Below are 115343 nucleotides of genomic sequence, written 5' to 3' on the forward strand. Positions count from 1 at the left end.
CAGGTAATGATCTGGGAACATCGTCTAACACCCCTTTCTTTCCCTTCTCTCCGCGCTCTTGCTCCTTTATTCTTTCCCAGGAGGCTTTTATTTGCTTCTCGTTTAACTCTCCCTCATCACCGCGCTGACTTTGTAATGTACCATCGGGGAAGACATGGGGGTGACGACGAATCAGCTTGGCTGTAAGCTCATGGACAACGTCAGAAAATGACCACCGCCCTTCCTCCTTCGCCAACTGCCCATAAAAAACGACCTGGAAAAGTAAGTCTCCCAACTCTTCTTTTAAATGATTCAGGTCATTTAGCTCTATGGCATCCACAACTTCGTAAGCTTCCTCGATAGTTGAGGGCGTAATCGATAAATAGTCCTGTTTTACATCCCAGGGGCAACCCGTTTTCGGATCACGCAGTCGGGCCATTAAATACAGCAGATCATCAATAAGGTATTGTTCACGCGCCTCCGGTTTCAAGTGGGTTACACCTTACGTCTTACTGACGATACATTAGGTAGGTGGTTAAGTTTTGCCAGCACCCGGCTGAGCTCATTAAAATCGGAAATTTCGATCTGCAGAGTCATATCCACGGTATTTTTGTTTTTGTTGGACAGCGTTTGCATGGCGCTAACATTAATTTTTTCTCGATCCAGCAAGGTGGTAATGTCGCGCAACAGACCATGACGATCAAATGCTTCCAGCGCGATAGTAACAGAGTAGGATTGGGTTGGTTCATCAGCCCAGCCGACTGTAATAATGCGTTCCGGCTCAATGGCCTGACGCTGCATTAAATTAATGCAGTCCAACCGGTGAATAGAAACACCGCGACCCAAGGTTATATAACCGGCAATACGGTCACCAGGAATAGGCTTACAGCACTGGGCGATATGGGAAAGTAAATTACCTACCCCATCGATATAAACATCTGCACCACCCGTTTCATTTGTGGCGCGGCCTACCAGTGATGCAACTGGATGCTCTTGTTTATCGATATTCAATAAGCGCTGGGCGGCATTAATAACCCTCTCAACACCAATATCCGCTGTTCCTACAGCGGCATAGAGATCATCGAGAGTTTTCAAGTTCAACTTGAGCGCCAGCGCCTGATAATCGAGGTTCTCTACCGCCAAACGTTTAAATTCGTGGTCCAGCAATGCGCGACCATCGGCGATATTTTGATCGCGATCCTGTAATTTAAACCAATGCTGTAACTTACTACGCGCACGAGACGTGGTGATATATCCCAGGCTTGAATTCAGCCAGTCTCGACTCGGCCTCTCTCTTTTACCGGTAAGAATTTCAACCTGATCGGCAGTGTGCAGGGCATGATTTAATGGAACAATTCGCCCATTAACCTTGGCTCCACGGCAACAGATACCAACATCCGAGTGAATCCTGAAGGCAAAATCGACCGGCGTTGCATGCGCAGGTAAATCCACCACGTGACCTTCCGGTGTAAACACATATATGCGATCTTGCTCAATAATTTTAGGCAGGCAGTCATCTAGGGGGTTACCACCAATCTCTTCATGCCACTCCAATACCTGCCGCAACCACTCAATTTTTTTGTCGTAGCTATCAGCAGCATCATCTTTATCTGTATCCTTGTAGCGCCAATGTGCGCATACGCCATACTCTGCTTCATCGTGCATGGATCCCGTGCGAATCTGCACTTCCAGCACTTGATTATCCGGCCCTTTAACTGCCGTATGCAAAGACCGATAGCCATTTTCTTTGGGGTTAGCAATATAGTCGTCAAATTCTCGAGGGATATTCCGCCAAAGCGCATGCACCAAACCTAGTACCGTATAACATTCACGCTCATTGCTAACCAAAATTCTAACGGCACGAATATCATAAACTTCAGAAAAGCCAATTTTCTTGCGGTGCATTTTCCGCCAGATGCTGTAGATATGTTTTGCGCGGCCATAGATTTCCGCTTTTATGCCTTCCTCACCCAAAGCCCCATGTAAGATATCAAGAACGTTATCGATATAGGCCTGTCGGTCAATACGTCGCTCATCAAGTAATTTGGCGATGTATTTATAGTCGAACGGTTGTAGGTAGCGAAAAGCAAGATCTTCGAGTTCCCACTTGATGTGACCAATACCCAAGCGGTGGGCAAGAGGGGCATAGACTTCCGAAACTTCTCTGGCAACCTTTTGCCGACGCTCAACGGGTGCGCTCTTTACCGCTCGAATGGCACAAGTGCGCTCCGCCAGCTTAATTAAAGCCACACGTACATCGTCAACCATTGCCACGAGCATTTTTCTAACATTTTCCGACTGCTCGTCAGATTCCTGCCCGAAAACAGATTCGTTGGTATGAGTAGACAATCCGCTAATAGCGGCCATTTGTTGAACGCCTTCAATCAGGCGGGCGACACTGCCTCCGAAAGAGGAGGCAACAATCGTGCTATCTAGCTTTTTCTCACGTACGCTGCGATAAAGAATGGCGGAAATTAGAGTTTCTTCATCCAATTGCAACTCAGCCAGTATTTCCGCCATTTCGAGCCCGGCATTCAGCGTCGAGTAACCTTCACCCCAGTCGTGATTGTTCTCCCCTTCCAGAGCAACAACCTGTTGCGCTAGCTGGCAAGCCTGAAAAAGGCTTTCCTGAGTAGATTCGGGCACATGAGCAAGTTCTTGGATGCGCTTGACCCAGGCAACAATGTCAATAGCACCTTCGTGATCAATCGGGTGGTCTTGTCTGACTTTTACCATGGCTAAACAACTAAATAATTAGTGATTAAAAACTCCGGAAGAGAGGTAGCGATCGCCTCTATCGCAGATAATCGCGACAATTACCGCATTTTCCACCGCACGGCTGATATCCAGTGCTGCTGCAACAGCGCCTCCGGACGATACACCGCAAAAAATACCTTCACGCCTTGCCAGCTCGCGCATAGTATCCTCTGCGCGCTGTTGGGACATATTGACCACCTGGTCGATATTGGCGTCATTGAAAATTCCCGGCAGATACTCTTTCGGCCAGCGACGAATACCCGGAATAGCGGCACCATCTTCAGGCTGTAACCCGACCACCTGAATAGCTGGGTTCCGCTCTTTCAAGTAGCGTGAAACCCCCATAATGGTGCCTGTTGTCCCCATAGAACTAACGAAGTGACTGACACTGCCCCCAGTCTGATTCCATATTTCCGGCCCAGTTCCTTCGTAATGCGCCTGTGGATTATCAAGGTTGGCAAACTGATCCAGCACCACACCCTGCCCATCATTCTCCATATTTTGAGCAAGATCGCGAGCGCCCTCCATACCCTGCTCTCGGGTAACCTCTATCAATTGGGCTCCATAGGCTTTCATTGCGGCTTTACGTTCTTGGGTAGCATTCTCAGGCATAATCAAGACCATCTTATAGCCTTTTATAGCCGCCGCCATTGCCAGTGCAATACCCGTATTGCCACTGGTCGCTTCTATCAGGGTATCGCCGCACGCTATATCGCCTCTCGCTTCTGCGCGACTGATCATCGACAGCGCCGGGCGATCTTTCACCGATCCAGCTGGATTGCTTCCCTCCAGCTTTACCAGAACAGTATTACGTTCGCTTCCGGCTATCCGCTGCAGACGAACCAAGGGAGTATGGCCGATACACGACTCGATTGTTGGAAACTCCATGATGCCTGAGCCTATAAATGTAAGTAAATTGCCGAATACGCAGTTCGTGCCTTCTATACTCGCTGCACAGCAGCAATGTAAATTCGACCACCCCCTTCTTTTGGGAGCGCAATTCTAACAGTTCTACTTCCTAAATTTCCTCTTTTTGCCTATCCTAAGAGACCTTTAAACGAGCCATCTTAACAATAAGAACGACGCTTCCATATTAGGGTTCATCCCGGCAAAGGCTTCAAATGTCTAAAAACCAAACGATCAAGCGCAGACTCTACCAACTTTTTCTTATCCCCTGCGTTCTATCACTGCTCATCCTATCGGTGGGCTACTACTTCCTTCACGATCAATTTATTGCTGATCAGAAGCTAGAGCGGGAAACCTTTATCCTCTCGCTTTTCAATGATTTTTCGGGAAAGCGAGAGGTCGACGCCGCACTTCTTGATCAGGTGGCTATGGCGCTATTGGCGATGGAAGGCTTTCGCACGCTCGCGGTTGTGGATAATAACTTTCACCCCCTTTGGCTACGAGGCTTGCCCATAAGCCCAGCTGGCGACGCTGTCGTTAGCGTAATTTCCCACGCAAAGGAAAATAATAGCAGCTATTGTAAAGGCCATATTTGTTACACCCTGATTCAAACAAAAATAACATTATCTGAAAACCAAAAGGATGCCTACAGCCCCCACGCAATTTTAGTTGTCACCGATGAACTGAATTATTCCATTGTCAGCTACCAGGCTGCTCTTATCATCGTGATAATCTTCGGCCTATGTTTATTGGTGGCGATTGTATATCTACACAAATTTCAGCAGATGTTTTTGGACCCTCTGGAAAAAATTCATGCGGGAATACATGAATTCATCAGCGGTCGCTACGAACGTTATATCCCCACAAAAAACAGTAGCGTTTATAGTGGTTTGACAAACGATATCAACAGCTTGGCAAAACTTCAAAAAGCTGCACAGGAGAATTTGCAGCAAAATATCGATCAGTCAACCGCAGAGCTTCGTGAAACACTGGAAACCGTAGAAATTCAAAATATTGAATTGGATATAGCCCGTAAAAGTGCTCTTCAATCCAGCCGAGTTAAATCTGAATTTTTAGCCAACACCAGTCATGAAATCCGCACACCGCTAAACGGCATTATCGGGTTTTCAGAGTTACTTAAAAAAACTGAGTTAAATACTCTACAAAAAGAATACCTGGAAACTATCGATGAATCAGCAAAAGGATTGCTGACAATTATTAATGATATTCTCGATTTCTCACGCCTGGAAATTGGCAAGCTAACACTGGAATACAAACCCGTACGCCTACGACAGGTTATCGAAGAATCATTGCGTTTACAGGCACCGTCAGCCCAAGAAAAGAACTTACGTCTGCTAACGATTATTGATCACGATATCCCTGAACATTTACTAGGCGACCCACTGCGCCTGAAGCAAGTACTCACGAATCTATTATCCAACGCTATTAAATTTACCAACTCCGGTTATATTCTGGTTAATGTATCCAAAGATGACCGCGCCGATAACCAGATTACACTTCAGTTTCGCATTACCGATAGTGGTATTGGTCTAAACCAGGCGCAACAAGAAGAGCTGTTCGATGCTTTCACCCAGCTAGATTCCAGTGAAAGTCGCGCTCACGGAGGAACGGGGTTGGGCTTAGCCATTGCCAAGGGACTGGTAGACCGCATGAATGGCCAGATTGGTGTGGAAAGCGAACCCGGTAGAGGCGCTACATTTTGGTTTACTTCCATCCTGGGGAAAAACCCGAATGCAGCCAATACCAATGGTTATCTAACAGGAACACTTCGCAATATACGAGTCCTGGTTTATGACAATGCCTCCATGAGCCGTACCGAAATCACTCACTACCTACGCGGCTGGGGAGCAGAAGTTACTGAGATCAACCGGTTTGACGAAATTGAGGCGCACACAGAGGAGGCATGTAGAAATGGTCAAATACACCTCGCCATTATCGATGCCCAAATTGACGATAAGACTTTCGATAAATCCAAGCTGCGCGAGATCATTGATAGGCTTAATCAAGACTACTCCATTCCCGTAGTTGTGCCTGCGTCTGCCTCCATACAACGCTTGATTGAACCGGCTATTACCAACACCCACAGCACCATTATTCAGCGTCCAATCCTGTGCAACCGTCTACATCAGAGCGTGTGCGAGCAACTCGGGATTATTATTGCTGATACCGCACATGACATCCCCATAAACGACAGTAAAATACCAGAGGAGCATAACGAGATCCATATTCTCGCGGTCGATGACAACCCCGCAAACCTGCGCCTTGTAACCGAACTGTTAAAAGATATTGACGATGTCCATGTTGTCGCTATCGACAACGGCGCGGACGCACTCAGAGCCAATGAAAACAACCATTTTGACCTTATTTTAATGGATATCCAAATGCCGGGAATGGATGGTCTCGAAGCAACACGAGAGCTGCGAAAACGCGAAAACCCCGACCACCGTACGCCTGTAGTGGCGCTCACCGCTCACGCAGTAAACGAACAAAAATCCAAGCTTTTACTTGCGGGAATGGACGATTACCTCACCAAACCAGTAAGCGAAAATGAACTGCGTCATATTATAGATCGCTGGGTATCAAGAAATCCCCACAAGCGGGTCGCCAGAAATAAAGATGTGGCAACCGCTACGGTACCTGGATCACCGCACACTGATGTTGCCCCTCAGGAGCGCGAAGCATTGGTTAGCATTCGACAATCCCTGGAGCTGGCTAAAAACAAGCCCGACCTCGCCAGAGATATGTTAAACATGCTATTAGATTCACTCCCTTCAGCTCGTGCAGATATCAATACCTATTTGTCGGAAGGCAACCATAAGGAATTACAGGAAGTCATTCACAAGCTCCATGGCGGATGCTGTTATTGCGGCGTACCGCGGCTAAAAAAATATAGCTCCGATCTGGATGTAAAACTGCAAACAGCCCTGCAAAACGATGAGCAACCGCCGCTGCTGGAAGAAAAAATTTCTCAACTTATCGGTGTCATTGATCAAATGCTGAAGTGGCATAAGTCAGTCGACGTAGATGCGCTATTCGAAGCTGATACACATTAGTCCGCAGCTTCTTTAGCAAAGAGCCATGGAGGCCTATTTAAAAAGCTCACGGCTCAGCAAGGGCTTATCGCCCAATAAAAAGCCAAGAGCTTGACGACATATTTTTTTTGCCGCTAAGCGCACGGCCTTATTCTGCCAGTCCTGCTGGACGATTCCGTTCAACAGTTCGCCACTAAACTGCTGCCGGGAAGAATACGGTAGGGAGTGATTAAAACCAGACTCTGGCTCAAAAAAATATAAGTTCTCAGGACTCGGCCTTATATCTTCACCTAGCGTATCCTGCAAAAAATTAATACCATAACCCAATTCCTGCAAAAACTTAAACTCAAACTCTCGCAGTAGAATATCTTCTTCACCGCGGGCCACTTCAGACAAGTACTGCAGGCAAACCTGATAGGCCGTAAATAATTGTGGGTGAGGGTCATCGGCAACTAACAACCTCTGAATTAATTCATTCAAATACAGCCCACAGTAAAGCGGAACACCAGACACCAGCCAAGACGCTCGTTCCATCTCCACTTGAGAGAGGGTCTTAAGTTCACTTTTACCGTGAAAATTAACAATTAGAGGAGTAAATGACTGGGGCTTTGCAGAACCTAAATATTTTTTCCCTCCAACGCGAAAAGCAGTGCCAATTCGACCATAGCTTTGGGTAAACAGCTCAACTAGTATCCGGCTATCCGTATAATCACGCGTATGTAAGACGAAAGCGGGTTCATTTTCAGCATTTAACATTTCCGGGTGCTTCTGAGCCTATTCATCAAAGCCCAGGCTGCGCAGGGCCCGCTCGTCATCCGACCAACCCCGCTTCACTTTCACCCATAGGTTCAACATAATTTTACTGTCGAACAGTTTTTCCATATCCAGGCGCGCTTGTTGACCAATTTGCTTAATACGCTCCCCCTTGTCGCCAATCAGCATTTTTTTCTGCCCACTGCGTTCTACCAGAATGGCGGCACTGATGGTTATCAAGCGTCCTTCTTCAACAAACTCTTCGATTTCAACTGCTGTCTGATAGGGTACTTCATCGCCCAATTGCCGCGTTATTTTTTCCCTGACAATTTCTGAGGCAAGAAAGCGGGAGCTTTTATCGGTAATTTGATCTTCGGAGAAAAAATGCTCCCCTTCAGGTAAGAAAGCGGTAACCAGTGCTTCCAACTTATCGAGATTTTGGTTTTTCAAAGCTGAAATGGGTACCAACTCTGCGTTTGGCAACGCTTCCGATAAGCGCTGTAAATGGGGTAATAAATCCGCCTTATCATTAATCTGGTCGACCTTATTTATCGCAATAATCACCGGGCAACTCACATTGGCCACCTGCTGCTGAACCCAGACATCCTCTTCGGTCCACTGCACTTTATCCACAACAAAAACCACCACATCAACGTCCTTTAGTGCCGACGAAGCCGTTTTATTCATATATTTGTTAATCGCTTTATCCTGCCCTTTGTGAATACCTGGTGTGTCCACAAACAGCATTTGCACTCTGCCAACAGTTTTAATACCCAACACATTGTTGCGAGTCGTCTGTGGCTTGCGAGAGGTAATACTTATTTTTTGCTCTAGAAGATGATTGAGCAGCGTGGATTTCCCCACATTTGGACGGCCGACAATGGCAATATAGCCAGATTTGGAAGAAGACATATATTTTCCTGTGGAATAACTCTAGGGCGTCTTAAGCAATGCCCAGGGTCTGTAGCATTTGCTCAGCAGCCATTTGTTCGGCATTGCGCTTGCTGCCAGCTATGGCTGTAGTGGGCGCATAGCCACGTCCAATATCGCAACTAACTTCAAACTCTGGAGAGTGTGATTGGCCGAAACAACGAAGCACTTCGTATTTAGGAAGTGGCTTTTTTCGCTCCTGCATAAATTCCTGCAGGCGGGTTTTAGAATCCTTTGCAGAAACATCGGGGGAAACACTTCGTAGTCGGCTGTCATACCAACGCAGCACCGTTTGCGCGCAAATATCCATCCCAGACTCTAGATAAATCGCTCCCAATATCGCTTCTACCGTATCCGCTAAAATCGACGCCCTGCGATAGCCACCGCTTTTTAGCTCCCCTTCACCCAGTTGCAGGTATTCACCAAGATTAAATTCTTTGGCTATATCGGCGAGCGTGTCCCCTTTCACCAGATTAGCGCGCAAGCGTGTTAAATGCCCTTCTCTAACCTCAGGGAATTTTTGAAATAGCGCTTCGGCAATGATAAAGTTCAGCAACGAGTCACCGAGAAATTCCAGACGCTCGTTGTTGTGGCTCCCCACGCTACGATGTGACAGCGCTTTAAGCAGTAACGAATCATCCTTAAATTGATAACCCAGTGCGGAGCTTAGGCGCTCACTATTCAGTTTCGATAAGGTACTCACAACACTCTTCCGGGTTAGATGTATCCAACTGACTTTTAAAGGTTAAAACAACATCTATGTTACTGAACATATGAATACGCTTTTCATAGATATTATTAATCAATAATTTGTCTTTTTTACGAATTATCTTAAAACTCTTACCCTCTTCACCACGAACGTTGTTGATCATCATAAAACTATCCAACTTGCGGTATATAGTTCGCTTTTCCATATCCCCAAGATTGACTTCCTGTTCCGCAAGTGATTTTAATGCCCCGTCAATCGTAAATTTATCCAGATAATGTGGCCCTAAACGGAATAAGCAAAGCAGGAAAAAACCTGCAACGGTAATTACAAGCAACCAGCCAATCGAGCCAATTCCCGCTTGAGCGTGTATAAGTTTCATATCTTCAACCCGAAAAACGGTCATAAAAAGTTACGGCAATCAAAGAGAACCTGCCCGGGAAAAACTTGGCAGACTAAAAAATTTGTCCCAGTGCATCCAAATGGCAAAAGCCTTGCCTACAATACGATCTTCCGGCACGAAACCCCAATCGCGACCATCAGAGCTATTGTCCCGGTTATCACCCATCATCAAATAGTGACCTTCGGGAACATCCCAACTACCATCGACACCTAAGCGACCGGGTATAGTGCATTTTCGCATCTTGTGCGATTCGCCATCCAAGTCCTCGTCAACCAGCATATAGCTGCCGCCACGGGCGATACACATATCCATTTCTTTGATTTTCTCTATACCCACCAAGGCCTGCTTTGCCTCAGCACCATTAACGTATAGCACGTTATTGGTGTAACGAATCTTATCTCCGGGTAAACCGATAACTCGTTTAATAAAATAACGGGACTCGTGAGGAGGAAAAAACACCATTACATCTCCACGCTCGGGCTCACCAACCGGAATAATTTTAGTGCGAAATACAGGCATGCGAATGCCATAGGAAAATTTATTTACCGCAATAAAGTCCCCTACTTCCAGGGTGGGTACCATGGATTCAGACGGGATTTGAAAGGGCTCTATAATAAAAGAGCGCAGCGCGAAAACCAGAAACAGTATGGGGAAAAACGATTTTGAGTATTCTACCAGAGCCGGTTCCGATGCTACAGCCATGTAGGCATCCATATACTTTTTATCGCTGGGCTTATCGCCTTCACTTAAACCCGGAAACTGGGAATCTACATTGGCAACGGCCTGCTTGCGCGGCCCGCGCAAAAACGTAATGTCGTATAACCAAACAGCGCCCGTACCCGCGACGGCCGCCATCAAGATAAGAGGTAAATTAATATCCATAACACTCCTGCTGAGTTAACTGTCTACTTTCAACACTGCCAGAAAGGCTTCCTGAGGTATCTCTACCCTGCCCACCTGTTTCATACGTTTTTTACCCGCTTTTTGCTTTTCCAACAGCTTTTTCTTACGACTGATATCACCACCGTAACATTTTGCCGTTACGTTTTTACGCAGGGCTTTTACGGTTGTCCGGGCAACGACCTGGCCACCGATAGCGGCCTGAATCGCAACATCGAACATTTGCCGCGGAATCAGCTCTTTCATTTTATCTGCTAGGGCGCGGCCTTTGTAGTGAGCGTTATCTCGATAAACAATCAAGGCCAGAGCATCGACCTTTTCTGAATTGATCAGCACATCTAATCGCACCAGCCTGGAGACTTCAAAACGTACAAAGTTGTAATCTAATGACGCAAATCCACGGCTCACCGATTTTAACCTGTCGAAAAAGTCCATAACCACTTCGTTCATGGGCAATTCATAGCTCAGCGCCACTTGCCCCCCCACATATTGCAGGTTTTTCTGCACGCCACGTTTTTCTACGCACAGTGTAATCACTGAACCGAGATACTCCGAAGGCACCAAAATATTGGCTTCGCATAACGGCTCTCGCATTTCTTCGATAAGTCCAATATCTGGTAACTTCGAAGGATTATCCACATAAACCGTTTCGCCATCTGAGGTCACAACCTCATAAATTACGGTAGGTGCGGTGGTAATAAGATCAAGATCGTATTCTCGCTCCAGGCGTTCCTGAATAATTTCCATATGCAGCATGCCCAGAAAACCGCAGCGGAAACCAAAACCCAGGGCATCGGAACTTTCAGGCTCATAGAACAAAGAGGCATCGTTAAGGGTTAACTTTGCCAAAGCATCACGAAACGCTTCATAATCATCTGAACTGACTGGGAACAGACCGGCATACACCTGAGGCTTTACTTTCTTAAAGCCGGGTAAGGCCGCAACGTCTATCGTATTGGAATGAGTAATCGTATCCCCCACTGGGGCCCCGAGGATTTCCTTAATTCCCGCTACAACAAAACCCACTTCACCAGCCCTCAGAATGCCCGTCTCTGTGCGTTTTGGTGTAAATACACCTAACATATCGACTACATGAGCTTTACCAATGGACTTGGCGACAATTTTTTGTTTGGTTTTGATTGTGCCCTGAGTCACTTTTACCAGAGACACTACACCGAGATAGTTATCGAACCAGGAATCGATAATCAGCGCTTGTAGAGGTGCCTCCACGTCGCCAACCGGCGCTGGCACCCCCTTAACAATCGATTCCAATACATCTTCAATACCCAGCCCTGACTTCGCGCTGCAGCGCACCGCTTCGGTCGCATCGATACCGATAATATCTTCAATTTCCTGAGCTACTCGATCGGGCTCGACCTGCGGCAAATCCATCTTATTGAGTACTGGAATAACTTCCAGGCCTTGCTCGATTGCGGTATAGCAATTCGCGACAGACTGAGCCTCCACGCCCTGCGCAGCATCCACCACCAGTAACGCGCCTTCACAGGCCGCTAAAGAACGCGATACTTCGTAGGAAAAATCCACGTGCCCTGGCGTATCGATAAAGTTCAGTTGGTAGGTTTTACCATCCCTAGCATTGTAATCGAGGGTGACGCTTTGAGCCTTAATGGTAATACCGCGTTCGCGCTCCAAATCCATAGAATCTAGCACTTGAGCTTCCATTTCGCGAGCGGACAACCCTCCGCAATGCTGTATGAAACGATCAGCAAGGGTGGATTTACCATGGTCAATATGGGCGATAATGGAAAAATTTCGGATATGACTGAGATCTGTCACTAGGGCTTGCTACTCATTAAAAATTGGTCTGATCCGGCGGTTTTATCCGGCGGAAATTCGGTGGCGCAAGTCTACAGTATTTGGGGGGGCTAAGCTACGGAGTGCCGCCCGCAGGCCAATGCGGGCGGCGGTATGCCATTCACGCCTATTGCAGACGAATTGTTCGAAACGTTGGCCGACCATCGCGGAAGAAACGAATAGGCTGCAAACTATCAGATGGCAGCCCCTTAAGAACACGAACGTAATCATCCAGTGAATCAATCTGCTCAAACCCCAGCTGAGCAATAACGTCTCCCGGCGTAACACCGGCATCGGCAGCGACGCCAAGGGGGTCAACCTGTGTAACCAGCACACCACCACTGATGCGCCACTTATCACGCAGGGCAACATCTACGACTTCCACCACCAAACCTAAACGATCCGTACCCATACCGTTTTCAATGCTGGTAACTGACCCCGGCGTATCAGCCCCCTCAAGACGGCCAACAGTCGCATAAATGGTTTTGCGCTTCCCTTTTCGCATAACTACAACGGGAACTTCACTACCGGGAGATGTCGAGCCAACCACGTGAGGTAAGTCACCTGAGGTTAAAATGCTGTTCTTGTCAAACTTGAGAATAATATCACCAACCTGAATACCCGATTTATCTGCAGGGCCACCGGGCTCCATTTGCGCGACTAAGGCACCCTGAGGTTTTTTCAGCCCAAAGGAATCCGCCAAGTTTTTATCCACTTCCTGAATCACCACGCCCAACCAACCGCGATCGACATGGCCCTTCTCTTTAAGCTGAGAGACAACATTCATAGCAACAGAAGAGGGAATGGCAAAGGACAAGCCGATAGATCCACCAGAGCGGGTATAAATTTGAGAGTTCACCCCCACAACCTTGCCCTCCATATTGAACAGTGGGCCACCCGAGTTACCCGGATTAATCGCCACATCGGTTTGGATAAACGGCACATAGTTTTCGTTCTTGTCAGTCGGAATACTTCGACCAATCGCACTCACAATACCGGCACTGGCCGAGAAATCCAGCCCGAAAGGAGAGCCAATGGCAACAACCCACTCGCCAATTCGAAGAGCGTCGTCTTTTGCCAGCTCCAGATAGGGAAGCTTCTCTTCATCCACTTTTAGTAACGCCAGATCGGAGCGAGGGTCAGAGCCAATTACCATGGCCTTGAACTCACGCCGATCAACCAGGCGGACAACAATCTGATCCGCATCTTCTATAACGTGGTAGTTGGTTAACAGATAGCCATCACTAGAAATAAAAAAACCGGACCCCATGGAGTGCATATTGCGCTCAGGCATCTGCCTGGGCTCGAATAAATGGCGAAAAATATCGGGAATCTGTTGCCCTGGCGGCAAGTTAAACCCCCCCTGTTTCACCTTGGTTACTGTGTTGATCTTCACTACCGCAGGCGAAGATTTTTCTATAAGCGGGGTAAAATCGGGAAGGTTGTAGCTGGCAGCAGAAACCACAACGGGCAACACCAGCAGAATAAACATCAAACACCGAGCAATCATTCGTCTTCTCCGAGAATGCGTTAATTAAAATCTCCCGACTCCGTTGACTGTCGGGCTGCTATTCAGAACATAAAAGGAGGTATTAGGTTCCCTTGTTTACATCCTGAATCGCACCTTCAGGCAACAAAACCGCCTGGAGACAACTATTAGGTTTAAATATTCGGGCGTACCAACGAACAATCAAGCCCCCAAAAAACAATCCTGCTGCAGCGGCGGCTAAAAGCGCTAACTCGTGATGCGTGACAAGCGTAGCAACTCCAATCAACAACAACATAAAAACCAAGGGGAAGCCGTAGCTGATAAGGGCTGCCCGCACAAGCGCAGACTCTTCAACACCAATGGAAACCCACTCACCAACGAGCGGAAAAGAAACCGGCCTGGGGCTCGGGTAAAGTGCTTTGATACACGTATAACGACTATCCGCCGTAACCAACAGTTTTTGACCACAACCATGTCGTGCCCGACACTGCATGCAAGCGGATTGTTTGAGTGTTTCTACCCACACGCCATCACTGTCGACAGCGACCACTGTTCCACTTTCACTTAGCACGACAGTCTATATCCCAAAAGAAGAAGTTAACGGTTGATTCGCAAGAGGGTAGTGTACGTGTTGAAACCGGTCAGGACAAAATATTAGCCCGATGACTGGCTGGGTACCGGCGGAACACCAATAGACTGCATCACGCGAACGGCTGACGCCTGAGGTACCTCGCCGACAAGGGTAATATGGAGAAAATGCTCGCCAACGCGACGCAACTCCATGACCACCAAAATAGCGCCCCGCTGAGCAATGCCCCGAGGTATACGGGAACCTTTGCTTTCCGGCACCAGATCGGGGTTCACAAAGACGGAAAATGACGCGAGGCCATCGGTGTAGGTATGCACCAAGCCATCTTGCTCGGTCCAGCGCGAATTACTTAGGGTGAAGCCGCCTGGCAACCATGCAGGCAACCATACTTGCGTATCTTTGACGCGGTGATCAGATTGGTTTTGAGTCGTCTCCGGCTCGCCACAATCAAGCTCTGCGGCGCTTACCCCCGACAAAGCTTCAAGCTCTCCGGCCTGCCACTTTGGGTTGTAGTCGAAAGCCACGAATTGCATGCGCTCTAGGACTTTGTTAGGCAGCATAATCAGAGCTTGCAGCAGCACACCCGACTCCACATCGACACCCAAACGCATACCAAAGCGTTGGTTGTCTTTCGGCAACAATTGCACAACAGCCACCCTGCGGCCAGCAACGCGGTCATAACCCTTAAAAAAAAGGTGGTAGTAATCATTAAAGTGAGAAGCGTTCCCCTGGCTGGTCGCCAAAGTCGCACCACGAACCATTCGCCCAGCCAGAGATTCGCAGGAAGCGCGTCGACCATCCTTCAGCAATTTCTGCTCAGGGCCATTCAAAAGGATATAGCGCTCATGCTCCACACCATCAACAACCGCGTGGGCTAACTCAAGCGTTTCGAGGCTTCCACCGTGCTCATAGGTAAACACACCCCGGTAATTTTGGGTGCGCATGGCGGTAGTTAGCTGAGAAAGGATTTTTTCCGCTGAGGGTTCGGTTTCAACAGACCAACTATTAGGCACCAAAAGGCCGACCAGAATAAACGCCTGTATAGGCAGTGCAAAATATTTCGTTAGCAGAGAGAACACGAATCACGACACCTTGTTAGCGAAAGTGCAACCCAAAGCACTTTGCGATTGGGCTGCATTATAACCGAGTAGCTATAGGAAACTATTCGCCTAAGCGGCTGGATGCAGAATTAACCGGCTCTTCAGCTGCCTCGCTTGCAGCAGTTTCGGGCTTATCAGACAGGGCATTAAGGTCTGTCAAACGGGCTATGGATAACACCCCTAAATCGCTATTGCTGGAGACCTGTTGAGCGTGAATCATCATTAAACGATTGAATTGCGCCTGCAAATCCGGGTCTACTGCTGGGTGCGCATTTTTCACGTTTTCAGGCAACGCCTGGATAGCGCCCGTAAAAGGTAGCGGATTAGCTTGCCCGCCCTGGGCAGTACTAACGGTACGCGCAGATAACGCAGGGGAACTGAAACCTGCAGGAATAACGGCCGAGTTGAGATCGGGAGCAATCAAAGGCTCTCCATTTGCTAGGCTGCCTCCTGGGTGACCACTGGAAGAGAGGACATCAACCCCGACTAGCTGGGGAACACCAAATAGTAGGCCCACCGCTACGGACGCGGCAATACTACTTTTCGCCAACACATCTAACCATCTGCCCTTAGACTTGGATGCCTGACCACTGTGTACCGCCTCCTGAGCAATTTCCATTCTAATCTGCTCAGACAAATCAATACCCAGCAATGGTGAACTCTCTTTTTTCATAACCGAGCTCGCGATATGGTAGCGCTGCCACTTGGCCCGAACACCACTATTCGCCTCGGTTTCTTTGAGGATACGTCTTAAATCGAGATCGTCACCCTGATTATCCAGTAGTGCCGAAATGGATTCACTGACCGCCGTGCCTATATTGTCTGATGGTTCGTTTGTTGAACGAGAGTTCATATGCAATAACGCCTGGTGTGTTGATCGCCGCTCTTGCGGCTGTCGTTCTTGATGGTGAATTTGTGGAAAACGTAGCCTATTCAATGAAGCTTCTGAGATCCACCTCTTGTGACCATGATCACGCTATTTTGTTTCACCTTTTACAACATTTTTTTAGAAAGTTTTACCTGAAGCCACGCCGCATCACATCAAATGATTCATCTGTTTATCGATGGATTCCCTGGCCCTGAAGATACGCGAACGCACAGTCCCCACTGGACAGTCCATAACCTGCGCGATCTCCTCATAACTCAAGCCCTCCATCTCGCGCAGCGTGACAGCGGTACGCAAATCCTCAGGCAGGTCACGGATGGCTCGATGCACAACCTCTTCCAGCTGATCGCGCATCAACTGCCCCTCAGGAGTGCCCAGGTCTTTTAGCTGCTCACTGCCACTATAGAACTCCGCCTCCTCCACATCCACATCCGAAGATGGGGGCCTGCGACCACGGGACACCAAGTGATTCTTTGCCGTGTTTATGGCAATACGGTATATCCAGGTATAAAAAGCACTGTCACCACGGAAATTAGGCAACGCCCGATAGGCCTTAATAAAGGTTTCCTGAGCGACATCCTGAACTTCCGCACTGTCTTTGATAAAGCGGCTAATAATGGCAAAAATTTTATGTTGATACTTCAAAACCAACAGGTCGAATGCTCGCTTGTCTCCTTTCTGGACTCGAGTTACAAGCTGCTCATCAGTTTGCGAAGCGGATTGCACCGCCATGGACTACTCCCCAACCTCTCCAGCTAAGGAGAACGAATTATCTTTTTTTAGTGCTTACACTTCGGGAAACAAATTTCCGAAGTGTAAGCACTACAAAACAACCAATAACCTACCGCCGCAAATAACAGCACCACAAGTTCATCAGATCAATCGGCTATAATAAAGTTCCATGCGCCAACGATTTTTAACCCCTGCGCAACGCCTAAGGTTTGGTCTAATCAATAAATATCAATGGATAGCCGTTGCTTTATTACAGCTTCATGAACCAGATAAGGTATAGTTCCCACTGTTTGTAGACGTTAAACAAAGATATGAATACTAATCAACCAACATCCGATTTAAATTACGACGTTCTTATTATAGGCAGTGGTGCTGCTGGCCTCGCGCTAGCTCTGAATCTGCCCTCAGATACCAATATAGCTGTACTCAGCAAAAGCGACCTCAATGAAGGGTCTACCTGGTATGCCCAGGGGGGCATCGCGGCGGTTATGGACGACAACGATTCGGTTGAATCGCACGTGACCGATACACTGAGAGCTGGTGCAGGCCTATGCCATAAAGATTCCGTTGAATTTACGATTAGCCACAGCACCGCTGCGATCAAATGGCTTATTGATCTAGGGGTGGACTTTACCCGAAGGAAAGACAAAGGTGATTATCACCTTACCCGCGAGGGAGGTCACAGCAAGCGTCGTATTATTCACAGCGCCGATGCCACTGGAAAAGCCGTGCACACTACGCTGCTAGAAAAAGTCAGTGCCGCCGAAAACATTACACTCTACGACCACTATATTGCTCTCGACCTTGTTCAACAGATCGACCCGGCGAGCAAGAAATTGCGTTGTGCTGGCGCTTACGTGTACAACCACCGTACAGACAGCGTTGAAGCCTTCACCGCAAAGTCAGTCGTGCTTGCCACGGGCGGTGCCAGTAAAGTGTATCTCTACTCATCCAACCCCGATGGCGCAAGCGGTGACGGTATAGCGATGGCCTGGCGGGCGGGCTGCCGAATAGCAAATATGGAATTTAACCAGTTCCATCCAACTTGCCTGTACCACCCCAAAGCCAAATCGTTTTTAATTACAGAGGCTGTCCGAGGTGAAGGTGGTAAATTGCGACTGCCGAACGGTGAGCGGTTTATGGATAATTTCCACGAACTGGGCGAACTGGCGCCGCGCGATGTCGTCGCCAGGGCGATTGACCACGAGATGAAGCGATTAGGTAGCGATTGCATTTATCTCGATATCAGCCACAAATCACCGAGTTTTATAGCATCCCACTTCCCCACAGTACAAAAAGAGTGCGCTCGTTACGGAATCGATATTACCAAAGAAGCCATTCCGGTGGTCCCTGCAGCCCACTACACCTGTGGCGGTGTCGTTGTTGATAAAAATGGTCAAACCGACCTGCAAAACCTCTACGCCATTGGAGAAACGTCTTTTACCGGTCTTCACGGCGCCAACCGCATGGCCAGCAACTCCCTGCTTGAATGCATTGTGTTTGCACAGTCCGCAGCGAAAACCATTAGCGAGAAAACCCAGACTATTTTACCACTGGAAGCCATTCCTCAATGGGATGAAAGCCGCGTAACTAACTCCGATGAAGACGTTGTTATTTCCCACAACTGGGACGAACTAAGACGATTTATGTGGGATTATGTAGGCATTGTGCGCACGCAAAAAAGGCTGGAGCGAGCCTCCCACCGTATAAAACTGCTGCAAAAAGAAATTCACGAGTACTACTCCAACTGCAAGGTAGGTAACGATTTAATCGAGCTACGCAACCTAGCAATGGTTGCCGAGCTGATAATACGTTCAGCGATGCAACGCAAGGAAAGCCGTGGCCTGCACTACTCTATGGATTACCCGGAACGCGCAGAGATTGCCCGCGACACCATTATTGTGCCCACGAACTTCGCCGCACAGGATATTATTGTTCACCACGGCTAAAGGTATCATTCGACAGATTTTTAAATAGAACCCGCAACTTTCGAAAATCATCGGCACAGGAAAGGCTCCCGGCAACAATAACAAGTGAACGACCAAGAAAAATTGAGCCTTCCTGTGGCTTGTAGCGAATAATAACGATAAGACGGGTCAGTACCAAGTCCCTTAAGACAATAGGATGGAGCTTACCTTCCGTATCACAAAGGAAGATTCGGTTATCTTCAAGCTGGATACCGGTAACAGAATTCAGCTGACGCCAGAAACACCCCTGCCGAATTAGACTCAACACAAGAAGCAACAGCGCCCCGCCCTTTGCCCAGGGCATTGCGTCCAGAAAAGCTATCAATATAACGCACAGGCTGTGCAGGAGAAGGCTAAGATATTTCAGCCAGACGACGGGCCGCAGAGAAAAGAAAGTTGCCGATAGTCGCTTCGGCATCGGCGCTACTCGACCTGTTTACCCGTGTGACTCTGCACAATCCGTACAATTTTTTGAATATCAGGGTCTTCCGATTCCCCTTTGCGTAAGAACCAATTGAACATATCCTGATCTTCGCATTCCAGCAACTCCTGGAATAATTTTTGCTCATGCTCTTCAAGTGTTTGATATACGTTTTCGACAAAGGGCGCTAAAATCAAATCCAGCTCCAACATGCCGCGACGTGCAGCCCAACGTAAGCGATTAATTTCCATAAACAAAAATACTCAATAGCGTTACCATTAGTCGCGCCCAATCACCGGTAACGACCCTGTCGCAAAACGAACACGAAGATTGTAACACGCCCATCAATCGAGTAATTAACTCCTCAAAGATTGCAGACAATGAATAACTGGCAAAGTACTATCGAAACGCTCACCCTTACGAAATATCCGCAACCCTGTGACGGGCCTGTACTCGCTCCCCTTGGCGACTATAGATTGCTCACCATAAAAGGTGAGGACGCGATTAAATTTCTACAGGGTCAGTGTACCTGTGATTTTACCGGATTAGAGCAAGGCCTATGGCTTCTGGGTGCCCATTGCAATGCCCAGGGCCGAATGCACAGCAGCTTTTATGCCGCAAAATTAAGCGACGACACTATTGGCCTGCGCATACACAAAACGCTTGCCGAAAGTGCACTCAATGCGCTGCTTAAATATAGTGTTTTCTCCAAAGTTAAAATAGAGATACAAGCCGCGTGGATGATTGGGTTCCATCTTTCAGAAGACGCGCAACACCTCCCAGGCACTTCGATAGCTCGACCGCAAATAGGCCAAGTTTCTCACCCTACTGACGATTCATGCCTGTTGCAGCTGGATGGCAACTGTAGTGAACTTTGGTTAACTCATAGTGAAACCTTTCAGCAGCTGTGGCCAAAAGTTAGCAGCAATATAACGGTATCTCCAAACGAATATTGGCAGTTGCAAAACATCATTCAGGGGAGAGCAGAGGTTCAAGACTGCTCCGCAGAACAATTGTTACCACAGGAACTAAATTACCAACTGATCGATGGCGTTTCCTTTAGCAAAGGTTGCTATACGGGCCAGGAGATTATTGCTCGCATGCACTATAAAGCCACACTAAAAAAACATCTTTACCGCTGCCAGTATTCGCTCACAGACGACCCTACATTAGCGAAATACGGAACCAATATACGTGATAGCGATAGCGCTAAAAAGCTGGGTAGTGTGATTCATTGCGTTCAGGCGAGTGCCAATACTGCACAGATGCTTGTTTTGGTAAACGACGAGGCCGTCACTCAAAACAACGCAGTTCTCGAACTCCAATCACAAGTAAAACTTTCATGGTTACCCCTTCCTTATGCTATACCTTAGTAGAAGCGAATAGCCGTAAGACTTAACTGCCAAAGCGTTACCCCAGCCCTTGATCAAGGTTTAAACAGTTATCCGCCCTTCCGTTTTTTACCACGAGAGATCGAATATGAATGTCCTTGCTGAAAAAGTTTCGCAAGATATAAAAGTTGCAATAGATAATGACAAACTGATACTCCCTACGCTGCCAGAAATTGCTTTAAAGGTGCGCGAGGTCGCTAACGATGAAAATGCCAGCATTAAACAGCTTGGCAATGCTATTAGCTCAGACGCTGCACTGACAGCCCGCATTATCAAAGTCGCCAATAGCCCCCTGTTTCGCGCTCCCCGAGAGATCGAAGACTTAAATATGGCTCTCGCCCGGCTCGGTATGCAGTACACAAGTAATCTGGCCACAGGGCTAGCCATGGAGCAGATGTTCCAGGCTACATCGGATTTTATCGATAAACGCCTTAGGGCCGTCTGGTCCCGCTCCAGCGAAATAGCTGGTATGTGTCACGTATTATGTAAACACTGTACGAAATTGCGCCCCGACCAAGCTGCACTAGCGGGATTAACTCACCAAATCGGCGTTCTTCCTATCCTCTCCTATGCGGAGGACAATCCCTCCATTATGCGCGACAGCATGACTCTGGATAGTGTTATCGAAGCCGTTCATCCAGAACTCGGCGTCAAAATTTTAACCACCTGGGAGTTCCCCAAGGAAATCCGCAACGTCCCTGTTGACCATCTTAATTTTGGGCGAAATATCGCCAATGCCGACTATGCAGACTTGGTTACCGTGGCGATGCTGCAAAATCGAGCAACCGAAGAGCAAAACCGCTACACTAATCTGGATTACACCAAGGTGAAAGCATTCTTCAGGCTGGATCTGGACCCCAATATTGAGGCGACCGAAGCTGAAGATTTAAGTGAAGAAATGGAAGCTGCTCTAGCCATGTTGCAGGCATAGCCCGACAAAGATAGAAAAGGATCATGGGTCACCAAACCGTCTCCCCGCAGCAAGGTCTGCGAGAGCCAATCATAATAATCAAGGGCCCATGATTAACTTCACACTCGCACTCCCCACGCGCACGCTTGGGCCAAACACCCCTGATATTCAGGCATTGTTCAAGGTTTGGGTCGCCGAAAAATCGGAGGCCGTCTGGATTTGATAAAAGACTCCACTCCTACCCTATAAACTCGGATAAAAGCCTTTTAGAATTATTAGGGCTAACTAGGACTACTCATTTTCCCGCAATATCGTTAGCCAAAGTAAAAAAGCTGCCATAACACTATTGTCATGGCAGCTTTTTTTGAACTCAAAAAATATTATCGAATATCCTATTTAACGCAAAGTCAACACTACTCCGCCGCAAATGGTGTTTCAAGGAAATTAGTGCCTTTGAGCTGAACAATAACATCCATACTTCCGCCACCCAAAATCATGCTCTTATATAAATCCACAAGATTTTGTTTGTTTACCTGATCAAAAGCCGCGATTAACTGTTGCTTGGAATCGTAAGCAAATTTTCCCTCGTAGAAATCACCGAGCCACGGCTGCATTTCTTCATAGATATCCAATGATTGCTTATTGAGCTGATCCAATTGTGATTTCTTTATCTGCTCAATCACCTCGCTATCCGTCGCTTCCAGCTCCGCCAAAAACTCTTCACGAAATCGATCCATTCGACTTTTCACTTCGGGTAGAGACGCGCCGTTACTCTGAACAAAAAACATTAACCCAGGATAATCCTCCACCATTTTTGGCGCTGTACCGACAACATAGCCCAACTGTTCATTGGTTCTCAACTGCGTAAAAAAACTGTTTTTGGTTAAAGCGTTCAACGTTACCATTTGCGCCTTGCCAAGGTACGACACTGTTGGCGATACAAAAAGGTGAACAATTGCGTTATCCGTATGTCCGCTGAGAGCTTCCTTGTAGCGCAACTTCGTACCTACTTGTGGCATTTTCACCGATCTATGGAATCTTTCCATTGTCACTCTATCTTTCGGCAAATCCGATTCGATTGAGCTAACAATATTCATCAGTTTTTTTTCTGTGTAATTCCCATAAGCAAATACCCTCAGTTGATTTTTACCCATCAGCTTTTTCTGAAACGCGACAAGGTCACTGCGAGTTAAGGTATCTACCGCCGCCTTTTCTTCTTCTCGTGACCAGCCGTTTTTCATCAATTCATTTTGCAGTATTCCGAACATTTGCCGAAATGGTGGAGACTTCTCCCTATTTTCCAAGTCCTGACGCAGCGAGTCGCGACTTTTAGCAAATTCTTCCTCGCTTACCTGCCAATCACCAAATGCTGCAAAAACACGTTTGGCAAGCAATTCATGTTTGGCATTAAATTCACTCAGGGATGTCACCAGCTCGTTACCATTGAAGTGAAAACTGAGGCCAATACCCGCTTGTTGAGCGCGATCAATAAGCGATAGCTGTTGCGATTGCAGAACCTTGGCATAGAGCTTAGCGAACAATTGATCTTCAACTGAACTCTCTGCCACATCGGTATTCAATAGAATTTCTATCTTTCCTTTTTGATCCTGGAAGCCTTTACTGTGGGTCAGCCATACCTCAAGACCATTTGATTCTCTTATTAGCTTTGGCCGCTCAATAGCACTCGGAACAACCTCAGCCATTTCTTTCGAAAATAAATCATTTTCTGTGGGTAATACAAAGCTCATACCACTGGCTAGGGTTTGCCAATGCGCCTTATCTTCCACTGTAATGTCTTCAATACGATACTTACCCTCATGGTAGGGGATCGGTTTTTCCGCTGTTTCGTTTTGACTGATATACCAGATTCGCGCACGCTCTGGCTTCAAGTAGCCCAACACCTCTTTAACGGCCTGCTTATCAAAACTTTGGTAGACAAAAGGGTTGGCTATCACCCACTCAGGCTCAAACTTCAATAAAGTTGAACTCAGAGAAATGGCTGTTTGCAAGGGCTGTTGCATTTCCATATTGGCAAATTTCTTTTCTTTAATTGCCTTTTGCTCCAGAAAATACTTCTCATCAACACCCTGCTCGCGAATCAAATCCACGTAGGAAAAAATGGATGCTATTATTTCATCGCGCTTTTCCATCCCCAGATCGGTAAGATCGGCATAAATATCAAAACTGCCATCGTAGTCGTAAGCTGCCGGGTCAACTTGAGCATAAAGAGCCTTAACTAAATTCTGTTCTCTCAGCTGCTGAGCAACGGTTCCTGGCTCCTCCGAGGCCAACAGGCTTACAACGTAATCGTTGGGCTTATACTTCCACAGTTTTTGGTTATTCCCCATAGGGAAACGCAGCATCAACATTTTTAAATCCATCACGGATGCATAGTGGATCTTCTTTCCCATTTCCGTTTTTCGAACGCCAGTAACCTTCACCGTCGGCGGCTCGATATTTTTATTCGATACCGCGGCGAAATGCTTACGTGCCAAAGCCTCTTGATCCTCCAGACTTTTATTACTCACCACCACCAGTTTCATAATATTGGCTGAATAGTAACGATCAAAAAAAGCGACCAATTCTTCGTTTAGTACCGACCCAGGTTTATCGATCAGCGTTTCCAGGTTACCCACCGCTAATTGGCTAGCGGGGTGCTTCGGGTTACCGGTAATACCGTTCAGGTAATTGATAATCCGCCCGTCCTGACTGCGGCCCATTGACCATTCGCTATTCACCGCATTGCGCTCTTTATCGCTGAACTCAAGATCGAAACGTGGCGCCTTAAAGTAGTCGCTGAACATATCCATAGCTTCATCAAGCCGTTCGGCAGGCAGCGAGAAAAAGTAGTTGGTGTGGTCGGGTGCCGTGTAGGCATTCCAACGACCAGAGTTATGATCGATAAACTTTTGCAGGGTATTGGGCTCAGGGTACTTTTCCGTGCCCAGGAACAACATATGCTCCAGATAGTGGGCCAATCCCTGCTGATGTTCCGGGTTCTGAAAACTACCAACACCCAAAGCTAACGAAACTGCCGCGATTTCGCTACTGGTGTCCTGCACCAGTAACACTTCCATTTGGTTATCCAGCGTCAGCGTCGCATACTCCCGGGTGTCCTTGGGGCTTTTTTGTACAATAGCTGGATCACTATTATCTACAGACGGTATTGGCGCCGTACAGCCGCTTAATGCCGTTACTATCACCATAAAAACCAGGGTGAAAGACCGTTTTTTTATCATCAGATTATCCTTTGTACAGTTTCAGTTTGCCCGGGGACACAATACTATCAGCAACAAGCGCCAACCACACGGGGGCATAGCCAGTATGAATAGGCACGAAAAGTTAAATTACATTGAATTTGCATCCAGAGATCTGACCGCAACCAAAGTCTTTTTCTCCAGGGTATTTGACTGAAAATTCCAAGACTACGGACCGGAATACAGCGCTTTCAACGATGGAGTACTAGATGGAGGCTTCTACCAAGCAGATATGGCGACATCCTACAGCGCCAGCGGTGCGCTGGTCGTTTTTTTCAGTGAAGATCTTCAGCAAACACAACTAAAGATTGAACAGGCGGGAGGCCAAATGGTTAGAAGCGTTTTTAATTTTCCCGGCGGGCAACGATTTCATTTTTGTGAGCCCTCCGGCAATGAATTCGCCGTTTGGTCTGACAAGTAGGGCCAAAAAAAACGCCACCCGAAGGTGGCGCTTTAGTTTTTCAAGGCCTGCTTGATTAGCCCAACTGAGGACCAGCGGCAACCAGAGCTTTACCTTCATCGTTATCGGTGAACTTGTCGAAGTTCTTAACGAACAAGTTAGCCAGCTTCTCGGCTTTGGCATCCCAATCAGCGACATCTGCGTAGGTATCACGTGGATCAAGGATACCGCCATCAACACCAGGCAGTGAAGTAGGAACTTCCAAATTGAAAGTTGGAATATTCTTGGTTTCTGCCTTATCTACGCTTCCATCGAGAATCGCATCGATAATGCCGCGAGTGTCTTTGATGGAGATACGCTTGCCAGTACCATTCCAACCGGTGTTAACCAGGTATGCTGTAGCGCCAACAGCTTGCATACGAGCAACCAGTTCCTCTCCGTACTTAACCGGATGCAAGGTCAAGAAAGCTTTACCAAAACATGCGGAGAAGGTTGGAGTTGGTTCAGTAATGCCACGCTCAGTACCCGCCAGTTTGGCAGTGAACCCAGACAGGAAGTGATACTGGGTTTGCTCTGGAGTCAGCTTTGATACAGGAGGTAATACACCAAAGGCGTCAGCAGTCAGGAAGATAACTTTCTGAGCATGACCGGCACGTGAGGGAGGTGGAACAATGTTGTCAATGTGGTCAATAGGGTAAGACACACGGGTATTTTCTGTTACAGAGCCATCGTCGAAATCAATCTTACCATTTTCGTCAACGGTCACGTTTTCCAACAGGGCATCACGCTTAATAGCGGCGTAAATGTCGGGTTCACTTTCTGGGTCGAGGTTAATGGTTTTCGCGTAGCAGCCACCCTCGAAGTTAAATACACCAGAGTCATCCCACCCGTGCTCGTCGTCACCAATTAATCGACGCTTAGGGTCGGTAGACAGAGTCGTCTTGCCAGTACCAGACAGACCGAAGAAAATAGCAACATCGTCATCTTCACCAACGTTAGCAGAACAGTGCATGGAAGCCATGTGATTCAGCGGCAGGTAGTAGTTCATCATCGCGAACATACCTTTCTTCATCTCACCGCCATACCAAGTACCGCCGATAACCTGCATCTTTTCGGTCATATTGAACACAGTAAACACTTCTGAGTTCATACCGTGTTCTTTCCACTTAGGATTCGTGGTTTTTGATCCGTTCATTACAACGAAATCTGGCTCACCGTAATTTTCAAGCTCTTCCGCGGATGGGCGGATAAACATATTCGTTACAAAGTGCGCCTGCCAGGCGACTTCAACAATAAAACGTACTTTCATGCGGCTATCTTCATTAGCACCACAAAAAGTATCAACAACGAACAAACGATTACCAGAAAGCTGATCAACCACTAATGCTTTAAGGTCTTTCCATACTTCTGGAGTAACGGGCTTGTTATCGTTGTGGGCAATTTCGGAGTCCCACCACAGATGCTCCTTACTAACATCATCAAGAACAATGAATTTGTCTTTCGGGGAACGGCCGGTAAAGATGCCTGTATTAACCGAAACTGCACCCAGCTCAGTTACTATTCCTCGCTCAAAACCTTCCAGATCAGGATTTGTCTCTTCTTCATACAGCTGATCAAACGAAGGATTGTGGACAATATCCTTAACGTTGGTAATGCCATACTTGGAAAGGTCTATATTTACAGCCATTATGTTGTCTCCCAGGTTTAATTATTAGATGGGTAATAAAAATCCAAAAAACGGTGTCAACTTAGACTTTAGACTATATTCAGCTCACACCGGGATTATTCAGCAAACTTATGGTGTTGTATATTTAAGCGGCCCCCATTATATGGAAGCGGCTATTGGCAGGGAAATTTTACTGTTGACGCACGTCAAGATTTGCTTCTACTTCGGAAAAATAATTCAAAATACGAATTTATCGTCCGAAAAACAACCTAATATTAAAAACGTAATAATCAACCAACTTTATACATACAGTAAGTTATTAACGATTTTAACGTGCGCGCAATATTACACCGACCAATTAATTGGCGATATTTCTTTTGATGCCAAATAGTGGTTCGCCATAGAAAAATGGCTGTTTCCAAAAAAACCACGGTAGGCGGAGAGAGGTGAAGGGTGTGGAGACTTAAGTACATAATGACGATGTGTATCGATAAACTGGCCTTTTTTCTGGGCATAACTACCCCACAACATAAAAACCAGATTTTCTTTGCGGGAATTAAGTGCTTCTACAACAGCATCGGTAAAAACTTCCCAGCCTTTTCCCTGATGTGATCCTGCGCGCCCCTGCTCAACAGTAAGTGTGGCATTTAACAAAAGCACGCCGCGCTCTGCCCATGACTGCAAACAACCCGTATCGGGTATAGGCATGTTCAGGTCTTGAGAAATTTCTTTGAAAATATTTTGTAATGATGGAGGAAAGCGAACACCGGGCAAAACCGAAAAACACAGTCCGTGTGCCTGACCCGGACCGTGGTAGGGGTCTTGCCCCAAGATAACAACTTTAACGTCGGAAAAGGGTGTTGTATTAAGCGCGTTAAAAACATTACCGCCAGCAGGGAAAATATTTTTCCCTGCGCATTTTTCTTCCTGTAAAAACCGTTTTAGCTGTTGCATATAGGGCTTATCAAATTCTTCGCCCACGACATCCATCCAGCTTGAATGCAATTTTATTTTGTTATTGCTTTCCATCATAATTTACCCTGTTAACTATTCGGGGCGCATATGAGGAAAGAGTAAAACATCGCGTATGGATGGAGAGTCAGTCAAGAACATGACCAAGCGGTCAATCCCTATACCCTCACCCGCCGTTGGCGGTAATCCGTATTCCAGAGCACGCACATAATCGGCATCGTAGTGCATTGCTTCGTTATCTCCTGCATCTTTTTCCGCAACCTGAGCCTGAAAACGCTCGGCCTGATCTTCGGCATCGTTAAGCTCGGAAAACCCATTGGCAATTTCTCTTCCGCCAACAAAAAACTCAAAACGATCAGTAACAAATGGGTTGTTATCACTGCGGCGTGCCAGCGGTGAAACTTCGGTTGGATATTTTGTGATAAACGTTGGTTGTTCTAAACGATGCTCAACAGTTTTTTCGAAGATTTCAATTTGTATCTTACCCAATCCCCAGAAATCCTTAACGGGAATACCCAAATCCCCGGCCACTTTTTTGGCCGCATCCAAGGTATTAATATTGTCGCTGTTTAATTTCGGATTAAAGTGCAAAATAGAATCGAACACACTTAAACGCTGGAAAGGCTTGGAGAAATCATAGGTTACCGTTTCGGCTTCTTCACCGTCTTTCGCCGGTTTGGTATTCACAACGGTAGTTGAACCCAGAACGGTTTCCGTCAACTGGCGCAGCATATCTTCGGTTAGATCCATCAGGTCATTGTAATCGGCGTAAGCCTGGTAGAACTCTAACATTGTAAATTCGGGGTTGTGGCGGGTAGACAATCCCTCATTACGGAAATTGCGGTTAATTTCGTACACACGCTCAAAGCCACCGACAACCAATCGCTTTAAGTAAAGCTCAGGCGCAATACGCAGGAACATATCGATATCCAACGCATTGTGGTAAGTCTCAAATGGTCGTGCAGTCGCGCCGCCAGGAATGGCCTGCAGCATGGGTGTTTCCACTTCCAGAAAATTACGGCCATTCAAGTAGTCACGGATAAACTGTACAACCCTAGAGCGGGTCACGAAGGTATTGCGTACATCCGGGTTTACAATTAAATCCACATAGCGCTGGCGGTAGCGCATTTCCTGATCAGCCAGACCGTGAAATTTGTCTGGCAACGGGCGCAAAGCCTTGGTGAGCATTTGGTACTCGTCCAGATTCACGTAAAGATCGCCCTTACCGGATTTGTGCAGTACACCACTAACACCAATGATATCGCCCAAATCAAGGGACTTGGCAAAAGGTCGCGCTTCTTTGGTGACATACAGCTGGATCTGGCCACTGCCATCCTGAATCACCATAAAGGCACCGCGGTTGCGAATCACCCGGCCCGCAACGGAAAAGGTCATGCCTTTCCCTTCCAATGCCTCCTTGGTTTCTTCACCGTAGGTGTTCTGTAAATCCTGCGCTTTTGCGGTTGGGCGGAAGCTGTTGGGGAAAGGGTTACCTTGCTCTCGCAGCTCAGCCAGTTTGGCACGACGCTCGGCGATCAGTTTGTTTTCATCTTGTTGAACGTCGTTTGGATTTTGCTTACTCATGGAATAGTGATTCCTAACTTAACTAATATGAAAAGGGTGTCGGACCAGAAGAGTGTGTAGCGTTTATTCTGAGGTCGTCGCCGACATCGCTATACGGTATTCTGGAACGATAGACTGGGGAAATCAGCGCAGAATAACGGCGTGTATTGGCGCTCAGCCCCATTGAAGAAATTGCACAGACTCTCCGTGCAGCGAAATAACATTTATAAACCAGCTTTCAGGCTCGCTTCAATAAAATCATCCAGCTTGCCATCCAGAACAGCCTGACAGTTGCTCGTTTGGACACCTGTACGCAAATCCTTAATACGCTGATCATCCAGCACATAAGAACGAATCTGGCTGCCCCAGCCAATATCCGACTTGCTATCTTCCATTGCCTGCTTCTCGGTATTGCGCTTGAGCAGCTCCTGTTCGTAGACACGCGCACGCAGCATTTTCCAGGCTTTATCGCGGTTAGCATGTTGTGAGCGCTCACTCTGGCATTGCACTACAACCCCACTGGGCTCGTGAGTTAAACGGACAGCAGAATCGGTTTTGTTGATGTGCTGACCACCAGCACCGGATGCACGGTAAGTATCGGTACGAACATCGGAGGGATTGATATCAATCTCAATATTGTCATCAATTTCTGGCGACACAAAAACGGACGCAAAGGAAGTGTGGCGACGATTACCGGAATCAAACGGCGATTTACGTACCAAGCGATGGATGCCGGTTTCTGTTCTCAACCAGCCAAAAGCATACTCACCTTCAAAACGAATCGTGGCACTTTTAATACCTGCCACTTCCCCGGAGGACGCTTCCTCAAGCGTGGTTTTGAAGCCTCGATCTTCGCCCCAGCGCAAATACATACGCAAGATCATTTCGGCCCAGTCCTGAGCCTCCGTGCCGCCGGAACCCGATTGGATATCCAAATAAGCATTGTTGGGATCCATCTCGCCAGAAAACATACGACGAAATTCCAACTTGGCCAACTGCTGCTCCAGGCCGGCAATTTCACCTTCCACATCGGCGATAATATCTTCGTCGTCTTCCTCAACCGCCATATCGATCAAATCACGACCGTCTACGACACCCTGGTCTAGGTTTTCGATGGTTTCGACTACAGCTTCCAGCGAGGAGCGCTCTCGCCCCAATGTTTGCGCGCGCTCCGGCTCGCTCCAAACGTCTGGTTCAGCCAGCTCCAGCTCTACTTCGACTAAACGCTCTTTCTTCTCAGCGTATTCAAAGATACCCCCTAAGCACATCAGTACGTGCTTGTAGATCAGCCAACTTATTCAATAGGGGATTAATTTCCATAGAAGAACCATTCAGAAACGGGAGAAAAATGCGCGCGCATTGTACCTCAGGCCACATGTTTCAACAAATGAAGGAAAAACACGGTGAGTACAGGTTAACAGTTGCGAACGAGCTTGTTAACATTGGCTAAATGTGTCGCGGCTAAAGGCTTTAAGACCATAGCAGTAAACACCACCTCGTCTACACTTCCAATAATAACTTACAGAGGTAGCAAAACATGGTTAGGCGCCAAACCACCCTCGCTCTCGCAGTGACCCTGTTATTCTTAAACGGATGCTCCAATAACGACGATAACCAGCCAGAAGATGGCGTTGCTCCCGCTGATAAGACCTACGTTGTTTTCAGCCCTGCAACCAATGAACTCCCTATCCCCAATGATCTTCTCTTTGGCAGCGAACCGTTAGCCGATGGCACTATGTATGCTGGCAAAGACCCTGCAAACCCTGTTATCAGCGGTATAGACCATTTGGATGGCAACTCGGTTCTCGCGCCTATCGATATTGCCTTCAGCGGTTCTTTGGATGATTCTCAGTTACTGGACGCGTCCAGTTTTATCGGTGTCGATGGCAACGTGGCTCCCAACCCTTACCAAAACGTGTTCCTTCTGCCTCTCAGCTATCCAGGAGGTGATGCACTGGTCCAAGCCTCCGTGAACGGTACCAGCGTGGAAGTGCCCACTTTCTCCGAAGCCGTTGTTTTTCAAACCGCTGCTGCGACCCGCAATGCCACAATGATGGCCGAATTGGCTAGGCCTACCGTACGCGCAGAGCTTATCAGCCTTGACGGTGTCGACAACAATACCATTCGTATTACGCCACTTAAGCCCTTACAGCCCGAAACCAAATATCTGGTCGTTATTACTCGCATACTCGATGCGGAGGGCAATTTTGTTTACCCTTCAAGTGCTTATGATTTTATCCGTAACCCGGAAAGCAATCTGGGGAATCTGGGGCTTGACCCAGTTAGAGGAGCCATACAGGGCTGGGAGCGTCTTGCTGGCGGGTATTTCAGTTTTATCAGCAGTGTCTTTGAAGCCGCAGGCGTCCCCTTGCAAGCCCCGTCGGCAGAAGAGATTATCTTTACATTAACCTTCACAACCGGCGGTACAGACGCTGTGCTTACCAGCCTGGCCGCGCCTGAAACCTTCTTTGAGAAATCACTCAGCACGCAATATAAACAAGGTGCAATTGCCAAGTTGGTATCCGGCGAATACAACGTCAATGGCGATAACAGCGCCATGACTTCAGTTACAGATGGCGCAATCAACAGTACCCTGCACGCTCTGCTAACCTCTCCCCAGCTGCCCGATGGCTCGCCCAATACTCTCTACAGCCAAGCACTTGTCGGCGCCATTGCCAACGGTGCAGATTATGCGTCTATCGCATCGGATGGCTCGGCGGCCTATATCATGCAAAGAGCAGTGGCGGAAGCGGCAATGGCGGTACATGATAGTGGCGATGCCCAGCAGGGGGATCAGCAGCCCTATGTCGATATCGCAACCGAAGCAGCTGGAACCGTTGCCGCTTTAGCTCAGGGAGCAAACGCAGCCGTTAGTGCAATATTTCCGATTCCCGCAGCGAGAGAGAACAGCTTCTACCGTGTGGATTTGGCGTCGAACATCAACCCTGCACTTCAGGCTCCAGCTCTGATCTATCAAGGGCAGATCGCTCTGCCGATCTATCAACCGTTACCCGAAGGCGACGATGGCAGTAATATCACCAATAGTAGCTGGCAAGCCGATGCAAACACCATCGGCGCTCTGCTTGATATTGCCCAGAGCAAGGAAATGGGTACAACACCGCCATCCAACAAAATTACCTACCGCTTTCCCTTCCCGGCCAAACAAGCGAATGTCACTGTTCCACTGATTGCAACTCTGCCCGAACCCAGCACACTTGCTCTATTTGGCATTACCAAGCCCGAAGCGGGCTGGCCAGTTGTTATTTCAATTCCCGGCATTACCGCTGAACGCAGTTCAACACTGCCAGTAGCTGACGCGATGGCCTTCGCCTGCATCAACAGTACACAAACGGGTCCTTCCGGTGCGCCCTGCTTTGCGTCGATAACCATCGATCGCCCCTTACATGGGATAGATGCTGACGGCGCACTGCTTGACGGTCTGCACAGTGTTACAGATCCCGATATGGCAACGGAAGCCAATCTGCCTGATGCACAAGTATCGGAAAGCCTTACCGAGCGTCATTATGATTTTACCGCCGACGCCGCTGCCAATGCGGTTCCCATGAGCTATGCAGGGAGATTTGGCAGCTCCGGTACGCTCTATATTAACTTGAAAAACTTCGCTAGTACGCGCGACTCTCTGCGTCAGATGGCGCTCGACCTGCTCAACTTGAATGCCTCTCTGGCGACGATGGATATCGATGGCGATGGCCTGCCCGACTTCGATACCAGCCGGGTCTATGTCTACGGATTATCACTGGGGGCAATGGATGCGATTAATTTCATCGCCCTCAATAACAACCCTGCCATACAGGCAAGTCCCTTCAGCAGTTTGCCGAAGATTCAGGCCCTGGTGGCAAATTCTGGTGGCGGGATGGTTACACGATTACTCAGTAATTCGCCCCGTTTCTCGCCCAGAATTTTGCCTGCACTCGCCACTGCCAGTGAGGAGCTTATGCCAGGCACCAGCGGCCTCGAAACGTATTTCAATGTATTCCAGGGCGTTGTCGATTCCGGCGACCCCGCTAACTTTATCTCGCTGCTGAGCCAATACGGTAATACTGGTATACTTTTCTCGGAAATTATCGGCGATCAAGTTATCCCCAACGCTGCGGACACCATTTGGGGTGAAGCTAATTCACCACTGCAGATGATAACCGAAAGTGGCTTTAGTATCGAAAACCTATCGGCCCCACTGACAGGAACGGAGCCCCTCGTAGCACTTGCCGGAGCCATAAAAACTGCAGAGGCTACAGCAACGGGTAAACCTGCCATTTTGGTCAGCCGTTATATCGAGGGCGATCACACGGCGGCGGCGGCACCAACCAGTAGCGAAGCCGCGTTTTTTGAGTTATTGCAACAAGCCGTTACCTTTTTTAGCTACAACGGCGTTGTACCGACTTCCATTGTCGTCAATCCAGACGTTATCGAACCCTAGGACTTACTCTTTACCTCCGATAGCCGACCCCACCAGGAACGGCTATCGGAAAACAAATATAACTTTAAATATCAACAACTTAAAAGATCTTGTTGACAAACAACCTTATAAAACTACAATAACTTACTGAAATGACCTTTTAGTGAGAAGAACACGCATGGAATTCCTGGAAGCGGACCACAAAGAATGGCTGCAAATGTGGGAAGAATTATCGAATTATCCTCTAAATGAGGGTGATGCCATATGCTTGTTTATGGATGTCTGCTGGGAATATATGGGCTCCAGCGAAGATCATCACCACTTTCGGCACCGCTTACACCCTCGTACGGGAAAATCAGAATTTGTCTATGTAGAAAGGCGCCGCGCCGCCCTTAGCTGGGCAAAAACGGCCTAGCGCGCTAATTCGTAATCGGCTCCAAATAATCCACCATCAACTGCAGCTTTTGCTCACCACGATATTCGTTAACGTTTAACTTATAAGCTAGCTTAACGTAGTGCAGCTCCTGATTCGGCCATATTTCCACATCCACATTAAAGGCGATGGCATCCAGCGCCACGCCAGAATACTCGGCAGGTGTGAGCTGCAACTTCAAATGTTTCTCTCCCACCAGCCTCTGGGACAGGATCCGAAAATTACCATCAAAACAGGGCTCGGGAAAAGACTGCCCCCAGGGCCCAAACTGCTCCAATTGCAGTGCGCTTTCAAGGCTAAAAGCGTCAACCTCCAGCTCCCCGTCGGTTAACAATTCAGCTTCTGGCGCTTGGCCATTCAGCAACTTACTCACAACGCTTTCGAATGCGGTCTCGAACTCCGCGAGCCTTGACTCATCCAACGATAACCCCGCCGCCATCGCGTGCCCACCAAATTTACTCAGTAAGCCAGGCCAGCCAGTGGCCACACGATCTAGAACATCACGCAAATGAACACCGGGAATAGATCGCCCGGAACCTTTGAGAGAACCTTCTCCACTGGAGGCAAAAATAATCGTTGGCCTGTGCAGCTTATCTTTAATACGGGAAGCTAGAATACCAATGACGCCCTGGTGCCAATCCTCCTTGTAGAGACAAAGACCCAAGGGCCAGCTCGTTTGCTCTTGCAAGAGGCTATCGAGGAAGCCCATCGCTTCTTTTTGCATCGAGCCTTCGATAGCGCGCCGCTCGCGATTAAGGCTATCCAGCTCCGAGGCAATCTGGCGAGCTTCATTGGCACTTTCCGCCAACAGGCAACGAATTCCCAAACTCATATCATCCAACCGCCCTGCAGCATTCAGCCTTGGACCAGCCACAAACCCCAAGTCAGATGCTGTTAAGCGCTGCAGTGAGCGGCCACCTACTTCAAACAAGGCGCGAATACCCGGCGCGCAATAACCTGCTCGCATGCGCCGCAGGCCTTGTTCGACAAGAATCCGATTATTGTGGTCCAGCGGCACCACATCTGCCACCGTACCTAGAGCCACCAAGTCAAGAACCTCAGACATTCGGGGTTCAGCGAGCTGCTGCTGTTCAAACCAGCCCTCTTGCCTCAAGCGCGCCCGCAAGCCATTCATCACATAAAAAATAACACCAACACCCGCGAGATTTTTACTCCCGAACTCACAATGGGGCTGGTTGGGGTTCACAATGGCTTCAGCCTCTGGCAGAGTCCCGCCAGGTAAGTGGTGGTCGGTAACGAGTACTTTCATACCATGGCGGTGCGCAGCCTGTACTCCATCGAGACTGGCAATCCCGTTGTCCACCGTTATTAACAAATCAGGGGAGAGCTTGGCGATCTGCTCGACAATTTCAGGCGTTAGCCCATAGCCATACTCAAAACGATTAGGAACAAGGTAGTCGACTTTAGTAAAACCAAAAGCTCTTAAGCACCGAACAGCCAGGGCTGTACTGGTTGCACCATCCGCGTCAAAGTCACCCAAAATACATATTCGCTGCTGATTCGTTAGCGCGTTAAACAGTAATTCTGTGGCGGCTTCAAGCCCACGCATCGCATCGGGCTTTAGTAATTGTTTTAGCTGGTAATCAACACCATCCATAGAGCCAACACCTCTATTTAGTAACACGTTCTGCAATAATGGAGGAAGCGTCTCCATGCTGCGGTCACTTGGTTTTACTGGCGTGCGTCTTCGAATATTTTTAATCATTTAGTCGATATTATTGATAAAGATGGATGGATAACAAGGATTAATTTAACGTTTAACTGGCTGAATAAATCAGGGGGCTTACTGCGGCCCAATAGTGCTCAGTAGCGAAACGCTGCAAGTAATTTTTCCGCTTTCTGCAGCGTTCTTACCAAAACAAAGCAATTGCCAACCGGACAAGATTAAAGAACCCCTGCTCCAAGCTCACTCGCCGGACCTGATCACCAACGCGCCCACTTGAGACCCCTTTCATTTTTGTCTCGGCGGAAAACTAGCGCCAAGACATTATTGATTACCACATACTCACACCTGTGAGACACGGCTAATTTTCCGATGAAAACGCTGCATTTCACTGTCGAACTGATCGTAAACCATGTCGATGGTGGCGCTGGCGATATTAAAATATTCAGAGGCTGACACAACGCCCAGTCCCTCAAATATTTGTGCTTTTACAAACGCGATAAACAACTCAACGTCCTGCTTCTGTTTATTGCTAATACAGAAATTTCTTTCAAGCTGCATAGAAATAATTACTAAGTTGCCACTAATCATTTCCCGGTATTTCTGCCGCGTGTCTGCAGAGAGATTGCCAGCCAATACCTGCATACCCAGGGCCCGACACTGACCAATAAATTCCCCCATGGAAAGAAATTCTTTCCACACGACTTTGGTTCCTGTGTAGCGAGTATTTTCTTCAACCTTAAAGTGGTTGGCCGCATCACCCAGAAGCTGCAACAGGGCCACAACTAAACGTGAATGCTGGTCGAAACAATCCTCAGCCGCCATCGTCTCACAATTGACCGACAGCCCCGCCCAATGACTGGTCATACCCTGCCAATTTTCATTTACAGAAAGCCAATCGCTTAAAGCAGATAGCTTCGCAATATCAGCGACAACCTGATCTCGCAGCGGTAATATTTCTGAAGATTTATCCGTAATACCCGAAAGGCGTGCACTGGTTAGGCCTCTGTGTTTCTGCAGATGCACCAGCATAATGCGACCGGCCTGCAGTATTTGAATCCCAACCAGTAAACGCTTGCGCTGCTGATCACGTGCAAAGGCAATCAACGCAAGTAGCGATAGCAACGCTATCGCCGTAAAAAGCCACATAGCAAAAGTGAATGTTTCCGTCATAGAGACCTCCGCGGAGAAACCGCTTTTTATCTATCAACGACAAAGCTGCGCGTAACAAGATACATGCCAATATATCGGCAAACGACTCAAATAAAAAACCCGCAGTTATAGGTAAATAACTACGGGTTACAATTCGAAAGGAGACAGGGCCAAGGAAACTCCGAGCAGACCAAAACCACCTAAGGCCTGCTTATTGAGAAACGCCCTAGATTTGCGCCTGCATAAATGCCTGAACCTGACCGATTTCGTTATCTAGCACCTGATAACGCTCTTCTCGCTCAAACAGATCCTGCATATGATGAGGCAACACAGGGTCGGCTGCCTGACCGGCTTTTTTCACCGCTTCTGGGAACTTCGCCGGGTGAGCCGTCGCGAGGCATATCATGGGTGTACTGGTGCTTCGACGAGTTTTACGCGCCGCTTGTACGCCGATTGCCGTATGAGGATCTAATAGATATTCAGTGCTGTCGAACACGTCGCGAATAACCTCTAACGTTTCCTCGTCATCCAGGCGGTAACTGCTGAACAATTCGCGAGCTTTCGCCAACACTTCATCGCCAAGCTTCAAGTCACCACCGGCCTTGAAGGCATCCATTAGCTGTTTGATCGCCGCGCCATCACGGTCGTGCAAATCGAACAACATACGCTCGAAGTTACTCGATACCATAATATCCATACTGGGTGACAACGAATGAACCAGCGGTTGAGCGCTGTGGTCGTTATCACTGATACAACGGTGCAGAATATCGTTACTGTTAGTACCTATCACAAGCTGTTCAACGGGCAACCCCATACGCTTGGCCAGATAACCCGCAAAAATATCACCGAAGTTTCCTGTCGGTACAGAAAAGGACACTTTACGGTACGGGCCACCCAGCGCGAGGGATGCGTAAAAGTAATAAACGATCTGGGCCATAATCCGTGCCCAGTTAATGGAGTTGACAGCGACCAACTGACGGCCTTCTGGTAAAAACGATTGATCAGCGAAGCTGGCTTTCACCATATTCTGACAATCATCAAAATTACCTTTGAGCGCAATATTATGTACATTATCTTCCAATACCGTTGTCATTTGACGGCGTTGAACATCGGATACGCGCTGATAGGGGTGCAAAATAAAAATATCCACATTCTCACAATCACGACAACCTTCAATAGCGGCAGAGCCGGTATCACCAGAGGTTGCACCCATAATCACAACCTTCTGGTTGCGCTTTTTCAATACGTAATCCAACAAATGACCGAGGAATTGCAGCGCAAAATCTTTAAACGCCAACGTTGGCCCCTGGAACAGTTCCAGCACCCATTCGTTGTGACCGGTTTGCACTAAAGGCGCAATAGCTTCGTGACGAAAGCCCTTCCCCGATACCGTATCGTAGGAAGCGTCAATAAGGCATTTTAGATCTGCCTCGGGGATTTCGCCATCGACAAATGGAGAAATAATTTTTAAGGCTAACTCTTTATAGTCAAGACCGGTCCAGGAAGCGATTTCGTCCTGCGAAAACTGCGGCAGGGTCTCAGGCAAATATAGCCCACCATCGCTGGCAAGGCCCGTTAGCACCACCTCCTCAAAACTGAGGCTCGGAGCGTCACCACGGGTACTGATATATTTCACGATTTAGTTCTCTTTAATCAATTATGAAGCAACATTGCTTACTTCAAAGACTCAACACGGATACGAACGACGCTCTCGGCAACTGAATCCAACTGTTCAATTTTGGAAACCGCCGCTACGATCTGCTTCTCCAACGCGCGGTTAGTTAACAGAATAACGGGAACATGGTCCTGCCCCTCCGCCGGCTCTTTTTGAATTAAAGCCTCAATACTGATACCCGCTTCACTCATGATCTGCGTAATTTTCGACAGGACACCAGGCTGATCGAGAGCAGAAATACGTAAATAGTATGCGGTTTCCACTTCTTCAATTGGCAGGATATTAAAATTGCTGAGCTGATCGGTGGCAAACCCCAGGTGCGGTACGTTTGCGTCGTAATCAACTTCAGAAGTGTCGCCATTCACAGAGCGCGCGACGTGCACGATATCGGAAATAACCGCAGAAGCCGTTGGTTCTGCGCCAGCTCCAGCGCCGTAATACAGCGTTGGCCCAACAGCATCGCCTTTCACCAGAACTGCGTTCATTACCCCATCCACATTGGCAATTAAACGACTGGAGGGAATCAACGTGGGGTGTACGCGCAACTCGACTCCATTCTCACGGCGACGGGTGATACCCAAATGCTTGATGCGGTAGCCCAGTTCATCCGCATAGGCAACATCGGCAGACGAAATAGCCGTAATTCCCTCGGTGAAAACTTTTTCAAACTGTAGTGGCATACCAAAAGCAATGGACGACAAAATCACCAGTTTGTGGGCAGCATCAATACCTTCCACATCAAAAGTGGGGTCAGTTTCCGCATAACCCAACGCCTGAGCTTCTTTCAAAACATCCTCAAATGCACGCCCTTTGTCACGCATTTCGGTAAGAATAAAATTGCCTGTACCGTTGATAATACCAGCCAGCCACTCAATACGATTCGCAGCCAAACCTTCGCGCAGAGCACGAATAATGGGAATACCGCCCGCTACCGCCGCTTCGTAAGAAACCGTTACTTTGTTTTTAACCGCTTCGGCAAAAATTTCATTACCGAACTCAGCAATAAGCGCCTTATTGGCCGTGACAACATGCTTGCCATTCTGAATGGCTTTGAGCACCAGATCTTTGGCTATAGTTGTTCCGCCGATCAACTCAACCAGAATATCTACATTGGGATCTTCCGCTACAGCAAAAATATCATCACTTACTTTAACGCTAGAAGTATCACAATCCGGATTTAATTGACGAGCGGCCACGTGGGTAATGTTAATGTGCCGCCCGGCCTTCGCATCAATATCAGATTTATTTCTGGTGAGAACATTAAAAGTACCACCGCCAACGGTACCCAGACCGCAGATGCCGACATTTACCGCTTTCAAAGTGATTTCCTCAACTTTACTAGGATGAACTGGCGGTTTTATCCGACAGCAGAAAAATGAACCGCAACCTTACTGACGCCGCAATAAGCTGTCAATGCGCTGCCATCAATGAATTGAAGATTGCGCGCGCTTCACCAAAAATCCATTCATTAAGAACAGAAAAAGGGGCTTTCGCCCCTTTCTTGATACAACGTTAGAGGAGAGGCTTATATGCCAATACGCTCAGCTAATCGTGCGGCAGGCATATAGCCCGGGATCAACTCGCCATTAGTCATCACAATGGCTGGCGTACCTGTAACCCCCATTTGCTGGCCCAACTCATACTGACTAGCAACGGGATTGCCGTCGCATACCTTGGTCTCAATTTCCTGACGATTTTTAAGCTTAGTCAACGCTTCCTGGGGGTCGTCGGCACACCAGGCAGAAGCAATTTTATTATAGGAGTTGGAGCCAATACCTGCGCGAGGGTAGGCTAGGTAACGAACTTCAACTCCCAACTCATTGAGCGCAGGCACTTCCTGATGCAACTTCTGACAAAAGCCACAATCAACATCGGTAAATACCGCTATACTGGCTTTCACTTCACCCGCCGGCGAAAAAACGATGGCATCTTCTTTTTTCACTCCAGCCAACAGTTCTTCACGTAAACCGATCATGCTCTTGTCAGTGACATTCACAATGTCTTTACCAACAATCTGCAGCAGTTTACCGTCTATAAAGTAACTGCCTGTTTTTTCCATGTAAATGATGCCTTTGCCCATTATCTGTACTTCGTAAACACCGGGGATAACGGAGGGCTGAATAGCACGAACTCGCAGATTTTCATTGGCTGCCAGCAGGGCTTTTTCAATTGCCGCCGCCGCGCTTTTGTGGTCGTCGTCAGACAATTTTTCGAGAGCGCCTGGCCCTTTAGAAACGCCTGCAGGGGCTCCGGCTGCCTTTGCACTTTCGGCCTCGCTGGAGCATGCAGTCAGGCTCATCATTGCAATAGTAGCGGCTACAGCCACTAACTGAGATATAAGGGGGAATCTGTTTTTCATAGCGTCCTCATCGGGTAATTTTTTGTTGTTATATTTGTATTTTGGCCTGCTCCGGAGACCAGGCAATCGGCACCCAAGGCAATCTCGGGATAGAACGGTTAGAGCGCAATAGTCTAGCACGGTTCCCTGCCGTAAATGTGTAGCAGGACTTATTTTGGTATGAATTCGAAATAAGAAAAGCCAAACGCAACAAACCCCAGCAGTTATGCCAGGGTTTGTAGAAAGCTAATACGATGATTTCGTATAACTTAGTTAAGCTTCTCTTTAATCCGAGCTGCTCGACCGGTCAGTTCACGCAAGTAGTAAAGCTTAGCTTGACGAACATCACCACGACGCTTAACCGTAATGCTATCAACCTGCTTGCTGTGCGTCTGGAAGCTACGCTCCACACCCACTCCGTTGGAGATCTTACGTACAGTGAAAGCAGAATTCAGGCCACGATTACGCTTGCCGATAACAACACCTTCATAGGCCTGCAGACGCTCACGATCACCTTCTTTTACTTTAACCTGAACAACCACAGTGTCACCGGGGCTGAACTCGGGAAGCTCTTGCTTGAGCTGCTCGCTCTCCAGCTCCTGAATAATTTTGTTCTTAGAACTCATGGCTTGCTCCTGTTAAATATATAGCCTCTCGGCTAGTCGAATACGTTAAATTCAGTTGTTAGTTTTTAGCTCAACCCTCTGCTCGACGAATGCATCGAGCAGCTTCTGCTGTGCCGGACTAAGACTCTTAGCCTTTAGTAAATCTGGCCTGCGCAGGAGGGTTCTCCCCAATGACTGCTGCAAACGCCAGTTTTCAATTCTTTTGTGGTCTCCAGAAAGCAGTACATCGGGTACTCGCTTGCCTTCAACCTCTTCAGGGCGGGTGTAATGCGGACAATCCAGCAACCCATCCTCGAAGGAATCCTGCTCTGCTGACTGATCGTCTCCCAACGCCCCGGGAAGCTTGCGGATCAGTGCATCTAGCAACACCATAGCTGGCAACTCTCCGCCGCTCAGCACATAGTCACCGATGGAGATTTCCTCATCGACATAAGTATCAATAAAGCGCTCATCGATACCCTCGTAACGGCCCGCAATTAAGACCACATTGGCATAATCGCTTACCGCTGCAACCTCCCCCCGATTGAGCGTTTTGCCCTGTGGTGAAAGATAAATAACCTTTACATCTTCACGAGCAACACTCAATCGCTCACAAGCTGCGCTTAAAGCTTCAGCAAGAGGCTCTACCCTCATAACCATGCCCGGCCCGCCGCCATAGGGTCTGTCATCGACAGTCTGATGCCTGTCGTGAGTAAATTCTCTTGGATTGATAAAGTCCAACTCTATCAAACCTCGCTCAACCGCCCTGCGGGTAATACCGCTTTCGGTGATCGCCCGAAACATTTCAGGGAAGAGCGTGATGACCGTAGCCTTCATTAGCGCACCGCCATCAAGATCAAAACTCTGGGTCCCATTCAACCCTTATTTCTTCGCTTTCGAGATCGACAGCCTTTACATAGACATCCGGCACGTAAGGCACCAAACGCTCGCGATCATCAATACTGGCTTCGCTGGGTTTAACTGCCAACACATCATTAGCGCCGGTTTCAAGCAGCTTATCCACAACACCTAGGTCGCAGACCGCGCCATCGTACTCACTGATCACTCTCAGGCCTATCAACTGGTGCCAGTAGTAATCGCCCTCGTCCAACTCGGGCAACTGGCCTCTTTCCACCGCGACATCCACAAGCGTATACGCAGCAGCCTCATCGCGATCATCAACACCTTTTATATGGACAACTAATCCATTGCTGTGATGTTGGTAGCCATCAATTTCAACAGCCTTCACGCCGTGGCGAGTTTTCAACCACCAGGGCGAATACTCCAGAATCTTTTCTTCAGGCTGGGTCGAAGATTTAACTTTTACCCAACCCTTAACACCAAAAACGCCAGTGAGCCGCCCAACTGAAATAAGGTTTGAACGTTTGGCTATCACTGGCGCAAGGATTCTCGGTCTAACTTAGGCAGCAGCTGAAACTTCTTTCAGCAATTTGGCAACGCGGTCAGAAATCTGCGCGCCCTGACCCTGCCAGTATTCCAAACGCTCGGAATCAACGCGTAGACGCTCTTCCTGGCCACGCGCGATTGGATTAAAGAAACCCACACGCTCGATGTAACGACCATTTCGGGCCTTACGACTGTCTGCTACTGTCAAATGATAAAAAGGACGCTTTTTGGAACCGCCGCGAGCTAATCGAATGCTTACCATGTAAGTCTTTCCTGTAATAAATTCTTGTAATCGGGTACCAGCTCCCAACCAATTGGGGGTACCTGCGAAAGGCGGCGTATTTTAATGGAAAGCTATACCCTTGTATAGAGCTAATTTGGTTAATCTTTCCACGTCCGGCACACCGCGTTATTTTATGCCCTACTGACCCATACCAGGGGGCAATCCTCCGCCCCCCATTGGAGGCATTCCACCAGGGCCACCACCTCCCGGAAACATACCGCCCATACCGCGCATCATCTTCTGCAGGCCGCCTCCTTTCATTTTCTTCATCATCTTACTCATTTGCTTGTGCTGTTTGAGCAGACGGTTCAGGTCTTGAATCTGGGTTCCAGACCCCAAGATAATGCGACGCTTACGGGAGCCATTGAGAATATCCGGGTTCTTGCGCTCGCCGGGTGTCATCGAACCAATAATCGCATCCATCTGCTTGAACTGTTTACCTACATTCGCCTGCTCGGCCATCTGCGCCATATTCCCCATGCCTGGCAGTTTTTCCAGCATGGCGCCCATGCCACCCATATTCTGCATTTGCTGTAACTGATCGCGCAAATCTTCCAAGTCAAAACGTTTGCCCGCTTGCACCTTCTTAGCCAGCTTTTCGGCCTTGACCTTGTCGATTTTTTGCTCTGCATCTTCGATAAGGGACATGATGTCACCCATACCCAAAATACGAGAAGCAACACGGTCCGGATGGAAAGGCTCTAGCGCTTCTGTTTTCTCCCCCACACCCATAAACTTGATGGGTTTACCCGTCACCTGGCGAACCGACAATGCAGCACCACCACGGGCATCACCATCAGTTTTGGTCAGCACCACCCCGGTTAATGGCAGAGCGTCGTTAAAGGCTTTAGCGGTATTTACCGCATCCTGACCAATCATTGAATCGATAACGAATAGCGTTTCCACCGGATTCAGCGCCTTGTGCAGCCCCTGAATCTCTGCCATTAAGGCCTCATCGATATGCAGACGACCTGCAGTATCCACCAGCAGCACATCAGCGTGAACTTTTTTGGCCTGAGCCACAGCAGCTTTGGCGATATCCACCGGGTTTTGCTCGCTAGAGGAAGGAAAAAAATCAACCTCTACTTCGGCAGCCAGGGTTTCCAGCTGCTTAATGGCGGCGGGGCGGTATACGTCAGCACTCACCACCATGACCTTTTTCTTTTCTTTCTCGCGCAGAAAACGGCCTAACTTGGCAACGGTAGTGGTTTTACCCGCACCCTGCAGGCCCGCCATTAGTATGACTGCGGGCGGTTGCACGGCAAGATTAAGCTTTTCGTTGGCCTCGCCCATCAATTGGGTCAGCTCGCTCTCCACAATTTTGAGAAACTGCTGACCGGGATTGAGAGCCTGTGACACCTCTACACCTTGCGCACGCTTGCGCACAAGGTTGATAAAGTCCTTAACAACCGGTAGCGCAACATCCGCTTCCAGCAGGGCCTTACGCACATCGCGCAAAGCTCCTTGAATATTGTCATGGTTAAGACGGGATTTACCGCTGATCTTTTTCAGCGAACGCGTCAGGCGATCCGAGAGGTTTTCAAACATAGGGCTATTAAGTATCTATGGCGGTTAATAGGTAAAAAGGCCCGCTGATTTCAGCGGGCAGCAAGTATAATCGTTGATGCTTACAAATACGACACCCTGTGCTTTTGCAATGAGCGCTTAGCCCCTCCCCCCGAATAAAGGCGGTATGGGAAATGCCCGCAACACGAGAATAATAATGAAATTACGGACATTAACCAAAGGCACTGCAGAGGAGACGATTTTACTCGCTACGCTTGGAGCGGTAACCCTAGCTTCAGTCTTGTTTTTGTTCGCAGGAATACTCGCTCTGCCAGTATTTGGCCTAGTGGTTCTCTATACAGGCTCATTGCTCGCCTACCGGCATTACACCACCACTGGCGCCAGCGTAAAAACCTTTGCTCTTTGGTTGATCGTCGTAATTCTGGGACTTTTAGTTGGAATATACCGCCCACAAAATTTCGACTACCCCATACTGTTCGAAAGGTTACGGCTTCACGAAAACGGTCTGCCTTACGCCCACTACATTAATACGGCAAAATTACTCGCCGGCTACTGCACGCTGATTATCCTCTACCAAACACGATCTAAACATGCTGCAACGATTAAAGGTAACGCTAAGCAGGGCCTGCTTAGCGTTACCTTTGCAGGAGGAATTCTGATCGTGGGTCACAAACTACTGGGATTCGAACACCACAATAAGGAAGCATCTCTTATCTTTTTATTCGGCGTTTCGAACCTGCTCGTAACCTGTGTATCGGAAGAAGCTTTTATGCGCCTCCTTTTACAGGAGCAAATAGGGAAATACCTTTCAACGCTATTCAGGAGCAGTACCGCTAACGAAGTAATGGCGCTTGGCATTGTGACGCTACTCTTTGCCGCTACTCATGGCGCATTTACGAGTGATGCCGGAGCAGTCTATATGATGGCAGGGTTCCTGTACGGCCTGATGTACACATTAACAAGAAACATAATCGTCGTCGTTTTGCTGCACTTTACCGTCAACATCATCCATTTTTCATTCTTTACGTATCCCCTAGCTCTATAACCCTCGAGCGAGAGCAATACAGCGCCCCTTGCCTTTCAAGGCACTTAAGCACTACCCTATAAGGTTTCGGGGCTACGGAAACGACTTTCTAATGTTCAGCGTTACAACCATCCTCTTTTATCTGGCCGCCTGGGCATTTTTACTGCATTCAACCCTGCGAAGGGAAGATCTAAAAGAGAAACGCTTGCTCGCGTTCATTGCTCTGGGTACGTTAGCGCACTTCCTCGCCGCGTTTGTCTCCATCAGGACTGAAACCGCCTATCAGTTTGGATTCTTCAAAGTACCCTCTTTGTTTTTTGCTGTTATTAACCTCGTGGTACTGATTAGCAGTATTCGCAAACCTCTGCATAACTTGTTTTTATTTTTACTGCCGCTGTCCGTCGCAGCAATATTGGTTTCCGGGCTTGAGCAGTCGGTGATGAAAACCAGCAGTCAACTCAGTTTGAAGGCGATCTCCCATATTTTACTCTCGATCCTGGCCTACAGTTTACTGACCATTGCCAGCCTTCAGGCTCTACTACTCTCGTACCAGAACTATCAGCTCAAACATAAGCACCTGCGCGGTGTTATGGGGCTGTTACCGCCACTTCAAACCATGGAAACATTGCTATTTGAGCTGGTATGGGCCGGTGAGATATTACTTACGCTATCGATTATCACCGGCTTTTTGTTTACCGAGAGCTTTGCCGAGCAGCACCTTTCACACAAGGCAGTGTTCTCGATGATATCCTGGCTAATTTATGCGCTGTTATTGTGGGGCCGTCACACGCTTGGCTGGCGCGGCGCGGCCGCCATCCGCTGGACCCTGGGTGGATTTGCAGCACTTATGCTCGCTTATTTCGGCAGTAAATTGGTTCTGGAAATTATTCTTGGGCGTGTATAGGCGCCAGCCCCCTTGAACGCTCAGATAAAGTCGTTCAAGATAGGCGCTTCGTATACGAACAGGCAATCATTTCATTGGACACCATCCCTACCGACCTGCTGATAGGTATTCTGGTCGCCCTTATAGCTTTTTCTGCTTTTTTCTCCAGCTCCGAAACGGGTATGCTCTCGCTAAACCGTTACCGACTGCGCCACCTCGTGAAGAAAAAACACAAGGGGGCGATGCGCGCCGCTCACCTGCTGGAAAGACCCGACCGGTTGATTGGCGTGATCCTTATTGGCAACAATCTCGTTAATATTGTCGCAACCCTAATTGCCGGTGCCGTCACCACGCACCTGTTTGGCGAGTGGGCAACGGTGTTTGTACTACCCATCGCACTCACATTGGTAATCCTTATTTTCGCAGAGGTTACACCAAAATCAGTTGCTGCCGTTTACCCGGAAAGAATCGCCTTTCCAGCCAGTTTGATCCTGCGCCCCTTGCTGGTAATCCTCTACCCTGTTGTATGGCTCATTAATTCAATTTCGAATGCCATTGCCCGCATATTCGGCATGGATCCATCCCAGGCTCGTAGCGCAGACCACTTACGCATGGATGAGCTGCGCACAGTAGTAGATGAAGCTGGAGAACTAATTCCCGATCAGCACCAGGGCATGCTGCTGAATGTACTCGACCTGGAAAACGCCACGGTTGAAGACATTATGGTGCCGCGCAATGAAGTGGAAGGTATCGACATGGAAGACGATATTACCAAAATTCTCGCCACCATTCGCAAGACCGAATACACACGCCTACCCGTCTACGAAGGCAACATCAACAATGTGACCGGCATTCTCCACCTGCGCAACGCCCCGCGTTTTCTTACCGGTGATGATTCCACCATCACTCACGAAGCAATTCGCGAGCATATGAGCGAACCTTACTTTATCCCAGAATCCAATCCACTTCCCACGCAGCTGATGAACTTCCAAAAGCAAAAGCATCGTGTAGCGGTAGTGGTTGACGAGTATGGAGATGTACAAGGTATAGCCACGCTGGTCGATTTACTGGAAGAGATTGTAGGGGATTTCAGTACCGATGCTGCGGAAGACGATTACGAAGGTATCGTTGAGTGCGAAAACGACTGGTACCTTATCGATGCCTCCGAATTTGTTCGCGATGTAAACCGCAACATTGGCTGGCAGCTGCCCACCGACGGCCCCAAAACCATCAACGGTATTATTGTGGAGTACCTGGAAAATATTCCCGACGCCTGCGTTAGCTTCCAAATTGGAAACTACCGATTTGAAATCGTAGAGTTTTGCGATACCCGGATCGAGAAAGCGAAAGTACTGGAAATGGGCTCGTAACCCCACTCATAGACTAGCAGCTTACTGAAAAACGTAGGCGAGGCCATCAACCCATTTTTAACACCCGGGCAGATAGTTTTTCAACGATCTGCTAGCGATTAAAAACCACTTCCGGTGCGCTGTGCTCACGCTCAAGAGCCACACCATAGAATGTCGCCATAAATTCGACCAATACACGCGCAGTGAAACCCCATATGGTGAACCCATCATACTCATAAACTGGCGCCCAGTACTCCTCTCCCTGCCAGCGATAGATGTCCGTTCTCACCCGCAGATCGGACTTTAAAACTGAAAGTGGCAACCAGAACAGGTCGGACAATTCGTCGAAATTTGGCGTGAGGTCGCTACAGGCGGGAATACGGCCAATATAGGGTGTGACGCGGGTACCGGCGCGCGTATAACTGGGAGTCAACTCAGCCAGCACTTTGACAGAATCGGGAGACAAACCCACCTCTTCGCTAGCTTCGCGCAGGGCCGTGAAGCAGAGATCCGGATCTCCCGGTTCCCACTTGCCACCAGGAAACGCCACTTCGCCGCTATGGCTTGATAGATGAGCCGCTCGCAAGGTAAGCAGAATCTCTTCTTCACCCTCGGGCATATCTGAAACCGCCAATAACACCGCTGCCTGGCTTAAAAGAGCATCATTCATAGGGTGTTCCTATTTCCCTGCTTATCCTAACACCATTGCCACAATTTACGCGACGACCAGAGCACAAAAAATCGGCGCTCAAGCACCAAAGAGCGCTTCATTCCCTCTGCCGTCAAAAGCTCTCGAAAAACAAACTCATGTTGATATGGCCGCCAAGGCGCACGACTTCTATTTATAGCTATTTCGTATAGCTTTACCTATACACATATCATATCGAAGTTTGATAGCATGTTTTTTACACAGTATAAACCAGCGGGTCTTACCAAAGACATCCTGTGAAGTACATTCACCCGCTGTAAGGTAGCTTGAACGGATTTATTCCATTAGCCGGAATCCGTAAATCACTGCCAGATTGTACTTATGGATAGCCCTGCACGCACTGCGGCTACCCGCTATGACGTAAGAGGCAGAAGCTCATGAAAAACTGGCCAGACATTAATCAACTGTTGCGTATGGCTAAAGATAGCCCGGAGGAGCTAGAGACCTTCCGGTTACGGCAAATCGAAGCGCTGATCACCGCAACCCCAAAAGATATGCAACGCCGCCTGCGCGGATTACAGTTTCAAATTGATTGCCAGAGGAAACTGCACAAATCCTCGATGGGAGCGTGTATTGCCATTTCTCGGATGATGCACGAATCGGTTAATCAGCTGAGCTACTATCTCAACGGTAAAAATAGCGCGCTAAAACCAGATCAACCTAATTTTTTAGAGGAAGACGAGACAGGTAAGATTCTTCCGTTTCCAGCTTAAGTTTCCAGCGGCCATACCGAGTAAGCAGGTTCTTCATAAGGGTGGGCCTGTTTTAACGCTGCAATCACCACGTCACGAACGGCAGCTGCCATCACCATTTCCACCCGATACTCCTCAACGGTTTCAACATTACCTTCGTTACCAAGAAAGGGCGAGCTTCCCAACAGGGGCCTGAATTGCCCCTGCCCCAGCACCTGCCAGGAACAGTGATCGTAGTCGCCCGATTTACCTGCCCCGGCAGAAAACACCGCCGACTTCACCGATTCCACATAAGTTTTAGGGACATAAAAAACCAGCTGATAAAGAACCATTCTTTTTTCCTTACCTCTCTCTGAAGGTGTAACATAGCTGCCGTCTATCCACCCCGAAGCAACTTTTATTATGCGTTTATTTGTCGACAACCTCACTAATATTGATTTCAGTTTTCTCGATGCCCAACGCGGACTCGTCGGTGAAACCTGGCTGGCCAGCGTTGAACTGGACGGCACCCTGGACGAACAGGGTATGGTGTGCGACTTTGGAATTGTAAAGAAAAAACTGCGTGAATGGTTAGATACAACGCTCGACCACTGCTTACTGGTACCACAACAAAGTGCCATCCTGCAGTTACAGGAGCACAACGGTAGCTACGGCATTAACTGGCATTTGCACAGTGGCGATATTTTGAAGTGCGCCTCACCTAAACAAGCGATTACTTTAATCGATGCCGAAAGCATTACAGCACAATCTGTCGCCCAATGGTGTATTCAGAAATTGAAAGCGGAATTCCCCGACACAGTTCAATCCTTAACGCTGAAATTCACCTGCGAAACCATTGACGGCCCCTACTATCACTACAGCCACGGTTTGAAAAAACACAAAGGCAACTGCCAGCGCATTGCTCATGGACACCGCTCCAAAATCGAAATTTGGCGTAACGGCAATTTGAGTACAGGCGATATGGAGGAATGGGCACAGCAGTGGAAGGATATTTATATTGGCACTCGAGAAGACCTGTGTAGTACCTCCGAATCCGCTTTTGACCCAGACAACGTAGCTTTTGCCTATTGCTCTCAGCAGGGCGAATTTTCCCTTTCCTTGCCCAAAAAGCACTGCTATTTAATCGATACGGATTCCACAGTTGAACTTATCGCACAGCACATAGCCACGCAGTTAAAGCAACGCTATCCCTCGGAAACCATTGTCGTAAAAGCCTACGAAGGGATTGGTAAAGGCGCTATCGCTCAAGCGTAAGCGTTTCCATACCCGCTCTGCTGCAAGGCGCACCATCCAAATAATGGAAGTGTGCATGCGCAGGCGAAACCTCAATGTGAGAAAAGCTGACCGTACGGGCATCTTCCCGATGCATACAAATACTCGTCGCCGAGGGTTTGTCGCCGTGCAACCGGTGCAGCCGGTAGAAACTTTCTACCGTTACCTTATTTTCTCTGGAGACGATTGCTTCCCGGTAAATCGCCATACGCGCAGCCACTACCTTGTCATAACATCTTGCCGATGATATCAGCGGGCTGCCCTGCATTTGCTTAACCAGTACCATGCCGTCCCAACGCCACATCGGTACCTCTGTTCCTCTAGCGCCATCCGGTGTAAACACCAATAAGGAGAAAGGAGCGAACCCTTCCAGCGTTAAACTATGGAGTGTATTTTCGATCGCACTTACCGAAACCAGAGAAGAAAGCCGCTGAACAACCTGCCCACGGGACGTTAGCTTTCCTTTCGGTAAGTGCCCCTGATAGAAATTCAGCAGCGCAAGCGTAATACCCGCCGTATTAGTGGACAACCAGGAGCCGCCACCCAGAGGATCAACAGGCATTATGGTGGAACAGAGGTCGGCATTAAAACGACGCGGGGCCCAGGCTTTCGGTCGTGTGCGTTGCTCATCTCGGTTAAAAAACACGTGATACCGCTGCTCTTCGAATAGCCAACTAACTGTACACATTTGGCTTATACCTATTCCTCTACCACGCTGTCTTTTTCCCGTAAAAACGTGGCCGTAGCCGGAGCAATGCCCAAAGCAGAGTCGATAACGATATTCTGAGATCGCGCTATCATCGAAATAATCGCCAGATGATGAACCGCATGGCTGGAAGCAAAAACAAGCTCTCTTAATAAGGTAGATTTCAATACAACGCTTTCAGTATCCTGTAGCGAAACTTCGGTTTTAACATTCACAGCTACACCAAGCGTATCGACGTCCAACGACAACAACCAATCGCCCAACACCATCAATTCATTGCTCGCTAAAAGACTATCTGCTTCACATGTAACGCCACGACGACGATGATCATAGTCGACCAGAAGCAGTTGCTGGTTATTCACACCCCTATCGAAAGCTAGTTTCAGTGCAAAATAAATATCTAGAATATGGCGAACATGAGCCCCAATAGGGCTAACAACCATGGGAGGCAGAACATAGCGGTACTGCGTGGAAGAAAGACGAACCAGTATGGACAAACACTGCTCCAGCGCCTCACTATTTCCTTTGATAACGGATGATGCCGTCACAGTCATTTATCGATCCTTATTCTTTTTTTGCCCGACTAAACGAATAATACTATTTGGCGAAAGCCAATCGGCAACAACCAATAGCAAGGAACTAACCCAAAGGGAACACGCCATAAAAAACAACATCCCACCGTCACTTCCAATAATCTGTCCGCTACTGTCAAATGCTGGCATAACCATTCCCAGCGGCGTAAACACATGAAAAACAATGGCACCGCTCATAATCTCAAAGGCAAGTAAAGCGCCCCAAGGTCTCCAACGCGTAAAAAGCAAAATGGTTGCCATTAGCTCTGCAGCACCCACTAGATAAGCACCGATATCGGCAAACCATGGCAGGCTCAACCACTGCCCCAGCACACCAAAAATATGTTGTGTTTCGTATGATCCTGTAAATTTAAAAAACAGTGATTGCACAAAAACAAAGGCAATCCACACAGAGAGCATTAATCGATAATGCTTCGCCACGAATATCATAAGTAATCGCCCTTGACTCCCAATTCCCGTAACCACACTTTAATCAGAGTCGCAGCGGAAGGAACCTTGAAACCCTGCGAGCGCATTTGGTTCCCCATAGTGAAGAGCATTTTATACTGCCCAAAGAGCGTTGACATTGCAGCCCAAAAACCGGTTCGACTATCCCAGATATGCGCCTGCTCACTGCTGGCACCATTAATTTCCACGATGTGAAAATCCCTCCCCTTTTGCAAAGCGTTTAGATCGCGAAATTTAATATCCAACCTGCCGTAGTGGAAATTAGGTAAATCCTTCATTAATTCATCAATCACCTGTTGTAGCTCTGCCGAAATAAATTCATTCCCGTTGCGAAAAATGCTACCCCGACAATGGCTGGCAACAAACTCTAATGCAACCTCTTCACCCTTTGCCGGAATCGTATTTAAAATTTCCCGGTTCTTATCGCAATGTAGCTTAGCGAGTTTATGCGCGCGAGGATGCTGTTCTATTAATTCGTTAACGGTAAATTCGCCATCGCCGACAACGGTTGGACGATATTTTAGCGCTAGCGATACAACTTTTCCGCTCTCTTCATTTGGGTATCGGACATAAAAAACCCCAGCTTCGGCAGCATAAGGCGCTAATTGCTGTAATAAAAAAGTACGATTTTTATCGAACCTGGCAATATAGTCACCAAGCTGTTGCTCGCTCGCGATTAACTCAACCCCACGACCCCGACACCCCATGTCTGGTTTGGCAACACAGGGAAGCGCAATACCTTTTTGCCCCGCCTTGTAAAGCAGCTTTTTTGCCTGCTGATCCTGAAGCTCGGGTTTTGGCTGAACGACAATAAAAGGCAAAACAAATTTGCGCAATTTGTTTCCACCTTGCCGAAAAATGGCATGCTTCGATTCCCCCACCATACCGCCAAGTTCAATATTCGGATTAACAACCATGGGCAATCCAAAGCTTCTAAAACGTAACGAAAGGCACAGCCAGTAACACACCACGGGAATGTACATCAGCCACACGGGCCAAAATTCAAAAAAAGAAGTGGTTTTACCGTTGAAGCTCAAGGGGGGTAATCCCGTATTAACACCCTTATCGATAAGCTTATCCGAATACTCCCTCCGATCCGGTTCGGAACCACGAGCAGCCATTATTGGTTCTGCTCTACAGTACTTTTTGACATCATCATTCTAGAAGCCCACACGTTGTTAACCAGAAGTAAGCATAGAGCAAGCCCCATAAGAGCCCATTTCCACTGCGAATCACGAATCACCTCACTCATTCCAGCAACATTGATAAGTCCAAAAATAAGTAAGATCCAAATCACGCCGGCGAAAACCATCGCCACAGTGAAGCGCCCGAAAGGAATATGCCAAAGCCCGCAAAGGGTAAAACCCAGAGTACGCAAGCCCGGTACAAAACGAAGCAGGAAAATATTGGAGATGGTTCGACGGTGAAAGCGCTGCCGTAACATTCGCCCCTTACGCGACCGCAACAACCACTTGCGCAACCAGCGCCAGCGTCGACCGACTCGGCCCAGTAGATAAAGCGCCATATCACCCGAGGCGATTCCTATAAAACTGGCCAGTACTGCAACCGGCAGCGACATCTCGCCATCCAACGCCAATATGGCCGCCAGGAAAACCGCGCCATCCTCCCATAGCCATGAAAAGCCGATAATCATCAATGCGAGAAGCCCCCAGTGGGAACCAAACAGTTGCGTAGTAAGGGCGAACAAATCTTCCAAAATTTAACTCATTTAGGCGAGTGGAGGCCTGCTTATAGACTGAAAAAATAGTACTAGGTTCCAGTAGTAATTGATATTGCTGGAGACGTCTAGGGGCCAAAAGCGAGATTGTAGCGGGAGTTTTTTAAACCTTTGTGATAGTCGTGGCAGTAATCGACTTTTGATTGGAATCTTTTATAACGGGATGATGTGAATAACTGTCTAGGCCCCCGATAAGAAAGGAAGGACAAGCCGATAGCCTGCCCCCCCCCCCTGAAAAGGCCTTAAAAGACTATATTGGCAAACCAAACTCCGGGGCTATCTGCGCCAGCCAGGTATTGAGCCGCTCTTCAGACAAGTTGCTCTGGTTATCCTGATCTAGCACCAAACCAACAAACTTACCATCGACGACCGATTCCGAATGATTAAACTCATAACCTTCCGTAGGCCATTCTCCCACCACCTTAGCACCACACGCCTTAACGCCATCGTAGATTTCCATCATGGCATCTACGAAAGCATCCGGGTATCCCTCCTGATCACCCAAACCATAAATAGCAACCGTGGCGCCACTAAGATCGGCTTCCTCAATGGCGGGTAGAAACTCTTCCCAGCTTTCTTTTTCACAATCAGCAGACAAGCCCGGTAGCTCGCCTTCACCCAGAGTAGGTGTTCCCAGAATAAGGTATTTATAAGAGGCAAAGTCATCTACGCCTACACGATTCACGTTTAATGGTTTATCCATTAATTCATCATCGAAACGCTTTTTAATCAGCCGTGCAACCTTTCGCGTATTACCCGTATTAGAACCGAAAAAAATGCCAATTTTAGCCATGAGCTACTCCTGCATGTTGTGATCAATTAGTCTGTAGTGACTACTCAGCAGGAAATGCGCCAACCCACTACTTTTTAGAGCACGCCTAAGCCACTGAAAAATAAACATAAAACACCAGTAAAAACCTATAAAAATCCATCGCTGTAGGAATTCTGACATTTAAAAAATCATCAAACGAAGCCTTGTAGGATTTAAAACAAATGAAAATTGAGTTCGAATTCTACTGAATAGAGGAAAGTCCACCGACAACATTAAGCATTAGCAATGCCTCCACTCGCGCCCGGCGCAGCAGTGCCATTTAACAAGCGGTCTAACCACACCCGCTGGGCCTTTTTACGATTTTGGGTGTGCAGGTGTTCACGTAGTTTTGGCAACACATCATCCAAAAGAACGACGCCCTCCTCCTTAACATCATCACAGCGCAGCAAATGAAAACCCAGAGGTGATTCGACAACAGGACTTAACTCACCTGTTTTCATTGCAAATAGTGTCTTTTCAATTTCGGGATACAAAACGCCCGGCTTCACCTTACCCAGCAAACCACCCTGTAATGACGTTGGACACTCGGAATGCTTGAGTGCCTGCTCCTCGAATCGGTCTGGATTTTTACACAAACGCCTGAAAATCTGTTCCGTTCGACGAAGGGCATTTTCTCGTCGATTTTCCGGGGAATCCTCATTAATCGTAATCAGGATATGCCGCGCTGTACGAATTTCCGGGTGTTTGAATTTGTCGATATTCATGTAGTAATAGAGGCCAACATCGGTATCGCTAACAGGGCGTTCGGAACTTCCGACAAGATCCATAACCGTATCGACAAGAGCCTCCCGTGAAATCGCTTGATACAGATACTCATCATCGATACCAAGCGACTGAAGATCCTCACTTACGCATTCGGAATCACTGTAACGAGCGTAAATATCCTCCAATACTTTATCGACTTGTGTTGCTGGAACGGCCACCGTCGCGGCTTCAATACTTCTCAAAACAGCCTGTTCAATATGAATTTTACGTTTGGCAACACGTACAGCCTCCTGATACTGGACGCTATCTAACGCAGAGGCTGAACAAGCGTATTTTTCCACAGCTACCTTGTGAAGTTGGTAAGCAAGATTCTGAGACATTCCCATAACCGTTTCACTCTTCATCGCTATCATGACTCGCTAGTGCTGCTTCCGGAATCTGGAACAATCGCTCACTACCGAAAGTCACATGGTACTGTATACCTCCCGGCACATCGCGCAAAACCTTCATAACCGTTCCCAATGTATCCGCCGCAACTACGACTTCGCCCGCCACGGATAGTGCAATGCGACTGAGCACTTTTTCATTGAATTCATAACGATTTGGAATCCACGGGGCCGAGACAGGAAGTAATTCCTCTTCCCTGCAACCCACAGTCTTTTCCTCATCCAAAAAATGGACACGATAGATAATTTGATCCTGTAAAAAAGTCCCTACATCGTACACACAGCCTACAGAACCACGCTTAACCAGTAGCTCGCCACGCCCCATACCCGGATACGTTCCATCATTGCGTACATTTCGAATTAACCGAACTTCACTACCGTACTCATAGGCAGGCAACATAACTTAGGGCTCCAATAACTGATCGACGGAAACGAAGGTTGTTTGCGGCTCGTGCATCCGAAAAACCTTAAACACTTTTTCGGTTAGAGCATCAGACTCCACAAAATCCTGATAAGAGCGCTCAAGTAAATCGCGATAGAGCCTGGTTAAATCCGTTTGAGAATTAGAATCAGAAATTTGCGTTTTATTCGTCTCCAAGTAATCATGATAACGCTGCATAATATGTAATCGATTTACTTGCACAACGCTTGGATCGAAAGCGATTTGAAAATAATCTAAAAATTCTTCCGCTGAACTCAGATCTTCTAATTCAATTTCCAGGGTATTGGCCGTCATTATTGAAGCCCTCCAGAGTAAAGTGTTAAGTGACTATGTAATTCCTCGTAAAAGAAGAAGAGCTCGTTTCGTGTGGGGCTACGTTTGAACTGCGTGGAAAACTGTCGAACCTTGGTGAGAAGGTTGGTAGATTCACTATCATTCAGCCTAATACCCAATTCAAGATAGGACGCATAAATAATGCGTGAACCGGAATGTTTACCCAAAACCAAATGATGTTCTCGCCCGAGTTCTTCTGGATTCAAACCCTCATAATTTTTCCTGTCTTTTAATAGACCATCCACATGAATACCAGCTTCGTGAGTAAAGACACCTTTACCTACAACACTTTTTTGCCAGCTAAGTGCTCGACCGGAAGCCTTCTCGACGAAACGGGATAATTCAGGGATTTTCGTTGTGGTAATACCGGTATTCACACCGTGAAGATCTTTTAGTGCCAGCACACACTCCTCAAACGGTGCATTGCCAGCCCGCTCACCCAAGCCGTTTACCGTGGTATTGATATGGCTCGCCCCAGCTTTAATCGCTGCGAGCGTATTGGCTGTCGATAATCCGTAATCGTCATGCGCATGCATTTCAACGTCCAGATCTGTACGCTCTACAATATGTTTAATCTGCTTATAAACACTGAATGGCTCCATTACACCCAGAGTGTCTGCAAAACGAATTCTCTTTGCTCCGGCCTCTTGGGCGGCCTCCGCGAGCCGGAGAATAAAAGCTATATCTGCCCGCGAAGCATCTTCACAACCGATACACACATCAAAACCCATATCTCGGGCCATAGGCACAAGACGCCTAACTTCACGTAAGGCCCAGGCTCTATTGCGATTCAACTTTTTCTTAAGCTGCTGATCAGAAACAGGAACTGATAAATCAACCATACCCACTCCCGTATCGCCGGCGGCCAACAAATCGAATTCATTCAAACGGCACCACGCCAGCAAGCGCGAGGGTAAGCCCAGCGACGCAATAGCCCGCATAACATCACGCTCTTCCTCCCCCATTGCCGGAATACCCACCTCCAGCTCGGGCACTCCTATATCTGCCAATAGTTGCGCAATGGCCAACTTTTCCTCCACAGTAAAGGCAACGCCTGCGCTCTGCTCTCCATCACGCAAGGTTGTATCGTCTATGACTACGGATTTCATCTCGGGCTCCAACGCATAACAGCAAGTTACAGAGGTAAAAGCAAATTGCGTTCCCTTTTCAAAACTCTATTTTTTCTTTTGTTTTCAATGCCTTAAAAACGTCTAAACAATCATTACTCGATATACATATGACATTGAATGCCATGTTGTCGGGTATGCTACACAACCAATCCATTTCGAATAGCAAACCTAAGCCCCAAAGCGGTATACCACCGGTAATCGGACAGAAAGTCAGACGAGCAACCTCCTTAACGCGAAGAACAAGCGCGCATGGCGTCACAAACCAGAAGCGTTAATCGTCTTTAGGGTACACGCCCTAACAAAGATGGAAGATTATGAGCAATATGAATGGTGTAAATTATGAACAGGAAATACCAGACATCCTCGCGGCTATGGCCAGTGTTCACCAAGTTGTGGATATTCATGGACTTGACCGAAGCATTCATCATCTAGTGCCATTGCGAGCGTCACAAATCAATCGCTGTAGTTTCTGCATCAAAATGCATACAAAGGAAGCCCTGCGTGACAACGAAACGAACGAACGCCTAGAACGGGTGGTCATTTGGAATCAGGTCAACATTTTTTCCGCGCATGAATGTGCAGCACTAGCCTGGACGGAGGCGCTAACGGTACTAGATCCTCAGCTCAACCTAGGTCTGCTTCGAGCACAGTTAAGAGATCATTTCTCAGAAAAGGAGATCGGCGCGCTCACATCCACAATAGCGATGATCAACCTTTGGAACCGCATTAATATCTCAAGGTGCTGATATGCTCGACAATGATAACGTTAGAATTTTCGAAAACGAACGCGCCAAACTACTCAGTATCGCCTACCGTATTTTGGGTTCGCTGGCCGATGCAGAAGATGCCGTCCAAGACACATTTTTAACGTGGGCGAAGACTGATCGCGAAATGATCGAAAATCCAATCGCCTGGCTGACAACGATTTACACACGCCGAAGTCTTGACCTGCTTCGTTCAGTCCAAAAAAACCGCGTCAACTATGTTGGCTCGTGGCTACCGGAACCGATCCAAACAGTGATGGAGAACGATGCGGAAACCCAGCTAGCGCTCGCCTCCTCTCTTGCGACGGCTTTCCTGCTGATGCTTGAACGACTGACGCCCAAGGAACGGGCCGCATATCTACTTTACGATATTTTTGACGTATCCTACTCAGATATCGCCGAAACTCTCAATATGCAAGAGACCGCCTGCCGCAAGCTGGTCTCTAGAGCAAAGGCCAATATTGAACAGACCAAGGTTCGATATACGACAACGGCGGAGCGACAGGATCAACTACTGTTTGCGTTCCAAACCACTATCACCAGCAGGTCAGCAACGCAATTTGCATCACTTCTATCAGACGATATAAGGCTCTGCGCTGATGGTGGTGGCAAAGCCCCTGCAATTCTCAATGCTTTACAGGGTAAGACCGAAGTCATCGCGTTCCTATTAGAACAGCTTCACCATTATTGGATCGATTACCAATGGGTCTTCACCGATATTAATGGCTCTCGAGGTATTCTTCTCAATTGCGAAGGCTCAACAGTTGTCACGGTTTCCTTCGCCTTCGACGAAACTGACAAAGCAAGTAACATCTACATCGTGCGCAATCCAGATAAGCTCGCAAAACTCAGCGTGGTTGCAATCCGATAGAAAGTAAAAAGTTCGGTTGAACGATAAAAAATCTTTCATTCACTCAAGAGCAAAGACCTAGGCTGACAAAAATATAAAGGGCAACACTGATTTTGAACCGCGATTATCCTAAACCGTTTGAAGGCATAGACTCGCACGCGCCGCACGTAGGGGATACTGGGGCGAGTTCACAGTAACCGCTCACCCCGCTTAGTTATTTCGTTGAACAACCCCCACTCGGAACATAGCGGGTTGGCATAGACTCAAACGCCGAGGATTCATTACTCTCATTTTTTCATCGTCGGATATAAAACGATTTCACTAATATCCACGTAATCTGGCAACGCCATCGCGTAGACAATCGCTCTGACTACCGAAACAGAATTCAAAACACATAGCCTAGCAAAAAAGTTTAATCATGGGCCGACTGAGCACAACACAAGTTTGTAAGCTCAGTGGTTTTGGCGAATTTGGGCTAATTTTTCTAAATACTGATTTCCCCAACTTTCTAGCTCTTTAAGTATGGGCAGCAAGGTGGAGCCAAACTCAGTCAAACTGTACTCTACTTTAGGCGGAACCTCAGCATAAACATGGCGGTTAACAATCCCATCGCGCTCCAGTTCGCGCAGCTGCTTCGTCAACATTTTCTGCGTTATCTCAGACATTAAGCGACGCAGTTCATTAAAACGCTTGGTATCCCCAGCCAAATGAAAGAGAATCACGCCCTTCCACTTCCCCCCAATAGCCTCTATGGCCGCCTCTACAGAGCAACCAAAGCTGCACTGGTAGCTTTTATGTCTCATCGTTTTTTCCTTAAGGTATACAAAAGGATACTAGGCCACACCTAAGTGCGTACTTCCTATATCTGCCAGTATATCTATAATTACTGACATTACGAATATGAAAGAGGAAAACATATGAAAGCCATCGGTTATAAACAAGCCCTCCCCATCTCCGACACCCATGCGCTGGAAGAGATTGAATTGCCAAAGCCCTCTGCACAAGGACGGGATTTGTTGGTAAAAATTGAGGCCATCTCTGTCAACCCCGTCGACACAAAAATTCGACGCGGCGTTCAACCTGATGAAGGTCAATATCGAGTGTTAGGCTGGGACGCAACGGGCGTTGTAGAATCCGTTGGCCAGCAGGTATCTCTGTTCAAGCCCGGCGACAAGGTATGGTATTCAGGCGCATTAAACCGCCCCGGTGCAAATGCCGAGTATCAGTTGGTCGACGAACGCGTAACCGCAAAAATGCCCGAATCACTAAATTTTGCAGAGGCCGCGGCGCTGCCACTAACGTCTGTTACCGCATGGGAGTTAATGTTCCATCGTTTAAATTTACCCACTACAAGCTCTGGCAAACTGTTGATTATTGGAGCGGCCGGCGGTGTTGGCTCTATTATGATCCAACTTGCCAAGCGCCTCACCCAATTGGAAGTTATTGCTACGGCTTCCAGGCCAGAAACAAAAGACTGGGTAAGGGCATTGGGGGCCGATTATGTTATTGACCACAGCAAACCACTCGCCGATGAATTAAAGGCTATAGGCTTTGACAACGTAGATTATGTGACGAGCCTGACAAACACAGACGATCATCTGCCGTCAATAGTCGACATCATTGCACCACAAGGAAAACTGGGTGTTATTGATGACCCAGAAAAACTGGATATTATGCCCTTTAAGCGCAAAAGTATTTCGATTCACTGGGAACTCATGTTTACACGTACTTTATTTGAAACTGATGACATGATCGAACAGCACAAAATTCTCACGAGCATTGCAAAAATGGTCGACGATGGCGAGTTAAAATCAACTGTCGCCGATAATTTTGGCGCAATCAATGCGGCTAACCTTGTAAAAGCACATGCCTTGCTTGAATCTGGCAAAGCGAGAGGAAAGATTGTTCTGTCTGGCTTCTAATGAAGCCTCCTAGCCTGGGCTGTTCGGTATTACGCTAGACCATGAGAGCATCACCGAAAGCTAAAATCGCAACAGCCTATGGCTGGCCCATAAACCAAAAAAATACTGGAGTAGTGCCAGTCTTCAAAATTTCGGGGGAGTATGTACGGCAAACAACCCAAAGTTGAGCAATTGCTAGCAGCTTACTGGAAAACTTAAACACGCCCCTCCGCGCAAGATAAAAGTGAACGAAAGAGCGAAGTTTATAGCAAATAAATAAGCCTTTTTTCACCGTGCAGGCAACGCAGATAATTTCTCCAAAGGCCTGCTAACGGCAGTCAATGGTAGATAGAATGGGTATAACTAAAGCCAGTTAATCCCCGATAAACTAACGAAACTAAGTGTTTTTCAATTTACATCGCGCAACAGGCACGTCTGCGAGACATGCCAAACCTGAACAATCGATGCTACAGAGGTCGTCATATTACTGCGGCCAAAAAGCAAGACGTCAATACACACCCATCTCGCACTGCTGCAAACAAACTCTTACGCGTAAACCGGTGCAAACGATTTTTCTGGTTCTTGCTCTGGCCCACTGTCCGCCCAATAGGGTGACAACTTTCGAAGCCTGGCAATAATGGGAGGAACAGCTTCAATTACCCTTTCAATTTCCTCCTCGGAGTTATAGCGAGAAAGCGAGAATCTTACGGTGCCATGTGCCGCAGTATAGGGTATACCCATCGCTTTCATGACGTGGGAGGGTTCCAGAGAGCCCGAGGTACAAGCCGAGCCACTCGAGGCAGCAATTCCATATTTATTCAGCAACAACAAAATAGCCTCGCCCTCTATATACTCGAAGGCGATATTTACGGTATTGGGTAAACGGTTTTCCGTATCACCGGTTACAAACGCATTGGGGACACGAGATAAAATCCCTTCTTGTAGCTTATCGCGTAATGCACTCACATAGGTATTTTCCAGAGCCATGTTTTTCAGAGCTATTTCGGCAGCTCTACCCAGACCAACTATCGCTGCGCTGTTTTCAGTACCAGCACGACGACCGCGCTCCTGATGCCCACCGCGCAACAGGGGGCGGAATCGAGTACCGCGCTTTAAGTAAAGTACACCTATGCCCTTTGGTCCATGTAATTTATGCCCAGAAAGAGACAGCATATGAATGGCAGAATCTTTTACATTAACAGGTACTTTCCCCACGGCCTGTACCGCATCTGTATGGAACATAATACCAGCGTCCTGCGCCATTCCTGCCATTTTTTCGACAGGAAATAGTGTACCGGTTTCATTATTGGCCCACATAACACTAACGATAGCGACCCTATCCGACAGCAATACTTGATATTCCTGCAAGTTTAAACGGCCTCGCTTATCCACTTTCAAACGGTGAATGGTATACCCCTGGGATTCCAGGTTTTCACATAATGTTAAAATAGCAGGGTGCTCTACTTCCGTAGTAATAATTTCTTTACGTTCAGGCTGCGCACGCAGCGCCGACAAAATAGCGGTGGAATCGGACTCAGTACCACAAGAGGTAAATATTATCTCCGAATCATGTTCCGCCCCCAAGAGAGTTTGAATACTGCTACGAGCCTTCTTTATCGCAAAACCCACTTTGTTGCCAAAACTGTGTAAAGATGACGGATTACCAAACTGCTCGGTAAAATAGGGCAGCATATCCGCGACCACAGCAGGATCAACCATCGTAGTAGCATTATTATCCAAGTAGATATCATTCATTTCAGGCTCCCATAAGCGTTGTGAGTTTTTCCTCGCCAACCGGAATAACTTTTACAAACTCGCCCAAACTTTCCATTAGCTTTTGCTGTATACCGCCAACAGTAGCTGTAGCAAGCTGACAACCTACGCAGGCACCTACCAGCTTGACATAGATATTTTTACCATCAACATCCAGCAACTCAACATCGCCATGGTCGCGCTGTAGCGTTGGGCGAATATCATCCAATGTCGCCTCGATTTTGTGAATGCGCTGCACCAAAGTCATCTTTGCTGGCTTTTCGGGTTCCAGTATTTTCACTACAGGACCATTATTCAAGTGCACAATATTTTTCTTGGTAGCAGCAATGGGGGCTGGTGTAAACTTTTCGCCACGCTCGGCCATTTCATCTACCAGAATTTCTTCGATTTTTTCATGGCAGGAAGAACAACCACCTCCGGCCTTAGTATAGTTGGTGACATCTTCCACAGAAGAAAGGCTATTGGATTTTATCGTATCGCGAACCATAACTTCATCGATAGCGAAACATTTACAGACAAGTGCGCCTTCTTCGTGATCATCCTCGATTTCTTCTCCTCGATAGTTGGCAATTGCCGCTTGTAGTGCCTCACGCCCCATAACCGAGCAATGCATTTTTTCCGGTGGCAAACCATCTAAATAATCGGCGATATCCTGATTACTGATTTTCAACGCGTCATCAATATGCAAGCCTTTAACCATTTCGGTTAAAGCCGATGATGAGGCGATCGCGGAACCACAACCGAAGGTTTGAAAGCCAGCCGCCGAAATAATATCAGTCTCCGGTTCGATTTTTAGCGTGAGCCTTAACGCATCTCCACAGCTCAGCGAGCCGACGTCACCGGTACCGTTGGCATTGACAACAGCACCCGCATTTTTTGGCTCGTAAAAATGTTCTTTAACTTTTTCCGAATAGTCCCACATAAAAAACTCCTCGCTTCGGTATATCTGAGCCTTAACGGCGTCATTAGCAGGTAAACGAATCGCCGCAATCGCAAGACGTTTTAGCGTTAGGGTTTTCAAACTTAAACCCACTACCCTCAACACTTTCTATAAAATCTACGGTTACGTTTTTTAGCAATGGAACACTGGCTTGATCTACCAACACAGTTACCCCTCCACAATCTACAAGCTGGTCATTCGCGGCCGGCAATTCTTCAAGCCGCAAAGTGTATTTAAACCCCGCGCAACCACCACCTTCAACTTGGATACGCAATCCAGCAATAGGCTTTTTAGCGCTGATAATAAATCTGTCGACTGCCTCTACAGCCTTACCCGTTAACGAAATCATATGGCTTTCCTCTTTGGCAGAAACTTTAGTTACTGAATACGAGGATTGTTTTGCAAGCGGTGTGCCACCACATAAAGGTTAAAAAGCGCTGAATATTCAACACCTTATCCATAGCCTCGATTCATGTGGAGGAACTGTAACGAATCTATTTTGAATATTTGTAGGTTTTACGACAGACAACGGAGGGATTAGACACAAGGGATAATAAAAAGTGGGTGGGTTACGGACTACTGCAACCCACCCCATAACGTGATTCACGAATAAAAACGCTCTAGTTGCACTTCGCGAAAAGTGTTGGAAGGCTTTCTATGTTTTTTCTACTAAAACTACGGATATAAGCAGTATCGCTGAACGGATCCGCGTGCTGAATTTACCGTGAGCGGGGATTATTCTTCTGTCCACACACAAAGTATTATAATTCTGCCACCTCGCGGTAGTCATTGACTAATTTGATGGCTTTATTCAACAGGATATGAGCAGCGGCTATCAACTTTTCCGGTGATTCGAAACCAAAACGGTGGACATCGCGCTGAATTTTATCCAACACAACCAATTTTCCAACCGTAATCAGCACTCGACCAAACCCCTCGTATGTCAAATTGACTACGGGAACGGCCATAATACCGGTTTCTTTTTCGATCAATTGAGAAATTCCATTGTAAAAGGCTTTTACTCTCGAGACAGTCGTTTCATCTGGATCACCGACTAATGGAATTTCCCGCCTTCGCGCTTTTGTCAGGATCATAGGGTCCAACACTCTGGCATCACTCCATGTATCGTAGGTGCCGTAGCTATCCACTGCTCGTAACTGAATAATCATTTGCTTGATAAAGGGATCGTTCAGTACAACTGCACCCTCTTCTATAACAGCGTTTACATCATCGCCCATAGTTACCGTCCTTTTACACGTAAACCATCGTTAGTATTCCAGATTCCAGGAGCCAATACGATCAGCCGAGCGTTGGCGTAAAATCGCTTTGGCTAGCCAATATGAGGGCCGTTCATTCAATTCTTGTCGAAACGCTTTCAGCAGTTGCTTAATTGCGATATCTTCCGGTACTTTCAGAGGCTGAATATTGCGTTCAAGTAGCTGCTTTACTGCCGACGCGCCACACGCGCGGCAATATACCGCCACACAGTCGTCCAACAGCTCCAACTTATGCACCAGCTTATCTTCCATATCAAGCACGCCAATATCACAAAATTCCGCAATGGTTAGCAGGCTTGAAGCTTCTGAGTTAACGCCATAAATGGCAAATGTTTTCGCGGAGCCAAAATGCTGATTCACCATTCGATTATTATCTGTCGCAAAAGCAATTTTTAAAATTGGCTTAATATCATTGCTGGTGATGACACTAAGTTTTCGCGTCAGGCTTGCCATTGCTAGTGCCTCAAGTCCTTTTCTTCGAATTGTTTCGATAATATAGACTCGTATGGCTGGACCCCTTTGTGATTTTCAACTAGCAGATTGGCTAACTCAAATAATGTCTGTTGAGTTCCACGGTATCCAAACCAGCAGCGCTGAAACCCACCGATAAAATCGTACTGTGGAAAGCCCATTCTCAAAATCGGAATACCCAAGCGCCTGGCCGATTCCACAGCATGGCTGCTACCTAGAAATAACTGCGCACGGTTCAACATTGCCAACTGTTCTGCATCATCAAGATCCCCAACGCTTATACGATCTAAATCAGTTTGAATCAACGCGCTATTTTTGTCAGAGGCACGAGCAGGCACCACAGCAGCGACCGTATGTGCGCCCATACTTCTCACTAGTCTATCGAACCCCAACACCAGATCAGAGTCACCCGCGATGGCAATGCGGGAGTCTCCAATCATAAAGTGAGTATCCAGCATCGCATCCTGTAATTGGCTACGCTGCCGCTGCCATTTGATCGGCACGTCCAGTCCACTTATTTCACTGAGTACCATAAACCAATCGTCTACGGCGTCCTGTCCGATTAGGTGGCCAAAATGAAATTCCGGTACTGACGTTCTTTCCTGCAACGTCGCAGCTGCCGTTATCATACTTTCCCCCACAACTAGAGTTGCGACACTTTCACCGGATATTTTAATATCATTAACAGATACTCCACCGGACGTCAGCGGATTAAAATCGTCTTCATCGAGATGACCATCTAGTGAGCCGGACAGATCGGGAATTAACAGCGGTCTTAAACCGAAGCTTTCAATACTCTCGCTGATAAACTCCAGATCCCCCGGCGTTAAGTTACCACCACACAAAACGTTCACCTGTTTTTTTCGCAGTCCAACACGACTGTGGTCCTGTAGCACCACACGTTCGATAATAGCTTTTACCGCGAGCGAAAAACCACTTTCAAAACAACCGGCATAATCTGGAGTGTTAACCGGTACAACGATCACATCTTTAAACTGCGGATAGGTTTTGTGAAACTCCTTAATAGCGCGATTCAGATCACAGCCCTGAGTTTCAGATAATCCTGTAGAAAGCAAACCAATCAACGCGGGCCTGCTTTTTTCGCTAATGGTCTTTAAGGCTTCGATAATATTTTCATCTGCCCCCATTATGGAGCTTACCTGATCCATCGCCGTCGTTTGGATCGGTATAGGCTCACGAAAATGACGGACAAAAAACACTTTTGCAAAAGCTGTACAGCCCTGCGAGCCGTGCATGAGCGGGATACTTTTGTTTAAACCCAAAAACGCCAAAGCACCACCTACCGTCTGGCTGGATTTTAGCGGGTTAACCGATAGAGCCTTTTTTCGTTTTTTGATGCCTGCCATTGCTCTTTATCCGTTTGCTGTTAAGACTTCGCCCATGCAGAGCTTATTCCAGGGTGCAGGTTTGCGTACCGCTTTCCATACAGGATTTTCCAGAGTCAAACACAGCTGACGTATTAATTCCAATATTCCCTCGTAACCGGCATAGGCAAACTCTCGTTCCTGATTAATATCGAGAAAAGGCATCTTAGCTTTTAATGCTGTATACATATTGCGCCCTCCAGCGATTAGAATATCGGCTTTATAGTCAGCAACAGTTTGCAGCAGTATTTTGGGATTGCCTTCATCCAGCATTTTCACATCGTCACCCATTAACTCCCTTATACGGGCTTTATCCTCTTCTGTAGACTTTCGTGTTCCAGTTGCCACGACCTTCATCCCCAATTCCTGCAAGGCGGAAACAACGGACCAGGATTTCACACCACCGGTATATAGGAGCACTCGCTTGCCCTCCAGGCGAGGCCGCAACGCCTGAGTTTTTTCACGAATCTTTGTTTCTTCCCTCTGGATGAGCGCTTCGGTTCTGGCAATTAAATCTAGATCATTAATACTGCTGGCGATGTCGCGTAGGGCCTGAGACATATCCGTGATTCCGTAAAAACTACCTTCGAACCAGGGTGTGCCGTATCGACTCTGCAACTTCCGGGCGACATTGATCATAGCTTTGGAACAAACCATCATATTGACTTCTGCACGATGCATCGTTTGAACTTCTTTAAAACGAGCATCCCCAGACAATGTGCATAAAACGCGCAACCCCAGTTCATCAAACAACGGCAACACATGCCAGAATTCCCCTGCAATATTGTACTCACCGATTAAGTTGATATCGTGAATCTTAATATTCGGTTGATTAGGTAAAATAGGCTTGGGATCGGGTTCACGCGTTCCTACGACGTGCTTAAGCATCGTCTCCCCGGCTATACGATTCCCTAAGTTTTTTGTGCCGTAAAAACCCGCGGCGTCTACAGGAACAACTGGTACACCGAAACGTTTTTGCGCCGCAAGACATACTGCATCTATATCATCGCCAATTAAGGCCGGGACACAGGTGTTATAGACGAATATTGCCGGTGGATGATATTGCTCAATCGCTTGCTTAATCGAATGAAACAGACGTTTTTCACCCCGCCCCATAATCACATCCTGTTCCGACAAATCTGTAGTCATCCCAATACGGTAAAGTTTAGGGCCGCTGGAACGCGTCCCGCGACTATCCCACGAACTGCCTGCACAGGCGATCGATCCGTGAACAATATGAGCCACATCAGCGATCGGCAGTAAGGCAATCTGCGCCCCATCGAACGCACAACCACCCGCAGCGGCACCGGGCTTTGGTTTGGAGCAGCCAGATTTTCCTTTTTTGTTATGACTGCACGCTGGCTCGTCCAACAACACTGCGATTTGCTTCGCTTTCATACAAAACGGCCTCTGGGTTACGACGTTGTTTTTTGCATAGTTTACAAGGGCAGCTGCAAAGGTTGTTCCACATGCTATGCTGTTGTTTTATATCGTAATTTTTATTTCTTATTGTCGGGATTGTTACAAATAGTTGTTGGGTGTAGAGAGATTGATAACATATAATTTATTTTTATTTTGGCTCAGCTCTATGACTTGAAAAATGTAGCTATATTTGCAAGCGAAACGTAAGGCTCATTTGATAAAGAATACTAATCACACTCTCCACACAGAAACTCGTCTATTTCCCGCATTAAATACTGATTTTTTGGCAAACCAAGCACAACTGACTCGGCCTCCGCCTGGGTATATCCGCGCAAGGTGAAACTGGTAACGCCAGCGGGTTTATTATCATAGTAAAGCTGCACTCGCATTATCCAATCACCCGTACTTCTTGTTTTCGAGCGAAGAAAAATCGAAGCCTTGAGATGCCCATCAAGAGGTAAAATCACATTGATCTCTGTCATCATTCATTCCAACCGTCTTCCGCATACTGCTTAAACCGGCTCTCGCCCTGGCTCGCTCGTTGCTTTCTATTTATGATGTTCGACAGCCAAAACTCCGCTTTTTCGGCCAGTTGTATTTGTATGTGCTTTATTAATTTGTCGATTTCAGCCCCCGCCATAACCTTTATCGGCGTAATGCCCAACTCCGCCAGCTGGCGCGCCGCTGAGTCACCAACAGAAGCACAATAAACAATATCCCCACCGTAAAGCCACGCCAATTTGGGTTTTAACTTGTCTTCATTGCCGTCTTGACTTTCATATAAAAACTGTTGACTGGCGATCAACCGGGCTTTTTCGAGTGCCACCTCGTAGGCATAAAATGCCACCGAAGAACCAAAATGTTGATCCACTATTCCACCATCCTGTGAGGCGAATACGACAACTAGTGGCACGCCTTTCGTTTCCGCGTTTGCAAGACAATCAACTTCTTCCAGCATTGGACCTCCTTAATACACGCTCATCTACGCACAAGAAACACCTGCAGGAATTGACAAGTGCAAAATCCAAACCAGTGTATTAGTCTGTCCAAATAGACAATACATGCCCGAATTCAGGCCATTCGTATAATGCACCAACGCAGATAACCACCACACCTTGTCGTAAACGCAACAATACTGTGTAGGAAATGTATAAAAGGCACGATTATTGATGCATGTGCTCTAAGCCAATAGATACGCGAAATGTACGGAACAATGATATGGTTTTTACAGCTGACAAATTATTAGAAGAACAGCACCGAAAAAATGGTCGGTACACCATCAGAACCCAAAATTTGGATAAACATGGCCAGCCACTATTTGTTAACTCGTTAATATTTTCGCAGTCTCCGTATTTGTTACAGCATGCGCACAACCCAGTAAATTGGCAGGCATGGAATGACGAAACCTTCGCAATGGCGCGGGCTGAGAACAAGCCGGTATTCCTTTCTATTGGCTACAGTACTTGTCACTGGTGCCACGTTATGGAAGACGAAAGCTTTGATAACGTTGATGTAGCAGAAGTAATCAACCGGCTATTTATTGCGATTAAAGTGGATCGGGAGCAACGACCAGATTTGGACGAGATCTATATGGCGGCTGTGCAAATAGTACACGGTAGTGGCGGCTGGCCTATGTCGGTATTTCTAACACCACAGGGAAAGCCCTTTTACGGCGGCACTTATTTTCAAGCGAATCAGTTTATCCAGTTATTGGAGCAAGTCGGTCATGCGTGGCAAACCGAGCAACCACAGCTTAATCAACAGGCCGAGCAGCTCTCGCTCGCTGTAAACCAGAAGCTCACCCCTGAAACAGACACCCAGCCACTAAAAGAAGGTTTGTTGACCGCCGTTTCTAAGCATATTCTGACCATAACGGACAAACAGTATGGGGGGATAGGGCAAGCACCAAAATTCCCACAAGAAGCGTTTTGGTGGTTTTTACTTGATCAAATATCCCGCCAAACAAGACCCGTTATAGAAACCGCGGAATGGCCCTTTGTCGCTCACGCTCTAGACGCGATGCTACAGGGTGGAATTTACGATCAGCTCGGCGGTGGCTTTCACCGTTATGCCGTAGATCGTGAGTGGTTGGTACCGCACTTTGAAAAAATGCTCTATAACCAGGCGCAGCTTACGCGGGTCTACACCCGCGCATGGCAGTTGAGTGGTAACCCAGAATACAAGCGCGTCGCAGAAGAAACTCTCTACTATGTGTTACGTGAACTCAGAAATGAACAGGGGCTTTTCTATTCTGCCACCGATGCCGACAGTGAAGGAGAGGAAGGAAAATTTTTTGTCTGGCAACTGGATGAATTAAAAACGCTACTCGACGAAAAGGACCTAACACTTCTTAAGAGTATCTACGCCATAACGGAAGACGGTAATTTTGAAGGTAGTATTATTCTGACTCTCAACGATGACCTGCGTGAAATTGCGCTAGAAAACAAGCTGGAATATAGTCACATTGACGAGATATTAAGACGCATAAAAAACGTGCTTTACCACGCACGAAGTAAACGTACGCCGCCTCTTACCGATACCAAAATAATTACTGAGTGGAACGCCATGCTGATAGCCTCACTTACCGAGGCCGCCAGTGCATTTAAGTCCAAAGTTTTTGGTACGGCGGCTATATGTGCAGCCGAAAACCTTTGGCAAACCCATTACAGCTCGGAAGGCTTGTGTCGAATAGGTCTGGACGGCCAGCAGCTAGACTACGCACTACTGGAGGACTATGCACATTTTATAGATGCCCTTATTACGCTCTACGATTATACCGACCAACCGCTATGGTTAGAACGCGCGCAAACCCTCCTTAACGACCTGAACACGCACTTCTGGGACAACGCCTCCGGCGGCTATTTTATAAGCCCTAGAGATTCTCAAGGCCCGATGCTGGTTCGCAGTAAAAGCCTGGAAGATAACGCCACAATTTGTGGAAATTCGCAAATGCTTTTAAACCTCCATAAGCTCTACCAACGAACAGGGCAAGCCGCATTAAAAACACAGGCGGAAGATCAAATTTCTGCTTTTTCGGAAATCGCAAATAAATACCCACTATCAGCACCGGTATTTCTTATGGGCGCTGCTGCAGCGCAATCGGCCTGCCCCACCAGCTTTCAATATGCGTATGGCGGAGCCGTAAAGCTACAGCTTACACCGACCGTTAGAATGGCCGCTACTAAAAACTCGTACACGCTAACTATGACAATACGTGAGGGCTGGTATCTACAAAGCGACCAACTAAAAATATACTGTAAGCCGTCCGTCGTGCTTATCACTGAATACCCACCAGCAAGCGAACTTGAAACTAGTAGCGGTACACTCCGAGTCTATACTGGAGACTGCAAAATTTATCTTAAACAACAAGGCTCGGAACCCACGTTCATTACTGTAGAGTTGCAGCCTTGCGATCAAAACACCTGCTACCCTACCGAGAAAGTTACACTCGCCCACTGGTACTAGCAATGCACCCCAATCAAACCGTAAAAAGTGTTTCTTGCACGGAATAGACTTTTTCACCTAAGGCTTCGGCTACTGCCGGGTGCGTTATTTTTCCGGCTGCTACATTTAAACCCGCTGATAAATAACTGTTATCTTTCAAAGCCTGAACCCCCTCATTAGCCAGCTGTAGCACGAATGGCAATGTCGCATTTGTTAGCGCATAAGTTGCTGTCTGCGCTACCCCGCCAGGCATATTTGCCACGCAATAGTGCGTAATACCATCAACCGAAAAGGTAGGCGTTTGGTGTGTGGTCGCACGGCTGGTTTCGAAACACCCCCCCTGATCGATGGCAACATCCACCATAACCGACCCCGGCTTCATGCTGGCTAAATGGCATTTCAAAACCAGCTTGGGCGCAGACGCTCCCGGCACGAGCACCGCGCCAATAACCGCGTCGGATTCCCGCAATTGATCTTCCAGCGCTCCCCGAGTAAAAAAGAGTGTCGCAATTGAGGGACCATATAACTCATCGATTTGCTTTAGACGAGCTATCGATTTATCCATAACCGTCACCCTAGCGCCCAATCCTGCAGCCATGCGGGCAGCGTTGATACCAACCACTCCACCACCAATTATCAATACTTTGGCTGCCGCTACGCCGGGAACACCTCCCAATAAAATCCCCGAACCTCCGCTAGATTTTTCCAGACAATGCGCCGCAGCTTGAATAGAAAGTCGGCCGGCGACTTCACTCATAGGCGCTAAGAGCGGCAAACCACCATGACTATCGGTAACAGTCTCATAGGCAATGCAGTGTGCACCACTCAACTGTAACAGTTTGGCCTGCCTTGGATCTGGAGCCAAGTGTAGGAAAGCAAACAAAATATGATTTTGGCGTAATAACGTACATTCATCTGGCTGTGGTTCTTTTACTTTAACCACCATTTGCGCAGATTGATAAAGATCACTCGCGCGATTAATAATTTCACAGCCAACCGCCTTATAGTGATCATCACTAAAGCCTATCCCAACGCCAGCGCCCGCTTCAATAAACACTTCGTGCCCTGCTACCGTAAGCTCTCGGGCACCGGCAGGAGTAAGGCCTACACGATATTCCTGGTCTTTTATTTCTCTGGGTATACCAATTCGCATACAGACCTCACGCAACATGTTTGTTGGGCTAACACTGATAGACTAGCCCAGGAAGCGAAGCCACGCTCCGATAAAATATACTCAATTTTCGTATTTGAGCGACTGAAACCTAACTTTCTATTTCTTTCCCAATCAATACTTATACCGTAAAAAATTTGGCAGTAAGTTTGCATCACAAAATACAGTTACAACAAAAATGAAAACCAAAGTATGCTCGGAAGTCGTGAACCGGCAGGAAGTAACGCTATGCACAACGTACATATCACACATTGCAGAAACGCCGCATGAGCAGCGAACTCCCTCAAGTGGAAGACTACCTGCGATTGTTTCAACGCTATGGGAGTTCTTTAGATCCCATTTATAAGACAGATACAGGGGAAGACCCCTATGCCTTTTTGTTTGAGCAAATTATTTTACTACTGATCAGACCGTCGGCATTTAACCTTTCACTACCTGAATCCTTTCGCAAAACCGCGCACCGCTATCATAGGGGCGACCAAGTGGTACGTAAGAGCCTGAGTGATCCCGATGCTTGCCATTTTATGCTCTGTAGCCTATACGACCTAATCATGCTTAAAGGCGGCCTGTCTTTAAAACGCCAACAAAGCAAACAGGAAAGCCCATGACTTTTGGCAAGACAGATAGCATCTACCAGCACATTGCCGCGGCAGAAAACAGAGAAACCTCTATTATTGATCGTTTGAGTATTGGCCTGACTTGGACTACCTGCCGAACGATTACAAACGGCAACCAACAACTAGGCCTAGCTATGAGCCCATGAACCGCAACTCGCACCTTAAGCTGGCCCGGCACGCTTGCAGGAAGCTCGGTAAATGATATTAGCCAGTGGCTTACGTCTTGGAACCCCTTCGAGGCCACAGTTGCTATGGCTGCTTGCAATAGCGTGATTAACCATTCTGAAAACGCTTTACTCGAAAGAGCACGCCCCCTCTGCACCAGCGCATCGCAAAACTTAGCCGTATTTGATTTTTTAAACCCAGGCTTGAAGGAAAAAAAGTCGCCGTCATAGGTCGCTATCCCGGATTAGACGAAATATTACAAGGGCTGGACTATCGCGTTCTGGAACGTTCGCCCGGCAATAAAAATGATCTCCCCGATACTGCTGCCGAATATATTCGGCCAGAAGTTGACTGGGTTTTCATTACCGCCACGTCACTGATAAACGAAAAATTTACCCGATTAGCCGAGCTTTCGAAAAATGCCGTGAGCGTGCTAATGGGCCCGACTCTACCCTGGTAAGACTGGTTTTCCGATTTTGATATCGATTATCTCGCTGGAGTAGAAATGGTGAATGCAAAAAAAGTAGAACAAATTGCCACCGAAGGTGGTGGCACCCGAATATTTGAAGGCGGGGTTAACTACGCCGTCATCGATATGGAAACTAACACACACTGAACAGTACTCCGCGTAGCCAACCGCGAGTAAATTCGGGAAGCCAATAAACCGTCAAAGGCTACGTTCTATATTTTCCGTATAGGTTTTTTGAGACCAACACCAGTAACGCCAAGCCGAATAACGCCAGGGAGCTAGGTTCAGGAACCGAGGCTACATTAGTACCATCAGAATCTGTGCAATCATAGCAAATCTGAGTTCTAGTGCCGCCTACTGTCGTCCAGTAGCAATTACATGGTGCAGCGAAAATTATAGAGGAAAATAGCATTGAGATTATAAGCACCGATAGCCTTTTCATTTTGCGCGCTCCTTACACGGATTACACCGTATATCTATGGTATAGCACTAACAGAATAAAGTGTTTATATGGGAAAATCATTAGACATAAAACGATTCCACATCCACGCTATTTTATATACCAGAAGACAACAGAGCACGTCAGAAGCCCGATAAAAAGTCATTAAAAAGGGTAGCCCCCGGAAAAGCCCGCTTCATCACATTCCACGTAGCCGTGATACCGATACAGTGAAAAAGCAGATAAGATTTATGATGCCCATCAGTATGGAACAATTTATTCTAAGAACGGGACTTAGTGAAGAGACGAAGTTATGAAGGATGCTCGGCATTCGGGCTACACTAAGCAGACACCGGCAATCTGCCCAACCGAAAGCCCAATACGGCGCCACCAAACATAAGGATGTTACCTTTGACGGATATCATCGATCGAACCCTACCTGAATACAGCCTCGGCGTCCCAGAACTGGATTATAGACACGACGAATTTATTGGTATCGTCAACCACCTAAAAACTGCCGATACGGCCGATTTTATTCGTTTGTTCGCAGCCCTTGTCGTGCATACCGAAAAGCATTTCCATGCAGAGAACAAACTTATGCAGAAAACCCACTTCCCCGATCTCGAGGAACACATTCGTGAACACATGAAAGTACTGCGAGATTTAAAGAGCATAAACAATATGGTTGGCCGGGGCTCTATCATGATGGCACGCACATTTATAAGTGAACAGTTGCCCGAATGGTTCCGATTGCATACAACAACGATGGATACCTCACTTTCAATTCACCTACTACAAAGGGGTAAGTCACAAGAACGCGCTTAGGGACTCGCCCTGCATACGGCAAGTCTAAAGAATTCACCTATTGTGCTGAGCGTTCACTAAAATTATGTTTTGACGACCATACGTTTAACCGAGTCGTTTCCGCCTTCGCTTCGAAGACACTCCTCCTTAGAAAAACCAACCCATAGTGACAAACCCACCCGCAATAAACATTTTCTTGAAGACACTACAAGCCCAACTGTTAACACGCAAAAAAATAGATACAAGTCTTTAGCGTCACTTTTCCAGGCTCCTCATTGAAACGGGTATTGTAGGGTTTGCTCGGACGCATTGTTCTAAAGAAAACATTTTGTTGTATACCTGTTCGATGCCGATAAACCGTATGGCACAAATACATACCCAACCCGCTAACCCCTTAATAAATAAGGGTTTTTTGTTTTCAAAATAAATTACCAGAAAAACATTAGCGTGGTTTAGCAAACAAGTTGGTTCGCTAATTGCAGAAGCGGTCCACCAACAATTAAAAATTTTCGTAGCATTCAACGTAGGATCCATTTCTATGGCGTATTTTACCGAAATTAGCGTTATTCAGGCTGATACCATTATCGCCAAGCAAGATCCGCTAATTATTGATTATCGCGACACACTTTCATATCGTAATCAACATATTGAAGGATCTATACAGCCGCATTCAGCTCTAATTGACATGCTCATAAAAAGCAATAGATTTGATCACCCCCTAATCGTCTATAGCGAAAAAGGAAACCTTAGTAGAGATATCGCCAGCGAGTTTGGGCGTTCGGGATTCAAACAGTGCTACAGTCTAAAGGGTGGCTACGCAGCCTGGAAAGAACGTACAAGCTTATACAGCGTAGTTCCCTACAGTATCTATACTAACGAGTGGTTAGTCGAAACTGGATTTGAAGAACAATCTCTGAATATAGCAGATGAAAACAAATACACGGCGCTGATGCACTCGTGCAGAGAAGGACTAACCCGTATCGCTGCGGAACTAATTTCGGCAAGTGCAAATATCGAGCAAAGGGATTCTGATGGAAACACCGCCCTTTGGGCTGCGTGTTTCGGAGGAAACATAGAAACAGTAGAACTAATTATAAAGAACAAAGCCAATATCAACAACCAAAACGATGAAGGTTGTACCGCGCTAATTTATGCTTCCTTTTCAGGAAAAACCAATATCGTAAAGCTACTACTACAACATGACAGTAATATAAATATAAAAAATCATGATGGGTATACGGCGCTTGATGTAGCAACAAATCCGGATATCGTAGATATATTAAAGCATGAAAACGCTGGCAGTATCGAAGCCGTTATCTAAAGTAAAAATATCGTAAATATGAAAAAACGGAAGATCTTCCTCCTAAAATCAACGGCTTCCCTCTGTCATTTCATTTCCACCACGGAGCTTACGAAAGCATCAACTTGCTTCCAATCGGTATACTCAATAACAGCGTCGAGATTAACTGGGCCCTTTGTTAAGTACATAATAAATCGAATCATTTTTCGATCCCAAAAACCATATTTTTTGTAATCGATCTTACCAGCAAAGACTGCCTGTATGTTTGGCTGCCATCCAACCTGCTTGAGAAATTTAAAAAAATAGGGATTCGTTTCTGGATCACACTTTTCTGGCTTTCTTGCAACAAGATTCACAGAGAAAAAAGCAGTCGGAATTTCATTCAAGACCTGTTTATTTTTTACAATCAGATCGGAAATTTTCTTCCCATGCTTACCATAGCGGATGCTTGCGCCAATAACTATCTTGTCAAACGATTCCAACACCAGCGCTTCGCTGTCGTCGACAGACATCATGGTTACAGAGCAACCATTCTGAGAAAGCAATGTTTTAATACTCTGACTTATTTTTTGTGTATGGCCATCCGTGGTTGAATATAGAACTAATATTTTTTCCATAAGCTAACCTAGATTCTCCCCCAACTTTGATATAACGCCAATTTCTGCGTTTAACGTCTTACCAACGAACGTTTTGGACGCCTGCAGAATATATCTGAACTTAATCAGAAGTCCGTTAGGACCTCATTCGAGGAATAGTAGCACGTTAAAGTGCCCAGAGGATAAGACAGCTTATTATCAAAGACAGGATTCCTATCGAGGTCAATTTAAACAGGAAAAAGAATAGAATCGAGGTTGTTGAAAAACAAATCCTGGACAAATACCTCTTGCTTTCCTTTGCCCACGTTAGCCGACTATTTTCTCTGCAATAACAAAGCCAGACGCAACATCCAAATCATTTGTTAACTTTGAACAGTGTTCTCTTGAATCTACCAGATAGATGGCAAAAGCATCTTCTTCTACGACCGGCTTCCCTGCATGAATGTCGTCCTCTGTGCAATAGGTAAAATACCTCCCGGGGAACTCCTCCCGTATTGCTGGGAGAATATTATCGGACAGACCATTGGCATGTATATGAGCGACAACCATATCGAGTTCGGTTTGTTCAATCATTCGTAAACCTCTCATTTAAATGATGGGGAAGACAGGCTAACCACTATCAGCGTGGCAGCTTACAAACAACACTCCCGCGTTAAAAACTAGCGGTGGCGCAATGCCCAACAGTCACTCCCCGACAGAGATCATCCTCTTGGCGCGAACCGTAATAGGTAATCGCGGTGTTGCAATAGGCTCTAGATAATAGCTCGAACCGTCAGCAAGTGTTACTTCGCCTCCCCATGTTTCTTCGTTATCATGCTCGATAGAAATAATATTTTCCTCCAGATCCCGCTTTGCAACATAGAGCGTCAATTGCCCTTCATTGTTACGTCGAATCATTACATTGGGCATTGACATACTCCACAGGTAAATAACTTGATACAAAAGAGGCCGGAGATTAGATCACATCCGATCTCCGGAAAAGGTGTAACTGTAAACCGACCCAACTGAAGAATCCTCGAAAGAGCTGTACAACATTTAATCATGACTTTTAGTCGATTTCGGTACGTCAATTAGCGACTTAATCAGGCTAGCAAGGCTTCATGAGATAGGCATTTCTTTGAGCAAACTTTCGAACACGACATGCAGCCAATACAATCCATAAGATCCTTGATATCCATCATTTTTAGACCGTCATCGTCGTCATCAAAATCGTCATCATCATCTAAATCATCATATTCGTACGGTCGATGAGTTAGTTCAAACACATCCCTCGGACAGACTTTGTAGCACCGGCCACAACCTATACATGTTCCAGAATTCAACTTCGTTAAAAACATGGGAATCCATTCGCCACCACCGCGCGTACGGCCCACTATTTTTTCTTCAGACATTATTTATCTCCCTCGTTACTGGAGCAAATGTTATAAACAACAACAAAGGCATCATAAACAAATGCTCTTCTTTGTAGGCTCGGAGCCTAATTTCGTTTTGTGTCTTTTCAGCGTTAGCGGTATCAAAGCTAACCATTTAAACGTCATCCTGCATCAATATAGTTATAAGAATTCGAGCGAAAGGCATCCGGATGTGGACGACCAACGCCCGTTCAAAAATCATCTAATCAGGTCATAATTGTAATCTGTTTCCTGCATTAGACGTGTTTCTTCATCCAGACGCTCAAGTACGCTATTCACTAGAGTTGTCAATATTTGCATTGCTCCCTCATACCCCAGCGTGGTCTGACGATGTAAATGATGTCGATCGAAGATTGGAAAGCCAATTCGAATCAGCGGAACTTCGAACTCTTTACCTTTGTGTAAAGTATCACGCTGAATAAACTTACCATATGAATTTCCAATCATAAAATCAGGCTTGTTGGTAAACACAAGAGAACGCATATGCCATAAATCTTTCCCAACAAAAACTTCGGAATTCGCCCCATAAGGCGACTCCTCCAACAAAGCATCCATGGCCTTCTTCCATCGCTTGTTACCATTATTACAGAGAACATGAAGAGGCTCCGCGCCCAATTCCATTAGGAATTTCGTGAGCCCCATTACAAAATCAGGATCGCCCCACAAAGAGAACTTTTTCCCGTGCAGCCATTGGTGGGAATCGGTCATCATATCAACCAACCTTCCACGCTCCTTGGTTAACGCATCACCAATCGGCTTGCCACTAACTTCACTGACTTTCATCAAAAATTCATCAGTCCATTCCAATCCCATTGGAATATTCAATGTGGGAATTTCATGCATCCAAGTTTTACTTACGTACTTCTTGGTTTTATTCAACTGCCAGGGCTGAACAAGAAAAGTATTCAATGCATTCGGCGCATCTTTTATTTCTTCTTGACTTGTACCGCCCGCATAGATCCGGTATTCGCCATCCGCAGGGGTATCCAAAATCTCTTCTGGGTCACACAACAACGTAGACTCAACAGACATGTCTTTCATCATGCGCTTAAGTACACGATAGTTACCCAGATAGGTTTCGAACCCCGGAACCAAGTTAATCTTTCCGTTGCTCCCTACTTTTTTATCGTCCATATCCTTTAGTGTAAAGTAACGCATAATCCCTTCGAACATATTGTCCCAACCAGTAACATGGCTACCAACAAAGCTTGGCGTATGCGCGAACGGCGTTGGAATATCTTCCGGGAGAAACCCTTCAACCTTAGAGTTAGTGATAAATGCATTGAGATCGTCACCGATAACCTCTGCCATACAAGTTGTAGACACGGCAATCATATCGGGCTTGTAAATAGCGTTACAGTTTTGCAAGCCATCTTTCATATTTTGCTGGCCACCAAACACAGCCGCATCTTCAGTCATCGAATCAGAAAGGCAAGCAATGGGCTCCTTAAAATGACGGTTAAAGTAAGTTCGAAAATAAGCGACACAACCTTGAGATCCATGGACATAGGGCATCGTATTTTCAAACCCTAAGGAACAAAGAACCGAACCCAGGGGCTGACATGCTTTCGCGGGGTTAATTGTTAGAGCTTCACGCTTGAAATTCAACTCCTGATACTCTTCGGAGGTCGTCCACTTAAAGACCTCGTCTATATTTTCCTGTGAAGGTGTTTCTTCAAAATTTTCGCGCTTTCCCGCCAACGAGTCCTGGTATTCCTTATCACGAAAAAGGGGATAGCTTAATTTAATATTCTCTGCATCTTGACTCATAACATTTTTCTCCTTCCGCGCCACTCATCTGTGGACAGGCGGATGTGGACTCCAGTTTAGAAATTCAATACTCGCGCAACACTATTGAAACCTACCGCTGGATGAGTTGACAAAAACTACAACCTAAAAAGTTTCGCCACCGCAATTACATTATGCGGATGCTACCACTTCCTCCTCTTCTTCAACTGGTTTATCCCAAGGCGGAACCATGTTTTTCCAGCAAGGATTGTTCACTGTCATATCCATATCTTTGGCAAAAATAGCGAAACCATCAAAACCGTGGTACGGACCGGAATAATCCCATGAATGCATCTGCCGAAATGGAACACCCATTTTCTGAAAAATGTACTTCTCCTTAATACCAGAACCAATTAGATCTGGCTTCACCTTTCTTACGAACTCTTCAAACTCATACCCCGTAAGATCATCGAAAATCAGCGTGGAATTCCCCATTTCCTTTATGGTGCGATCGTAGTCATCATTATGAGCAAACTCATAACCGGTACCCACCACGTCCATACCGAGATCTTCATACGCGCCAATAATATGCCGTGGACGTAAGCCACCAACAAAAATCATTACGCGGCGGCCTTCTAGACGCGGGCGATACTTCTCGATTACGGCCTGCCATTGCGGCTGGTACTTGGCGATTACTTCTTCCGTTTTTGCCTGAATAGTTTCGTCAAATTGCTCAGCGATCTTGCGCATTGATTCAATGGTTCTTGTCGGACCGAAAAAATTGAACTCCATCCAGGGAATGTTGTATCTTTCTTCCATATGACGCGAAATGTAATTCATAGATCGATAGCAGTGGACCAAATTCATTTTTACCTTCGGCGTTAGCTCCATCTCAGAGATGGTTCCATCTCCGGACCACTGAGCGACTACACGCAAGCCCATTTCTTCCAGAATTCTTCGTGAAGACCAAGCGTCACCACCAATGTTGTAGTCTCCAACAATCGCGACGTCATAGTCAGTCTGTTCAAAACTGTCGTCATCATCACGGGCACTTAAAATCCAATCGCGAACTGAATCGTTAGCGATATGGTGCCCTAAAGATTGAGACACTCCCCGAAATCCTTCGCAACGAACGGGCACAATGGTTTTACCGTATTCTGCTCCTTTCTGCTTAGCAACCGCTTCAATATCGTCACCAATTAACCCAATTGGACATTCCGAATTGATACTAATACCTTTGTTTAAAGGGAAAAGAGTTTCGATCTCGTCGACAAGTTTGTTCAACTTCTTATCGCCGCCAAATACAATATCCTTTTCCTGAAAATCAGACGTAAAATTCATAGTTACAAAAGAGTTAACACCCGTAGCGCCAACGTAATAATTTCTGCGCCCCGCACGAGAGTATTGCCCACAACCGACAGGTCCGTGAGACACATGAACCATATCTTTTACTGGCCCCCATACCACACCCTTAGATCCAGCATAAGCACATCCCCGCTGAGTCATAACTCCCGGTAAGGATTTTTTGTTGGAGGTAATGCATTTTTTTGATTGATCCAGCGACTGATCGTTAACCATCAGGTGCTTCGCACGATTTTTCTTAGCCTTTTCTGGATAAATTTCCAGAACTTCCTGTATGAGGGCTTCAGCCTCTTCGCGTGACATCTCAGACATAATTGTATCTCCTGAATGTGTAGTGTACTGGGTATTAGATAGGGCTTAGTCGCAGCCTATCTGGCAGAGCTCATTAACTTGCCCCACCGTTTACGTCCTCAGGATCAAACGGCTTCAGCTTCAAGCTCCGCAGCAGTTTTACCTATGATACTTTCGTCATCCTCTTCCAGAATGCCGAAGTCCATCAACAACACTTCCAGCTCATCCATAGTCACCGGCTTTGGAATCACCATCTTTTTGTTGGCTATCATTTTTCTTGCGAGCTCTCGGTATTCATCCGCCTGCTTTGCGGTAGGATCGTATTCAATAACCGTCATTCGGCGAATTTCTGCTCGCTGCACAACGTTGTCGCGAGGAATAAAGTGAATCATTTGCGTACCCAGTTTTTCTGCCAGGGCAATAATCAAATCATCTTCTCGGTCGGTATTTCGGCTGTTGCAGATCAATCCGGCTAAACGCACGCTACCGGAGTTCGCGTATTTCACGATACCTTTGCAAATATTATTGGCTGCATACATGGCCATCATTTCACCGGAAACCACAATGTAAATTTCCTGCGCCTTGTTTTCTCGAATGGGCATTGCAAAACCACCACACACTACATCGCCCAATACATCGTAGAAAACAAAATCCAAATCATCTTCATAGGCGCCCTCTTCTTCCAGGAAGTTAATCGCTGTAATCACTCCGCGACCAGCACAACCTACTCCAGGCTCTGGACCACCCGATTCAACACACTTGATATCGCCGTAACCCGTTCTCAAAACATCTTCCAGTTCAAGATCTTCAACGGTGCCAGCTTCAGCAGCCATCTCCATAATGGTATTTTGAGCTTTAGCGTGAAGAATTAGACGGGTTGAATCCGCTTTCGGGTCACAGCCCACAATCATTACTTTTTGACCAGCTTCTGCTAAAGCCGCAACGAGATTCTGTGTAGTTGTAGACTTACCAATCCCGCCTTTACCATAAATCGCACATTGACGCATAGCCATGATGACAATCTCCTCAGTTTATTCTTTCTACCTAGGGGAATGAGTAATTAGCCATTAATCATCTCTTCCCAAATACGCCTGTAATTCACAGGCATGCACAACCTTATGAGCAGGGTTTGTGCCAGATGGTTTAAAGACCATTAAGCGATTGTTTTATAAGACCTTTTTATGAATACCTACATTAAGAAGAGCAACTTTGTAAGCAACAAAACAACCTATTTGTTGTGTCAATAGCGACAAAACGACAAGTGAAGGAAAAGCATTTTTTGAATAAATTTCATTTGTAATAAAGAACACAATTTGTTGCGTTTTAGTAGATCGAATAAAACTTTTCACGTACACACCCTTGAATTTCAACAATTTTTACTTGGCTTATAAATTGCTCTTACCATAGACATCAGAAACTAATTTGTAATAACTCAGGAGACAAATATTGTGCCCACCATATCGAAACTTATTGAAGGGTTAAAAAGCGGCGCCATTGTTCCCTATTTGGGCCCAGGAGTACTGAAAGGTGTTGTCAACAAGGAAAATGGGAAACCTATTCCCGCCGATAACGAGAGTCTTATTCTGGCGATGACAGGAGGAAAGCCAATGTCCCCCAGGTTAATGGTTGAATTTTCCCGCGCAGCCATGCATATGGAACATAAAAAGGGACGAAAATTTTTGGAGGGGTTCTTAACAAAAACGTATGGGGAAACACACTGGAGCCAGCCTGTATTTCATGCTTGGCTGGCTAATATAAAGCTACCTTATATTGTTGATTCGAACCGAGACCAGGAACTCCAGCACCTATATAGAGACACGCCTCATACGCTAATTATTGGTGTGGCGCGGCTTGCTGCTCACCCTTATCGTTTCGATATTTACGATAACAGTGACGGCAGTTATAAGATGATTAAACTCAATGAAGTAAATAAGAATCTACCCATTATATTCAAACCCATGGGTAGTCCCTTACCAAAACCGAGTTTTGTCGCATCCGATGCCGATTTCGTTGACTATATAACCGAGCTTATGGGAGGTTTCGCCATCCCGAACTGGTTAAAAGATTACCGAAAGAACAGGCAATATCTGCTACTGGGAATGCGCTTTACCCGCGATACCGAACGTATGATTTTGAGTGATATTATTTACAGCGCATCGCAAACTGCAGGCTGGGCGTTTATCCCCCAACCAACGGATAAGGAAAGGCGCTATTTAGCAGATAAAAATATTGAAATAATCGAGAGTGATTGGAACGAGCTAATTCAGACCAGCACGAGAGCCACAGCCGAAGCCTCCTAAACCACTGCGGACACTCTAAAAACGGGAACGGTATGATTCTTTATTGGGAACTAAAAAATTTCGCTAATTCCAATCAGGCTCAAAGTAATACGTTCCATTTTTCTCCAAAACATCGGGCGGCACCGCTTTCTGGTTGAAAAAAATCATATCCTTGTTTTAAATTTAACCAAAACTCATACCAGGGATGGTCTTTATATAGTGCCAACTTTTCGTGATAAAGATCAAAGGGGAAAATATACACACGAAAAGACGTCTGCTCGCCTTCAAAGGCAACCTGTGCGAGCGTATAAACTTCATTGATATATTTATCCGTCATCGCATAGCAACCAATAGATACGCAGCAACCATGAATCATTAAGGCGCCTCCGGTTCTTCCATTAGCTCTATCGTAGATATTTGGATAGCCGAGATTGAAAGAGAGATGGTAGGTACTCCAAGGATTAAGGTTTTCCGGCCGAATAAAATAGAACCCCTCCGGCGCCTGATTATCACCTTGTCTGGTTTTAGGACCAAGCGTACCCGAGAATGTACAGATGGGGTAGGTTTTAAACCGCTCAAACTGCTCGCCCTTCTTTACCCAAAGCTCAAGTTCTGAGGATGACTTGAATATCCTCATAAATATTGGAGCACCAAACACCAACCCTTTCGCTGTCAGGCTTTCCTTTACAGTATTAATTTGAATTATTCGACACGAAAAAAAACCGGGTGGCTAACCCGGTTAAGATCACTACCAATTATGCTACATTCCCGCAACTCTATCCTCTCGCATAAAGCGAATACGATCCTCGGGTTTATCCCCGATAAATTTAGCCAGCCACGGTGGCGGAGATTTAGCCATTACGCCTTGCAGTTGCAGTAAAACGTCTTTTGCTTCGCCACCAACAACCCTTTTAATTGGGTATACACCAGCCTTAATTACTTTTGCTGCTGCAGGGCCCCCGATAGAGACAACGTAGAGTATCTGACAATCGCCGATTAAGTTCGCACGGAAAGCATTGCGGTCTTCAGAAAGATCCGCTTCCACCGTAGAGCGAATATCGATTAGCTGGTGCTCGCTATCGCTAACCTGGTAAATTAGAAATCGGATACAGGAGCCAAAATGACCATCCAGTCGCTCACCAGTATTAGAGCAAATGGCCACTCGGACAGAACGAGCAGGAATATCCTGCAGAGGTTTTACCTTCGGTAAGGAATCGAGCTCGCGTTCACCCCACAGAATGCGTACAGCCTCTTTTATTTCTGGCAAGCCGAGACCCGTACCGTCGCTCCCCCTCTCTGCGCCACCCTCCGAGAGGCCTTTGGCTAAATCACCAACAGTTATCTTAAGCAAAGTTTGTCCATTCAACTCTCCCTTCACCTTCTTCTGTACAATTTCCAGTAGCTCACCAACATTTGTACCCGGTAGTGCACGCGCCGCCAGGGCAATTCGCAGTGCAGTTTCTCTATTAATTTGCGTGCTCATCGTTACGGCCTCTTATTCATCGTCATCGTCATCATCGTCCATTACGCGTGTAATTTTTCGATAGATTTCTATTCTGTCGCCTTCTTTTAACTCGCTGTCTTGTTTTACGAATTTGCCGAAAACACCTATCTTTTGGGTATTTAGATCGATATCTGGGCACATTTTTAAAATTCCAGATTGTTCAATTACGTCACTCACCCTTGCAGCGTCTTCAACATAGCAGTTTAATTGAATTTGTTTTTCTCCGGCATAGACCAGTCCTACTCGCATAGCTTAGCCCTCGATAGTCACAATTGGGGTTGATGAAGGCTTACTCGCTCTGATTTTTTCATCAACAACTCTTTTCAAAGCAATCATAACGCCCAGCACAATGAATCCTCCGGGCGGCAGGATGGCAAGTAAAACCCCCGCGTCGATTTTAATAAACGTTATTTCTAGCCATTCGAAGTTTTTACCCAACAGGGAAGATGCATGCGAAAAGAGCGTGCCGCTTCCGAGGATTTCTCTTGCGCCACCTAACAAAACCAGCGCCCAAGTAAAACCCAAGCCCATTCCCATCGCATCCAGCAACGAGGCCAGCGGGTTTTGCTTCATGGCAAAGGCTTCTGTTCTACCCAGAATTGCACAATTGGTGACAATCAACGCAATAAATAAGCCCAGCACTTTATAGAGTTCGTGCAACCAAGCGTTCATTGCCAAATCTACCAGGGTGACTGTTCCGGCAATAACAGCAATCATGATGGGGTTGCGCACATCTGCAGGTATGGCATTACGCATCACTGAAACCAGAACACTGGAAATTATCAGCACGGCGGTGGTTGCAATGCCCATTCCCAGGCCATTAGTTGCCGATGTGGTTACCGCCATTACCGGACAAAGGCCAAGCAATTGAACCAAAGCAATATTATTTTCCCATATACCGAAGGTGAAATAGTCTTTGTAACTGGTCACAGCTTCGCCATTGGTGGTGACACAACCACTACAATTTGCATGACTCATAACGCACTCACCTCTTCCGGATTAACCGTACCGTTTGCAATTAGCTCTTCGGAGTGACGCGCGTAAAACTCCAATCCCGAAACAACGCCTTTAACAATCGCTCTTGGTGTAATGGTGGCGCCGGTGAACTGGTCGAACTTACCGCCGTCTTTTTTTACCGCCCAGTCTTTAGCTGGTGTCTTATGTAAAGATTCACCGTTGAATACCGTTATCCAACTGCTTTTATCCATTTCAATCTTGTCTGCCAGTCCGGGGGTTTCCTTGTGGCTTAGAGTTCTAAGACCCAGAATCTCTCCGGAAGTATTAATACCCACCATTAAGGTAATAGTACCGCCGTAGCCTTCAGTCTCAATTTGAAATACAACCGCTTGCAGCAAACCCGATTTGCGCGCGAGATAGATATCGATCGGCTTATTCGAGAGCGCTGTATCTTCGATAACTAAGCTATCTTCAAGAGGTTTGTTGTCGAACATTTCCTGCGGTAATACTTGCGTGAGCACGACCATACGATCTTCCGCCAAGCGTTCCTGTATAGGCTGGTAGGTGGTTCTCTCTCCAACAAGCAGAAGAAAGGTGACTACCGCACAAATCGCACCCAGTATGAGCCCCTGGTAATCCACTCGGGAACGCCAGACCTCTAATCGCGACACTGTGATCTCGCTCATTTACGTTTAACCTCCCGTGTTAGTTCGATGGATGACATTGCTCGTAATGGTTTCCCTCCGGGAAAACGACCATAAACCCTCGGTCTGAAGTAGCGATCGATTAAAGGCGTGAATGCATTCATAAAGAGAACGGAAAAGGCCACGGCTTCTGGAAAGCCACCCCAGGAACGGATAATAAAAATTATGGCCGCACATCCTGCCCCAAAAATAAGTTTGGCAACGCGACCGACAGGCGATGTAATAGGATCGGTCGCGATAAAAAACGCACCTAACAACACACCGCCAGAACTTAAATGAAAGGCAGCACCCGCAAAATATTGATCGTTGTACATACCCGACAAATAAGACAACACTGCCAGCCCGCCGATCAGGGACACGGGGATTTCCCAGCTGATCACTCTGCGCCAAATGAGCCATAAGCCGCCCAGTAGTATTAAAATCTCGGAGGTTTCTCCCAAACTTCCGGCATTCATGCCTAACAGTGAGTTCCATACATTAAAGCTCTCTCTGAGAACTTCACTGGCTGGCTGTGCGAGTATTAACGATGTTTTTAAATGGCCTAGTGAAGTCGCACCAGTTAAACCGTCAGGAATCGCCGCACCCAAAAAGGTAAAATTCAATCCCTCCATAAAGCTCGGTGCACCTTCCGACCCAAGGGGTAAAGGGGAAACCCAAGTTGTTAATTGCAGCGGAAAGGTGATCAGCAGCGCTGTTCTAGCCAGCATGGCGGGGTTAAAAATATTTTGTCCAATTCCACCATATAGTTGCTTTCCCACTGCGATGGCAAAAAACGACCCCACTGCGCCTATCCACCAAGGCGCCCAGGGCGGCAGTGTGATGGCTATTAACCAGCCAGTTAATAGCGCCGAACCATCCAGCAGGCGGTAAAGCGGTTGATTCATTACCCACAGACACAAAACTTCAGTGATTACCGCGGCCAAACAAGTAACCACAAACACATTTATCGCGGGCCAGCCAAACAGATATAAACCAAAGAGTGTGCATGGCACTAACGCCAAACACACCTGCATCATAACGCCACCAACGGACGAGCCCTCGTGAGCGAATGGCGATGAGTAAATTGGTGCGTCGCTCATAAAACATCCTCTTTAACTTTTTTGTCGGTAACAACGGCGGCGGATTTACTTTCAGCTTCAGGCTTACGGCGCTTGGCTTTTTTAGCTGCTTTAGCTGCCGCTTTTTCCTCAGCCTCGGCGGCAATACGTGCATCTCTCGCGGCCTGTAAATTTTTGGTGTATTCCGTTTTTTTAGCCGCAGAACGTTTTGTATATTGTTCGCCTTTGGCATATTGAAAATACTGCACCAAGGGAATATGAGAAGGACATACATACGAGCAGGAGCCGCACAAGATGCAATCCTTTAGGCCATAATCTTCAGCGCCTTCAAAATCGTCAACGCGTGCGCGAGAAGACATTTCCAAAGGCAATAGCCCCATGGGGCAGGCCTCCACACACCGACCACAGCGAATACAGGGCGAGCTTAAACTACGGGGAATTTCATTCGCAGAAAGAGCCAACACCCCCGTTGCGCCTTTAATCATCGGCACCTGTGTAGAAGGCAACGGCACACCCATCATCGGCCCACCTAAAATCAGCTTCGCGGGTTTTTCTGTCAAACCTCCGCAGGCATCCAATAACTCCTGTACGGGGGTTCCCAATAAGGCTTCAATATTGCGTGGGCGGGCAACACATGCACCAGCGATAGTAACTGTTCTTGAGATTAATGGGCGTCCATAAATAAGTGCCTGCTGAATAGCGTAAACCGTTCCCACGTTGTGAACCAATACCCCCACTGAGGTACTGCGACCACCAGCTGGGACTTCCCGGCCAGTGATTTCCTGAATTAATTGTTTTGCCGATCCCATTGGGTAGAGCGTGGGCACCACTTCCACTTCGATCATACCGTAGGGTTCTGCAGCCTCGCGCATGGCGGCAATGGCTTCCGGTTTGTTATCTTCTATCGCCACCACTACTCGATACGCTCGCAGGATATGACGAATTAGGCGTGCGCCTTCAATGATTTCTTCGGCATGCTCGCGCATTAAACGATCATCGCAGGTTAAATAGGGCTCGCACTCGCTACCATTTACCAACAGTGTTTTTATTTCATGCTTGGCGCCCTGCTTTAATTTTACGGCTGCGGGAAAAATAGCGCCGCCAAGCCCCACAATACCGGCTTGAGCAACACGATCAGCCAACGCCATGGGTGTTTCGCTATAGGGGTCTTCGAGAATATCAGTTTCTATCCACCGGTCTTCACCGTCTGTTTGAATCACAATCGCGGTAGCGGGCAATCCAGAGGGGTGTGGCGCAATAACTTCACCAATTTCGACCACCTTTCCAGAGCTGGACGCGTGCACTGGCGCAGAAATCTCAGAAGGGGGAATGGCAACCAGCTGCCCTTTCAAGACTTTATCGCCAACCTTCACTATAGGAATGGCATCGCTTCCTGCGTGCTGACGCAAGGGTAAGTAGAGCTTCTCCGGTACCGGTGCCTTACTAATCATCAAAGCCGCAGAGCGATCTTTATGATGTTTAGGATGAACGCCACCACGTACTTGAGGCAACCTCAGCAAACTCGTTAACACGCTAATGTCTCCACTATTACATTAAGGATTGAATGGGCTATTCCCATTGTGACTATGCCGCAGTGGGCTTAACCCAATGCCAGCTATCAGGGGTAGCGGGCAGGTTAATCAGCGACACACAATCTTCCGGGCAAGCATCCACACATTTTTTACAACCCGTGCAGGCTGAAGCCAGCACAATATGTATTTGCCCATTCGCGCCCACAATTGCATCGGTGGGGCAAGCCCGATAGCAGCGGGTACAACCACTACACGCACTATCATTAATAGTGGCAATCATCGGCTGCGGAACTTCACCAATCGAACTGATATCCACATCGAGAATAGCGGCCAAACGCTCTACCAGAGTTCTTCCTCCAGGCGGGCAGAAGGAAATATCCAAGGTCCCTTCCGCCAAGGCCACAGCGGCGGAAGAACAGCCAGGTAAACCGCACTGACCACATTGACTACCGGGTAACAATCCTTCAATTTCCTTTACCAGTGGATTTTCATCCTCCACTGCCATAAAACGCCCGGCCAAGCCCAACAGGAGACCCAAACTCGTACCCAGCACGGTGATCACCAATGTTGCCAATAACATGCTTCCAACTCCTGCGTGCTCAAAGAAAATTAAAAACCTTTTACTAGTCCACTAAAACCTAAAAATGTCATGGCTAACAAGCCTGCTGTCACCAGAGCAACAGGGGGCCCTGCAAATGCTTTCGGCACTTGAGCCAAGGCAAGCCGTTCACGTAAGCCTGCAAAAATAACCATAATCAAACAAAATCCCAGCGCTGAACCAAAGCCAAAAACCAGGGCTTCTAAAAAGCTTTGCTGTTCGCGAACACTAATTAATGGCACCCCCAAAACAGCGCAGTTAGTTGTAATTAGCGGAAGGTAAATACCCAGAGACCGATACAAAGATGGACTGAACTTTCGAATGGCCGTCTCGGTAAATTGCACAACACCAGCGATAACTAGGATATATGCGAGAATACGTAAAAATCCGATACCCATCGGTTGCAGCACGTAGTTTTCCATCAACCAACTACTACCGGAAGCCAATGTCATAACAAAGGTTGTCGCGGCGCTCATACCAATGGACGTGCTGAGCTTTCCTGAAACGCCCATAAATGGACACAAACCTAAAAAACGCACCAAGACAACGTTATTTACTAGTACAGTTCCAATAAGCAGGCTTAAATAGTCCATTTTCACTACGCCTTAGATAATAAAAATAATGAATTTATGTGGGCAGCTGCATCAAACATGCCACGCACTATCCGTTAATGGGATACAACTTCCCACCCGACCAATAGATTGATTCACCTCAAATTAAATTATCGTAATCCGTAAATTTTTGATTTTATTCGCACATTTTTTGTTGTCGGGATTGGCACAAGACCAGAGCTGGAAGACACAGGGTGTTGTTTTTACGACAAGAAACAACCAGACAAACGCTTAGCAACAACGACAACGTTGGCGGCATTAACTGCGGCACAAAAATTGCTGCCATGCATTAGGGCGTCGCAAAAAACGAATCCGTACGACATCGAAAACTGACGCCGCTAAAGCAATCGTATTTAGGCAACGGCTAATATCACCGGAGAAACAAAAGGTCATGACAGAATCGAAAAAATCGCATGCGGAATTAGATCAAGTTGATTTTGTCGCTGAGATAACCAAGGGTAAAGAAAATAAAGTCATGGGACGAAAGCTAGAAAACACAATCTATGATTTTCAACCAGAAGATCTGTCGCCGGGTGTTTTTCACCAAGCCGTAGAGCATGCACCTATTGCAATATCCATTACCGATCTACATGCCAATATTCTATACGCCAACCGCGCATTCGGTAAGGTCACCGGCTACAACAGTGAAGAGGTTGTCGGAAAAAACGAATCAATCCTCTCCAATCATACAACTCCACGAATAGCCTATCAGGCATTATGGGGGCGCCTGCTGCAGAAAAAGCCGTGGTCTGGATTACTAGTAAACCGACGCAAAGATGATTCTCTCTACCTCGCGGACGTTTCTGTTGCTCCGGTTCTCGACGAGAAAGACGATGTTATTTGCTATTTAGGAATGCATCGAGATTCCAGCGATTTACACGAACTGGAGCAGCGCGTAAACAACCTGTCGGAAACCATTTCCACCGTTATCAACTCATCACCTATTGCTATGGTGTTATTGAGTTGTGATAACGACATTATATTAATGAACCCAGCTTTTCAGAATTTAGCTAATAAAATCGCGCCCGATTCAATATTGGAAGACGCTCTTACAAAGTTACTCAATATACTCGGCGACGACTTTATCAACCTTCGTGACAAAGGAACAAAATTCAACAGCCATGAGGTAACCGTCGACGAAGGTGCTTATAGCCAGCGTTGGTTTGTCTGCGATGGTCTTTCCATTTCTGTAGAAGATGAAACCCCAGACAACTTTTTCTGCCCACCGGAATCTCGCCATATTCTTTTAACCGTCAACGATATTACCGAACTCCGTCAACGACAGCAGGATTCCCAACTAAACGCACTGAAAGCGGTTATTGCAGAAGAAGAAATGCTGCAAGGCATTAGGGAAACATTCAACGGCGCTATTCACAGCTTACAAGGACCCGTTAACTTAATTGGCGCCGCGTTAAACTTATTAGAACGCAAGGAAACCCGCAATCAGGATGAACCCGTGTTACATGCCCTTCGCGATGCGCAGACGGCGGGCCTAAAAGCATTGGATCAGCTCAGCTCTTCACTCCCTGTCTATGCGGAAAACCCCAAGCACCCGGTAAATGTTAACGAAGTTCTACGTAGCGCCATTAGCCTTTCTGCTCATCAACTTTTGGCGCAGGGTATTGTTGTTGAATTTAAACCAGAACTTCATTTACCCGCTGTATTGGGCCGTGAAGGTAAATTAGTGAGCGTTTTCCGACAATTAATCAACAATGCCATAGAGTCTATGAGCAAGTGCAAGCTCAGTGAGCGAACGCTGTATGTTAAAACGTCAATCGACAAACATACGGTGAGAACCGAAATAATTGACCACGGCACCGGTATCCCGCCAGATTTGCGCTATAAAATTTTCGAGCCCTTCTTTAGTACCAAACCTCCTCACAAAGGGTGTCGAGGCATGGGACTGGCTATGGTGCAGGAGACCATACTGGAGCATGCCGGAACCGTTTCAGTAGATACAGACTTTACGGACGGATGTCGAATGATCGTAGAGATCCCATCCAGCTAATTATGGCCAAGAGAAGTCAGATGAACCCAACGAAGACTATAAGCAGTACGCCGAGACCGACAACTCGCACCGAACTTTTTGAAAAAGAAATGCAGGCACTTAGCCAAATCTCGCAAATTATTTGTCATTCTCAAAAAATTGAACAAACCTTTGCAGAAGTTCTTGCCGTACTCCACGAATCCGCCGGCATGCACCACGGATTAATTTCTATTTCCGACCCGGAATACAGTGCCGTTCAAGTGACAGCGATTCATAGCGATTCACCGGAGATATCCCGATTATCCAGCAATGTTCGCTATCGCAGCGGTGAAGGCATTATCGGTCGTATTCTTAGCCACGGAAACCCGATTGTACTCGGACGTATTTCGTCGGAACCAAACTTTCTAGACCGACTGGCCGTTTACGATTTTGAGCTCCCCTTTGTTGGCGTACCTATTGAAAATATAGAAGGAGAAACCATTGGCGTGCTGGCAGCACAGCCGGAGAGCCCTGCCGACGATTTACTGAGTGAGCGTTCTCGATTTATGGAAACCGTCGCGCATTTACTGTCGCAAACCGTTCGTTTAATGATTAACGTTGAACGTGGTGAAGAGCTTGCCAGCGAGCGCGATGAGCTTCGTCGGGAAGCGCGCGCACAATTTGGCTTCGAAAACATGGTCATTGGCCACACCTCATCTATGCGGCAGGTATTTGACCAAACACGGCGTGTAGCTAAATGGGACAGCACAGTATTAGTACTGGGTGAATCGGGAACCGGTAAAGAACTCATTGCCAGCGCCATTCACTACAACTCTCCACGAGCGAAGCAACCTTTTATACGACTCAATTGCGCCGCATTGCCAGAAACACTGCTGGAATCTGAATTATTCGGCCACGAGAAAGGCGCTTTTACCGGTGCAGTTAAACAGCGTAAGGGCCGCTTCGAACAAGCCGACGGAGGAACCCTCTTTTTGGATGAGATCGGTGAAATTTCACCCATGTTCCAAGCGAAATTATTACGCATACTGCAGGAGGGTGAGTTTGAGCGCGTCGGCGGTACCCGCACCATTAAAGTAGACTTACGCATAGTTGCTGCCACCAACCGCAACCTTGAGCAGGAAGTGGAAAAAAACAAATTTCGCGAAGATCTTTATTACCGCCTGAATGTCATGACTATCCGTATCCCACCTTTACGCGAGCGTCGCGCTGACATTCCCGAACTTGCAGAGTTTTTGCTAGACAAACTATCCCGTCGCCAAGAACGCAAGTTAACACTAACCAGCAGCGCTATCCGCGTGTTAATGAATCAAAGCTGGCCCGGCAATGTGCGCGAACTGGAAAACTGTTTAGAGCGCGCATCGATCATGAGCGAAGACGGCACCGTCGACAGTGATGCGATTTCTCTTACCGGCCTGAATACGGATATTCGCCCCGCGATAAACGACTACCAAGAAGTGCCCTCTATCGATTTAAGCGATGACAGTATGGATGAACGTGAGCGGGTGATAGCAGCCCTTGAGCAAGCGGGATGGGTGCAGGCGAAAGCTGCGCGTCTTTTAGGCATGACACCAAGGCAAATTGCTTATCGAATTCAAACATTGAATATAAATGTTCGGAAAATATGATAATCATTTCTTGCCCATTGCTTTAGGTATGCACTAAAAACTTAGTCCTATTTAATATTTAAGTATTACATCTATCAAACTTTGCCCTTCCCATCGAGGAGGGTAATTCTGGCGTGTAAAAACCCAAACAACCACACAGCCTGCACGCATATAGATAAAGTGGGCAAACTACTTCACTAAAACAAAACCTCAGCCCCAAATAACCCAATCAAGTTCTATTTTTTTTTACCATAGAGCTGCTAGGATAACTGCCGCCTTATAGCAGCATCTCCCTGCACGCTATAGGAGATAAGGCTCCAAAAAATAAAAATAACTCAATCAGGAGAAACTCCATGAGAATACCCTCAATCCCATTTCATCGACCGATGAAAAAGCTGTTAGAGTCGTCGCTAGCAGTCGCTGTTGCTTCGGCCCTTGTCGTTAGCAGTGCCCATGCTGAAGTTGGTAACCCGCGAGTTAACCAAGTCGGCTATTTGCCCAACAGTGCAAAAGTTGCCAGCTATGCTGCATCAACAAACTCAGCTCAAAGCTGGGAACTGCGCCAGAATGGCAACGTTGTCGCCAATGGTACCAGCACTCCCAATGGTACAGATTCGTCATCCGGTGAGAATATCCACCATATTGATTTTTCCTCTGTTACAGCAACCGGCAGCAACTTTACCTTGCACGTAGGTGGCGACGAGAGTTACGCATTTGATATTTCCGCCGATACGTTTTCGCCGGTCCTTTACGATTCCATTCGCTATTTTTACCACAACCGTTCCGGTATCGAGATCGAAACCCAGTACACCGGTGGTGGTAACGGTAGCTATGCTGCCAACTCCCAATGGGCACGCCCGGCTGGACATATTAACCAGAATTCAAATCAGGGCGATTACGCAGTGCCCTGCTGGGCAGACAGTGGCTGCAATTATTCCCTGGATGTCACCAAAGGTTGGTACGACGCCGGCGATCACGGTAAGTATGTGGTGAATGGCGGAATTTCCGTTTGGAAATTACTTAACATGTATGAACGCGCACTGCACATCAGTGGTAGCGCAAGTAAATTTGCCGATGGCACATTAAACATTCCGGAAAGTGGGAACGGCGTTGCCGATATTCTCGACGAAGCCCGCTGGCAAATGGAATTTTTAATGGCAATGCAAGTACCTGAAGGCGAAGGCAAAGCCGGTATGGCACACCACAAAATGCACGACGTCGGCTGGACAGGTTTACCTCTAGCGCCACACGAAGACAGTAACGAGCGCGCACTGGTACCACCCTCGGTCACCGCTACCCTTAACCTCGCCGCGACGGGTGCACAGTGTGCCCGCCTGTTCGCCGAGATAGACTCAGGCTTTGCCGAACAGTGTTTAGATTCCGCAAAACTCGCCTGGGATGCTGCACTGCAAAACCCCAACGAGACCTATAGCGGTGGTTATGATCAAGGCGGTGGAGGATACGGCGACAGCGAGCCCGCAGATGAATTTTTTTGGGCCGCAGCTGAGCTGTATATCACCACGGGCGACAGCCAATACCGTTCAACGATTGATAACTACACCATCTCCGCCACCGATTGGGCCTGGCCAGATACTGAACTGCCCGGTTTAATGTCACTGGCTATCGTTCCCACTAGTCATACCGCCAGCTTGAGCACCAGCGCCCGCCAAAAGCTGGTCGACATTGCCGATGGCCACGTCGCAACCATTAATAGTAACGGCTATATGGTCCCCAGCACCGATGAGGAGTATTACTGGGGTTCCAATAATATTGTTGCTAACAAGATGGCCTTAATTGGCTTGGCCTATGACTTTACCGGCGATGACATCTACGGCAAAGCCTTCTCCAAATCCATGGACTATCTGTTCGGCAACAACACCCTGTCTTTCTCGTTTATTTCGGGTCATGGTGAAGATGCACTAACAGAACCACATCACCGCTTCTGGGCGGGAACTCTGAATGGCAGCTATCCTTGGGCTCCCCCCGGTGCTTTATCCGGCGGACCAAACGATGGCCTAGAAGATGATACGGCAGCAGCAGCGCTGGCAAGTTGTGGCTCCATACCCGCAAGCTGCTTTATGGACAGTATCGATTCCTGGTCCACTAACGAGATCACCATTAATTGGAACAGTGCGCTTGCCTGGGTGCTAGCGTTTTACGATGACTATGCCGATTCAAATAGCAGCTCCAGCTCGTCTTCGAGTTCCAGTTCTAGCAGCTCGTCTTCTAGCTCCAGCAGTTCTTCTTCTAGCTCCAGTTCTAGCAGTTCTTCTTCTAGCTCCAGTTCTAGCAGCTCTTCTTCTAGCTCCAGCAGCTCATCATCGTCCAGCAGCGTCGGCGTTTGTGTCGATATGTGCAAGTGGTACCAAGACGATCCTCGCCCTCTCTGCGAGAACCAGAGCAGTGGTTGGGGTTGGGAGAATCAACAGAGCTGTATAGGTATTACAACCTGCGAAAGCCAAAGTGGTGATGGTGGTGTCGTTACCACTTGCACCGATACCAGCTCATCCAGCAGTAGTTCGTCTTCTAGCAGCTCTAGCTCGTCCAGTAGTAGCTCGTCCAGCAGTAGTTCGTCTTCTAGCAGCTCTAGCTCGTCCAGCAGTAGTTCGTCGTCTAGCAGCTCATCCAGCAGTAGTAGCTCATCGTCTAGCAGCTCTTCATCTCAGCCCCCTGGCGGAGTGGTTTGTGAAGTGACCTATATGAATCAGTGGGGAAGCGGTTACCAGATCAATGTGGATGTCACCAATAATGGTGATTCAGCTATTTCGGCTTGGACCGTTGAACTGGACTTCGGTGAAGATCCACAATCGACCAACAGCTGGAACGCCTCCCTATCCGAAACTGGCAACACCATTTCTGCCAGTAACATCGGTTGGAATGGTAACCTCAGTGCTGGCCAATCCACATCTTTCGGTATGCAGGGAAATTCCGATGGATCTCTCAACACTCCAACGTGTGTAGGCCTCTAACAAAAATCCCGACGTAAGAACCATTGAAAGCCATAAAACCCCGTAGCTCTGCTGCGGGGTTTTTCTTTATCGATCACACAACACCTGGGCCAATGTCGCACTCCCGACACAAGCATGACTAATGTCTGTGAGCTGCCGTACAACGTCTGCCCCACCCATTTAATTTTTCTAATAAAAACAACGAGTTAATACTACGGCATACAGTTTGCAAATATCCGTTTGAAACACCAAGCACCCAGAGTTACAGGCAGCAGACGTAAACGGAGACCATATATGCAACTCGAAGTTATTGGGCAGAGTAATGATGGGGGCTGCCCCTCCAGCGGATGCGGTAGTCGTGACGACCAGCTATCCCAACTGCCGCAACACATACAAGACAAAGTTCAAAATCACCCCTGTTTTTCCGAAGACGCACACCATTACTTTGCGCGTATGCATGTCGCCGTTGCACCGGCGTGTAATATTCAATGCCACTACTGTAACCGCAAGTACGACTGTTCCAACGAAAGCCGTCCGGGAGTTGTTTCCGAAGTATTGACGCCCGAGCAGGCGGTAATGAAAGTCAAAGCTGTTGCGGCCACAATCCCGCAAATGACGGTACTGGGTATCGCTGGCCCCGGCGACCCTCTGGCTAACCCAGAACGCACCTTCAGTACCTTCCGCCAGCTTAGCGCTGAAACACCCGATATTAAATTGTGCGTATCCACTAATGGCTTAGCGTTACCCGAATCGGTAGAAGAATTAGTCAAGCATAATATCGACCATGTCACCATTACAATTAACTGCGTTGACCCGAAAGTTGGCGCCAAAATTTACCCTTGGATTTTTTGGAATAACCAGCGAATCTATGGCGAAAAAGGCGCGAAAATATTAATCGAGCAACAACAAAAAGGCCTAGAAATGCTTGCTGAACGCGGCATCCTGGTAAAAGTTAACTCGGTAATGATTCCAGGAGTAAATGATCAACACCTCAAAGAAGTGAGCGACATTGTGAGATCAAAAGGTGCTTTTGTACATAATGTTATGCCCTTAATTGCCGAAGCAAAACACGGTACGTTCTACGGAATCATGGGGCAGCGCAGCCCCAGCGACGAAGAACTACAGGCATTACAGGACGATTGTGGCGGCGATATGAATATGATGCGGCACTGCCGCCAATGCCGCGCAGACGCCGTCGGCCTTCTGGGGGAGGACCGAGGCGAAGAATTTACCTTGGAAAAAATTGAATCCATGGAGATTGATTATGAAGCCGCAATGAAAACCCGTGCAGACATTCATAAAAACATTCTTGAAGAACTGGCCGAAAAACAGGTACAAAAAAAACGTTTATTAACCATTTTCGTTCCCTCCATATCCCCCAACATTTCAACCCGTTATCGCCCGGCGCTCATGGCAATCGCCACCGCTGGTGGTGGGATTATCAATCAACACTTTGGCCACGCGAGAGAATTTTTGGTTTACGAAGCCTCACCCAACGGCGTACGTTTTATCGGTCATCGAAATGTCGATCAATATTGTATTGGCAACGATACCTGCGGTGAAAAAGAAAGCGCATTAGATAAAGCCATTCGCTCGCTTAAGGGATGCGAAGCCGTTCTGTGCTCCAAAATCGGGTTTGAACCCTGGGAAGGATTAGAACAAGCAGGCATTAAACCCAATGGCGAACACGCGATGGAACCCATTGAAGAGGCCGTTTTGGAGGTTTACCAGGAAATGATTGAGCGAGGGGAATTAGATAAACCTAAACCTCAATTGAAGGTGGGCGCGTAACTCGCGTTTGCGAAGGAATCCCATATGGCTTTTGAAATAGTAGACCTGTGTGTCAATTGCTGGGCCTGTGTCGATGTTTGCCCAAGCTCGGCAATTTACCAGACAGAACCCCATTTTTTAATTGATGAGAAAAAGTGTACTGAATGTGACGGCGAATTTTTCCACCCCCAGTGCGCATCCATCTGCCCAATAGAATCAGCCATACTCGACGCCAACGGCGCAGCATTAAATCCTCCGGGCTCACTTACCGGAATAGCTCCGAAAATGCTGCAAGAAGCAATGCTAAAAATTCAAGCGCGTTAGGCTTTATATATAATTAAGCTGTTATTTTTTGAAAAGCCTGGGTGTACCAGGAACGCGAAACGGAAAGAGCTGTTAACCGAAATCGGCATTAAATTCCAAGCTCGCAATATTTCATTGGAGCCCTGGATCAAACATCGGCTGCTCTCTTTTTTTGTAAGCACGGAGGTTAAAGAATGGTTCAACCCCCATACTACAGCGATAGAAGAAGGCAATATCAACCCGTTATCAATAGGCGATGAAGAAGCCAGTCCCTCTATGATTCGAGACCCGTTACTTATTCGTCGACCACTCTTTGAGCTGGGGTCGGAACGTTGGTGCGGCTTTGATTGGAGAAAATTGGAAACCTACCTGCATACAAACATCGAACCAAAGCAGGTGGCGTTTAACAACGGGTGCTCTAGGCAATAGGCTTCAACCGATGCCAGACCACAAAGGCCAAAAGGTGTTATGAACACGCTAGCAAGAACTTTATTAACGGATATCTTTCCACCTAACACGGACACTTTTGTCGACATAATATCTGCTCAGCGAGCTGGAGCTTCCTGCCTGCCAAATACTTTGGGATTGGCAAGCGAACAGTATAAGACTCTAATACACCGCCACCTGCCAGGCATTGATCAATTAGGACTGGCGCGCAACGAACACGTATGGGAAAACGGTGAAATTCGTCAAGAACTTCTGGATCTCAAGCTTGAAGAGATACAAGAGTTAACGCAACTATTACTGAAGCACCGCAAACAGAAAGACATTTCGGAAGAGTGGTTAGCCTCTATCCTTTCTGCAGGCTGCATGGGGAACAGTCATTTATGGAGGGATCTTGGTTTGCCCTCCAGAGACCATCTAAAAGCCCTCATTCGAACCAATTTTCCAACTCTTGCAGATCTTAATACTCAAAATATGCGCTGGAAAAAATTTTTTTATAAACAGCTGTGTGAACAACAAGGGCACTACCTCTGCCGCTCGCCCAGCTGTGATATTTGTCCAAGTCACGAAGAATGTTTTGGCGAAGAATAATGCGTGATTGCCACTCAAAATTTATTTAAAAAACCAACATTCTAAAATAAAAACAGCCACACAGATTATCTAACGACTCATAAAAGGAGAGAACAATGGCTACTGTCTATTTCAGTTCGCCCATATTACACAAAAATGTAAAAGTCGAAGCGACGGCAGGAAAGCGCAACACTCTGCTCGGCGTAGCAAAAGAACACAATATTAAAATCCCCTGTGAATGTGAAAATGGCGAATGTGGATCCTGTCTAGTAAAAGTCACTCACTTAGACGGCAGTCGCATAAAAGGCGTTACGCTAACCGACAAAGAGCGCATTGTACTTAAGTCCATCGGCAAACTGCCCCCTAATGAAGAGGAGCGAGCACTGGTAAAAGATATCCCCCCCACCTACCGATTGGCCTGCCAGACGATTGTAACGGATGAGGATTTATTGGTGGAGTTTACGGGGGAGCCTGGGGGAGCTTAACCCAGGTAGGCGTACGTGCAGTTCCAGCTTTTCACGCGTAAGTAACAACATCTACGCATTCACTGGCGTATAGGCGTTTGCTCTTTCACTTGGCAAGCTGCGGGTTTTGTATCGAACGCAAAGGGTTTTCTTTTGATTGTGGCTTTATATGGCTGACTGACGGCCGCTCCATCGAGAGGGGAGGCCTATGCCCGGTGTTTGTAACTGTGCGGTATTGATGCCGCGTCGTGGTGCATAAGATCGAATCTAAGTTTTTGATGCGCCGAATCACACGAACAACGAGTACAGGTAAACGTGGGCTTTCGCTCTCTTTTATATGCATAAAAAAACCGCCACTTGGGCGGTTTTCTTTGTATGGCGGTGAGGGAGGGAGTCGAACCCTCGAAGACTTGCGCCTTACACACTTTCCAGGCGTGCTCCTTCGGCCACTCGGACACCTCACCGTATTTCACTCTCTTGGGACTACACCCCAGAAGGCGGCACACTCTACACAAACAAGGCATTAAAGGCAATCACCTATCTCCCACAAAATAAGTAACAGCACTGGTTTTTAGCAACAATCCACGTATTAATGCGCATTTTTTATGCCATTAAGATCGATTTTGCCGAATTTGTAGGCCATACTCTGTCATAGCGCACCAATAGACAGTTGAGGTTCTGCAAATGCAGTCATCCAGTATCTACCTTATCGCGATAGCGGAAATCGCTGCGTGCCTTCTATTAGTGTGTGTTTTTCTGGTATTTCAAAACAGATCGCTAAAAGGACTGGTGTCTAAACTCCAGGCTCGGATGGAACAGCTGGTTAAAGACTTAAAAGCCGCCAGGGCCGCAGCCAAATCTCGCAAAGCTGACGATTCAAAAACGACAGACAGTCATAACGACAGCTATAAGCAGATGCTTAACAAACAGTTGGGGATGATACGCGAACATCACCAGCGATTAGATGCAAGCCAGGATATCGCTCTAGATCTCGACCCGGAAACCCCTCTCCCCCGTCGTGTTGCCGCACTTCGCTACGCCCTGCTGCAAGCGGAAAAGGAAGCCACGGCCAATAAACTTATTGACCACGCCGATTGGAAGCTCCTACAGACGCGCTATGAACAAATTTTCGATTTCCATCGAGACTATGCACCTAAGGCAGCCGAGGCGCCTGCCGCCCAGGAAACCGCCATCCACGATACCGAGCAACTGGATTCACTCCGGGAAGAGCTCACCAGCGCGAAGAAGCGCATTAGCAATCTGGAACGATTTAAGGCACTTTACTTCGATCTAGAGGCTAAGTGGGAGTCCTGTAAGGATAATGCCCGCAGCCACTATAACGAAATCACTGAGCTAGCCGCTAAGACAGACCATTCTGAAGCCATTGAGACCGCGCTGATGGCTTACCAATCCAACTATAGCGATTTGGGAGCATTAATTGAGGGTGGAATTGAGGGCTCGTCGATCCTGCAAAGCAAAGCTTCCAACGAAGATAGCAGTAGCGAAATCCGCCATTTACGGGCGGTTGCGGCAGACCAGCACAAAATCATCAACGAGCTTCAAAGGAAATTACGGACGGCCTCTTCAGCAGAAGAAAAAGAGATAATCGTAGGAGAATTGCAGGATCAGCTACAAAAGCAAATACGTTTTGTGCAGGAGTCTGAAACCTGCATACAGCTACTGGAAGATGAGCTGTCAACATCCCACAAAGAGCTAGAACAGTTGCGCGCTCGTCTAAATCAGTTACCACAACTTAAAACCGATATTGTGACCCTACGCGACCAAAACGATGATTATGAAATGCAGATTACCGCAACCAAATCAGAAAACCGCCGCCTGCAATCCAGGATGAAAGAGCTGGAATCTGCCCCTCCCGGCGATAATGATCAAGCCCGTAAATTGAAGAAGGAACTGATAGAGCTTGAATCTCGCTACGTAGAACTTGAAGAGAAGTTCCTCGACTTGAAGCTTGGCCAATAATTGTTCTACATCGTTTTAAAGCAATAGTTCGGGCTTGAGCTATTGTTGCATCCCGCACTGATGGATAAAATACCCCTCTGTTTAACACTGGCCTGCCACCGACCACCACTGGTTTGTGCGCACCAAACAAAAACACTCTAGGATAATAAATGGCCGAGCCTCAACAACAGGTCTCAGATAAACTCGCAGCAGATTTCTCTCTCAGACAAAACGATATTCGTACCCTTATCTGTTTCGCCGCAGCCGGAACCCTTATGGTCAACTGGGATTGGCCCGCGATACCGCTAATTGACGCCGCTGTCTGCATTGGCATTCTATTTTACGCGGTTGCAACCTACGTCTGGCTGAGAAAGACGCTTTACGACACCGCGCACGGACAGCTTTTTGACAAAATAATGACTGTCGACGCCTTCATTATCGGCATTGTGCTCGGCCTAACCAACTTCAGTATTCTGCCCACTTTTCTTTTTGTTACCATGATCCAGTTTAATGCCCTGATTAACGGCGGCACAAAAAAATGGATGATCGATAACCTAGCATTTGTCGGCGGTGTTGGCGTTACGTTTTTACTCCGTGACCCCCAGTGGGTTCTTTCAGATAGACTGGAAGTAAGTATTGTCAGCCTAATCGGCATTTTCACTTACTTCTGTGCTTACGCCATTTTTGTTCATACTCGCATTCGCAAGCTCGATATGCTCTCCAAAAAGCTGGTGAACGAGCAAACGCTCTACAAACTTCGAACCTACAAGCTGGCTCGCTACCTAACGCCCACCGTGTGGAGAGCGGTCAATGAAGGCCGAGAGGAAACCCTGGCTTCTGAGCGCAAACGCATCACCGTTTTTTTCTCGGACATCCGGGGCTTTAGCTCGCTCGCGGAAGAGCTGGAAGCCGAAACGCTCACGGATCTACTTAACACCTATCTGACGGAAATGGTCACCATCGCGACCAAGCACCGTGGCACTATCGATAAGTTTATGGGTGATGCGATCATGGTCATCTTTGGCGATACCCGAAGCGAGGGTTTAAAGGCCGATTGTGTGCGCTGCCTCTCCATGGCGATCGAAATGCGTAAAAAAATGAAAGAACTGCAAACGCTTTGGTACAACCAAGGAATCAAAAAGCCACTACAAATACGTATGGGTATCAACACCGGCTACTGCACTGTTGGCTCATTCGGCACCACTCAATATATGGATTACACCGTACTGGGTACCCATGTAAACCTCGCCAGCCGATTGGAGTCGGCAGCACACCCAGGAGAAATTCTAATCTCCCACGAAACCTGGTCACTGGTGAAGGATGTGATTATGTGTCGTGATAAAGGTGAGATTAAAGCCAAGGGTTTCGCTCACCCCATTAAGGTGTATCAAGTTGTAGACTTCCGTAAAGATCTGGGGCGCCACCAAAGCTATTACGAAGAAAACCGTGAAGGCTTCTCCATGCATATGGATTTGGACAAAATTAAGAACTACGACAAAGAACGGGTAATTGAAACCCTTGAAGTTGCCACAGAGCGCCTGAGGGGAAAGGTGATCAAATAAGCTCGCTACTGCCTGGGGATACGAGCAGCCGACAAGGCAGCCGGTAACTGTGACCCCAGATCTCCCGTTGCACGATAGGGGTTAATATCCAGCCCACCGCGACGGGTGTAGCGTGCGTACACAGCTAATGATTCAAACTTCCCTGCCGCCATAAGATCACAAAAAATTTTCTCTACACAGTTTTCGTGGAAATCCTGGTGCTGCCTAAACGACACCACATACTTCAGCCAACTTTCGGGCGACAGCTCTCGGCCCGAGCATGAAATCCAAACGGTTGCCCAATCGGGTTGGCCGGTAACCGGACAGTTACTTTTTAGCAGGTGGCTATATAAAACTTGGCCTTGCACCGCCTGCGCACCAAACGTCAAAAGCTCAGGAACGGGCTGGTAGGCATCAATTTGCACATTTAGAGTATCAACACAGATCCCCGGCAGTGGCCGTTCATTTTTCTGGTACCTATCGATATCAAAAATATCCACCTGTACATCTCCCCCACAGGCGCTAGATAAATCTGACTGTAGGAGGCTTAGCACACGCTGCCGGTCGGTAAAGGTCGTTTGGTTAAACGAGTTTAAATAGTATTTAAAGGATTTAGATTCAATAATCGCGCAGCTATCCGCAGGAAAACTAAATTCCGCAATAGCCACTTCTGGCTTGCCGCCCTTTCCCAACCAGGACAACTCATACGCCGTCCATAGGTCAACGCCAACAAAAGGCATTTCTTCCCGCCCAACCAAAGACATGCGGGATTGTTGACGCGCAATGGGCTCCAGCAAACCTGGATTATATCGTGCGGAATAAGGGGCGCTCTCGCCCAGTTTTACCAAACTCATCATTCACTCACCGTTAACTTCGCAGTTTTTTCCCATATTCCAGCAGGTATAAGCTATAAGCCAACAAAATCACCAGGAAGGTAATAATCCCAAAAAAGGCACCGCCAATGCTGACATCAGACACGCCCAAAATGCCATAGCGAAACGCATTCACCATGTACAGTATGGGGTTGAGCTTAGAGACACCCTGCCAGAAATCCGATAACAAACTAATAGAATAGAAGACTCCGCCTAAGTAGGTCATAGGAGTCAAAACAAAGGTCGGAATAATAGAAATATCATCAAATGAATTGGCAAAAATGGCATTGATCATACCTGCAATAGAAAACAGGATGGCCGTTAATAAAATAACGGTAATAGTGACCAACGGGTTGTGGATCTGCAAGTCGGTAAAAAACAGGGAAATACAGGTTACAATACCACCAACTAACAAACCACGTAGCGAGCCGCCACAAACATATCCTGCAAGAATTATATAGTTCGGCGTTGGACTAACCTGTAACTCCTCAATGCTTTTGGTAAATTTCGCAGAATAGAAGGACGACACGACGTTGGAATAGGAGTTATTAATAACCGCCATCATAATCAGGCCCGGAACAACAAAAGACATATAATCAAAGCCGCCCATATCGCCAATACGCGAACCAATTAAATTGCCGAAAATCACAAAATACAAAGCCATTGTAATCACTGGCGGTATTAACGTTTGCACCCAGATGCGGGTAAAACGGCGAATTTCCTTGCGAACAATGGTCGAGAAGGCGATATATTGCTGTTGTGCGTTCATGTACTCTTACTCCCCTTTTCCGTTGTTGCTTACCAGCTCGACAAACAGTTCTTCCAAGCGGTTCACTTTATTACGCATACTGATTACATCAATATTCTGGCTCGACAATTGGGAAAACAGGTCATTCAATGAACGCCCACTTTCGACAGAAACTTCCAGAGTAGACTCGTCAGAGCGAGTCACATCGTAGTTATCGACAACCGGAGCTTTGACCATAGACTGTGCAACATCCAACACGAACGTTTCTTTGTTTAACTGTTTTAGCAGCGCTTTAACACTGGTATTTTCCACAATATCACCTTCATTAATAATGGCGACATTGCGACACAGACTTTCAGCTTCTTCCAGATAGTGGGTAGTCAGAATAATCGTTGTACCCGAGGCATTAATTTCCTTCAGAAATTCCCACATACTCCGGCGCAGCTCTATATCCACACCCGCAGTAGGCTCATCTAGAATCAGTAACTGCGGCTCATGTACCAGTGCACGAGCAATCATTAAACGGCGCTTCATACCTCCGCTTAAATGCCGCCCTTGGTCAAACCGCTTACCCCACAAACCGAGTCGGGTTAAATAGGTTTCGGCCCGCTGCTCAGCTAAAGCTGGCGGCAATCCGTAGTAGCCCGCCTGATTGGTGACAATATCCTTCACCCTCTCAAACATATTGAAATTAAATTCCTGAGGAACCAAGCCCAGATACTGCTTGGCGGTAACAAAGCTGGTATCAATGTCGTGCCCAAAAATGGAAACCTTACCGGCCGTTTTTCGAATGAGAGAACAAAGAATCCCAATGGTGGTAGACTTACCAGCCCCATTGGGGCCCAGTAGAGCAAAAAAATCTCCGCGCTCTACTTTAAGGTCTATACCTTTTAGAGCTTCGAACGATTCTCCGTAGGTTTTCTTCAAACCCTTAATATTAAGCGCCAAGTGGGCGCCACTATTTTCATTAGACATAGTCAGGTAAAGTCTCCATGAATCAACAATTAGGTGCAGAGTATCAGAATTTCCATAAGCAGCTTATAACAGCGTTGCTGAATAAGATAAAAGCTCAATCGCCTTTTGTGGAAACAGAGAATACTACGCCAGACGCGGAAGATGTGCTGTTTCTTGAACGCTTTGAAACACTGCGATGTGATCTCAATGCTTCAGAGCAGGGCTACCCCCTAGGGCAATGGGTCATTACTACCATTGTTTCACGCTACCCGCACATTACGCCCCAGGTTTCTCGCGATCTTTTCTGGTTTTTCGGCGGTGACTGCCTGCATTACCTTACCGATGAAGAAATCAAGAAATTTCAGCGCCTCGATGAAGTTTTTCACACCCAAGACAACGAAACGGACAATCCGCAAGGTTACGAGGGTTTACGAGCTATTGCACTTGGGCTTCACTAGCTATTGAAAAACGTAAACGAAGTCGTTAGCCCATTTTTAACACCGCGCTGGCGACGCAGATAGATTCTCAACACACTGCTAGTGCATGCCGAGCACCAAAGACATTGCCCCGGGATACTCCAGAACCTATATTGGTGCCAAAATTCTATTTCCAACCCGCAAAAAAAAAGCGCAACCATTAGGCTGCGCTTTTTTTCTTTTACTTCACTCGAATTACTCTAAGCAACGGTATCCAAGCTTTTAATAAATTTTGAATGTCTGCGTACAACTGCCTGACATTCAGAAATTGGAGCGGGAAACGAGACTCGAACTCGCGACCCCAACCTTGGCAAGGTTGTGCTCTACCAACTGAGCTATTCCCGCAATGGCGTCCCCAAGGGGATTCGAACCCCTGTTACCGCCGTGAAAGGGCGGTGTCCTAGGCCTCTAGACGATGGGGACGCAAACCCTGATGTGCTCGTCATTTCAGAAGAGGGCGCATTCTATTGAGCAAGGCCGAAGCTGTCAACACTTTTTATGGCGAAGGATCAAAAACCTTTAATCAACCTGTAATGGTTGACCGAAGCGCCATCCACTTGACTAAAAGTTATATCATTCTCCGTGATTTCATTTCAAAGTATGTAAGTACTTTAAAGAAAAAACCTTCCAAAACAATCACTTGACTATAATTTAGCCGAAATCCGTGTTTGCAAATCCGGCGTTCACCAGCTAGTCTGTAACTAAGGACTGCCACTATTTCGCAGGCGCAGTACATACCTAATTATGTCTTCCATATCCATTATAGTCACAATCATTGTGCTCTTGGCAGCACTTGTCTGCTACGCCTTTGTTGCGCAAACGGTAAAAGTTAAGCGTGAGCAGCGAAATCGGCTGTTAGCCGCGCTGAAGTCGCGCTCCCGCAACTTCAAATTTATGATTAACGGCTTCCCCCAGGGGTTCCTGCCACGAGACTTAACACTACTCGTACAAAAAAATCTTATAGAGGTTAGCGAACAGCTCTCCATGCTGGAGCCGAAGGAGCCTGCGCACATGCAGGACCTACAGGCCATTAGTAGCCAAATGACGGAAACCCAGCGCCACGCCAAGCCCTCGGCTCCGGTGACACTGGAGAACCCTCAGCAAATCAAAGAAGTAAAAATATGCCTTGAGGAGCTTCACCGATTTATTCATACCCTGGAAGAAAATAGTTCGCTCAGTCGCAACCAGGCCGAAAATTACCGTAAGCAGCTAAAACAACTGGTTCTGCAACTGACAGTCGATGGATACGCACTCCAGGGCACTGCGGCACAGGGCTCCAACAAAACAAAGCTGGCACTACATTACTATAATTTGGCGCTGAAACTACTTGTTCGCGAGGGCAAACCCGGTCAGTTTGACGCCCGAATTGCCAAACTGAAAGCGTTACATGAGGAAATGAGTAAAAAGCTAGAGGAAGAAACCCAGACCCTACCAAACTCAGAAGAAGAGCAGGCTGAACAAGAAGAAATCGCAAACGAGTGGGATAAGTTCGATTCAGATAAGCCCCTCTGGAAAAAGAAACACGCTTACGACTAAACGCTACGAATACGAGCCTGGCGCTGAATAGAGTTTATGAAGCCGCCGGTATTAGGTGAAAAGCACACCAAGAAACGGCGTTTATACCGAATAAAGAGGCATTTTTAGCGCTTTGATGGCCACTACGCAAACAGTCTCAACCGGCTAGGACAATGCAGCAGTGAGGGACAGCACCCTGCTGATTTCACATAGCGATCTGCCGCTCTCCTGCTGCCATTGGTAAAAAGCAGCTTCAACAAGACGTAAATCCTTTTGTGAGCTTGGCGCCCTATCCACGATCCCCTGAGCAATCAGGACAGCCTGAACATCGTTGGTCAACAAAAACGTATCCTTACCCACCATACGTAAAAAATAGGGACCCGACATCCCCCCTAGCTGGCAGCCTTTTTTCTTTAGCTGCAGCCACAACCCTACAATATCGTCTTCCGGCCAGTTTGCCAGCCACCGACCAAAGCTACCATGCTCTCGAGCAATAGCACCCATAAATTGAGCGTTGCAGCGAATCGATTTTATTTTCCTCAAGTGGCGAATCAACGCACGGTTGCCCATGTGCTTATCGACTTCGTCATCACTCATCATCGCACAAACAAAAGGATCGAAACCCTGAAAAGCCTTTTCAAAGGCCGGCCATTTGTTGTCAACCATAGAGTGTTTAAGACCCGCGCGAAAAATCCGTCGAGACATGGTCGATAAATAAAAAGCCTCGGTTTGAGCCGCGAGCTGCTCAGGAGTCTTGACCGCAGGCAATAATACTCTCACCCTATCCTCGCCACCCTTGTGTAAAGCAGCGGTTTGGAAAAGCTTATCAAAATCAATCATAGGCCCTTATTATCTTTTTCAAATTGAATCGAAGCCGAATTCACACAGTAACGCAGCCCTGTCGGCTGAGGCCCGTCCGAGAAGACATGCCCCAAATGACAACCACAGGCTTTGCAAAGTATTTCTGTACGAACCATTCCGAGAGAGGTGTCTTGGGCTTCACCCACGACACCGCTTTCCAGCGGCTGAAAAAAACTCGGCCAACCACAACCCGAATCAAACTTAGTCGTCGAGTCAAACAATGGTTCAGCGCAACACTTACAACGATAAACCCCGTCTTCCGCATGATCCCAATACATACCAGAAAAAGCAGGCTCAGTGCCCTTCTCCCGGCAAATATGAAACTCTTCGGGATCGAGTTTTACCTTCCATAAACCATCGTCATTTTTATTTTGATCTGACATAATTAGCACCCAGGTTAAATCGCATACAATGGCATATTTTGAGGTTCTAAAAATAAGATGCAACCATTAAAAAAATCCATAAAACTCGAAGACGTATGTTACGACATCCGTGGCCCGGTGCTGGAGCATTCTGTACGGATGGAAGAAGAGGGACACAAGATACTCAAACTTAATATAGGCAACCCGGCGCCCTTCGGTTTCGATGCGCCCGACGAGATTATTGCCGACGTTATTTACAATATCCGTAATGCTCAGGGCTACACCGAATCCCGAGGTCTGTTTCCCGCGCGCAAGGCCATTATGCAGGAATGCCAAAGGCTTCAGGTTCCCGACGTAGACATTGACGATATTTTTCTTGGTAACGGCGTTAGTGAGCTGATCGTTATGGCCAACCAGGCATTGCTAAATGATGGCGATGAAGTACTGGTGCCCTCTCCCGACTACCCCTTGTGGACAGCCGCCGTTCGGCTAGCCGGAGGCAAAGCAGTACATTATGTATGCGACGAACAGTCCGATTGGTTTCCTGATCTTGACGATATTCGCAGCAAAATTACAGATCGAACAAAAGCCATTGTGGTCATTAACCCCAACAACCCTACGGGCGCGGTATACAGCCTAGACCTACTCGAGCAGATTGTTCAGCTGGCCCGAGACCATAAACTGGTCATTTTCTCCGACGAAATTTACAGCAAGATCATCTATGACGACGCAGAGTTTATCCCCATGGGACGCATTGCCAACGATGTGGTTTGCATATCCTTTAACGGTTTATCCAAATCCTATCGCCTAGCGGGATTCCGCTCCGGCTGGCTTGTTCTCAGCGGAGCAAAACACAAGGCCGTAGAGCTTATGAAGGGTATAGAAATGCTCGCATCCATGCGTCTGTGCGCCAACGCACCCGCAATGTATGCAGTACAGACGGCGCTCGGTGGCTATCAGAGTATTGACGAGCTTATTCTCCCCGGAGGCCGCCTACGCGAGCAACGCGATGTTGCCTGGGAAGAATTAACCAACATCCCTGGCGTTAGCTGTGTAAAGCCCAAAGGGGCTATTTACCTGTTCCCCAAAGTTGACCGCAATCTGTACCACTTTGAAGACGACCAGCAACTCATTTTGGATTTTCTGATAAAAGAAAAAATACTGTTGGTACAGGGCTCAGCCTTTAACTGGATTCAGCCGGACCATTTCCGCATCGTCTTTTTACCCCAACCGGAAGATCTCAAACGTGCCGTACAGCAGTTTGGCCGCTTCCTAGAGTCTTACCGTAAATAGGGACATACGTGAGCGATTTGAATATCGATGACTTTTGCCGAGATACCGCTAAAGTTTTGTCCACGCTGTATACGCGCTTCCCGCAAAAAGTCATTGTGTATGTAGAAGACTTTGCCGGGCCAGACTCACCAGATGAGTTTGGCCTGCACAGCCCGCGCTTTCTTGCAGGGTTCCACGCGCTGCAATGGCTAGCCGAAACCGACTATATTCAGTACTCGCAAACTATTCGTCAGGAGGCCGTTGAAGACGCTACCCTTACACATCGTAGCTTTACATTCTTAAGCGGCCCCGCCGACGTCAAGTTTCTTACTGAGCAATCATCCCCTACAACGCAAGCGCCTCGTCGCATCGACCTTTTACGCGAGACTCTATTAAAGAAAAGCTCAGACCAACTGACCAGTTTGATTCTCCGCCTTATGCAGGAGACTCGTTTGTTTTCTTAAATATTTTCACGTGATCAACCTAATTTGACTTATCTTGTCTGGATCTAGGCTTGTCAACCCAGAGTAATATGTGTCACGCTGCTAAACTCTCGTTGTAAGAACAATCTAGAGGCGGCTGATACCAGCTCTCAAAAATAAATAAATGCGACCATCTTTGGCCTGAGTTATGTCCGTTTTACCGCCTAGTATGCCGTTAATCGTAGACGCTTCGCTTATTGCGGTGGCCATTATCCTGGTTACGCGTATCTACCGTCGGCGCCAGGAACTCAGCTCAAAAGGCTTCACTCGAGCGCTGAGCTTCGCGGGCTTCGGAATCGTAATCCTGGCCGGGACAGCCCTTCTTCATCTTTATACCAATACAATTGTTCTCAGGTTCCTACAAGTTACCGAGCTTCCGAATGCCCTTTCAACTTGGCTACCACTATACTTTGGCATAGGTGTCCTGCTGATATTTATTGGCTTGGAATCCCTTATTAACAGGGTTATTCCGAAATCAACCCAAAAGCTCACAGAGCTAGTTGCCATTCGAGAAAAACTGGCAGCCTCCAACGACGAGCTCGCACGTACTATTGCCACTCGAAATCAAGAGCTGGAGATTCACAATATAACCTTGCAGCAAGTGCTCGAAGATCAGCAGATTTCGCGTAAAGCACTACTGCAAAGCGAGAAAAAATTTCACGCACTCTTCGATAAAAGCCCGGCGATATTCCTCACCATAAATAACCTCCACGCCATAGCCGATATCAACCTGTACGGAGCCAAATCCCTTGGTTACGATACGGCGTTTCTTGTTGGCCAACCTTTTTCCATGATTTCCTCCCCCGAAGATATAGATAAACAACAGACCTTTATCGATTTCTGTTTGGCTAATCCCGGCGAGAAAATGGAAATTGAACTTCGTTGTGTCAAAAATAACACACAAAAATTCTGGGTGAAGGCCTCTGGGAACCTGGTTCAGGAAGCCGATGGGGAGGACTATTTGTTGCTGGTTTGCCAGGATATCACCGATTCGAAGCAACTTGCCGAAAGCTTATCCTACCAGGCCAAGCACGACGAACTAACCGGTTTATACAACCGCAGAACGCTTGAATTATTTTTGGAAAGAACGCTGAAAAAGAAAGCGCCAAATAGCCCGCCAACTGCGTTGATCTATATTGATGTAGATCAGCTAAAGGTTGTAAACGATACCTGCAGCCATAAGGCTGGAGACGAGTTTATACGGCAACTGGTTAAAAAAATTAATGAATACAACCAGCAATTTGATTTCTTCGCGCGTATTGGCGGAGACGAGTTTGCCATAGTTATAGCATCCTCATCGGAACAGCAAGCGCTTGAACTAGCGGAAATACTGCGCAACACCGCAGAAGATTTTACTTTTAAATGGAAGGAGCTTTCATTTCGGCAATCCGTCAGTATCGGAATTGCACTTAGTTCGCGCGAAATCCACTCAATAGTTGAAATGCTCGCGACAGCAGATGCTGCCTGTTTTTCAGCCAAGCAAGCAGGAAGAAATCGCGTTGTACTTCATCGGGAAGCATCTGAGAGTAACGATACCAATCGCACCGAAATGCTCTGGGTTTCCCGCCTGCAAACAGCCTTGATGCGCGATCGATTCGAGCTTTATTTTCAACCCATTATCAATATGAACGACCTTCGTAGTGATTACATGCACTATGAAGTACTACTCCGCTATGTCGATGATGAAGGCACACATATTTCCCCCACAGAATTTCTTCCCGCCGCAGAGAGATTTGGATTAACCAACCAAATCGACCTTTGGGTACTGACAACCACCTTGGATTTTTTACAGCGAAATACCAGCCATACGGAAAACCTCTCTTGCTGTTCAATTAACCTTAGCAGCCAATCGCTCTCCAGCCACCAATCACGTATGGCGATAAAACAATTGGTGATGACAGCGAACATTGAACTATCTAAAATCTGTTTCGAAATTACGGAAACCAGTGCAATCCACAATCTCAGTGAAGCTATAAGCTTTATCAATGAGCTTAAAACGCTGGGCTGTCGGTTTGCTTTG

Annotated in this window: 111 protein-coding genes, 3 tRNA genes and 2 pseudogenes (2 of these 116 only partly in view); 37 read left to right on the forward strand and 79 right to left on the reverse strand. The window is 47.2% G+C overall.

Translation table 11 applies throughout. The features are described from left to right. The 3 genes in view from mazG to cysM are tightly spaced (at most 18 nt apart) and all read right to left on the reverse strand, a layout consistent with a single transcriptional unit that may run on beyond the window. Positions 1 to 469, reverse strand: partial view of a nucleoside triphosphate pyrophosphohydrolase gene (gene mazG, locus H5715_RS09400; RefSeq protein ID WP_281388206.1) — the 5' portion only. The gene continues 359 nt to the left of window position 1, outside the view; only the first 469 of its 828 coding nucleotides appear in the window; the start codon lies at positions 467 to 469; its stop codon lies off the left edge, out of view. Positions 470 to 474: 5 nt separating this feature from the next. Then, on the reverse strand, positions 475 to 2715 hold the full coding sequence (relA, locus tag H5715_RS09405; RefSeq protein ID WP_075185578.1) for a GTP diphosphokinase: 2241 nt from the start codon (positions 2713 to 2715) through the stop codon (positions 475 to 477). A gap of 18 nt (positions 2716 to 2733) precedes the next feature. Then, positions 2734 to 3624, reverse strand: a complete 891-nt coding sequence (cysM, locus tag H5715_RS09410; RefSeq protein WP_075185579.1) for a cysteine synthase CysM — start codon at positions 3622 to 3624, stop codon at positions 2734 to 2736. A 233-nt stretch (positions 3625 to 3857) separates the two neighbouring features. Between cysM and H5715_RS09415 the strand changes: the two genes are divergently transcribed. After that, positions 3858 to 6716, forward strand: a complete 2859-nt coding sequence (locus H5715_RS09415) for a response regulator (protein WP_083608016.1) — start codon at positions 3858 to 3860, stop codon at positions 6714 to 6716. A 33-nt stretch (positions 6717 to 6749) separates the two neighbouring features. On the opposite strand, the gene recO is transcribed toward H5715_RS09415, so the two are convergent. The 11 genes from recO to rpoE all read right to left on the reverse strand — a co-directional run bounded on the left by recO (position 6750) and on the right by rpoE (position 16998). Beyond that, the gene (recO, locus tag H5715_RS09420) at positions 6750 to 7451 is read right to left on the reverse strand and encodes a DNA repair protein RecO (RefSeq protein ID WP_075185580.1); all 702 of its coding nucleotides are present in this window, start codon (positions 7449 to 7451) and stop codon (positions 6750 to 6752) included. A gap of 18 nt (positions 7452 to 7469) precedes the next feature. Then, entirely contained in the window at positions 7470 to 8360 is an 891-nt protein-coding gene (era, locus tag H5715_RS09425; protein ID WP_075185581.1) for a GTPase Era, read from the reverse strand. A gap of 31 nt (positions 8361 to 8391) precedes the next feature. Then, positions 8392 to 9081 (reverse strand): ribonuclease III, encoded by a 690-nt coding sequence (rnc, locus tag H5715_RS09430; protein WP_075185582.1) that lies wholly within the window; start codon positions 9079 to 9081, stop codon positions 8392 to 8394. Continuing rightward, positions 9056 to 9466, reverse strand: coding sequence for a DUF4845 domain-containing protein (locus tag H5715_RS09435; protein ID WP_075185742.1), 411 nt, complete (start codon positions 9464 to 9466; stop codon positions 9056 to 9058). The genes rnc and H5715_RS09435 overlap by 26 nt, the downstream gene beginning before the upstream one ends. 39 nt (positions 9467 to 9505) lie before the next feature. Then, positions 9506 to 10369, reverse strand: coding sequence for a signal peptidase I (lepB, locus tag H5715_RS09440; RefSeq protein WP_075185583.1), 864 nt, complete (start codon positions 10367 to 10369; stop codon positions 9506 to 9508). Between the two features lie 15 nt (positions 10370 to 10384). After that, complete coding sequence (lepA, locus tag H5715_RS09445) at positions 10385 to 12184, reverse strand: translation elongation factor 4 (RefSeq protein WP_075185584.1); 1800 nt, start codon at positions 12182 to 12184, stop codon at positions 10385 to 10387. Between the two features lie 145 nt (positions 12185 to 12329). Further along, complete coding sequence (locus tag H5715_RS09450) at positions 12330 to 13712, reverse strand: Do family serine endopeptidase (RefSeq protein WP_075185585.1); 1383 nt, start codon at positions 13710 to 13712, stop codon at positions 12330 to 12332. Positions 13713 to 13794: 82 nt separating this feature from the next. After that, entirely contained in the window at positions 13795 to 14262 is a 468-nt protein-coding gene (locus H5715_RS09455) for a SoxR reducing system RseC family protein (protein ID WP_075185586.1), read from the reverse strand. A gap of 83 nt (positions 14263 to 14345) precedes the next feature. After that, positions 14346 to 15359, reverse strand: a complete 1014-nt coding sequence (locus H5715_RS09460; protein ID WP_246434752.1) for a MucB/RseB C-terminal domain-containing protein — start codon at positions 15357 to 15359, stop codon at positions 14346 to 14348. Between the two features lie 82 nt (positions 15360 to 15441). Beyond that, complete coding sequence (locus H5715_RS09465; protein WP_075185587.1) at positions 15442 to 16233, reverse strand: sigma-E factor negative regulatory protein; 792 nt, start codon at positions 16231 to 16233, stop codon at positions 15442 to 15444. Between the two features lie 183 nt (positions 16234 to 16416). Then, positions 16417 to 16998: an RNA polymerase sigma factor RpoE gene (rpoE, locus tag H5715_RS09470; protein WP_075185588.1), complete on the reverse strand. Its 582-nt coding sequence runs from the start codon at positions 16996 to 16998 to the stop codon at positions 16417 to 16419. Positions 16999 to 17309: 311 nt separating this feature from the next. Here rpoE and nadB point away from each other — a divergent pair, with 311 nt between their 5' ends. Beyond that, a complete protein-coding gene (gene nadB / locus H5715_RS09475) occupies positions 17310 to 18947 on the forward strand; it encodes an L-aspartate oxidase (RefSeq protein ID WP_075185589.1) in 1638 nt (545 codons plus the stop codon). Here the strand turns inward: nadB and H5715_RS09480 are convergent. Continuing rightward, complete coding sequence (locus H5715_RS09480) at positions 18928 to 19383, reverse strand: protein YgfX (RefSeq protein ID WP_075185590.1); 456 nt, start codon at positions 19381 to 19383, stop codon at positions 18928 to 18930. The genes nadB and H5715_RS09480 overlap by 20 nt on opposite strands. Positions 19384 to 19388: 5 nt before the next feature. Further along, positions 19389 to 19637, reverse strand: a complete 249-nt coding sequence (locus tag H5715_RS09485) for an FAD assembly factor SdhE (protein WP_075185591.1) — start codon at positions 19635 to 19637, stop codon at positions 19389 to 19391. A gap of 129 nt (positions 19638 to 19766) precedes the next feature. Between H5715_RS09485 and ygfZ the strand changes: the two genes are divergently transcribed. Together ygfZ and H5715_RS09495 are read left to right on the forward strand one after the other, a co-directional pair. After that, the gene (ygfZ, locus tag H5715_RS09490) at positions 19767 to 20759 is read left to right on the forward strand and encodes a CAF17-like 4Fe-4S cluster assembly/insertion protein YgfZ (RefSeq protein WP_075185592.1); all 993 of its coding nucleotides are present in this window, start codon (positions 19767 to 19769) and stop codon (positions 20757 to 20759) included. A gap of 106 nt (positions 20760 to 20865) precedes the next feature. Continuing rightward, entirely contained in the window at positions 20866 to 21708 is an 843-nt protein-coding gene (locus H5715_RS09495) for an HDOD domain-containing protein (RefSeq protein WP_075185593.1), read from the forward strand. A gap of 392 nt (positions 21709 to 22100) precedes the next feature. Here the strand turns inward: H5715_RS09495 and H5715_RS09500 are convergent, their stop codons facing one another. After that, positions 22101 to 24926: an insulinase family protein gene (locus H5715_RS09500; protein ID WP_075185594.1), complete on the reverse strand. Its 2826-nt coding sequence runs from the start codon at positions 24924 to 24926 to the stop codon at positions 22101 to 22103. A gap of 250 nt (positions 24927 to 25176) precedes the next feature. Between H5715_RS09500 and H5715_RS20480 the strand changes: the two genes are divergently transcribed. After that, entirely contained in the window at positions 25177 to 25365 is a 189-nt protein-coding gene (locus H5715_RS20480) for a VOC family protein (RefSeq protein ID WP_343044317.1), read from the forward strand. Between the two features lie 55 nt (positions 25366 to 25420). Here the strand turns inward: H5715_RS20480 and pckA are convergent, their stop codons facing one another. The 4 genes from pckA to prfB form a co-directional block, all read right to left on the reverse strand. Then, positions 25421 to 27031, reverse strand: a complete 1611-nt coding sequence (pckA, locus tag H5715_RS09510) for a phosphoenolpyruvate carboxykinase (ATP) (RefSeq protein WP_075185595.1) — start codon at positions 27029 to 27031, stop codon at positions 25421 to 25423. Between the two features lie 324 nt (positions 27032 to 27355). Beyond that, positions 27356 to 28039 (reverse strand): uracil-DNA glycosylase, encoded by a 684-nt coding sequence (gene ung / locus H5715_RS09515; RefSeq protein WP_221892379.1) that lies wholly within the window; start codon positions 28037 to 28039, stop codon positions 27356 to 27358. Between the two features lie 18 nt (positions 28040 to 28057). Further along, entirely contained in the window at positions 28058 to 29566 is a 1509-nt protein-coding gene (gene lysS / locus H5715_RS09520; protein WP_075185598.1) for a lysine--tRNA ligase, read from the reverse strand. Between the two features lie 203 nt (positions 29567 to 29769). Further along, positions 29770 to 30865 (reverse strand): peptide chain release factor 2 gene (gene prfB / locus H5715_RS09525; RefSeq protein ID WP_139309776.1). Its coding sequence is split into 2 segments (ribosomal slippage): positions 29770 to 30792 and positions 30794 to 30865, totalling 1095 coding nucleotides; the frame shifts between segments, so codons are not numbered across the junction. A gap of 217 nt (positions 30866 to 31082) precedes the next feature. Between prfB and H5715_RS09530 the strand changes: the two genes are divergently transcribed. Next, complete coding sequence (locus H5715_RS09530; RefSeq protein ID WP_075185600.1) at positions 31083 to 33983, forward strand: Ig-like domain-containing domain; 2901 nt, start codon at positions 31083 to 31085, stop codon at positions 33981 to 33983. 157 nt (positions 33984 to 34140) lie between these two features. After that, complete coding sequence (locus H5715_RS09535; RefSeq protein ID WP_075185601.1) at positions 34141 to 34377, forward strand: 4-diphosphocytidyl-2C-methyl-D-erythritol kinase; 237 nt, start codon at positions 34141 to 34143, stop codon at positions 34375 to 34377. 4 nt (positions 34378 to 34381) lie between these two features. Here H5715_RS09535 and recJ read toward each other — a convergent pair whose 3' ends face one another. From recJ to ffh, 10 genes are all read right to left on the reverse strand, one after another. Further along, a complete protein-coding gene (gene recJ / locus H5715_RS09540; protein WP_246434753.1) occupies positions 34382 to 36070 on the reverse strand; it encodes a single-stranded-DNA-specific exonuclease RecJ in 1689 nt (562 codons plus the stop codon). A gap of 351 nt (positions 36071 to 36421) precedes the next feature. Then, a complete protein-coding gene (locus H5715_RS09545) occupies positions 36422 to 37252 on the reverse strand; it encodes a nitrate- and nitrite sensing domain-containing protein (RefSeq protein WP_075185603.1) in 831 nt (276 codons plus the stop codon). Between the two features lie 205 nt (positions 37253 to 37457). Next, on the reverse strand, positions 37458 to 38867 hold the full coding sequence (gene thrC, locus H5715_RS09550) for a threonine synthase (protein WP_075185604.1): 1410 nt from the start codon (positions 38865 to 38867) through the stop codon (positions 37458 to 37460). A gap of 38 nt (positions 38868 to 38905) precedes the next feature. Further along, the gene (locus H5715_RS09555) at positions 38906 to 40225 is read right to left on the reverse strand and encodes a homoserine dehydrogenase (protein WP_075185605.1); all 1320 of its coding nucleotides are present in this window, start codon (positions 40223 to 40225) and stop codon (positions 38906 to 38908) included. Between the two features lie 206 nt (positions 40226 to 40431). After that, a complete protein-coding gene (locus tag H5715_RS09560) occupies positions 40432 to 41265 on the reverse strand; it encodes a DsbC family protein (protein ID WP_075185606.1) in 834 nt (277 codons plus the stop codon). A 248-nt stretch (positions 41266 to 41513) separates the two neighbouring features. Then, positions 41514 to 41870, reverse strand: coding sequence for a 50S ribosomal protein L19 (gene rplS / locus H5715_RS09565; protein ID WP_075185607.1), 357 nt, complete (start codon positions 41868 to 41870; stop codon positions 41514 to 41516). 51 nt (positions 41871 to 41921) lie between these two features. Next, positions 41922 to 42686, reverse strand: a complete 765-nt coding sequence (trmD, locus tag H5715_RS09570; RefSeq protein WP_075185608.1) for a tRNA (guanosine(37)-N1)-methyltransferase TrmD — start codon at positions 42684 to 42686, stop codon at positions 41922 to 41924. Positions 42687 to 42705: 19 nt separating this feature from the next. After that, positions 42706 to 43245: a ribosome maturation factor RimM gene (gene rimM, locus H5715_RS09575; RefSeq protein WP_075185609.1), complete on the reverse strand. Its 540-nt coding sequence runs from the start codon at positions 43243 to 43245 to the stop codon at positions 42706 to 42708. A gap of 24 nt (positions 43246 to 43269) precedes the next feature. Then, complete coding sequence (rpsP, locus tag H5715_RS09580; protein ID WP_075185610.1) at positions 43270 to 43518, reverse strand: 30S ribosomal protein S16; 249 nt, start codon at positions 43516 to 43518, stop codon at positions 43270 to 43272. Positions 43519 to 43677: 159 nt separating this feature from the next. Beyond that, on the reverse strand, positions 43678 to 45087 hold the full coding sequence (gene ffh, locus H5715_RS09585; protein ID WP_075185611.1) for a signal recognition particle protein: 1410 nt from the start codon (positions 45085 to 45087) through the stop codon (positions 43678 to 43680). A 175-nt stretch (positions 45088 to 45262) separates the two neighbouring features. Here ffh and H5715_RS09590 point away from each other — a divergent pair, with 175 nt between their 5' ends. The 3 genes from H5715_RS09590 to H5715_RS09600 all read left to right on the forward strand — a co-directional run bounded on the left by H5715_RS09590 (position 45263) and on the right by H5715_RS09600 (position 48343). Beyond that, positions 45263 to 46111 carry a CPBP family intramembrane glutamic endopeptidase gene (locus H5715_RS09590; protein WP_075185612.1) on the forward strand — a complete coding sequence of 283 codons (849 nt, stop codon included), beginning with the start codon at positions 45263 to 45265 and terminating at the stop codon, positions 46109 to 46111. A gap of 91 nt (positions 46112 to 46202) precedes the next feature. Continuing rightward, the gene (locus H5715_RS09595) at positions 46203 to 46994 is read left to right on the forward strand and encodes a cytochrome C assembly family protein (protein ID WP_075185613.1); all 792 of its coding nucleotides are present in this window, start codon (positions 46203 to 46205) and stop codon (positions 46992 to 46994) included. Between the two features lie 74 nt (positions 46995 to 47068). Continuing rightward, complete coding sequence (locus tag H5715_RS09600; RefSeq protein ID WP_075185614.1) at positions 47069 to 48343, forward strand: HlyC/CorC family transporter; 1275 nt, start codon at positions 47069 to 47071, stop codon at positions 48341 to 48343. 91 nt (positions 48344 to 48434) lie between these two features. Here the strand turns inward: H5715_RS09600 and H5715_RS09605 are convergent, their stop codons facing one another. Further along, positions 48435 to 48992, reverse strand: a complete 558-nt coding sequence (locus H5715_RS09605; RefSeq protein WP_075185615.1) for an NUDIX hydrolase — start codon at positions 48990 to 48992, stop codon at positions 48435 to 48437. 416 nt (positions 48993 to 49408) lie between these two features. On the opposite strand from H5715_RS09605, the gene H5715_RS09610 reads away from it, so the two are divergent. Continuing rightward, positions 49409 to 49744: a DUF3135 domain-containing protein gene (locus H5715_RS09610; protein WP_075185616.1), complete on the forward strand. Its 336-nt coding sequence runs from the start codon at positions 49409 to 49411 to the stop codon at positions 49742 to 49744. Here the strand turns inward: H5715_RS09610 and H5715_RS09615 are convergent. Beyond that, on the reverse strand, positions 49741 to 50055 hold the full coding sequence (locus H5715_RS09615; protein WP_075185617.1) for a YqfO family protein: 315 nt from the start codon (positions 50053 to 50055) through the stop codon (positions 49741 to 49743). The genes H5715_RS09610 and H5715_RS09615 overlap by 4 nt on opposite strands. A gap of 70 nt (positions 50056 to 50125) precedes the next feature. Between H5715_RS09615 and H5715_RS09620 the strand changes: the two genes are divergently transcribed. After that, on the forward strand, positions 50126 to 50977 hold the full coding sequence (locus H5715_RS09620) for a 6-pyruvoyl trahydropterin synthase family protein (RefSeq protein ID WP_075185618.1): 852 nt from the start codon (positions 50126 to 50128) through the stop codon (positions 50975 to 50977). Here H5715_RS09620 and H5715_RS09625 read toward each other — a convergent pair. From H5715_RS09625 to nifV, 10 genes are all read right to left on the reverse strand, one after another. After that, positions 50961 to 51683 carry an NRDE family protein gene (locus tag H5715_RS09625; protein ID WP_075185619.1) on the reverse strand — a complete coding sequence of 241 codons (723 nt, stop codon included), beginning with the start codon at positions 51681 to 51683 and terminating at the stop codon, positions 50961 to 50963. The genes H5715_RS09620 and H5715_RS09625 overlap by 17 nt on opposite strands. An 11-nt stretch (positions 51684 to 51694) precedes the next feature. Then, on the reverse strand, positions 51695 to 52255 hold the full coding sequence (locus tag H5715_RS09630; protein ID WP_075185620.1) for a hypothetical protein: 561 nt from the start codon (positions 52253 to 52255) through the stop codon (positions 51695 to 51697). Then, positions 52256 to 52723, reverse strand: a complete 468-nt coding sequence (locus H5715_RS09635) for a DoxX family protein (protein WP_075185621.1) — start codon at positions 52721 to 52723, stop codon at positions 52256 to 52258. Further along, a complete protein-coding gene (locus tag H5715_RS09640; RefSeq protein WP_075185622.1) occupies positions 52720 to 53862 on the reverse strand; it encodes an ATP-grasp domain-containing protein in 1143 nt (380 codons plus the stop codon). Before H5715_RS09640 ends, H5715_RS09635 begins: the two co-directional genes overlap by 4 nt. Next, positions 53862 to 54458, reverse strand: a complete 597-nt coding sequence (locus H5715_RS09645; protein WP_075185623.1) for a DedA family protein — start codon at positions 54456 to 54458, stop codon at positions 53862 to 53864. Before H5715_RS09645 ends, H5715_RS09640 begins: the two co-directional genes overlap by 1 nt. 271 nt (positions 54459 to 54729) lie before the next feature. Next, positions 54730 to 55272, reverse strand: coding sequence for a flavodoxin (locus H5715_RS09650; RefSeq protein WP_075185624.1), 543 nt, complete (start codon positions 55270 to 55272; stop codon positions 54730 to 54732). Between the two features lie 251 nt (positions 55273 to 55523). After that, positions 55524 to 56396, reverse strand: coding sequence for a nitrogen fixation protein NifM (nifM, locus tag H5715_RS09655; RefSeq protein WP_246434492.1), 873 nt, complete (start codon positions 56394 to 56396; stop codon positions 55524 to 55526). Positions 56397 to 56409: 13 nt separating this feature from the next. After that, entirely contained in the window at positions 56410 to 56862 is a 453-nt protein-coding gene (locus H5715_RS09660; protein ID WP_075185626.1) for a nitrogen fixation protein NifZ, read from the reverse strand. 3 nt (positions 56863 to 56865) lie between these two features. Next, positions 56866 to 57198 (reverse strand): nitrogenase-stabilizing/protective protein NifW, encoded by a 333-nt coding sequence (gene nifW / locus H5715_RS09665; RefSeq protein ID WP_075185627.1) that lies wholly within the window; start codon positions 57196 to 57198, stop codon positions 56866 to 56868. Beyond that, positions 57198 to 58346 (reverse strand): homocitrate synthase, encoded by a 1149-nt coding sequence (nifV, locus tag H5715_RS09670; protein WP_075185628.1) that lies wholly within the window; start codon positions 58344 to 58346, stop codon positions 57198 to 57200. The genes nifW and nifV overlap by 1 nt, the downstream gene beginning before the upstream one ends. Before the next feature lie 335 nt (positions 58347 to 58681). On the opposite strand from nifV, the gene H5715_RS09675 reads away from it, so the two are divergent. Together H5715_RS09675 and sigJ are read left to right on the forward strand one after the other, a co-directional pair. Continuing rightward, complete coding sequence (locus tag H5715_RS09675; protein WP_075185629.1) at positions 58682 to 59113, forward strand: carboxymuconolactone decarboxylase family protein; 432 nt, start codon at positions 58682 to 58684, stop codon at positions 59111 to 59113. A gap of 1 nt (position 59114) precedes the next feature. Further along, complete coding sequence (gene sigJ / locus H5715_RS09680; protein WP_075185630.1) at positions 59115 to 60002, forward strand: RNA polymerase sigma factor SigJ; 888 nt, start codon at positions 59115 to 59117, stop codon at positions 60000 to 60002. 431 nt (positions 60003 to 60433) lie between these two features. Here the strand turns inward: sigJ and H5715_RS09685 are convergent, their stop codons facing one another. Further along, entirely contained in the window at positions 60434 to 60784 is a 351-nt protein-coding gene (locus H5715_RS09685) for a winged helix-turn-helix transcriptional regulator (RefSeq protein WP_075185631.1), read from the reverse strand. A gap of 114 nt (positions 60785 to 60898) precedes the next feature. Between H5715_RS09685 and H5715_RS09690 the strand changes: the two genes are divergently transcribed. Next, a complete protein-coding gene (locus tag H5715_RS09690; RefSeq protein ID WP_075185632.1) occupies positions 60899 to 61903 on the forward strand; it encodes a zinc-binding alcohol dehydrogenase family protein in 1005 nt (334 codons plus the stop codon). A 525-nt stretch (positions 61904 to 62428) separates the two neighbouring features. Here H5715_RS09690 and nifS read toward each other — a convergent pair. The 9 genes from nifS to H5715_RS09735 form a co-directional block, all read right to left on the reverse strand. Further along, positions 62429 to 63637 carry a cysteine desulfurase NifS gene (nifS, locus tag H5715_RS09695; RefSeq protein WP_075185633.1) on the reverse strand — a complete coding sequence of 403 codons (1209 nt, stop codon included), beginning with the start codon at positions 63635 to 63637 and terminating at the stop codon, positions 62429 to 62431. A gap of 1 nt (position 63638) precedes the next feature. Beyond that, the gene (gene nifU / locus H5715_RS09700; protein ID WP_343044286.1) at positions 63639 to 64676 is read right to left on the reverse strand and encodes a Fe-S cluster assembly protein NifU; all 1038 of its coding nucleotides are present in this window, start codon (positions 64674 to 64676) and stop codon (positions 63639 to 63641) included. Then, positions 64621 to 64944 (reverse strand): HesB/IscA family protein, encoded by a 324-nt coding sequence (locus tag H5715_RS09705; protein ID WP_075185635.1) that lies wholly within the window; start codon positions 64942 to 64944, stop codon positions 64621 to 64623. The genes nifU and H5715_RS09705 overlap by 56 nt, the downstream gene beginning before the upstream one ends. Positions 64945 to 65356: 412 nt before the next feature. Beyond that, positions 65357 to 65833, reverse strand: coding sequence for a NifX-associated nitrogen fixation protein (locus H5715_RS09710; RefSeq protein ID WP_075185636.1), 477 nt, complete (start codon positions 65831 to 65833; stop codon positions 65357 to 65359). A gap of 30 nt (positions 65834 to 65863) precedes the next feature. Next, positions 65864 to 66325, reverse strand: a complete 462-nt coding sequence (locus tag H5715_RS09715; RefSeq protein WP_075185637.1) for a NifB/NifX family molybdenum-iron cluster-binding protein — start codon at positions 66323 to 66325, stop codon at positions 65864 to 65866. 2 nt (positions 66326 to 66327) lie between these two features. After that, entirely contained in the window at positions 66328 to 67710 is a 1383-nt protein-coding gene (gene nifN / locus H5715_RS09720; protein WP_075185638.1) for a nitrogenase iron-molybdenum cofactor biosynthesis protein NifN, read from the reverse strand. 6 nt (positions 67711 to 67716) lie between these two features. Next, positions 67717 to 69126: a nitrogenase iron-molybdenum cofactor biosynthesis protein NifE gene (nifE, locus tag H5715_RS09725; protein WP_075185639.1), complete on the reverse strand. Its 1410-nt coding sequence runs from the start codon at positions 69124 to 69126 to the stop codon at positions 67717 to 67719. Between the two features lie 251 nt (positions 69127 to 69377). Continuing rightward, a complete protein-coding gene (locus tag H5715_RS09730; RefSeq protein ID WP_246434493.1) occupies positions 69378 to 69635 on the reverse strand; it encodes a hypothetical protein in 258 nt (85 codons plus the stop codon). Then, the gene (locus H5715_RS09735) at positions 69632 to 70108 is read right to left on the reverse strand and encodes a NifB/NifX family molybdenum-iron cluster-binding protein (RefSeq protein WP_075185641.1); all 477 of its coding nucleotides are present in this window, start codon (positions 70106 to 70108) and stop codon (positions 69632 to 69634) included. The genes H5715_RS09730 and H5715_RS09735 overlap by 4 nt, the downstream gene beginning before the upstream one ends. A 260-nt stretch (positions 70109 to 70368) precedes the next feature. Here H5715_RS09735 and H5715_RS09740 point away from each other — a divergent pair, with 260 nt between their 5' ends. Continuing rightward, the gene (locus H5715_RS09740; protein WP_075185642.1) at positions 70369 to 72615 is read left to right on the forward strand and encodes a thioredoxin domain-containing protein; all 2247 of its coding nucleotides are present in this window, start codon (positions 70369 to 70371) and stop codon (positions 72613 to 72615) included. Between the two features lie 13 nt (positions 72616 to 72628). On the opposite strand, the gene ald is transcribed toward H5715_RS09740, so the two are convergent. Then, positions 72629 to 73747 carry an alanine dehydrogenase gene (gene ald, locus H5715_RS09745; RefSeq protein ID WP_075185643.1) on the reverse strand — a complete coding sequence of 373 codons (1119 nt, stop codon included), beginning with the start codon at positions 73745 to 73747 and terminating at the stop codon, positions 72629 to 72631. 284 nt (positions 73748 to 74031) lie between these two features. Here ald and H5715_RS09750 point away from each other — a divergent pair, with 284 nt between their 5' ends. The 4 genes and pseudogenes from H5715_RS09750 to H5715_RS20240 form a co-directional block, all read left to right on the forward strand. Continuing rightward, a complete protein-coding gene (locus tag H5715_RS09750) occupies positions 74032 to 74373 on the forward strand; it encodes a hypothetical protein (RefSeq protein WP_075185644.1) in 342 nt (113 codons plus the stop codon). After that, positions 74370 to 74528, forward strand: a complete 159-nt coding sequence (locus tag H5715_RS20020) for a DUF4213 domain-containing protein (RefSeq protein WP_221892285.1) — start codon at positions 74370 to 74372, stop codon at positions 74526 to 74528. Before H5715_RS09750 ends, H5715_RS20020 begins: the two co-directional genes overlap by 4 nt. A gap of 27 nt (positions 74529 to 74555) precedes the next feature. Beyond that, positions 74556 to 74777: pseudogene (locus H5715_RS20560) on the forward strand (enolase N-terminal-like fold-containing protein); the annotation flags it as partial. After that, positions 74759 to 75163: pseudogene (locus H5715_RS20240) on the forward strand (Rossmann-like domain-containing protein); the annotation flags it as partial. The pseudogenes H5715_RS20560 and H5715_RS20240, both read left to right, overlap by 19 nt. A gap of 58 nt (positions 75164 to 75221) precedes the next feature. Here the strand turns inward: H5715_RS20240 and H5715_RS20565 are convergent. Next, positions 75222 to 75458, reverse strand: a complete 237-nt coding sequence (locus tag H5715_RS20565; RefSeq protein WP_075185645.1) for a PEP-CTERM sorting domain-containing protein — start codon at positions 75456 to 75458, stop codon at positions 75222 to 75224. A 408-nt stretch (positions 75459 to 75866) separates the two neighbouring features. Here H5715_RS20565 and H5715_RS09765 point away from each other — a divergent pair, with 408 nt between their 5' ends. Both H5715_RS09765 and H5715_RS09770 read left to right on the forward strand, forming a co-directional pair. Further along, the gene (locus H5715_RS09765) at positions 75867 to 76280 is read left to right on the forward strand and encodes a bacteriohemerythrin (RefSeq protein ID WP_175574259.1); all 414 of its coding nucleotides are present in this window, start codon (positions 75867 to 75869) and stop codon (positions 76278 to 76280) included. Positions 76281 to 76797: 517 nt separating this feature from the next. Further along, a complete protein-coding gene (locus H5715_RS09770; RefSeq protein WP_075185647.1) occupies positions 76798 to 77580 on the forward strand; it encodes an ankyrin repeat domain-containing protein in 783 nt (260 codons plus the stop codon). Between the two features lie 65 nt (positions 77581 to 77645). On the opposite strand, the gene hemG is transcribed toward H5715_RS09770, so the two are convergent. From hemG to nifH, 7 genes are all read right to left on the reverse strand, one after another. Beyond that, positions 77646 to 78176 carry a menaquinone-dependent protoporphyrinogen IX dehydrogenase gene (hemG, locus tag H5715_RS09775; RefSeq protein ID WP_075185648.1) on the reverse strand — a complete coding sequence of 177 codons (531 nt, stop codon included), beginning with the start codon at positions 78174 to 78176 and terminating at the stop codon, positions 77646 to 77648. 285 nt (positions 78177 to 78461) lie between these two features. Then, complete coding sequence (locus H5715_RS09780) at positions 78462 to 78728, reverse strand: DUF6129 family protein (RefSeq protein ID WP_075185649.1); 267 nt, start codon at positions 78726 to 78728, stop codon at positions 78462 to 78464. 111 nt (positions 78729 to 78839) lie between these two features. Further along, complete coding sequence (nifT, locus tag H5715_RS09785) at positions 78840 to 79064, reverse strand: putative nitrogen fixation protein NifT (RefSeq protein WP_075185650.1); 225 nt, start codon at positions 79062 to 79064, stop codon at positions 78840 to 78842. Positions 79065 to 79237: 173 nt separating this feature from the next. Then, positions 79238 to 79546, reverse strand: coding sequence for a ferredoxin III, nif-specific (fdxB, locus tag H5715_RS09790; protein WP_075185651.1), 309 nt, complete (start codon positions 79544 to 79546; stop codon positions 79238 to 79240). A gap of 219 nt (positions 79547 to 79765) precedes the next feature. Continuing rightward, on the reverse strand, positions 79766 to 81337 hold the full coding sequence (gene nifK / locus H5715_RS09795; protein ID WP_075185652.1) for a nitrogenase molybdenum-iron protein subunit beta: 1572 nt from the start codon (positions 81335 to 81337) through the stop codon (positions 79766 to 79768). 150 nt (positions 81338 to 81487) lie between these two features. After that, on the reverse strand, positions 81488 to 82969 hold the full coding sequence (nifD, locus tag H5715_RS09800; protein ID WP_075185653.1) for a nitrogenase molybdenum-iron protein alpha chain: 1482 nt from the start codon (positions 82967 to 82969) through the stop codon (positions 81488 to 81490). Positions 82970 to 83073: 104 nt separating this feature from the next. Continuing rightward, positions 83074 to 83961: a nitrogenase iron protein gene (gene nifH, locus H5715_RS09805; protein ID WP_075185654.1), complete on the reverse strand. Its 888-nt coding sequence runs from the start codon at positions 83959 to 83961 to the stop codon at positions 83074 to 83076. A gap of 435 nt (positions 83962 to 84396) precedes the next feature. On the opposite strand from nifH, the gene H5715_RS09810 reads away from it, so the two are divergent. Beyond that, positions 84397 to 85248 carry an SIR2 family protein gene (locus tag H5715_RS09810; protein WP_246434494.1) on the forward strand — a complete coding sequence of 284 codons (852 nt, stop codon included), beginning with the start codon at positions 84397 to 84399 and terminating at the stop codon, positions 85246 to 85248. A 79-nt stretch (positions 85249 to 85327) separates the two neighbouring features. On the opposite strand, the gene H5715_RS09815 is transcribed toward H5715_RS09810, so the two are convergent. The 9 genes from H5715_RS09815 to rsxA all read right to left on the reverse strand — a co-directional run bounded on the left by H5715_RS09815 (position 85328) and on the right by rsxA (position 92173). Beyond that, positions 85328 to 85885, reverse strand: coding sequence for a L,D-transpeptidase family protein (locus tag H5715_RS09815; RefSeq protein ID WP_075185656.1), 558 nt, complete (start codon positions 85883 to 85885; stop codon positions 85328 to 85330). 102 nt (positions 85886 to 85987) lie between these two features. Further along, positions 85988 to 86710 carry a dinitrogenase iron-molybdenum cofactor N-terminal domain-containing protein gene (locus tag H5715_RS09820; RefSeq protein ID WP_075185657.1) on the reverse strand — a complete coding sequence of 241 codons (723 nt, stop codon included), beginning with the start codon at positions 86708 to 86710 and terminating at the stop codon, positions 85988 to 85990. A 12-nt stretch (positions 86711 to 86722) separates the two neighbouring features. Continuing rightward, positions 86723 to 86980 carry an RnfH family protein gene (locus H5715_RS09825; protein ID WP_075185658.1) on the reverse strand — a complete coding sequence of 86 codons (258 nt, stop codon included), beginning with the start codon at positions 86978 to 86980 and terminating at the stop codon, positions 86723 to 86725. A gap of 3 nt (positions 86981 to 86983) precedes the next feature. Continuing rightward, positions 86984 to 87709, reverse strand: coding sequence for an electron transport complex subunit E (locus H5715_RS09830; RefSeq protein ID WP_075185659.1), 726 nt, complete (start codon positions 87707 to 87709; stop codon positions 86984 to 86986). Beyond that, positions 87706 to 88374 carry an electron transport complex subunit RsxG gene (rsxG, locus tag H5715_RS09835; protein WP_075185660.1) on the reverse strand — a complete coding sequence of 223 codons (669 nt, stop codon included), beginning with the start codon at positions 88372 to 88374 and terminating at the stop codon, positions 87706 to 87708. Before rsxG ends, H5715_RS09830 begins: the two co-directional genes overlap by 4 nt. After that, positions 88371 to 89471, reverse strand: a complete 1101-nt coding sequence (locus H5715_RS09840) for an RnfABCDGE type electron transport complex subunit D (RefSeq protein WP_075185661.1) — start codon at positions 89469 to 89471, stop codon at positions 88371 to 88373. Before H5715_RS09840 ends, rsxG begins: the two co-directional genes overlap by 4 nt. Next, on the reverse strand, positions 89468 to 90982 hold the full coding sequence (gene rsxC, locus H5715_RS09845) for an electron transport complex subunit RsxC (protein WP_075185662.1): 1515 nt from the start codon (positions 90980 to 90982) through the stop codon (positions 89468 to 89470). The genes H5715_RS09840 and rsxC overlap by 4 nt, the downstream gene beginning before the upstream one ends. 52 nt (positions 90983 to 91034) lie before the next feature. Then, positions 91035 to 91562, reverse strand: coding sequence for an RnfABCDGE type electron transport complex subunit B (locus H5715_RS09850; protein WP_075185663.1), 528 nt, complete (start codon positions 91560 to 91562; stop codon positions 91035 to 91037). A 29-nt stretch (positions 91563 to 91591) separates the two neighbouring features. Beyond that, positions 91592 to 92173, reverse strand: coding sequence for an electron transport complex subunit RsxA (rsxA, locus tag H5715_RS09855; protein WP_075185664.1), 582 nt, complete (start codon positions 92171 to 92173; stop codon positions 91592 to 91594). Between the two features lie 409 nt (positions 92174 to 92582). Here rsxA and nifL point away from each other — a divergent pair, with 409 nt between their 5' ends. The 7 genes from nifL to H5715_RS09890 all read left to right on the forward strand — a co-directional run bounded on the left by nifL (position 92583) and on the right by H5715_RS09890 (position 102302). Next, entirely contained in the window at positions 92583 to 94199 is a 1617-nt protein-coding gene (gene nifL / locus H5715_RS09860; RefSeq protein WP_246434495.1) for a nitrogen fixation negative regulator NifL, read from the forward strand. A gap of 20 nt (positions 94200 to 94219) precedes the next feature. Further along, positions 94220 to 95803 carry a nif-specific transcriptional activator NifA gene (gene nifA, locus H5715_RS09865; RefSeq protein WP_075185665.1) on the forward strand — a complete coding sequence of 528 codons (1584 nt, stop codon included), beginning with the start codon at positions 94220 to 94222 and terminating at the stop codon, positions 95801 to 95803. 332 nt (positions 95804 to 96135) lie between these two features. Continuing rightward, positions 96136 to 98751 (forward strand): glycoside hydrolase family 9 protein, encoded by a 2616-nt coding sequence (locus H5715_RS09870; RefSeq protein WP_083608018.1) that lies wholly within the window; start codon positions 96136 to 96138, stop codon positions 98749 to 98751. Positions 98752 to 99024: 273 nt separating this feature from the next. Next, on the forward strand, positions 99025 to 100521 hold the full coding sequence (gene nifB / locus H5715_RS09875) for a nitrogenase cofactor biosynthesis protein NifB (RefSeq protein WP_075185667.1): 1497 nt from the start codon (positions 99025 to 99027) through the stop codon (positions 100519 to 100521). Between the two features lie 24 nt (positions 100522 to 100545). Next, positions 100546 to 100824 carry a 4Fe-4S binding protein gene (locus H5715_RS09880; RefSeq protein ID WP_075185668.1) on the forward strand — a complete coding sequence of 93 codons (279 nt, stop codon included), beginning with the start codon at positions 100546 to 100548 and terminating at the stop codon, positions 100822 to 100824. Between the two features lie 447 nt (positions 100825 to 101271). After that, entirely contained in the window at positions 101272 to 101838 is a 567-nt protein-coding gene (locus H5715_RS09885; protein ID WP_083608019.1) for a nitrogen fixation protein NifQ, read from the forward strand. A gap of 95 nt (positions 101839 to 101933) precedes the next feature. Next, a complete protein-coding gene (locus tag H5715_RS09890) occupies positions 101934 to 102302 on the forward strand; it encodes a 2Fe-2S iron-sulfur cluster-binding protein (protein ID WP_075185670.1) in 369 nt (122 codons plus the stop codon). 355 nt (positions 102303 to 102657) lie between these two features. Here H5715_RS09890 and H5715_RS09895 read toward each other — a convergent pair. Continuing rightward, positions 102658 to 102745, reverse strand: a tRNA-Ser gene (locus H5715_RS09895). A 220-nt stretch (positions 102746 to 102965) separates the two neighbouring features. On the opposite strand from H5715_RS09895, the gene H5715_RS09900 reads away from it, so the two are divergent. Both H5715_RS09900 and H5715_RS09905 read left to right on the forward strand, forming a co-directional pair. Then, the gene (locus tag H5715_RS09900) at positions 102966 to 104261 is read left to right on the forward strand and encodes a coiled-coil domain-containing protein (protein WP_075185671.1); all 1296 of its coding nucleotides are present in this window, start codon (positions 102966 to 102968) and stop codon (positions 104259 to 104261) included. A gap of 149 nt (positions 104262 to 104410) precedes the next feature. Further along, positions 104411 to 105802 (forward strand): adenylate/guanylate cyclase domain-containing protein, encoded by a 1392-nt coding sequence (locus H5715_RS09905; protein WP_075185672.1) that lies wholly within the window; start codon positions 104411 to 104413, stop codon positions 105800 to 105802. Between the two features lie 5 nt (positions 105803 to 105807). Here the strand turns inward: H5715_RS09905 and queF are convergent, their stop codons facing one another. From queF to H5715_RS09920, 3 genes are read right to left on the reverse strand one after another with little or no spacing between them, the layout of a single operon-like run. Next, positions 105808 to 106635 carry an NADPH-dependent 7-cyano-7-deazaguanine reductase QueF gene (queF, locus tag H5715_RS09910; protein WP_075185746.1) on the reverse strand — a complete coding sequence of 276 codons (828 nt, stop codon included), beginning with the start codon at positions 106633 to 106635 and terminating at the stop codon, positions 105808 to 105810. A 13-nt stretch (positions 106636 to 106648) separates the two neighbouring features. Then, the gene (locus H5715_RS09915; RefSeq protein ID WP_075185673.1) at positions 106649 to 107422 is read right to left on the reverse strand and encodes an ABC transporter permease; all 774 of its coding nucleotides are present in this window, start codon (positions 107420 to 107422) and stop codon (positions 106649 to 106651) included. Positions 107423 to 107428: 6 nt separating this feature from the next. Continuing rightward, positions 107429 to 108376 (reverse strand): ABC transporter ATP-binding protein, encoded by a 948-nt coding sequence (locus tag H5715_RS09920; protein ID WP_075185674.1) that lies wholly within the window; start codon positions 108374 to 108376, stop codon positions 107429 to 107431. A gap of 17 nt (positions 108377 to 108393) precedes the next feature. Here H5715_RS09920 and H5715_RS09925 point away from each other — a divergent pair, with 17 nt between their 5' ends. Further along, positions 108394 to 108813, forward strand: a complete 420-nt coding sequence (locus H5715_RS09925; RefSeq protein WP_075185675.1) for a PA2817 family protein — start codon at positions 108394 to 108396, stop codon at positions 108811 to 108813. A gap of 287 nt (positions 108814 to 109100) precedes the next feature. On the opposite strand, the gene H5715_RS09930 is transcribed toward H5715_RS09925, so the two are convergent. Next, positions 109101 to 109176 (reverse strand) — tRNA-Gly (locus H5715_RS09930). 2 nt (positions 109177 to 109178) lie between these two features. Next, positions 109179 to 109254, reverse strand: a tRNA-Glu gene (locus H5715_RS09935). A gap of 321 nt (positions 109255 to 109575) precedes the next feature. Here H5715_RS09935 and H5715_RS09940 point away from each other — a divergent pair. After that, positions 109576 to 110367, forward strand: coding sequence for a hypothetical protein (locus H5715_RS09940; RefSeq protein ID WP_075185676.1), 792 nt, complete (start codon positions 109576 to 109578; stop codon positions 110365 to 110367). 144 nt (positions 110368 to 110511) lie between these two features. Here H5715_RS09940 and H5715_RS09945 read toward each other — a convergent pair whose 3' ends face one another. Together H5715_RS09945 and msrB are read right to left on the reverse strand one after the other, a co-directional pair. Next, a complete protein-coding gene (locus tag H5715_RS09945) occupies positions 110512 to 111186 on the reverse strand; it encodes a DNA-3-methyladenine glycosylase I (RefSeq protein ID WP_075185677.1) in 675 nt (224 codons plus the stop codon). Then, positions 111183 to 111590 (reverse strand): peptide-methionine (R)-S-oxide reductase MsrB, encoded by a 408-nt coding sequence (gene msrB, locus H5715_RS09950; RefSeq protein WP_075185678.1) that lies wholly within the window; start codon positions 111588 to 111590, stop codon positions 111183 to 111185. The genes H5715_RS09945 and msrB overlap by 4 nt, the downstream gene beginning before the upstream one ends. 57 nt (positions 111591 to 111647) lie before the next feature. Between msrB and H5715_RS09955 the strand changes: the two genes are divergently transcribed. The 3 genes from H5715_RS09955 to H5715_RS09965 form a co-directional block, all read left to right on the forward strand. Further along, positions 111648 to 112862 carry a pyridoxal phosphate-dependent aminotransferase gene (locus H5715_RS09955; RefSeq protein ID WP_075185679.1) on the forward strand — a complete coding sequence of 405 codons (1215 nt, stop codon included), beginning with the start codon at positions 111648 to 111650 and terminating at the stop codon, positions 112860 to 112862. A gap of 8 nt (positions 112863 to 112870) precedes the next feature. Then, positions 112871 to 113305 carry a hypothetical protein gene (locus H5715_RS09960; RefSeq protein WP_075185680.1) on the forward strand — a complete coding sequence of 145 codons (435 nt, stop codon included), beginning with the start codon at positions 112871 to 112873 and terminating at the stop codon, positions 113303 to 113305. 187 nt (positions 113306 to 113492) lie between these two features. Beyond that, positions 113493 to 115343, forward strand: the 5' portion of a protein-coding gene (locus tag H5715_RS09965) for a putative bifunctional diguanylate cyclase/phosphodiesterase (protein ID WP_246434496.1). 324 nt of this gene lie beyond the right edge of the window; only the first 1851 of its 2175 coding nucleotides appear in the window; its start codon is at positions 113493 to 113495; its stop codon lies off the right edge, out of view.

This window comes from Teredinibacter haidensis (genome assembly GCF_014211975.1).
In the GTDB taxonomy this organism is placed as follows: Bacteria; Pseudomonadota; Gammaproteobacteria; order Pseudomonadales; family Cellvibrionaceae; genus Teredinibacter; species Teredinibacter haidensis.

Coding starts and splice junctions, on each gene's coding strand:
- H5715_RS09620 (WP_075185618.1), top strand. CDS start 50,126: ATGCGTTTATTTGTCGACAACCTCACTAATATTGATTTCAGTTTTCTC.
- H5715_RS09690 (WP_075185632.1), top strand. CDS start 60,899: ATGAAAGCCATCGGTTATAAACAAGCCCTCCCCATCTCCGACACCCAT.
- relA (WP_075185578.1), bottom strand. CDS start 2,715: ATGGTAAAAGTCAGACAAGACCACCCGATTGATCACGAAGGTGCTATT.
- pckA (WP_075185595.1), bottom strand. CDS start 27,031: ATGGCTGTAAATATAGACCTTTCCAAGTATGGCATTACCAACGTTAAG.
- H5715_RS09630 (WP_075185620.1), bottom strand. CDS start 52,255: ATGACTGTGACGGCATCATCCGTTATCAAAGGAAATAGTGAGGCGCTG.
- H5715_RS09945 (WP_075185677.1), bottom strand. CDS start 111,186: ATGATTGATTTTGATAAGCTTTTCCAAACCGCTGCTTTACACAAGGGT.
- H5715_RS09905 (WP_075185672.1), top strand. CDS start 104,411: ATGGCCGAGCCTCAACAACAGGTCTCAGATAAACTCGCAGCAGATTTC.
- cysM (WP_075185579.1), bottom strand. CDS start 3,624: ATGGAGTTTCCAACAATCGAGTCGTGTATCGGCCATACTCCCTTGGTT.
- ald (WP_075185643.1), bottom strand. CDS start 73,747: ATGCGAATTGGTATACCCAGAGAAATAAAAGACCAGGAATATCGTGTA.
- H5715_RS09495 (WP_075185593.1), top strand. CDS start 20,866: ATGAATGTCCTTGCTGAAAAAGTTTCGCAAGATATAAAAGTTGCAATA.
- recO (WP_075185580.1), bottom strand. CDS start 7,451: ATGTTAAATGCTGAAAATGAACCCGCTTTCGTCTTACATACGCGTGAT.
- H5715_RS09825 (WP_075185658.1), bottom strand. CDS start 86,980: ATGCGAGTAGGACTGGTCTATGCCGGAGAAAAACAAATTCAATTAAAC.
- nifH (WP_075185654.1), bottom strand. CDS start 83,961: ATGGCTATGCGTCAATGTGCGATTTATGGTAAAGGCGGGATTGGTAAG.
- H5715_RS09415 (WP_083608016.1), top strand. CDS start 3,858: ATGTCTAAAAACCAAACGATCAAGCGCAGACTCTACCAACTTTTTCTT.
- H5715_RS09880 (WP_075185668.1), top strand. CDS start 100,546: ATGGCTTTTGAAATAGTAGACCTGTGTGTCAATTGCTGGGCCTGTGTC.
- H5715_RS09605 (WP_075185615.1), bottom strand. CDS start 48,992: ATGAATGATGCTCTTTTAAGCCAGGCAGCGGTGTTATTGGCGGTTTCA.
- H5715_RS09640 (WP_075185622.1), bottom strand. CDS start 53,862: ATGGCTGCTCGTGGTTCCGAACCGGATCGGAGGGAGTATTCGGATAAG.
- msrB (WP_075185678.1), bottom strand. CDS start 111,590: ATGTCAGATCAAAATAAAAATGACGATGGTTTATGGAAGGTAAAACTC.
- ung (WP_221892379.1), bottom strand. CDS start 28,039: ATGGAAAGCAATAACAAAATAAAATTGCATTCAAGCTGGATGGATGTC.
- rplS (WP_075185607.1), bottom strand. CDS start 41,870: ATGAGTTCTAAGAACAAAATTATTCAGGAGCTGGAGAGCGAGCAGCTC.
- H5715_RS09750 (WP_075185644.1), top strand. CDS start 74,032: ATGAGCAGCGAACTCCCTCAAGTGGAAGACTACCTGCGATTGTTTCAA.
- H5715_RS09830 (WP_075185659.1), bottom strand. CDS start 87,709: ATGAGTCATGCAAATTGTAGTGGTTGTGTCACCACCAATGGCGAAGCT.
- H5715_RS09735 (WP_075185641.1), bottom strand. CDS start 70,108: ATGCTGGAAGAAGTTGATTGTCTTGCAAACGCGGAAACGAAAGGCGTG.
- H5715_RS20020 (WP_221892285.1), top strand. CDS start 74,370: ATGACTTTTGGCAAGACAGATAGCATCTACCAGCACATTGCCGCGGCA.
- H5715_RS09840 (WP_075185661.1), bottom strand. CDS start 89,471: ATGAGCGACGCACCAATTTACTCATCGCCATTCGCTCACGAGGGCTCG.
- H5715_RS09625 (WP_075185619.1), bottom strand. CDS start 51,683: ATGTGTACAGTTAGTTGGCTATTCGAAGAGCAGCGGTATCACGTGTTT.
- nifN (WP_075185638.1), bottom strand. CDS start 67,710: ATGGCAGGCATCAAAAAACGAAAAAAGGCTCTATCGGTTAACCCGCTA.
- H5715_RS09870 (WP_083608018.1), top strand. CDS start 96,136: ATGAGAATACCCTCAATCCCATTTCATCGACCGATGAAAAAGCTGTTA.
- H5715_RS09885 (WP_083608019.1), top strand. CDS start 101,272: ATGAACACGCTAGCAAGAACTTTATTAACGGATATCTTTCCACCTAAC.
- nifA (WP_075185665.1), top strand. CDS start 94,220: ATGAACCCAACGAAGACTATAAGCAGTACGCCGAGACCGACAACTCGC.
- H5715_RS09915 (WP_075185673.1), bottom strand. CDS start 107,422: ATGAACGCACAACAGCAATATATCGCCTTCTCGACCATTGTTCGCAAG.
- H5715_RS09900 (WP_075185671.1), top strand. CDS start 102,966: ATGCAGTCATCCAGTATCTACCTTATCGCGATAGCGGAAATCGCTGCG.
- H5715_RS09595 (WP_075185613.1), top strand. CDS start 46,203: ATGTTCAGCGTTACAACCATCCTCTTTTATCTGGCCGCCTGGGCATTT.
- queF (WP_075185746.1), bottom strand. CDS start 106,635: ATGAGTTTGGTAAAACTGGGCGAGAGCGCCCCTTATTCCGCACGATAT.
- H5715_RS09450 (WP_075185585.1), bottom strand. CDS start 13,712: ATGATTGCTCGGTGTTTGATGTTTATTCTGCTGGTGTTGCCCGTTGTG.
- H5715_RS09545 (WP_075185603.1), bottom strand. CDS start 37,252: ATGACGGAAACATTCACTTTTGCTATGTGGCTTTTTACGGCGATAGCG.
- H5715_RS09710 (WP_075185636.1), bottom strand. CDS start 65,833: ATGGGCGATGATGTAAACGCTGTTATAGAAGAGGGTGCAGTTGTACTG.
- H5715_RS09660 (WP_075185626.1), bottom strand. CDS start 56,862: ATGTTGCCTGCCTATGAGTACGGTAGTGAAGTTCGGTTAATTCGAAAT.
- H5715_RS09925 (WP_075185675.1), top strand. CDS start 108,394: ATGAATCAACAATTAGGTGCAGAGTATCAGAATTTCCATAAGCAGCTT.
- nifK (WP_075185652.1), bottom strand. CDS start 81,337: ATGAGTCAAGATGCAGAGAATATTAAATTAAGCTATCCCCTTTTTCGT.
- H5715_RS20480 (WP_343044317.1), top strand. CDS start 25,177: ATGGCGACATCCTACAGCGCCAGCGGTGCGCTGGTCGTTTTTTTCAGT.
- rpoE (WP_075185588.1), bottom strand. CDS start 16,998: ATGGCGGTGCAATCCGCTTCGCAAACTGATGAGCAGCTTGTAACTCGA.
- fdxB (WP_075185651.1), bottom strand. CDS start 79,546: ATGTCTGAAGAAAAAATAGTGGGCCGTACGCGCGGTGGTGGCGAATGG.
- H5715_RS09535 (WP_075185601.1), top strand. CDS start 34,141: ATGGAATTCCTGGAAGCGGACCACAAAGAATGGCTGCAAATGTGGGAA.
- H5715_RS09610 (WP_075185616.1), top strand. CDS start 49,409: ATGAAAAACTGGCCAGACATTAATCAACTGTTGCGTATGGCTAAAGAT.
- H5715_RS09705 (WP_075185635.1), bottom strand. CDS start 64,944: ATGATTTCGTTAACGGGTAAGGCTGTAGAGGCAGTCGACAGATTTATT.
- lepB (WP_075185583.1), bottom strand. CDS start 10,369: ATGGATATTAATTTACCTCTTATCTTGATGGCGGCCGTCGCGGGTACG.
- sigJ (WP_075185630.1), top strand. CDS start 59,115: ATGCTCGACAATGATAACGTTAGAATTTTCGAAAACGAACGCGCCAAA.
- H5715_RS09770 (WP_075185647.1), top strand. CDS start 76,798: ATGGCGTATTTTACCGAAATTAGCGTTATTCAGGCTGATACCATTATC.
- H5715_RS09715 (WP_075185637.1), bottom strand. CDS start 66,325: ATGGCAAGCCTGACGCGAAAACTTAGTGTCATCACCAGCAATGATATT.
- H5715_RS09920 (WP_075185674.1), bottom strand. CDS start 108,376: ATGTCTAATGAAAATAGTGGCGCCCACTTGGCGCTTAATATTAAGGGT.
- hemG (WP_075185648.1), bottom strand. CDS start 78,176: ATGGAAAAAATATTAGTTCTATATTCAACCACGGATGGCCATACACAA.
- H5715_RS09780 (WP_075185649.1), bottom strand. CDS start 78,728: ATGATTGAACAAACCGAACTCGATATGGTTGTCGCTCATATACATGCC.
- nadB (WP_075185589.1), top strand. CDS start 17,310: ATGAATACTAATCAACCAACATCCGATTTAAATTACGACGTTCTTATT.
- H5715_RS09485 (WP_075185591.1), bottom strand. CDS start 19,637: ATGGAAATTAATCGCTTACGTTGGGCTGCACGTCGCGGCATGTTGGAG.
- nifD (WP_075185653.1), bottom strand. CDS start 82,969: ATGTCTGAGATGTCACGCGAAGAGGCTGAAGCCCTCATACAGGAAGTT.
- era (WP_075185581.1), bottom strand. CDS start 8,360: ATGTCTTCTTCCAAATCTGGCTATATTGCCATTGTCGGCCGTCCAAAT.
- lysS (WP_075185598.1), bottom strand. CDS start 29,566: ATGAGTAAGCAAAATCCAAACGACGTTCAACAAGATGAAAACAAACTG.
- nifT (WP_075185650.1), bottom strand. CDS start 79,064: ATGCCCAATGTAATGATTCGACGTAACAATGAAGGGCAATTGACGCTC.
- H5715_RS09675 (WP_075185629.1), top strand. CDS start 58,682: ATGAGCAATATGAATGGTGTAAATTATGAACAGGAAATACCAGACATC.
- nifS (WP_075185633.1), bottom strand. CDS start 63,637: ATGAATGATATCTACTTGGATAATAATGCTACTACGATGGTTGATCCT.
- H5715_RS09730 (WP_246434493.1), bottom strand. CDS start 69,635: ATGATGACAGAGATCAATGTGATTTTACCTCTTGATGGGCATCTCAAG.
- H5715_RS09560 (WP_075185606.1), bottom strand. CDS start 41,265: ATGAAAAACAGATTCCCCCTTATATCTCAGTTAGTGGCTGTAGCCGCT.
- nifL (WP_246434495.1), top strand. CDS start 92,583: ATGACAGAATCGAAAAAATCGCATGCGGAATTAGATCAAGTTGATTTT.
- H5715_RS09650 (WP_075185624.1), bottom strand. CDS start 55,272: ATGGCTAAAATTGGCATTTTTTTCGGTTCTAATACGGGTAATACGCGA.
- H5715_RS09615 (WP_075185617.1), bottom strand. CDS start 50,055: ATGGTTCTTTATCAGCTGGTTTTTTATGTCCCTAAAACTTATGTGGAA.
- H5715_RS09820 (WP_075185657.1), bottom strand. CDS start 86,710: ATGAGCACGCAAATTAATAGAGAAACTGCACTGCGAATTGCCCTGGCG.
- rsxA (WP_075185664.1), bottom strand. CDS start 92,173: ATGGACTATTTAAGCCTGCTTATTGGAACTGTACTAGTAAATAACGTT.
- nifW (WP_075185627.1), bottom strand. CDS start 57,198: ATGACGGCCAATACCCTGGAAATTGAATTAGAAGATCTGAGTTCAGCG.
- H5715_RS20565 (WP_075185645.1), bottom strand. CDS start 75,458: ATGAAAAGGCTATCGGTGCTTATAATCTCAATGCTATTTTCCTCTATA.
- H5715_RS09500 (WP_075185594.1), bottom strand. CDS start 24,926: ATGATAAAAAAACGGTCTTTCACCCTGGTTTTTATGGTGATAGTAACG.
- nifB (WP_075185667.1), top strand. CDS start 99,025: ATGCAACTCGAAGTTATTGGGCAGAGTAATGATGGGGGCTGCCCCTCC.
- rsxG (WP_075185660.1), bottom strand. CDS start 88,374: ATGAGCGAGATCACAGTGTCGCGATTAGAGGTCTGGCGTTCCCGAGTG.
- H5715_RS09530 (WP_075185600.1), top strand. CDS start 31,083: ATGGTTAGGCGCCAAACCACCCTCGCTCTCGCAGTGACCCTGTTATTC.
- H5715_RS09635 (WP_075185621.1), bottom strand. CDS start 52,723: ATGATATTCGTGGCGAAGCATTATCGATTAATGCTCTCTGTGTGGATT.
- H5715_RS09480 (WP_075185590.1), bottom strand. CDS start 19,383: ATGCCGAAGCGACTATCGGCAACTTTCTTTTCTCTGCGGCCCGTCGTC.
- nifM (WP_246434492.1), bottom strand. CDS start 56,396: ATGTCTCAGAATCTTGCTTACCAACTTCACAAGGTAGCTGTGGAAAAA.
- H5715_RS09465 (WP_075185587.1), bottom strand. CDS start 16,233: ATGAACTCTCGTTCAACAAACGAACCATCAGACAATATAGGCACGGCG.
- H5715_RS09590 (WP_075185612.1), top strand. CDS start 45,263: ATGAAATTACGGACATTAACCAAAGGCACTGCAGAGGAGACGATTTTA.
- H5715_RS09955 (WP_075185679.1), top strand. CDS start 111,648: ATGCAACCATTAAAAAAATCCATAAAACTCGAAGACGTATGTTACGAC.
- nifE (WP_075185639.1), bottom strand. CDS start 69,126: ATGAAAGCGAAGCAAATCGCAGTGTTGTTGGACGAGCCAGCGTGCAGT.
- H5715_RS09890 (WP_075185670.1), top strand. CDS start 101,934: ATGGCTACTGTCTATTTCAGTTCGCCCATATTACACAAAAATGTAAAA.
- rpsP (WP_075185610.1), bottom strand. CDS start 43,518: ATGGTAAGCATTCGATTAGCTCGCGGCGGTTCCAAAAAGCGTCCTTTT.
- H5715_RS09435 (WP_075185742.1), bottom strand. CDS start 9,466: ATGAAACTTATACACGCTCAAGCGGGAATTGGCTCGATTGGCTGGTTG.
- ygfZ (WP_075185592.1), top strand. CDS start 19,767: ATGAATAACTGGCAAAGTACTATCGAAACGCTCACCCTTACGAAATAT.
- H5715_RS09740 (WP_075185642.1), top strand. CDS start 70,369: ATGGTTTTTACAGCTGACAAATTATTAGAAGAACAGCACCGAAAAAAT.
- recJ (WP_246434753.1), bottom strand. CDS start 36,070: ATGGAGACGCTTCCTCCATTATTGCAGAACGTGTTACTAAATAGAGGT.
- H5715_RS09940 (WP_075185676.1), top strand. CDS start 109,576: ATGTCTTCCATATCCATTATAGTCACAATCATTGTGCTCTTGGCAGCA.
- nifV (WP_075185628.1), bottom strand. CDS start 58,346: ATGAAATCCGTAGTCATAGACGATACAACCTTGCGTGATGGAGAGCAG.
- H5715_RS09685 (WP_075185631.1), bottom strand. CDS start 60,784: ATGAGACATAAAAGCTACCAGTGCAGCTTTGGTTGCTCTGTAGAGGCG.
- H5715_RS09850 (WP_075185663.1), bottom strand. CDS start 91,562: ATGTTATTGGCAACATTGGTGATCACCGTGCTGGGTACGAGTTTGGGT.
- ffh (WP_075185611.1), bottom strand. CDS start 45,087: ATGTTTGAAAACCTCTCGGATCGCCTGACGCGTTCGCTGAAAAAGATC.
- trmD (WP_075185608.1), bottom strand. CDS start 42,686: ATGAAGGCTACGGTCATCACGCTCTTCCCTGAAATGTTTCGGGCGATC.